Genomic DNA, 115343 nt, shown 5'->3' with positions numbered 1-115343 from the left:
GACAATCCGCAATTTAGGGGAAGCCGGCGTCAAAGTAATCTGTTATAACTTCATGCCGATATTCGACTGGACACGTACTTCTTTGTACCATCCCCTTCCGGATGGTTCCACTGCCTTATTCTTTGAAAAGGAGAAGATTGAATCCCTAGAGCCTGCGGAACTGATTGAAACGGTAGCGTCTGCTTCTGATTTGACACTCCCTGGATGGGAACCGGAGAAGATGGCGCGCATTCAGGAACTTTTTGCGGCATACGAAGGCATGGATGAAGAACAGCTATGGGGAAATCTTACTTATTTCCTTCAGGCCATTTTGCCGACCGCAGAAGCGAGTGGTATCCAAATGGCGATCCATCCGGACGATCCACCTTGGTCCATATTCGGTTTGCCGCGCATCATGACAGGCGAAGAGAGCTGGGAGCGTCTAATTTCAATCTCGAATTCGCCATCCAACGGCATTACGTTCTGCACAGGTTCGATGGGAGCTAACCCCGAAAACGATATGGTGGATCTGGCTTCAAAATATGCCAAGCATTCACCGTTTGCCCATCTGCGCAATGTGAAGATTTTCGAGAACGGGGACTTTATCGAAACCTCCCATTATACACAGGACGGTTCAATCGACTTGAACGGTGTAGTCCGTGAATTTTCAAAACAAAACTATTCGGGGTATGCCCGTCCGGACCACGGCCGCCATATCTGGAATGAAGAATGCAGGCCTGGATACGGGTTATATGACCGGGCACTGGGAATCATGTATCTTCTAGGGCTATGGGATGCACATCAATCAAAATAAGGGAGGATACTATGTTTTCAACTCATGAAAATATTGCAGGACGAACAGCTGTCATCACCGGTGGGAGTGGCGTTCTTTGTTCGGAAATGGCGCGACAACTTGCCTTTCAAAAAGTGAATGTAGCCATCCTGAACCGCACAGCTGAAAAAGGACAAGGCGTGGCAGATGAAATCAAAAGTGCAGGCGGCCAGGCGATCGCAGTAGCAGCCGATGTATTGGATAGAGACTCTTTAGAAAAAGCCAAAGCACAGATTCTTGAAGCCTTCGGACGGATTGATATTCTGATCAATGGAGCAGGAGGCAATCACCCCGATGCTATTACCGATGTTGAAATCCATGAAGAAGATGCGACAGGAAAATCCTTTTTCGAATTGGGAGAAGACGGTTTTTCGCGCGTCTTCGCCAGCAACTTCACCGGCTCATTCTTAGCCAGCCAAGTATTCGGCAAGGAATTGCTGAAGCAAGATGCACCGGTTATTTTGAACATTTCTTCTATGAGTGCTTACTCGCCGATGACAAAAGTTCCGGCCTATAGTGCGGCAAAAGCAGCCATCAATAATTTCACCATGTGGATGGCTGTCCATTTTGCAGAAGAGAATTTGCGTGTCAACGCTATTGCGCCTGGGTTTTTCCTGACAGCACAGAACAAAGACCTGCTCACCAATGCGGATGGTTCGCTGACACCCCGTTCCGGGAAAATCATGGCCAGCACGCCGATGAAACGTTTCGGCAAACCGGAAGATTTGGTCGGAACGATGCTGTGGCTTTTAGATGAAAACTACTCCGGCTTTGTCACAGGGATTACCGTGCCTGTAGACGGCGGGTTCCTGGCTTATTCAGGTGTATAAAACAAAAAACCACATTCTCAGGAATGTGGTTTTTTTCATTGATAAACAGATTCAATATTCATAGGAAGTGCGATTATGGCTGCTGAGGCCTTCATTTAATTTCGCTATTGATCAAATCGCCCAATTCATCCCAGTTTTCCACACGCGGCAAATCGAGGTGGCGGTTATAGGACTGGTCTTTGACGATCGCCTTTACCGGATCGTTCGTCAAGGTATCCAAAACTGCCGGCTTGTCATCGAAGTAATAATCCAGATTCAGTTCTTTGATGATGCCCGCTTTTTCCGAATCCTTCATGCCGCAGAAGAAGTTTTCCCGGCTGACAGGGAATCCCTGGTTAATCAGCCAGCTGAATGTGTTTTCTGTATGCTCCGGCGGCCGTGACGTAATGTAGAAAATGTCATGTCCTTCCGACTCGAGTTGCTTCAAGAGTTCAAGCGCACCGGGGTAAAGAGGGCAGTCCGTGAAATAAAGGAAGTCCAAGGACTGATTCCACATTTTCTTTCCTTCTTCATCGCTTAAGCCGAACGCCTCATGAATTTCCACTCGGTTCAAGGCATGGAAAATATCGATATCCACTTTTTGGCCCAGTTGCTCCTGGTAATAGTGAAACGCGTATTCACGCAAATTGATCAAAGTATCGTCTACATCAAAGCCGAATCTCATACATTGCTGCCTCGCTTTTCGGGATAGCCCGTAAATTTAAAGTCCTTGCCGATTTTGGTGAATTCCCCATTACGAAGATCAATGGCATCTTTCATCCATTCAATGCCTGTTCCTTCAATGAAAGTTGGCGCGATTTTGCCGCCGACAAGTTTAGGGGCAAAGTAAAAGACTACTTTGTCAATCAGCCCATTTTCAAGGAACGCCGCATTGATAGTGCCGCCGCCTTCAATAAAGAGTGAAGAAATTCCTTTTTCGCCGAGTACACGGACGACATCCGATACATCCACTTGGGTATCGCTGCTGGTTTCGTAAATGGAAATGCCAAGAGCTTCCAACGCTTTGCGTTTGTCGGCATCGTACTGTTTACTTGTGAAAATCCAAGTATCCGCAATGCCATCCGTAACAAGCTTCGAGTCCAGTGGAATGCGAAGTGTCGAATCAAGGACGACACGGAGCGGATTTCGACCGTTTGGAATGCGTGCCGTCAATTCCGGATCGTCTTCGACTACGGTTCCGACGCCGACCAATATCGCCATATGCTGGCTGCGCAGAAGATGGACATCTAACCGCGCTTCCTCGGATGTGATCCATTTGCTGTCGAGGGAATGGGTCGCGATTTTGCCATCCAGTGTTGAAGCGGCTTTCAAGGTCACAAAAGGAGTCTTTTCAACAATAAATTTATTGAACACTTCATTCATTTCTCGGGCTTCCTGCTCGCGGACGCCAACAATCACTTCAATGCCGGCTTCTTCCAGCATGCGGACACCGTTGCCGGAAACAATCGGATTTGGATCGGGTGTGGCCACGATGGCTTTTTTGATGCCCGCATCGATGATGGCTTGGGCACAGGGGCCCGTCCGTCCGAAATGTGAGCATGGCTCAAGCGTTACATAAATCGTTGCACCACGGCTCAAATCGCCTGCCATGCGAAGGGCATGGACTTCCGCATGGGGCTCACCGGCTTTCAGGTGAGTGCCAATGCCGACAACACGGTTGTTATTGACGATGACAGAGCCGACCAACGGATTGGGATCTGTCTGGCCTTTCATGTTCTTCGCATTGTAGAGTGCGAGATCCATATAAAATTCATGGCTTGACATGGACAATATCCTCCCCGTCTTTAAGATGGCCGGAGCGGTTGATTTTGGTCTGCAGGTAGTTGGCGTTGTATTCGGATTCGTCTCCCCACAGAGAGGTTCTTGAAGCGATTTGAAGACCGGCTTTTTCAATGGCCGCCACTTTTTTCGGATTATTGGTCATCAACGTAACCGGCTTGGTACGCAATGCTTGCAGCACGGCGATGGCATCTCCGTAATTTCTGGAATCATCCACGTAGCCTAAGCGTTCATTGGCTTCAACAGTATCGTAGCCATTTTCCTGCAATACGTATGCCATCGCTTTGCTGAACAAACCGATGCCGCGTCCTTCGTGGTTTGCCAAATAAAACAATGCGCCAGTGCCGTGGTCTGTAATGCGTTTCATGGATTGTTTCAATTGGTAGCCGCAATCACAGCGTTTGCTGCCAAAAATGTCACCTGTATGGCAGATGGAGTGCATGCGGATCAAGGCTTCTGCATCATTTTCAAAATCTCCATAAACAAGAACGCTTGATTGCTGATATTCTGCAAGATTTGCTGAGCTCAACTTTTCGATGATGCTCTCGTAATCTTCAGTCACTTCTTCAAGGCTCAACCAACAATACCAGTTGAATACGAACGTCTCATCATATAAGTTCACCGGCAGCCGAATTGGTCCAACTAAATAGACGGCACCTTCTTCTGTTTTAATCATTTGGATTTTTTCTTTTAATATCGCAAATACTTTTGGATCTAATTTCGTGTCTGTCATCCTGTTTCCCCCTATATGAACCTTATCTCTATGATATCTTACTACATCATGTTACTAAAAGTAAGTAATAAGCACTTTATTGTTTCTAAATAATAATTATTATCATTTGAAAATAACTAATTCCCATTACAATTGATATTTATTCTCAATTAAATAATAATATTCTCATTTGATTTGATTATCTGATGGCGCTGTGGTATATTATCTACATTATAATAATTCTAAATAAGAAATCAGGAGGAATGAACATGTTATCAGAAAAATTGACGAATGCATTGAATGATCAATTCAATAATGAATTACAGGCAGCACATGCTTATACCGCAATGGCGGCGTATTTCTCCAAAAAAGGCTATCACGGATTTGCCAATTTCTATTTGATCCAATCAAGAGAAGAGCATTACCACGCCATGAAATTCTATCATTACTTGGTGACAATGGATGAAAAGCCGGTTTTGCAAGCTTTGACTGAACCCAAAAATCATTTTGTCAGCGCATTGGACGTACTGGAAAGTTCATTGTCACAGGAAAAATCGGTGACCAGCAATATTTATGCATTGGTTACATTGGCCGATGAGTTGCAGGAACATGCCACACTTTCCTTCCTGGACTGGTTCATCGAAGAGCAAATGGAGGAAGAAAAATCCTTCCGCGACATCATTGCAAGAGTAAGAGCCATTGAAGAAGGCGGAGAGTACTTCCTGAAAATGGACGACGAATTTGCCCAGAGAAAACTGGAAGATTAATAAAGCGAGCAGCACATAGCAAAATATGTGCTGTTTTTCTGCTCGAAAGGATGTGAGGTTCGTGTCTGTAACCTACAAACCGGCTATACATTTTAATCACGTGGATTTTTCATTTGGGAAAAATCAAATTTTAAAAGGCATTACCGGCTCGTTCCCAGAAGGCAAGATTACGACGCTCGTAGGCCCTTCGGGAGCCGGTAAAACAACATTGTTGAAGTTATGCAATGGTTTATTGTCTCCTGCTGCTGGAGAAGTCTACATTAAAGACCGGCCCATTGAAGACTATGAGCCTGTTGAGCTGCGCCGAATGGTCGGCATTGCACTTCAAAGCGCTCCAATGGTTGGCGGCAGCGTCTATAAAAATTTAGGCCTGCCACTGGAGCTGCAGGGAAAGTCTTTATCCAAAGCCGAAGCGGTTGAATTGCTGCATGATGTCGGGCTGGAAGAGGAACTGCTGGAGCGGAAAGTCAAAGACTTATCCGGTGGCCAGCGCCAAAAGGTCTCTATTGCCCGGACATTGGTCAACAAACCAGAGGTTTTGCTGCTCGACGAAATCACTTCTTCTTTGGACCGCACTTCTTTGAAAGAAATTGAGGAATTGATCGTCAAAATCAACCGGAAATACGGGACGACTATTATTTGGATCACCCATAACCTTCAGCAAGCCCTGGAAATCGGTGATTTCACATGGGTGATGATGGACGGCGAAGTGGTGGAAACGGGAGAAAGCGACTTGCTCAATGACCCGTCCAATGACAAGGTCAGACGGTTTGTCAGGGGGGAAGCGGGATGAGCTATTTAACGTTATCAATCACTTTGATTTTTGTGGTCATTCCGCTCTTATTGTCCAAAACCTTGAAACTGGGGCTGGAACGGGACACAATCATCGCCACGCTGCGTTCGATCGTGCAATTGCTGGCAGTCGGTTATGTATTGAAATTTGTTTTTGATTCGGAGAGCCTGATCTATATTTTCCTGATGGTCGCTTTGATGATTGTGGCGGCTACCCATAATGCCCAGAAAAAAGGGGCGGCGATTCAAGGGATCACTTCGAAAGTAGCTGTCACCTTGGTGTTTGTAGAAGTGTTGACGCAAGGCATTTTGCTGGGCTTCAATATTACGCCTGCCACCGCGCAATACATCATTCCGATCAGCGGCATGGTCATCGGGAATTCAATGGTGCTGTCGATTCTCTTCCTCAACCGTTTCACGGCTGAAGTCGAGTCGCATCAAGATGAAACCGAGCTGATCCTGTCGCTTGGAGGGACGCCTAAACAAGCCATCCATACACAATTGATCAATTCGATAAAAGCCAGTATGATCCCAACCATCGAAAGCCAGAAAACAGTTGGGCTTGTACAGCTGCCGGGAATGATGAGCGGGCAGATCATCGCTGGGGCGGATCCGATCCAAGCGGTCCAGTTTCAGCTGCTGATCATGTTCCTGTTGCTGACAACAGCCGCTGTCACCAGTGTTATGCTGGGCTTCCTGTCCTATCCGACTTTGTTCAATCAACGGATGCAATTAATGAGTAAAGACCTTAGCTAGTATAAAGACAAATTCGGATTCTCCGAATTTGTCTTTTTTGCTTTAAATCTGCAATTGTATTTTTAGATTCAGTAAGGATAAAAAACGTCGACTTCAAAAGTTCCGGAACCTGGCAGGCTTTCAACTAAGTTTGAACCGAAAAGCCCAGCTGGCGTATAAGATCCTCCTTCGACCTTTTTCTCCTGCAAACGCTGGACGATTTCTAATGAACCATAAACAGTCAGATCGTAAACATTCGCTGTTTGGATCCGAGCGACTTTGATGACGCCTTTCCGGTTTTTGGCTTCTCCCCAAATATAAGCGGGGGAATTGGCGCGTAAATCGCTATCCGGGCCTTTGACCCGTTTATCCACTTGTTTTTCGAGCTTCTCTTTCACCCAATCCGTGGCCAATAACGGACCTGCGGCGCCCATCAAACGGGCGCTGTATAGTTGCGCCTTTGGCATAGGGATCCAAGCGGAAATGTTCGGGATGCCAGTAGTATAAAAAGCTGTGGAAACATCTCCCCAAGGAATTCCCATCGCAGAGCGTGAACCGCGTCCGAAATCGATGATCCGGCGCTGTTTGCCAATCGGAACCGCCTCCAGCAAACCATTTTTTCTGTGCATGCTGCCGGATCCCAAACCTTGGATCATGGTTTTGAAGGTACCAGGTGAGATCCCGGAATCCGAATCGAACCCGAGTGACAATTCCGTTGCGTCCGGCATTTCTTCCTTCAACTTTAAGGCGATGCAATCTGTCGGTACGACGTCAAAGCCGACTCCTGAACAAAGAACAATCCCTTTTTCTTTCGCCCGTTCATGTTGGGAGTGGGTATGTTCGAATACAGAAACTTCACCGGTAATGTCCAAGTAATCCGTTTCGGCTGACAGGCAGGCCTCAATCATAAGTGCACTGGTTATTTCAAAAGGGCCGGCACAATGGAGAACCAAGTCGATTTCCTTCAAATGGTCTGCTGCCTGGTCGTTTAAGGGGAATGCTTGAAATTCCAAAGATAATTCTTCTGCTAAGGGACGGATCTTCTCGGCGTTGCGGCCACTAAGCACCGGTGACATTCCTCTTCTGACAGCTTCCCGGGCAATCAGTTCTCCGGTATAACCATTTGCTCCATATATCATCCATTTGTTCATTCTATTTGCTCCTCGTTATACGTCTTTCTAATGGTATTCTGTAAAAATGATCGAAACCCTTTGTTTGGATTCACATGGTCAAGAAAGTTGCAGTATTTCTCTTTATCTAAATAAAAGCTTCTTTTCTTACTGGTAATTTCCATTCGTTCTTATTAACATATTTTTACTAATCAATCATTGACTCTAAAAACGATAGATGCTTTAATTGTTTATAGATTCAGAAAAAATAAAAAATTAAAGGGGTGGAGAATGTGGAGAAAGTCATCACAAGCACGGAGAAACAGCGTGAAAGTGAAAATGAGAATCAGGTGCATGAGAGACCTGACGGGCATATACCGGATTTTCAGCAGATTGAAAACTCAGCAGGTTTCAGGGATTTGATGCGCAGAAAGAAACGTTTTTTGATTCCGACGACTATTTTATTTTTAGGACTTTATCTATTATTTAATATTGTGATTTCTTACACGAATTGGTTAGACGCCACTTTTATCGGGGACATCACTTGGGCATGGGTGTTTGCGTTCAGTCTATTTGCTATGACTTGGATACTTGTAACCGTTTACATGAAGCGTGCAGAGAAATTCGATGAAATGGCTAAAGATACACTGAAGGAATTTGATTATGACGAGGAGGAAACTCGATGAATGCTACGGTTATAGCCATTTTTGTTTTTATAGTTGGGATTACCCTTGTCATTACTTATTATGCAGCAAAACGGACAAACTCCGCGAGTGATTTTTATACTGCGGGAGGCGGTTTAACCGGCTGGCAGAATGGGTTGGCTATTGCGGGAGATTATTTATCAGCCGCCTCTTTTCTTGGGATTGCAGGGGCGATAGCTTTGTTCGGATTTGATGGCTTTCTTTTCTCCATCGGCTACCTTGTCGCTTATTTGGTAGTACTGTTCATCGTTGCTGAACCATTGCGCAACTTAGGGAAATACACTCTCGCTGACATGATCAATGCCCGTTTTAATGCGAAAAAAGTTCGTGGGGCAGCGGCGTTAAGCTCTATCACCATCGTTATTTTTTACATGATTGCACAGCTGGTGGGTGCAGGTGCATTGATTCAGCTGCTGTTTGGCATAGATTACATTTGGGCGGTTCTGCTTGTCGGAGTTATGATGACCATCTATGTTTTGTTCGGTGGGATGACTGCTACAAGTTGGGTGCAAATCATCAAAGCTGTTCTGTTGATGGTCGGTACAGTCATTTTATCTTTCCTTGTATTAAAGAATTTCAATTTCAATATACTGGAAATGTTTGCGCAAATGAAAACGGCTACGCCTCACGGAGAAGCCTATTTAAGTCCGGGAGTTAGATACAAAATTCCTTTGGATACCATTTCGTTGATGCTGGCTCTAGTATTGGGTACTGCAGGACTGCCGCATATCCTTATGCGCTTCTTTACTGTAAAAGATGCAAAAACTGCACGAAGCTCGGTCATGTGGGCTACATGGATCGTCGGAATTTTCTACGTTATGACGATTTTCCTTGGTTTCGGCGCAGCCGCTTTCGTTGGATCTGATTTAATTACTTCCACAAATCCGGCCGGTAACATGGCGGCACCGTTATTGGCTCAAGCATTAGGTGGAGACATACTGATGTCATTCATTTCGGCAGTCGCATTTGCAACGATTCTCGCTGTAGTAGCGGGGTTGGTTTTGACAGGTGCTTCAGCTTTTGCCCATGATATTTACGGCCAAATCATCAAAAAAGGCCAAGCGACTGAGCGCCAGCAAATGTTGGCGGCACGCTATGCGTCTCTTGGGGTTTCGGCGTTCTCGATTCTTTTGGCAATCTTTGCCCAAAGCTTGAACGTAGCGTTCCTGGTATCACTGGCATTCTGTATTGCTGCCAGCGCGAATCTGCCGGTTATCGTCTACACGATCTTCTGGAAACGCTTCAATACAACGGGAGCGATATCGGCGATTCTGACAGGCTTAATTTCAGCGTTAGTGCTGGTATCGCTCAGCCCGAGCGTAATGAGTCCGGAAGTCGGCGCCGCAATTTTAGTGGGCGACCCGATCTTCCCATTGACGAATCCGGCTCTGTTATCTGTGCCGCTTGGTTTCATCGGCGGATGGGTTGGAACGATGCTATCGAAAGAAAAAGACCTCAAGAAATATTCTGAAGTCAATGTCCGTGCCAATACAGGTGGATTTAGACAATTATAAGATGGATAAATGGAAAACCGATGCCTTTTGGGTGTCGGTTTTTTCATTGAAATAATAAAGGATTTAACAGTCTTTCGACGAATAGAAGGAGTATGAAAATAATTGGAAATTATAAGGAGTGAATTCAATGGCGAAGCTTCACTTAATTCCATATCGTGTAGAAGAAATAATGGAACAAGCACCCCAGATTCCGGAAGGCGTCCGGATGATCCAGGCACCGGAAGTATGGGCGGATGCAGAACGGGGAAAAGGAAACATCGTAGCGATTCTTGACACGGGTTGCCAGCCGGATCATCCTGACCTCAAGGATCGCATCGTAGGGGGGAGAAACTTCACCCCTGACTTTGGAGGGGATGTTGCTAATTTCGACGATAACAACGGCCATGGCACACATGTCGCGGGGACAGTTGCTGCTTCTTTCAGGCCAGAAGGAGGAATCGCCGGTGTTGCTCCGGAAGCCCACCTGCTCATTTTAAAAGTTTTGTCAGGAGAAGGCGGCGGAGAATACCAGGGGATTATTGATGGTATCCATTTCGCGATAGATTGGAAAGGTCCAGACGGAGAAACGGTAAGCGTCATTTCCATGTCTCTAGGCGGCCCAGAGGATGTTGAAGAGCTCCATGCAGCGATTAAGCGTGCAGTGGATGCGGGGATTCCAGTGGTCTGTGCGGCAGGAAACGAAGGAGACGACAGTTCCGATACGGATGAATTTGCTTATCCCGGCGCATACGGTGAAGTGATTCAGGTTGGGGCAGTAGACTTTGACCGCCGAATTGCGAACTTCAGCAACACGAATGACGAAATCGACTTGGTGGCTCCAGGCGTTGATATCTACTCAACATTTCCGGGAGGAAAACACGCCAGCTTGTCTGGTACATCCATGGCGACGCCCCATGTCTCGGGCGCTTTGGTGCTGGTCAAAAATATTGCAGAAAAAGAGTTCGCCCGTGAATTGACAGAAGCTGAGCTTTACGCCCAATTAGTGCGCCGCACTGTGCCGCTCGGCTATCCAAAAACGGCAGAAGGCAACGGTTTGCTGGCGTTGGATATTATAAATAAGTTTGAACAATTATTAAAGCTGGTCAACACTTCTTATAGTACCGGTGTTGAAAGAAAAGAGAGAAGGTAGAACAAAAAGCCATTCCGGCTACAACAAACGGAATGGCTTTACTTTTTTGACCAAAAAGTAAAGCCTATTCTTTGACGTCCAGTCTCCAAAGCAGTATTTTTTCTTAAATTTTAGAAAAAACTGATTTGATAATTTTCTTTTGAACTTATATACTGGTAACCAATCCTTTTCGGTAGGCGAAATAGTGGGAAGGAAATCAACGAGTCGAAAGGAAATGAACCGTTTATGAGTGTTCCCGAAAATCAGCAAGAAGCTAAAAACAAGAAAAAAAGAAAGTTTGAAATGCCTGATACATACGTCATCTTGTTTATTGTGTTATTGATCGCTGTGGCAGCCACTTATATTGTGCCGGCGGGAACTTTTGAACGAGAACTGGTAGATGAAGTAGAACGGGTCGTACCGAATACATATGCACAAACTGACAGCAATCCTACAGGTTTCATGGACATTTTCCTTGCTTTGCAGGAAGGGATGGTACAATCGGGCGGATTGATTTTCCTGGTCCTGTTTGCCGGTGGGGCATTCGAAGTGGTGGAGCGTTCTGGAGCGATCAAAGGAGGCATCCTGCGCGCAGTCAATAAAACCAAAGGAAAAGAGTTCCTGCTCATTGCTTTGGTCTCCATCCTGTTTGCTCTTGGTGGAGCAGTCGGAGCGGTAGCAAACTCGATTATTCCGTTTGTGGCAATTGGGGTCATCATTGCAAGAGCTTTAAAGCTGGATGCCATTGTTGCCGTGGCCATTACGTTTGGGGCAACATTTGCTGGATTCAATGTCGGATTTTTGAATCCTTATACAGTGGGTATTGCTCAGTCTATTGCGGATGTGCCGTTGTTTTCCGGCATGGGGTTGCGCGTAATCGCTTTTGTGGTGATTGTCGGTGTGACGATTTTGTACACGTGGAGCTACGCAAAGAAAGTATTGGCAGATCCATCGAGAAGCCTGATTGGTGTGCTGGATGAAGGCAAAGAAGGGGAATCTCCACTGGATGCTCCATTTACCGGACGGCACAAGCTGATTTTGTCATTTGTCGGACTCTGCCTGGCGTTCTTTGTTTATGCGACCATTGAATTTCAATGGACCATTGACCATATGGCCGCATTCTTTATCATAATCGGCATTGGTGCAGGCATCATTGCCGGAATGGATTACAATAAATTAACTTTGACCTTCTTGGAGGGCTGCAAAAATTTGGTGTATGGGGCATTGATTATCGGGGTAGCCCGGGCAATCTTGATTGTTATGGAAAATGCGTTGATTTTGGATACTTTTGTCCAAGCACTCTCGGTCCCTTTAGAAGGACTGACGCCGGTCTTTGCGGCGTTGGGGATGTTCGTCGCCAATGGTGCTTTGAACTTCTTGGTCCCTTCGGGAAGTGGACAAGCCATGATTGTTATGCCGATTCTGACGCCATTGTCGGATATGATCGGCGTTACAAGGCAAGTTGCTGTTCAGGCCTATCAGTTTGGTGATGGATTCACCAACAGTATATTTCCAACATCCGGACCTTTGATGGCCAGCCTCGCTGTAGCAGGCGTACCCTGGATCAAATGGGCGAAGTGGATGCTGCCTTTATTGTTGATGTGGACAGTCATTGCCGTTATTATGCTGACAATCGGCGTGCTGATTAATTGGGGACCGATTTAAAGGCCGGGTTCTATAGGTCAGATACTTTCTTTGAATTAAAGATGAATATTTATTTGAAAATTCAAATTAAAATACTTATACTTTTATTTATCTACTTTTTGTCTATATTTATAATTAATTGATTTCCAGAATGTAGAGGAAAGGCAGAAAACAAACGAGGAGGAAACATCATGAAGAAGAAATCACATCGCCCATTTTATATGTTGCTGATTTTGGTTTTATTGCTGGCTGCCTGTTCTGGAAACTCCGAATCAGGAGAGACGGAAAATAGTGGGGGAGAAATGACTGAGGAAGACAAGCAGGGCGGCACATTGATTTATGGCCGTGGAGCTGACTCGGTTGGACTGGATCCGATTAACGTGACGGACGGGGAATCCATTCGGGTCACCCACAATGTTTTCGAAACCTTATTGGAATACGATCATAATTTGGAGCTGCAGCCGAAGCTTGCAACCGAGTACAGTTCTAGTGAAGACGGATTGACTTGGACATTCCAGTTGCGGGAAGGCGTTAAATTTCATGATGGAACTGATTTCAATGCCGATGCAGTAGTCTTCAACTTTGAACGGTGGATGGACACTGAAAACCCGTACCATCAAGGAGATTTTCCTTACTACCCGTTTCTTTATGGCGGATTTAAAGGAGATGAAAATCACCTGATTGAGCATGTAGTCGCTACAGGAGAACATGAGCTTGAAATCAAATTGAAGCGCAAAACAGCTCCGTTCCTCAGTTATTTAGCTATATCCATGTTCGGGATTGCGAGTCCGGCCGCTATTGAGCAATACGGTGCTGAATTGAATGAGCACCCAGTGGGTACAGGGCCATTTATGTTTGAAGAATGGAGCCGCAACAGCACCATTACATTGGCAAAAAACCCGGATTACTGGATGGAAGGGAAACCTTATTTGGACAAACTCATCTACCAGGTGATTCCCGAAAATTCGGCGCGCTTGAACGCGCTGCAGACCGGCGAAATCGATGTACTTGATGGAATGAATGCCGGAGACACCAATGTCGTGGAAGAAACGCAGGGGCTCGAACTACAGAAACGTCCAAGCTTCAATATCGGTTACATGGCGTTCAATATGGAAAAAGAGCCGTTTGATGATCCATTGGTGCGAAAAGCGATTAATATGGCCATCAATAAAGAGGAAATTGTCGATGCTTTCTATAATGGAATGGCAGATCCGGCAACGAGTCCATTGCCGCCTTCGTTATGGAGCTACGATGATACCTTGGAGAAATACGATTACAATGTCGAGGAAGCGAAAAAGCTCTTGGCTGAAGCCGGCTATGAAAATGGTTTTGAGACGGAATTGTATACCATGAGCAATCCGCGCCCTTATTTGCCCGAACCGATGAAAATTGCTGAAGCAATTCAGTCAGATCTGGCCGAAATCGGCATTACAGCCGAGATTGTATCGACGGAGTGGGCAACTTATTTGGATGACACGAAGAGTGGAAAGCATACCATGGCTATGTATGGCTGGACTGGCGTTATGGCTGATCCGGATAACTTCCTCTATCCAAACTTGAGTAAGACTAACGCAGAAGTGCCGGCGCAGAATATCGCTTTTTATAAGAGTGATGAGTTCACTTCCTTGATCACGGAAGCCAGAGAAACCCTGGACCAGGATAAACGCACAGAACTTTACAAGGAAGCGCAGCAATTGTTCCAAGAAGATGCACCGTGGGTAATGCTTGCCTATACGACTCCGCCGCTTGCACAAAGCGATTATGTGGAAGACTACAAACCGCATCCCATGAGCAATGACTTGATGACTGATGTATATTTATCAAACCAATAGTTTGGAGTGGATGATTGTTGTATGAATTACTGAAAGGTTTATGTGAACTGATCGGGCCAAGCGGCTTTGAACAGGATGTACAGCGTTTCATCAAAAATGAAATTCAAGACAAAGTAGACGTGCTGGAAATCGATGCGCTCGGCAATCTGATTGCCACAGTAAAAGGGACGGATCCGGAAATGCCGTCGATCCTATTGGCAGCACATGCGGATGAAATCGGGTTTATCGTCAAAAAAATCGAGCCGAACGGAACATTGCGTTTTGAACTGCTGGGTGGATTCGATAACCGCGTCTTGCTTGCTCAGCCAGTTGCTATTAAAGGAACGGACGGCTATATAGAAGGTGTGATCGGAACTTTGGCTGTTCATTACGTGAAATGGGATGATCCAAAGCGGATCGCGTCTCATCGGGATATGTATATCGATGTCGGGGCAGCTTCTGCTGAGGAAGTTCTGGAAATGGGTATCAAAGTGGGGCAGCCAATCAGTTATGGCAGCGGCCTGAAGTTGGCGGGAGATAAAAAACGCAATCGGGTAGTCGGAAAAGCGCTGGACGACCGAGCAGGATGTGCGGTGTTGATCGAACTGATTAACCGGCTTCAAGCAAATCCCGAGAAACTCTATGGCGATATCTACTGCGTCTTTACTGTGCAAGAAGAAGTGGGGTTAAGAGGGGCTTCTGTACTATCGCCGAACAAGAAACCGGACTTTGCACTGGCGATTGATACGACGCCCACCAGTGATACGTATGATGTATTGATGACAGGAACCAGAGTTCTTGGGCAGGGCCCGTGCATAAAAATTGCAGACAAGTCATTGATTTCGCATCCGCTGGTCACCGGACTTTTGGAAAAAGTAGCAGGAGAGCAAGATATTCCTTATCAACAGGAAATTTTCATGGGGATCGGGACTGATGCGGGAGCCATTCATATGACTTCTACTGGAGTTTCATCAGGAGTCGTATCGATTCCTTCACGTTATACCCACACCCCGATTGAAGTTGTTGATTTAGACGATCTTGAGAATACCGTGCGTTTAGTAGAAGCATTTGTACTTTCGTCAAAAGAGTTAGTTGGAAAGAATTTTTTAGATACATGAATAGCGTGGCCGGGTGTCTTACTAAGACATCCGGCTTTTTACTGAGTAGAATTATTTTACATTACCTCAAAAATCATATTGTTCGTAAAAGTAGGTGAGGATCAGCGAACGTTCGTAAAGTGATTTGACATGTTTACGAACGTTCTTTTTGGTCATTTTCAGCCCTTTTCAAATCGTTCGTAAAAGTGTACTTTTACGAACGGTTACTTGTCTCGTGAAATTAAAATATCAATCATAAACCAGCTAATCTATAGGAGTGATGATAATTTATAAATAAATTGGTATCTTACTTAATAAATAGTTCGAAAAAACCAATAATTGTAAATGGTCTTAATGATATAATTAAATTACTACATAGAGAGGTGTGATTCATATGAAAAACTCAAAAATATATAAGGTGATTGAAAAGTAGATTGATTTAATCTTCTTTTCAGTAATAAGAATAAAAAAATGAAAAGAGGACACGTATGTATAAAGATGAAGAATTAGCAATTCGCCCTGTGAATGAGACAGACCTGCCCGTACTTTGGGAATTAATCTACAAAGAAGATGCGCCAGAATGGAAAAAATGGGATGCTCCCTATTTCCCTCATAAATCTAAGCCTTACGAAAAATTTCTCGAAACGGCACCAACGTTGGTGGATAAAGAGAGTTTTTGGGTTATTACAAGCAACGATATAGTATGTGGGATTGTCTCCTATTACTTTGAAGATGAACAATCTAACTGGTTAGAGGTAGGAATTGTCATTCATGAAGGCCATAACTGGAATAAAGGGATAGGAACTCGTTCTCTGAAACTCTGGCTTAATCATATTTTTAACTCATTACCAGCTGTAAGGGTAGGATTGACTACTTGGTCCGGCAATGAAAGAATGATTCGAGTTGGAGAGAAATTAGGGATGCAACTAGAAGCTCGCATTAGAAAAGTACGTTTTTACGAAAATAAATATTATGATTCTATTCGTATGGGAATTTTAAGAGAAGAATGGGAATCATTGAATTCTACTGTGAAAATTTAAAAATGAAAAAGGACTGCCAGTGAATTAAACCTCCAATAATGGACACTTAAAAAGTGACCCTATTGGAGGTTTTTCCAATAGCATTTGATAAGACCTTATCACTTTTACTGAAAGAGCAGCTCGAGGGGGATGTAGTGCAAGTTCCGCATCGAATGTTTTCCGTCATTTGCGAAAAGCAGTAATTAATATTTCTAATGATTAGTTTACATATCCCGAATTATCGGAAGTCTCCTAATTAAAGAGAAAGAAGATGTTATTAACTCAGCATCTTCTTTCTCTTCTTAATGGCTCTTATAATTTGTAATTCGTAAAAATTCGAATGACAAATACGGAACTGCGATTTCGATCTAGGTCCTTTTTCTCGTCAAGTTCATTTAGAAAGTTGTTTAACTTTAGGAGCTCTTCCTATTTGGCTATTAGAATTCCTGCTACTTCTGATAGCCTACCGCAGAGATTTTATTCAAAACACACCAATTACGATTAAATAGATACCGAATAATATAAAAAGCGAACCGCTTATGATCAAAAACAATTTTAATAGCCAGAAATTTACGATTGGTGGAAGGAATAGTGTATTTTGAAATCCGCTAAAATCATCTGTCTCAAGAAATCTTTTTTTCTTTATGTAGACTATTCCTGCTACTAAACAAGCAACCCCCAGGAGTAGGGTTATTATACCCGAACCATATTGATCGGAATTCAAAGAAATTCCTCCCTTATCATTTTTTCAGCCTCTAACTTCCGGTAACTTGTGATATGTAAACTGGTTCATTTACTTTTAAAAGAGGCTTATGCTCTTTTCTCTTTTTTTGATTGATAAGTAGATGTTGCCAATTGTATTTTGATCAAATCCTCTGCAGAAAATTCAAAATGGACACAGTTATTTTGTGTAAGTTCTCCTCATCTTATCTATGGATTAATCTCTTCAATAAAAAATTCTTCCGTTGTAAAATCCTTTTTAATTTCCTCAATTAATTCTTCGTTTCGATCTAGAAAATTAAGGTCGGAGGATATTGTGTCCTCTTCTAACTCTTGAGGGAAAAACCAGAGAATGACATCTTCGACATCGTCTTTAGAAATATAGTCTGTCAATGGATAAACTGCTAACGGGTCTTCGTATTCTGGATACCATGAACCTGCTAAGTATTTGACCTCTTCATTTTTAACGAGGCCGTAAGTGTATTCCGAATTTTCCGGTGCGTGTAGAAATGCAATTGTATGGTTTAGATTTACATCAAACACATTCAGGTTGGTAGGAAAAATTTCGAAGTCTGTGTAAAATATGTTAAACAAGAAGCGCCGCTCGGTGGTCATGAGTGCAACGGAAAGCGCCCCATTTTCATCTATCAGGATTACATGTTCCTCGTGTACCATAGGAATAAGTGTAGCATCTGTTGATTGTTGCAGTTCTTCGAATGCGCCCTCTGGAGTGGTGTGATACCCAGTTACAAGAAAGATAACAAGGATTATTACAACAACCACGCTAATCCATAAAAGAGTTTTTTTCATTTTCCGCCTCCTCAATTCAAATAATTAACAGTAAAAAAGTATAGGATTCTTCTCTCTATTTATAGGATAGAGAAGTAAATTCGAAGTTTTTCACATTATTTCCCCAATCTATCGTTTGTATACCGGTAGTTATTCCATCTGGATTCTTATACCCAATCTTTAGATCGTCTTTTTTAGCCCCTGCTAATCTCCATTCTACACCTACAACGAAATGATATTTCAAACCCGTAGTGTCAGAATTATAGTCAAACCTAATTCCGACCGGATGTCTGTTATTTAAAGCATTTCTATATTTCAAACTATTGTTATAAGAACTTAAGTGTGGGTCTTTGACTTCTGTATAACTCCATGTTGATGTTGCAGTTTCATTTATATGTTTTATCATCCCGTTGGATAATTGCCGTAATGTTGATCCTGCAAGTCCAGCCCCCATGTCACTACGCATGTTGTTTATAAGTTTACCTACTTTTTGATCATAAGAGGTTCCAGAAAAATAAGTTTCATCTCGAATATTAAATTTACGGACATCGTGGTAATAGTCCATTATCATGGCAGCTGTTGTGGGTCCGCATGCCGATTTTGGAAAGTTTACATATGGCCCTCGTTGATAAAATCTTTCTACCAATAACGTTTGACTATAAGAGGTTGCTGCAGATGTCACTACACCTGAAACTATTTCTCCGGTTATTGGATCTATTATTGTATCTTCGTAACTGTCTTCGACTATTATTTCTTCTGGAGTACTATCTTCTTCTACTGTTTCATCAAAAGCACTTTGCTCATCAGCTATTGAAAACGAAGAAGCTGGCTCAAGGGGAGTTTCACTTAATAATTCATCCCAAAATTCATTTCTTTCATTGTCCTTATCAAAAGGTTCCAAAGCGCCCCGTTCTAAATCCTCAGATTCAGCTGTGACATCTTCTAATAACATTTGTATTTCTGCTTCATCTTCACTCAACGTATCGACTAAAGTCTGTTTTTCTGTAATTGCATTTCTACTCTGAGCACTTAAGTTATTACCTGCTTTAATCTCAATAATTAATTTTTCTTTTTTTATTTTAGTTTCTTTCTGTACAGCTTTAAATTCTTTTTTTTGTTGATTAAACAATTCGACTTGTTGTTTTTTACTATCTTGAAACCATGCTTTCAACTCTTCAGTATTATTTAAGAAAACCACAGCACCAGGTCCTAAATAATAAGCTTTTTTATCTCCTTTTTCTTTAAAATCGGTTGGGAAATTGCCTTCCTCGCTATACTCATTAATTGGATTTAAAGAGTCAACAGCCGTTACTATATAATAACCATCATCGTTTTTTACTGTGAAGTAGTAAGCGACAAGAGTATCATCAACATCATACAAAAATTCTTGTAGAATAAGCTCTTGATCAGCGTGTTTTAATCCATTATCTCTGATATATTTTTCTAAAGCTGAAGTAGCAATTTCAGGACTGATAATTTCTCCGCCTGAACTTACTTGTTTATTTATAGAAACTGGCGACGATGTAGGAACTGTGGCATACGAAGATTGAGAAAATGTGAATATAGAAATAAATACTAACCCCATTGCTAATGACTTTTTCAATAAAGAACTTCCATTCTAACTAAATTTTGGTTTTAATATAGTCTAATGGTATTGGTTCAAATAGTATACATAAATTAAAAATAATTTTTATTTATAAATTTATGATGTTTTTTTGACTTTTAATGTACTTTAATCTAATTAATTTGATGATTGAGATGTAATATAGATTTTATAAAACGAGAGTTAGATCAAACGGGTAAATAATTATAGAAACTGATTAACAAAGGCTACACCTTTGAGAAGGTGGCAACTTCTTTTAGAGTTATATATAAATTGTAAATAAAAAAAGAGGGGCGAGTGTTCGATGACTCCTAGCGAAGTAAGTACCAAATTAAATATCCAACCCTCTACATTACGAAAGTATTCGGCTTTACTTGAACAGGAAGGAATTCAATTCAAACGAACACATAAAAATGCCCGTCTCTACACAGATAGCGAGTGCATAGCGATTGAAGGCATCATAGAGACAGTACATAGCGGTAAGAAATCGCTTGAAGAGGCTGTCATAGAAGCCTCTAGTGGTTTAAAAAAGAGCGTCTCCGTAGCGCCACGCGAGCGCGATAGCGACGACATAGCAGCTGCTACGTTAAATGAAGTCAAAGAGCTGAAAACCCAGTTGCAGCAACAAGAAGAGCGCCAAAAAGAACGGGATATTATGTTTGTGGAAGTCCTGGAGAAAATGCAGCAAAAGATCGATCGGATGGAAGAACAACAGAAGCAGTTACTTACACCAGTACCGGAAGAATCCGAGTTAGATGCGCCAGAATCGTCCTCACAGGAGCCAGAAAGTGAAACTCAAACGGTAACACACAAAAAAGACACACGAAGTTTATGGGCCAGAATCTGGAACAAATAAAGGGTACTGTTTTAGCGGAATTGAATGTAACTTAAGTGCAGTTAAGTTACATTCAAAATACTTATAGGGGGGAGAAAATGGGGAAGCTACTAGCATATATGTTTATAGGCTTGATATTCCTAACTACAGGAATTTATGTATCCACTTTTTTAACTACAACATGGATTATAGTTGGCGTACTTCTTGCAGTACTGGGAGGAATATTAATGGGCAGTAGCTCTTTGTTTTTACCTAAGTACGTTAAAAAATAAGTGTCATAGAGATCTTTTACTGAATCTGAATGTAACTTAATGTGAATTAAGTTACATTCAAATTAAGAGAAAACAAATGTTAAACAGTTAGTCTATATTTGATTTTTTTGCGTTACCTGATTTCTTGTTTGTATATAAGACATAAACAGCATTTAGAATGAACAATACTATTGCGGATATTAAAAAGCCAAGTATTCCAGGTATATTAGGTCCCGTTATTAAGAAGAAAATAGTAGCTAAAACAAATGCAGTAAAGCCAGCCATACTCATTTTCCATCGGGAATTATCTAGTCTTGACATACCAACGCTCCACCTTTCTCATACAAAGAATAGTTATCTCAAAAATTACTAGTTCTGAAACCTTAAGTTCGACTAGCTTAGGACAATTATCTTTTTTAGAAAGACAATTATTGTCTTTAGTATAACTGAAATAAAGAATATTTTTTAAGAATTCTGAATGTAACATAAGTGTAATTAAGTTACATTCATTTTATTGATTACAAAGGCTTTTATTCTTCTTTTTGTCTATCACTCTATTCACTTGCCGGCTCAATTACCTTTCCGTTTTCATCGTAAAGCGTAAAGGTAAGAAAAGTCTCTTTTAAATCTTCAGGGAGTTTTTTGTATACCAAAAACGTTGCATCTTCAGGAATAGGTGAAGTGAAACTGAAGTCCTCATCGGCAAATTCAGATTTCGCCGTAATGTGATCGATTCGCAAATCCGGATTTTTTCCGGCCAGAATACCATATACGCCTTGATTCGTTTTAAGGTCACGGTATTTGACAATATTCGTTCCTGCACCTGATTCTACAATTTTGAATTGTCCATTCCACCCTTTAAGCAAGTGTGCATACCCCACATATTTATCTGCTGTCTCAAAAAGCACAACGTACGATGTAGTATGGTCGATCTGTGTCATTTCCAGGATTTTAATTTCAATTTCCTCTTCGCTTCCTCTACTTTCCCATGTCGTCAAATCAGCATGGATAGACGCTCGACTGTCTTTAACAGAATACTGATTAACATAAAATACTGTATAACCAACACCAATTACTAGAATACATAAAAGAGCAAACAACAATTTCTTCTTCATTTTTTACCTCCATCAGACTTTGTAGGATACCCGTCCATTCTTGCACTTTTTTCGTTCGTACTGGTCATATTAGAAATCACCTTCGTCAGTACTAATTATACCAATCATTTCCAATGGAAAAGTTATTTTAAACTGGCTATTCATAATTTTTTCTTGATTTTGAATGTAACTTATTATCAAGTAAGTTACATTCAAAACCTTTATTTCAGTGATCTTCGAAGAGCGAGAGATAAGAATGGATTTGCTAGAAAAAATGATACATTCAAAAGGCTATTCTCTATGGTTATAAAATCGTGTTTTTGAAAGAATCTAAGTTTACATATCGTAAAGTTATCAGAAGGGAAGGAACTCGTTTAAGGTTTCTTCCCTTGTTGCTTGGAGAAGTGTACTTTTACGAACGGCCATATTCTCTGGAGGTTTGTTGCAGGTTTTTAAAGTAGCGGGTATTAATATGAACTGATGTTTTTATAACCGTTTGAAGGGAGAGCTAGATATGATGAAAAATAACAAAAAACAGTATTTCGAATATTATGCAAATGGTAAGGTAATATTATAGGTAGCGGAGGTGTTTTCCTGCTTCTATCCAGTGAAAAAATAAGGAAGTACTCCCATTCTATTTTCAACCTAAGGAGTTCTTTTGATTATTCAGCAAAAGTAAGTGGAGGGAGGTCGCAATATGTGGTTTAAGATATTACTGTTCCTATTTATCGTGTACGCAGTGAACGCCATCATCAAATTCGCTCTCAAGAAGTGGCTGAAGGTCGAGCCGCGGAAGAAGAAGTTCTTTTCGAATAATTATATAAATGAAACTCACTTGAAAGTGGACTGGTTTGTGCGGGGGATCCTGTTGATTGCAGGGATGGCAACGTTGTTTTATGTCATTGCCGAAGAGAATTCAATTGTTTATATGCTCGTCTATCTCATTGTATTTATCATTCTGACTTATGCAGTGGAAGCGTACTTTGAGTGGAAAGCTTCCAAGCACCCGAAGCAATCCCTTTTCATGTTGAGCGAAATGTTTGTCTGGCTCGTTGCGGTTGCCTTGCTGATCCAGTCAAGTTCATTCTTTTTAGGAATCATTGAGGGGGTCGTGACTGAAAAAGCGGAAGCAAGTTTTACTGTGGAAAGGGTGTCAACTGGCTTTTGGGGCGATTCATCTGTTGAGGACGTGCATTTGACGGATGCCACGGTTTTCAAAGGAAAAGTGGAGGCGTATGAAGAATTGAAGGAGGGAGATTTGGTGCGTGTGATGCCGTTCGATCTGCCCGCTGACTTTTCGTATTCTCTTGCTGCGGAAGTAACGGTGGAGTGACAAGGGAAGCGCAAACCGCATGGGAAGCTGAAGCATTTGGTAGTGGAATTCTCCACTTAGTTGGCGATACTGTCCGGAACCGGCAAAATTCATGGTTTTTGCTTATTTACAGCCTTTTCATTATTATCGTGGTATTAAAAACTGAATAATAGAGAAATGCCTTTCCGATTATTAGCGGAAAGGCATTTCTCTATTTTTTTGACGAGCATTGAAATGGCTTAGCAGAAAAAAATTGACTGCGTAACCTTTATTATATCAAGTAGTGCTTTCCAAGCTTTGTAAGAGTTCATCTAAAATGAATGAGGTTTACATATCATGACGTTATCGGAAGTTCTTTAAAAACAAATACAAGAAAGGAAAAGGGAAGCCAACTTATCAGCTTTTCCTCTTCCTTTCATATAAAATCACTTATGGTTTAATGCTTGGTTGATAAATTGGTATAGCTCGCCATCTATTTCATATTGCAGTTCGTTACCGGGGTTTTCGGCGTGGAAATGTTCGGCTTGCTTGCGGAAAGTCCTATCGTCTTCGGAAAAGGCATTCACGATGTCATTCCATTTTTTCGTTAAACCTTGTACTTTTTCATCGGAAGGAGAAGCGCCTTTTTCTTTTTCCAAACGAATTTCCTTGATAAGACCGTTAAATTCTTGCTCTGCCTGCTTTAAAAGTTGTTTGTCGGCATTTTCATATCGGCTTTCCATGGTAGCCAATTGCTGCTTCGAAAAGTATTTTTCCTTATTCATTTTCAGCGCCTCCATTAATTTAGTAAGTTCTGGAATCGACATGGTCCGATTGCTGCGCGCAGCCGATAACGCATTTTCCAGCTCTGCTACTAGTTTTTGCTGAACCTCTATCTCTTTTTTGACGCGGGAAATTTGGGTTTGCAAAATCTCTGCAACGGTTTGTTCCTCCGGATTAGACAACAGAAGTTGTATTTCTTCTAACGACATGCCCATCTGCTTTAAGGACAAAATTGGCTGAAGACGGACCAAATCTGCTTTCGTGTAAAGCCGATGCCCTGACTCCGTATACTGAGAAGGTGAAAATAAACAGATTTGATCGTAATAGCGTAAAGTTCGAATCGTTAAACCCGCCAATTCGGCAACTTCTCCGACTTTCCAATGTTCCTTCATTCGCTTAGCCTCCATTTAACAACATTTCTATTCACCAACTAAAACCGAGAAATTCGAAGTTAGAAGAGTTGCTGCATCTCCTTTTGCTCAAACGTGTAGGTTTTCCCGCAAATATGGCAAAAAGCTTCAATGTCTTCCTTTCGTTCAATGCTCCGTTTGATTTCCTCTTCACTCAATGAATAAAGCATGCCATAGAACATTTCTTTACTGCATCCGCAGAAAAATTGACTGGAGCTATGGCCAATAATTTTTGCATCCCCAAACAACTGGGTTAACGCTTCTTCGCTGTCACTCGCTTCTTCAGCGTTTAGTTTACTGAAAATATCCGGATTGGCTTTCACAATCATTTTCACTTCTGAAAGCAGTTGTGGTGGTGCACCGGGAAGCAGTTGTGCATATAGTGCATGGCTGGAAAGAAGGGAACCTCCCTTATCCAACTGAATGTCGGAATAAAGATAGGTCGGCGTCTGATCACTCTGCACAAAATAGTTGGCGATATCATCCGTGATATGTTGATTTGGCATATCGGTAATGCTGGTGAATTGATTCATCTCAGAACCCTTTATGACACGGATCATCCCAGAAGGTCCAATCAAATCTTGCATCGACTTTTCTTCTATATTAGAAGAACTCAAAAGTTCCTCGTTCAGGTATCCTCTGACATTTCCATTGGCTTCGGCTTCCGCAAAAATCTTATGGAGAGGATTGCTCAACGTTACCTGGAGGCTCATTCGCTGGTTCCCTTTGAGCGTACCAGAGAGTATGCTCATTGCTGATATCGTTTTGCCTAACAGTAGTTTAAGCGGTTTAGGAAGTTCCTGGTTTAAGGCATAGATATCGCGAAGCAACTGGGAATTATCAATAAAATATAGACGAATCTGTTCTTCTTTAATTAATGCCTTAACAATGGCATTTTGCACAACGATTCCCCCCTTTTGCAAAAGTAAGCTAGCTTTACTATAAAACATTACCCTACGTAAGGTTCAAGGGGAGAATGAAATTTTCACGATATTTATTTTTAGTTAACATGTGAGGGATTATCGGAAGTAGAGCACAACACTTATAATCAGCCCTCTTTGGAGCAAGACTTTGATGGGGTTCTTTTTTACGTAGCGCTCACCGCAGCAAGACGGTAGATAACACCCCAAAAAGATAGCTAACTGATTCAACTTGCAAACATCTCCCATAAAATAATCGAGTATGGTAGAATTTCATCATATGTTTATAAATTATCTGGCATTTTTATAGAAGGATGCGAGAAAGAGCAGGTGCGGAAATGATTGTCGGAATAGATGCAGGCGGTACGTTGATCAAAGTGGCGTATACCGAAAAAGGGAAAGTCCATTTTGAAAAATATCCGATTGCTGAAATGGAACAGGTTGCCGGCTGGGTAAATGGTCTTGGCGACTGTCAGGTTTGTGTGACAGGAGGGAAATCGGGTGTTCTGGTTTCCTTGCTCGATCAGCCAGCACAGGAAATGGTGGAATTTGAAGCGACACACCTTGGTGTACAAGTATTGCTTAAAGAGATGGACCTTCTGGAGGATGCTTATCTGGTGACGAATGTGGGAACCGGAACTTCCATCCATTGCATTCAGGACAATGTCCAGGAGCGCTTAGGCGGTACCGGAGTCGGTGGCGGAACATTGATTGGCTTGAGCCATCTATTGACGGGTGTTACCCGTTACGATGAGATTGTGGCGTTGGCGAGCCAGGGATCCCGTGACCGGATCGATTTGAAGGTCAAGCATATCTACGAAGGCAAGGAGCCTCCGATTTCGGGTGAATTGACGGCCAGTAATTTTGGGCAAGACTTATTTTCGATTTCAAGTGATCTGACAAAAGAAGAGTTGTTGGCCACGGTCATCGGGTTGGTTGGCGAAACGGTCAGTACGGTGAGCGTTCAAGCAGCACGGCAATGCAGAAGCTCAACCATTGTGTATATCGGTTCTTCTTTCATCGACAACCCATTATTAAAAGAAGTGGTGAAAAGTTATACGATTCTGCGCGGCTCTGTTCCCGTGTTTCCCGATAATGGAGAGTTCTCAGGAGCGATGGGCGCCATGTCTGTTTTAAACAAAAAGACTGTATAACTTCTCTGTAAAAAGACGTCTTCTGTCCAGCCATTGTGATGGCAGGATGGAAGACGCCTTTTTTAATGGAAAGAAGAGTTGATATTACGTTTTTGCAGTTTCAAGTTTCCAAAGCTGCAGCCCGCTCCAGGCAAAGACCAGGGAAGCAATATAAAAAATGCTGGCAATCGTCAGAAAATCGACGAGGTAGCCTGTGGCGATGACGGCAATGGCCGCGGCGACCGATGTCCAGACATGGTAGTTTCCGATTTGTGTCCCAGCGATTTCTTTTGTCACATAGCGTGCCAAAACCGTTTTTTCAGAGTTTTTCTGAACAGCTCCCAAGACGCCCATAAGTATTTGCAGCATGTATACATGCCAAACCTCTGAGGCCAGCGGAAAGAACAGCAACAAAATCGCCATTCCCCAGGAGTAGATGGAAAGCAGGGTTTTGTCTCCGACCCGGTCTGCATATTTTCCAATCAGCGGGTAGCACAGGGCAGCGGTCAAAGCGAACAGGCCGTATGCCCAGCCAAACTGGGCATAGCTGTCGCCGACGTTCCGGATCAACAGAATATAAAACGGGAATATCATGCTGGAGGCCATGCCGATGGTGCCTTGGTAGTAAATGAAACGTTTGTAGTTCATGGGCGATACTCCTCGTAAAATAAATTCATGAAGCGATGGTCCGGATCAAAACGGTCCTTCAGTTCGAAAAATTCTCCAGTTCTCGGATAAGCTTTCTCCATTTGTTTTTTTGTGGGATAACCGAAATAAGGCAAGTAATAACTGCCGTCATGCGCAAGTGTAGCATCGATCATTTCGCGCACAACTTCCTGCGTCTTTTCCACACTTTCTGCATCGGTTCCCTGATTGATCAACAGCACAAGCGAAAACATGTCCTCTTTGGCGTAGGACAGGACCGCATTGTCATTTTGTTCAACATAACGGATGGTGACATTCAATAAATTGAAATCGGGGTGAGCTTCAAGCACAGCTTTCAAAGCAGGGATATATTCTTCAAATTGCCCGATCGGAACAAAGTATTCCTGAAGAATTTCGGTTTTTCGGCTATTGTCGTACTCCATAAATTCTGAATCTGATCGCATGGCATTGTTTCGGGAAACCAGATTGCCATCGATTTTTTCTGTGTAGATTTTTTGGGTTTCCCAAAAGCTGTTTTTGCCGGCATCGTTAATGCGCGAAAGGCCAAGGAAAAACTTCGGCACAGCGATGAGGTTTTCAGTCTTCAACTTTTGGTAGTCAGCCAGCTGCTTCTGGTCTTGTGCAGACTTGTAAGTGATGGTGTACATCTCTTCCATAAAAGTTTCGGGTGAAATGGAAATGCGGGCCAAGTGCATGGCGGCCTCTGGGTCATCTTTTACTTGCTGTTTGAAATAAGAAGGATAATCACTGTAAGACATGCTGTTTGTTTCGATTTCATACAACTCATCGTCCGTAAGCTGGAGCGTGACATCCAAGATGATGCCGAACAAGCCATAGCCGCCGATGACAGCAGCAAACAACTCCCTGTTTTCTGTGGGACTTAACTGAAGAATTTTTCCATCCGCATTCATGAAACGCATCGAGGACACCGTATCCGATAGACCCCCATTGCGGATGTCCAGTCCATGGGCGTTGACGCTCAGCGAACCGCCAACCGTGAAGATATTCTGTGATTGGCTGACTTTCAGCGATAAACCATGTGGGTTGATGGCTTCCTGAATGTCCGCCCATGTCGCACCGCTTTGGACTGTCACTGTTTTTGCTTGCAGGTCGACTTCCAAGATTTGATTGTATGGCTTCATATCGATCATGATGCCGTTCGGGTACACCGTCTGTCCGCCTTGGCTATGCTGCATGCCTGCGATGGAGAGGATATCTTCGTTTTTCTTGGCTTCTGTAACGATTTCCTGAAGCTCCGCCTTGCTCATGCCTGCCTTCACGGTTTTAATGTCGACGGGCAAAAGCCGCTGATGCAGTTCGTCAGCGGGGCCATTTGATTGTACCGAATAAAGGTAAATGGACAAGCTGAAGATGCACAGGTAGAGAAGGGCCATCCAAACTGTTTTCATCATACCGCCATCCCTCCCAAGGTGCTTTATTCATTAGACCGCAACAATACGGAATGGTTCCCAAGTTACGTAAATAATAGGTGAAGACGGGCAGGGTTACAAGCGTTTTTTGCGGATTCGAACTAAAAAAAGAGATGCCACAGTCTGGGGCATCTCTGAACCTGTTTCTTATTCGCTGATGATGGTCAGTTTTTCGCGGATATCGGTACGCTCCTGCTTTGCGGGAACATGGGCAGGGTAGCCGATCATCATCGTAGCGATGATTTTCTCGCCGGGCTTCACGCCGATGGCTTCGCGGAACACGGGGTTGTAGATCCAGTCGTTGGAGCGCCAGATCATGCCGATGCCGCGTTCCCATGCAGCCAGCTGAAAGTTTTGCAGCATGGAAGAAACTGCGCCGTAGTCTTCATCCCATCTTCTTTGTCTCGGATCTTCAGGCATGACGACAACCAGGTGCAACGGAATGCTGCGGAAGTAATCGGCTTTATTCAGCGCTTTGGACGGGATTTCTCCATCCGGTGTGCGCATGGCTTCAAGAAACGCCTGGACGAATTTTTCTTTTCCGCCGTCTGTATACAGCAGAAAACGCCAAGGTTCATTGACTTTATGGTTCGGTGCCCATTTAGCCACGTTCAAAAGCTCGATGATCTCTTCGACATTGACAGCATCAACCTTGAATTTCTTGATTGAGCGTCTTTCCATTATATTCTGATCAATAGCGTTCATCATTGTAAGTCTCTCCTTTTCGCAATGTACATGCGGGTATCTATCTTCATCCTACCATGTACAGGCCAGAAAAGCGTATCAAAACAGACAAAAAGAACAAGGCTGACAGCCCAGAATATTGGTAGAATAGAAGCATAAGCAAGGAGTGGATTAAGTTGAAAAAAGCTGTAGTCATCGGGGGAGGCATCACCGGCCTTTCCGCCATGTATTATTTACAGAAGCTGAACCAGCAGGAAAACCTTGATCTTGAGCTGGTGCTGATTGAACGGGAGCCGCAATTAGGCGGCAAGATCAAGACGGTAGCAGACGATGAATTTATTATGGAAGTTGGAGCGGATTCCATCGTGGCACGCCATGCCAGCGTCATGCCGCTGATTGAAGACCTTGGGCTTAAGGAACGGGTTGTCTACAACGGCACAGGAATTTCTTATTTATATGCCAATAATGTGCTGCATGCCATTCCAAAGGATACGGTATTTGGCATTCCTATGAGTAAAGAAGCGCTCTTCAGTTCGACGCTTGTTTCTGAAGAAGGAAAACAAGAGGCGTTGAAGGACTTGGACAGTGCCAACAACAGCTTTACACGGGACAGCTCAATTGGAGAGTTTCTTGAAGCGTTTCTTGGCAAGGAATTGGTCGAAAACCAAATTGCACCTGTTTTATCAGGGGTCTATTCGGGGAATCTACACGAATTGACCCTGGCTTCGACATTGCCGTATCTGGTTGATTACAAAAATAAATACGGCAGCATCATTAAGGGGTTTGAAGCGAACAAAGAGTTTTTCCAAGGGGCGGTGAATAAGAAGTTCATTTCTTTTGATCAAGGGATGCAGGTTCTGATCGATGGCTTGGAGAACAAATTGGAAGATGTCCGTATTCTGAAAGGGACTGGAACCCGATCGGTTAAGAAAGACGGAGAACGTTACTTGGTTGAGCTCGAAGACGGAGAAGCGATAGAGGCGGATTATGTGATTTTAGCGACGCCCCATCAAGTGGCCCAGAAGCTTTTAGGAATAAAAGAGTTGGATAATGAATTCGACCAATTCCTGAATTCGTCATTGATCAGTGTCTACATGGGGTTTGATATTCCAGACAAGCAGTTGCCGGAAGATGGGACCGGTTTTATCGTCTCACAAGAAAGCGATCTGCATTGCAATGCCTGCACATGGACCAGCCGGAAGTGGAGCCATACGTCGAAGAGCCATAAATTGCTGGTTCGGCTATTCTACAAGAGCTCGCATCCCAGCTATGGCATGCTGAAGGATTTGTCTGAAGACGAACTGGTCAAAGTGGCAAGAGAAGATGTCCGAAAAAGCTTGGGAATCGAGGAAATACCTATGGCTGTTGAAGTGACGGGTTGGAAAGATCTCATGCCTAACTACCATATGGGCCATAAAACAGCGATCAGTGCGTTGGAGCTGAAAATGGAGAGCTCAGTCCCTAACGTGAAACTGGCGGGTTCTTCTTATTTTGGCGTAGGCATTGGTGCTTGTATCCAAAACGGTGCTGATTTGGCAAAAATCATTGCCAATCAATTAGTTGATGTAGAGAACGAGTAGGAAAAGAGACCTTAGCGGGTCTCTTTTTTGATGGCTAACAAAAAATTAATAGCTGAATTTTTATCTCTAAAATCAAAAAAGCCGTTTATCCCTAAAAAGGACAAACGGCTAATTGAGAATATCGGTAGATTTTTATCAATTAATTACTTTGTTTCAGTAAGATCGGGAACTGAAAGACCAAGGCCTTCAGCTACGCGTTTACCGAATTCAGCATCTGCTTTGTACAAATGGCTGATTTGGCGAAGCTTGATGTCTTCTTTGTCGACAGCGCTTAAGCCGCCAACGAATGTTGCCACAAGACGTTCTTGCTCTTCTGGGCTTTGCAGGCGGTAAAGGTCGCCTGGTTGTGTGTAATAGTCTTCTTTGAAATATGGCACTGAATCCGTAACGCCGGTTACTTCAAGTGGAGCTGGTTTAGCAGCTGCAGTTTCAGTTGGTCCGCCGTAGCTGTTTGGCTCGTAATAAACAGAACCGCCTCCGTTATTGCCGAAGTTCATTTGGCCATCGCGTTGGTAGTTGTTGACTTGGTTTTTCGCTGCGTTGATCGGCAGCATCTGGTGGTTAGCGCCTACGCGGTAACGGTGTGCATCATGGTATGCGAACAAACGGCCTTGAAGCATTTTATCCGGTGATACGTCGATGCCAGGAACCAATGTACCTGGAGAGAAAGTGGCTTGCTCGACTTCAGCAAAATAGTTCTCTGGGTTGCGGTTAAGCACCATGCGGCCAACTTCAACCAACGGATAGTCTTTGTGAGACCATGTTTTCGTTACATCGAATGGGTCGAAGCGATACGTGTTCGCATCTTCCAAAGGCATAACTTGTACATACATTTTCCAAGCTGGGAAGTCGCCTTCTTCAATTGCATTGAAAAGGTCTTCAGTGTGGAAATCAGGATTTTCGCCAGCAATTTTGTCAGCTACTTCCTGCGTGATGTTTTGGATGCCTTGCTCAGTCAAGATGTGGTATTTGATCCAAACAGATTCGCCTTCAGCGTTTGTCCATTTGAATGTATGGCTGCCAAAACCATGCATGTGGCGAAGTGTTGCAGGAATTCCGCGGTCGCCCATCAAGTAAGTGACTTGGTGCAACGATTCTGGTGATAATGACCAGAAATCCCACACTGCGTTAGGGTTTTTCAAGTGCGTGCGTGGATCACGTTTTTGGGTATGGATAAAATCAGGGAATTTAATTGCGTCCTGAATGAAGAAGATTGGCGTGTTGTTGCCGACTAGGTCATAGTTTCCTTCTTCTGTATAGAATTTCAACGAGAAGCCACGTGGATCGCGGACAGTGTCAGCAGAACCGAGTTCGCCGGCAACTGTTGAGAAACGAGCGAATAGTTCAGTTTTCTTGCCGACTTCCGATAGGAAAGCAGCTTTCGTATATTTAGATACATCATTAGTGACTTCGAAATAACCATGAGCACCTGCGCCTTTAGCATGTACTACACGCTCAGGAACACGTTCTCTGTTGAAGTGTGCAAGTTTTTCGAGAAGATGAACATCTTGCAATAGGACTGGACCGCGTTGTCCGGCTGTCTGTGAATTTTGGTTGTCTCCGACTGGGGCACCCCAGCTGGTTGTTAAACCTGTTTTGTTTGTACTCATGAATCGAACACCTCATTCTCTTTTTTTGTGTTAAGCACTACAAACTTAATGATACCATTTTTCAAATGAAAATCAATCCTAAGTAATAATGATTATAATTAATGGAATACTCTTTATGTCAAACTATTGACTTGAATCCAAAAAAGAATGAAAGAAGAGCAGCACCGGTTTGACCGATGCTGCTCTTTTCCATCTTAATTTGCGCTTGCGCTTTTCTTGTTACTTCATGACATTCAAACGCTGGTAGCTGTCGAAATGTTTGCCCCAGTAGCTGTCATTCATGCTGGTGATTTGCACTTTAGCGCCTCCAGCATGAAGGAAGCTGTTGTTGCCGATATAGATGCCGACATGGGAAATCCCCGCACGATACGTATTTTTAAAGAATACAAGGTCGCCGACTTGCGGTGAACTTACAGTGGAAGAGATGGCATCAAGTCCGGTTGTGTTGGTGCGTGGCACTGTAATGCCAGCTTGGTTGTATACATAATAGATGAAGCCGCTGCAATCAAATCCGCCTGGAGCGGCACCGCCCCATTTATAAGGAGTGCCTAGGAAAGAGTTGGCGATTGAGACGACTGATGAAACTTTTCCGGAAGTCGAAGGTGCTGCTACAGGATTAGATACGGTCACAGGCTGCTTGCTTACGGAGGTGCCGTCGACTTTCAATGTTTGGCCAACACGGATCGTGCTTGTTTTCAAACCATTTGAGCTCATCAATTGAGAAACTGACATGCCGTAACGTTTCGCGATGTTCGTTAATGTATCGCCGCTCACTACGCGGTAGGTGCTGGTTTTAGAGACAGCAGGAGCAGCGGCTGGTGCTTTGACGACTGTTGCGGGTGCAGTTGCTTGTGCTTTTCCGCTGACTGTCAGTTTCTGTCCAGGTCGGATGTTGCTGCCTGACAGTTTGTTCAATTGCTGAATGGAGCTGACGCTGGTGCTGTGGATGCGTGCTATGTGTGATAAAGTGTCTCCTGCTTTTACTGTATATGTACTGGCAGAACTGGCTGATGTTTTAGGAGCGCTGGTCTTTGTTGGAGTGGCTGCCGGAGCTGAAACTGCTGCGACTTTGAGTGACTGCTTCGGATAAATTGAATTGGATGATAGCTTATTCCAAGTCAACAATTGGTTCACTGAAATGTTATTGCTTGAAGCGATCTTCCATAGCGTATCTCCTGGCTTCACTGTGTAAGTACTGGCTTCTGTATCGGAAGTCCCGATTGCAAATGTTAGTGCAGTTGCTGCAAATAATGTAAAAATAATCTTTCTCATTCCCTAACCCCTTTTTCTCTATCTATTTATAGATAATTCAATCTATTATCTCTGAGTTACTTAATTCTATATAATTAGTTCTCCATAGGCAATAAGTTTTAATATTACATTTGTGTTACAAAGATAAAGGTAGCAGAATTCCGGTTTGAAAATATTTTTTAATTGATTTTGCCAACAGGTGATTGACCAACGACTTCTATTACTAACTATCGGCATTTTTTATGGAAAGTTAATGGCTAATGTTAAAAAATTATCTTTTACTTTCTGAAGTGAAAGGGAAAGTGACTGTTCGCCTTTGAAGATTTCAATCGCTCATAAACGAAATATCTCTAAGATGTAGGCCTTTTATAAAAATAGGGACTAATCTCATACAAAAGATGAGTCTTTGAATTGTTGCAATATTACTTTTTTTCTGACATCATAAAATTAAATCGTTAAGACAACGCTTTCATAAAAGGAGGAGGAAAAAGAAATGTATGCGACGCTTGGCAAAATCTTTGATCAGACGGTAAGCCAATACCCGGATAAAGAAGCACTGGTTGATATAAGAAGAGGGCAAAGATGGACCTATTCGCAATGGGATGAAGAAGTCCATCGGTTAGCGAATGCGCTGACGACAGCAGGAATCAGCAAAGGCGATCGGGTTTCAAGCTTTTTGTTCAACAACAGTGAATTGCCTACCGCATTGTTTGCTTGTGCAAAAATTGGGGCGATCTTCAATCCGATTAATTTCCGCTTAAAGGCCGAAGAGCTGGCGTACATTTTAAACGATGCTACTCCTGAAGTTGTTTTGTTTGAGAGAGCGTTAAAAGAAACAGTTGCAGGGGTGGCGGCCCAGTTTCCAAGTATCCAATTCTGGTATATAGATGAGGATGTGCCGGATTATGCAGTCAACTACCGTGAACGGATCAACGCTGCGTCAACGGCAGATCCGACTGTAGAAGTGGATGAAATGGATACGTACGCCATCATGTACACCAGTGGAACGACGGGGAGGCCGAAAGGTGTAATCCATCGCCATCGTGATATGGCTGAACAAAGCATGACATGCATTGCGATGCTGAAATACACCAAAAATGACGTAGGTCTTGTTATTGCGCCGATGTTCCATTGTGCAGAATTGCATTGTTGCATCATTCCACGGGTTCAGGCCGGTGCATCCAGCATCATCATGCATCAATTCAATCCTCAAGCCGCAGTGGACACAATTGAAAAAGAGAAAATTACAGTCATGTTTGCAGTCCCGACCATGTGGAGTATGATGTCCGACATCGAAGAAGCGGATTTGAAAGTTAAAACATTGGAGCGGGGATTGTACGGCGCGGCTCCAATGGCACCAGTCCTGGTTAAACGCGTCAAGGAAGTGCTTGGAATCGATTTGATCCAGGCGTATGGCCAAACGGAAATGGGACCGGCCATCACGTTCCTTGCTGAGGATGAGCAGCTGACCAAAGCAGGATCAGCAGGCAAACCTGCCTTTAACCATGAAATTCGAATTGTACGGCCAAACGAGAAGGGCCCTGCGGAACCGGATGAAAGATTGGGTGCATTCGAAGTGGGGGAAATCATCGTTCGGGGGCCAAGCATGATGGCGGGTTATTTCCATCGGCCGCAGGCGACATCCCGTGTATTGTATAAAGGCTGGTATCACACCAGTGATTTAGGATATCTGGATGAAGATGGCTATTTGTTCGTAGCGGATCGTGTGGATGACATGATCATCAGCGGGGGAGAAAACATTTACCCGCGTGAAGTGGAAGATGTGCTGCATGAGCATGAGCTGATTCAGGATGTAGCGGTGCTGGGAATTCCGGATGAAAAATGGGGCGAAGCGGTCATGGCGTTTGTGGTCGTAAAAGATTCTTCGTTGACGGAACAGCATTTGGAAGAATTCTGCCTCAACAACGATAAGCTTGCGCGCTTTAAGCGGCCGAGAACCTACCGCTTTGTCGATGAATTGCCCCGCAATGCCAGCGGCAAAATACAAAAGTTTTTATTGCGGGAACTGTACGCGAAAAGTAATGTATAAGAAAATGGCCTCTCAGCCAATTACTGAGGGGCTTTTAAATGAAAAAAGGGAGTGTTGTTTATGCAGATGAAACCAGTGGAAGAAACGATTGCAGGCGTATTGGGGATTGAATTCGGGGATATTACTCCAGACAGAGTAACAGCGACTATGCCTGTGCATGCAGCTACTCATCAACCGTTTGGTCAGTTGCACGGTGGAGCCTCGGTTGTATTGGCGGAATCGGTTGCCAGTGTCGGGACCTGGCATTTAATCGACCAGGAACATGAAATTGCAGTCGGTCTGGAAATCAATGCCAACCACCTGCGCGGCAAGCAAGAAGGCATTGTGACCGCCATCGGTACACCTTTACATAAAGGCAGAACAACCATGGTCTGGGACATCAAGATTGTAGATGAAGAGGAAAAGCTTATTTGCGTTTCGCGGTGCACGGTGGCGATAGTCAAAAAGAAAAAGTAACGAACAGTTTCCATTACGGCCAATCTATTGGCCGTAATGGATTTTTTATGGAAAAGAAAAATTGTTGTTAACAAAAACAAATTGTTGTTGTATACTGAATTTTAAGAAAATAATAGCGCTTACATTTTTCAACTGCCTTTTTTCCAAAAGGTTTTTTTAAAACAGTTAACATACCGTCCGTTCAGTATTTACATACCGTCCGTATAGTATGGTGAAGGAGGAATAAAAATGGCGGATTCATTATTTGATTTGACAGGGAGAACGGCGTTGATTACAGGAGGGGGAAGTGGTCTTGGGCGGAACATAGCAGAAATTTTTGCGGAGTATGGAGCGAATATAGCCGTTTGCTCCCGCAAAATAGCTAATTGCCAAGAAACCGTTGATCAGCTGGAAAGCCGCTATGGCGTTAAAGCACACGCTTATGAATGCAATGTCGGCAGCGAAGAACAAGTGAAAGCTGTAGTGCAGTCGGTGTTGTCTGATTTCGGCAGCATCGACATCCTGGTCAATAACAGCGGGGCGACATGGGGGGAAGAAACAGAAAAAATGCCATTGGATGCATGGGAAAAAGTAATGAATGTCAATGTTACTGGGACTTTCCTTATGTCCAAGGAAGTGGGCGGACACATGATTCGCAGTGGATACGGAAAAATCATCAATATCGGTTCGGTCGCCGGTTTAAAAGCGGAACCGACGGAAGTGCTGAATGCCATCGGATACAGTACGAGCAAAGCGGCTGTCCATCATTTCACCAAAGATTTGGCGCGCAAATGGGCAGGCCACGGATTGTATGTCAACGCTATTGCCCCCGGTTTTTTTGAAACAAAAATGACAAAGCACGTCATTGCACAGCATGCAGAAACAATTGTTCATAAAAATCCAATGAAAAAATTGGGGGACACCAGATCGCTTCAAGGCGCCGCACTTTTCCTGGCAGGCGCCGCCAGTGATTACATCACTGGCCAAGTGATTGCAGTGGACGGCGGAAGTTCATTATAAAAATTCCGGCTGAAAGTTGAAAGAGCATCAAGTTCAAAAGGAGGAAAAGCATGGATAGACCTTGGTTAAAGCATGTAGCAGAAGGCAATCCGAAAAGCATTGAGATACCGGATATTTCATTGGTGGAATTGTTCAGGCAGTCGGCAGAGGAATACGCGGACCATACAGCGGTCACTTTTTTCGATAAGACTTACAGCTATCGGGAACTGGAGGAGGCGATTATTTATTTTACGAAAAAACTGGCTGGAATAGGTATTCGGAAAAATGACCGTGTGGCCATCATGCTGCCGAATTGTCCGCAATATCCCATCAGTTTTTATGCCGCACTATCTTGTGGAGCTACCATCGTCCAGTTGAATCCAATGTTCCAACCAGCAGAACTTCTTCACATTCTCAATGATTCGGAGACAAAAGCCTTAATTATACTGGATCGGTTAATGCCTTTGTTCGACAGCATAAAAGATCAGACTTCGGTCCAGCATATACTGGCTGTGGGCCTCGACGGTGATGCCGCAGAATCTGCGCCAATTGGCGGTATGACTCGCCTGACGATGGATCCCAAAGAAGATGTAGCGGTCATTCAGTATACAGGCGGCACAACCGGGCTCCCGAAAGGTGCCATGCTGACGCATCGCAACATCGTCGCCAATACCCTGCAAAGTGCTGCTACTTCTGAAGTAACAACCAAAAAAGGGAGAGAGAAAGTGCTGACTATTTCGCCTTTGTTTCATGTTTACGGCATGACCAGCGGCATGAGCGTCACTTTCTATAACGGAGGCAACATGATTCTGGTGCCGAAATTTGATGTTGGCCAAGTAGTGGAGCTGATTGAAAAAGAAAAGCCGACTGCATTTCCAGGAGTGCCTACCATGTACATCGCATTGCTGGATTATCATCGATCGAGAAAATTCGATTTGAGTTGTTTGGAATCCTGCAGCAGCGGATCAGCTCCTTTGCCGCTGGAAGTACTTGACCGTTTCAATGCAATCAGCGGCACCACTGTGGCGGAAGGCTACGGTTTATCCGAGGCATCGCCTGTAACCCACAGGAATCCTGTTCGAAGCTTACAAAAAAATGGCAGCATCGGCATTCCGTTGCCGAATACCGATTCACGGATTGTCGATATCGCGACCGGGCAAGAGACCTTGCCGGTCGGCCAAGTAGGTGAATTGGTTGTGCGGGGCCCGCAAGTGATGAAAGGCTATTGGAACAGGCCGGAAGAAACCGCTGTGACGATTCGGGAAGATTGGCTGTACACGGGAGATCTCGCGAAAATGGATGAAGACGGGTTCTTTTACATCGTGGGCCGGAAAAAAGAAATGATTTTGGCGAGTGGATTTAACGTCTATCCAATCGAAGTGGAAAACGTCCTTTATCGCCATCCCGCCATACGGGAAGCAGCTGTTTTCGGAGTTCCGGATGCGTATCGTGGAGAAACCGTTCGAGCGGTTGTCGTCTTGAACGAAGAAGTGACAGAAGAAGAGCTGATCGCCTATTGCCGCACCCAGTTATCGGCTTATAAAGTGCCGGAAGCGATTATCGTTGTGGAAGAACTGCCTAAAACGGCTGTCGGGAAAATACTGAAACGTGCATTGCAAAAACAGTACGCCGATTTATAAAAAATCAGGAAACGGGGAGATCAACATGCATTTACGTTTATCAGAAGAACAGGAAATGATTCAAAAAACAATACGCCGATTTGTGGAAAAAGAATTGATTCCACTGGAAAACGAAGTCCTGAAAAATGAAAGGGAAGGGCGTCCGAGCCTGGAACCGGAAAAAATGAAAGAACTTCAGAAAAAAGCCAAGGACTTCGGCTTTTGGGGCATCAATACTCCAGAGGAATACGGTGGGTCGAATCTTGGACAAATGATGCTGGCCATCGTTTTGATGGAAGTTTCCAAAACCTTTGTGCCGTTCACATTTGGAGGTTCGGCTGACAATATCCTGTATTACGGCAATGAAGAACAAAAGAAAAAGTACTTGATCCCGACCATCAATGGAGAAAAGAAATCCTGCTTTGCCATGACGGAACCGGAAGCGGGATCTGATACGCAAAACTTGAAAATGACGGCTGTCAAAGACGGAAATGAATGGGTCTTAAACGGGGAGAAAACCTTTATCACAGGCGGAAATGAAGCTGATTTCGTCATGGTGATCGCTATTACGGATAAAGAGCTGCACCAGCAAACAGGGCGTTCCGGTGTTACTTGCTTTATCGTCGACCGGGACATGGGCTGGAAATCCGAATACATCGATACGATGGGCGAATGGGGACCTGCCGGATTGGTCTTCGACAACGTCCGTGTACCAGAAGAAAACGTCTTGGGTGAAATCAACGGCGGCTACAATTTGGGGCTTGAATGGATTGGTTTTGCGCGTTGGGTAGTTGGAGCGCGGGCAGTTGGGATGAGTGAACGGTTGTTGCAGATGGCGATCGATTATTCGAAAGACCGTAAAACCTTCGGCAAACCGATTGCGGAACGCCAGGCGATCCAATGGCCGATTGCTGATTCAGCAGTGGAAATTGAAGCGGCAAAATGGCTGGTGTTAAATGCTGCCTTCACGTTGGACCAAGGCGAAGATAATCGTCATTTGGCGTCGATGGCAAAATTGTATGGCGCAAACATGGGCAATCGGGTCGTGGATCGGGTTCTTCAAATCCATGGTGGCATGGGCTATACGCGTGAATTGCCGATTGAACGTTGGTATCGTGAGGCGCGGCTATGGAGAATTTACGATGGAACAGATGAAATCCAACGCATGATCATTTCAAGAAACTTATTGAAGGGCCACGTGAAAGTGGGCCAATCGGTTTAAACGAATGGAAGAAAAGGGAGGCATATCAATGGGAAATTCATTTGAAGGAAAAACAGCTTTTGTTACAGGGGGGAGCCGAGGGATCGGCCGCCAGATTGCCGAACGATTTGCCAGTGAAGGCGCCAATGTAGCGATCATCGATGTGAACGAGGAAGCGCTCCAGACAGCTCAAGAAGAAATGGCTGGCAAAGGTTATTCCATTTATACGAGAAATGCCAGCGTGACGGATAAAGAGCAGATAGAGCAGGCAATGAAAGAAGTGTTTGAGCGATTTGGTTCGATTGATGTACTCGTTAATAACGCAGGCGTCATCCGAGATAATATGCTGTTTAAAATGACGGACGAGGATTGGCTGACGGTTACAGATGTCCATTTGAAAGGCGCATTTTATGCGACACGGGCTGCGCAGCAATACATGACCCAAAACAAATATGGCCGGATCATCAATATTTCGTCGACATCGGCGTTAGGCAATCGCGGGCAAGCCAATTACGCCACAGCTAAAGCGGGACTTCAGGGCTTTACAAAAACATTGGCAATCGAACTTGGTAAATACGGCATTACAGCCAATGCAGTAGCTCCTGGTTTTATTGAGACGGATATGACAAAAGCGACGGCTGAACGCATCGGCGTACCTTTTGAAGAATTAGTCAAAGCGAGTGTATCCGCTATTCCGGTCGGCCGCAGCGGCAAGCCTGAAGATATTGCAAACGCTGTCGCCTTTTTTGCAGATGAACGTTCTTCATTTGTCAGCGGACAAGTTTTATACGTAGCGGGTGGACCGAAAAACTAAATGGGGAGGCGCAGCTATGCTGAAAGAAAGCATTGGGAAATGTTCAGACAAAGTGAAAAACACGATTGAAAGAGGGGCGGTCCGGAAGTTTGCAGAAGCGATCGGCGACCCTGCTCCCATTTTTATCGATGAGCAGGCAGGTGCCGCTTCGCGCTACAAACAAAACATTGCACCTCCTACATTTCCGGTGACCTTTGATGCCGGGAAAATCGAGGGATTAGATCTTCCTTCCAAAGGATTGATCCATGGAGAGCAAATATACCATTATGAAAGGCCGTTGCTTGTTGGAGAAGATGTCTATTGCTGGATGGAAGTAAAAGATTATTACGAGAAAAGCGGCAATTTCGGCGAGATGGGATTTTTGGTCGTCGTAAAAAAAGGGCAAAGCCCAGACGGTGAACTATTGTTTACGGAAGAACGCATCGTCATCATCAACGAAGCGGCCAGAAAGGGGATGGCGGTATGAACCGGATAGTGGATTTACAGCAAGGTGACCGTTTGCCACTTATTCAATTGGATCCAGTATCGCGTTTGGATTTAATCAAATACGCGGGAGCATCCGGTGATTTTAACCCCATCCATACCATCGACGCAGAAGCTGAAGCGGCAGGATTACCAGGCATCATCGCGCATGGCATGTGGACCATGGGGAATCTGGCGAAAATTTTTACGCCTCATCTGGAAGAAGGGTTTATCCAACATTGCGCCATTCGTTTTAAAGGTATGGTCTTCCTGGGGGATGTCATTACGTTGAAAGCGACTGTTGTTGAAAAGCAGGACAAGCAAGTGACATTTGAAGTTCAAGCAGCCAATCAAAGCGACAAAGATGTACTGAAAGGTGAACTCGTTTTTGCATTCTAAGCACCTGTTTATTTGAGAAAAGGGAGGCGGACATTCGTGAAAAGAGATGCAGTGATCGTATCGGCGGCACGAACAGCAATCGGAAGGCAAGGCGGTGCTTTGTCATCCCTTCCTGCTCACGTTTTTGGAGCGGAAGTAATTAAAGCGGCAGTAGACCGGGCAGGGATCGACACAGCTGTGATAGACGATGTCATCATGGGCAATGTCTTGGCCGGCGGCGATCGTCTGTTTTGATTACCGGAAACACCAGACTGAAAAGGTTCAGCCTGTGCTCCGTGAGATGCTTGGAAGTTTTCTGATTGGATGGGGGTAAAAAATGCTATAATACGACAGAGCTTTTAAGACTAAGAAAGGCAGTGGGCTGCGTGAAAAGTGAACTAATCAAACAAAGCATCAATCTTTTTGTGGAGAAAGGATTCAGTGCCACTTCCATACAAGATATCGTTGATACAATCGGGGTAACAAAAGGTTCTTTCTACTATCATTTCAAAAGCAAGGAAGCACTTTTGATGGATATCCATTCGCATTATATTGATGATCTGTTAAGAAGGCAGAGGGCCATTCTGGATACTGAGAAAAGCCATAAGGATAAGTTGATGGCCATTGTTGAACTCATTATTGTCGATATTGAAAAACAAGGGGCAGTAGGCCGTGTGTATTTCCGTGAAATTCGCCATTTGAAAGAAGAAAATGCAGCCATCATCCGGGAAAAACGGGCTGATTTCCGCAACAATATCGAAGTGTTGCTGAAAGAAGGCATTGAAGCGAATGAATTCAGAAAAGAGCTGCAGCCTAAAATCATTACATTTGCCATTTTGGGCATCACGAATTGGAGCTACCAATGGTTCAATGTCGAAGGCAGTTTGACCGTAAAAGAACTTTCTGCGATGTACACGGATTTTATCCTGCATGGCATTCAATCTCCTGATGCGTCCAACTAAGAGCGTTTCCTAACTTCAATCATTGGAGTTGGGGAGGTGCTTTTTTTTATTGCCATTATTAGTTTCCAGCTCCAGCAAAAACCGCTTGAAATCAAGTCCGCCTCTGTAACCGCCGATGGTGCCATTTTTGCTGATGACCCGGTGGCATGGCACCGTGATGAGCAAAGGGTTTGCACCGATGGCGGAGGCCACTGCCCGCACAGCTGAAGGCTTGCCGATCTGTTCGGCAATTTCGGAGTACGTAACGGTTTGGCCGTAGGGAATCTTGTGGAGTGCTTCCCAGACTTGTTGCTGAAAAGTTGTTCCTGCTGCATCGGCAGACAAAGAAAATTCCTGTTGGGACCCATCCAGGTAAGCTGTTAATTCTTGTTTAGAGTCCGACAGCAAACTGTCGTTTTGTTCCAGGCTTGCCGATGGAAAATGCTTATGGATATAAACCGATAACTCGCTGAAACTGTCACCGGGTGAGCCGATGTAACACAAACCGTTTTCAGTTTTGGCGATGTGCAGTTGCCATTGGCCATGTTCGAAAATAGACCAATAAATGCGGGAACCAGTTGTACGCATGCGCTTCTCATCCTTTCTGATAGTTGAAGAGTTTTCCTGGGTAGGATGGTTGTGTATCTGTGCTGTTACTTCTTACTTTCTTCAAAATAAGGTTTTAGTACAGGAAAAGCAAGCGGATAAAATAGTGGATGAAGAACAGTTTTAATCATTGCGATACGGGAATAAAGGGACTAGCAAAAGAAAGGGAGGGATTACGATGGCAAGAGATAAAAATTTGGAAGAACTGAAGGAAAAACAGTTGGAAAAGGAACAAAGAGAACAGGAGAAAGAGATGGAAATGACAGACAGCGGACGGATCCCCAATCTGGAAGACGACACGGAAGAGCGTACAGAAGAGAAAGAACAATAGCAGCTGACTTGATTTCCCGCATCCTGGTTTCGACCGGGGAGCGGGTTTTTCATGGGAAGGCGTGTTACTATAGACATTATCAAAAAACAAAGAGAGAGTGGTCTATATGTTCAACTCCTTAATTGAATTAATGGAAGCGAAAGATTTGAAAGACAAGCGTTCAATTCCATGGAATCAAATATGCCAAGAAGAGCGATTATCCGAACGATTTATTAAAGAAAACGTGGACCAAGTGAATTGGAAGCTGATTTCAACCCATCAGGAATTGTCTGAAACGTTCATCCGTAAGTATAGAAACCGTCTGTTTTGGGATGAGATCATCAAAGTTCAAAAGCTTTCCGAAGCCTTTATCGAGAAATTTGCAGATGAAAAGAAATGGCGTCCCATTGCAAAAGAAGAGCTGAGCAAAAAGCAGCAAAAGACATTCGAAAAAGAAGGGCAGCCATTCGATTCAACAGAATATTGGAAGTTTGTCTCGATGAAGCAGCAGTTGGCCAACTCCAAAGGGTTGTCGCCTGCGTTTATTGAAAAGCACCAAGACAAATTAGATTGGACAGAGTTGTGCCGCCATCAGTATTTACCGATGCCGCTGATCCATCGCCATGCCCGCAAAGTGAATTGGACACTGGTGACGCGCCATCAAGTTTTATCCGAACGTTTTATCGAGAAGTACAGCAATGACGTCGAATGGGAAACCATCACTTTTCATCAATCGCTATCCGAACGCTTCATCAACCGCCACCAAGCGAAAATGAGTTTTATTTCAGCGGAAGAAAGGCGTTCTGAAGCCTTTTTATATACCCATTTCAACAAGTTGGATGCGGCGTCGATTCTGGAACATCAACAATTACAGAATGTAAAAAAGTATGATCCTTTGGACGTCTATGTGCTGACTAAAAACAGCGAAAAGAAGTATATTTTGAAGTTTCACGATCTTACGGAAAGTTTAGAACCGGTCCGGAAAGCCGATGAAGAGGAACTTTACGAGCACTTGGAAGAACACGATTTATTGGCAACTGCAGGAGAAGATTTTCCTGAACTGTTGATCGTCGGTGACCTGCGGTTCTGATAAGGGTTAGTCCTTTACGGAAATTGCTGATGATCAGGAAAAATCGAAAACTGATTGATGTAAATAACCGCCTCTCTGCCAGATGGAGAGACGGTTATTTTTTGTTTTTGCGGAAAACAGGTTATACTGAATAAAAAATTGAAAGTTGGGATTCTATACATGGCGTTTACTGATTTATCAATTGCGAGCGAAGCGACGATCCAGCCAATTTTGGAAATTGCAGAACAGGCGGGGATCTCTAAAAAAGCCTTGGAATTATACGGAAACTATAAAGCGAAAATAAACGTGGATCAATTGCCGCCAGTCCAAAAAATGGGACAAGTGGTGCTGGTGACAGCAATTAGCCCAACACCTGCAGGAGAAGGGAAGTCTACTGTAACTGTAGGGTTAGCGGATGCCTTCAAGCAATTGAATGAATCAGTGGCTGTTGCGTTGCGTGAACCCTCTTTGGGACCGGTAATGGGTGTTAAAGGCGGAGCTACTGGCGGCGGGTTTGCGCAAGTACTGCCAATGGAAGACATCAATCTGCATTTCACAGGAGATATCCATGCCATTACATCAGCGAATAATGCATTGGCAGCCTTGATCGACAATCACTTGCACCAAGGAAATGTCTTGAAAATCGACCCGCGCCGCATCACCTGGAAGCGTGCGCTGGACATCAATGACCGAGCTTTGCGGCAAGTGACCATCGGCCTTGGTGGGCCTGGACAAGGAGTGCCAAGGCAAGACGGTTTTGATATTACGGTAGCTTCGGAAATTATGGCGGTGCTTTGTTTGGCGGGTTCATTGGCGGACTTGAAAGAACGGTTGGCACAAATGGTCATCGGCTATACGTACGACAGAGATCCTATAACGGTAAGAGACCTTGGAGCGGAAGGGGCTTTAACGCTCTTGCTGAAAGAGGCTTTTAAGCCGAACTTGGTGCAGACAATTGAAGGTACACCTGCTATTATCCACGGCGGTCCGTTTGCGAACATCGCCCATGGCTGCAACTCACTGATTGCCACGAATACGGCAAGAAGAGTGGCTGATATTGTCGTCACAGAAGCGGGGTTCGGTGCAGATTTGGGTGCGGAGAAGTTCATGCACATCAAATCAAGAAAAGGCGGTTTCCATCCGGATGCGGTGGTCATTGTGGCGACTGTGCGTGCGCTTAAAATGCATGGAGGCGTTGCGAAAACTCTATTGGCTGAAGAAGATGCGGAAGCAGTCAAACGAGGCATGGTCAATTTAGCAAAGCATGTGGATACGATCCGGCAATTCGGTATCGAGCCGGTTGTAGCATTGAACCGCTTTTCTGGGGACAGCGAAGCGGAATTGGCTGCAGTGCTCGATTGGGCAGAAGCAGAAGGTGTGGCAGTTGCCATGACAGAAGTCTGGGAAAAAGGCGGAGCTGGAGGCATTGCCTTGGCGAGGCTGGTTAAAGAGGAACTGGAGCGTCCGACAGATTTCCATCACTTGTATCAGGAAGACGATTCGATCGAAGAAAAACTTCGGACGATTGTCCAGAAAGTTTACGGTGGAGCGGATATTCAATTATCGGATTTGGCACAAAAGCAACTGGTTGAATTGAAGAAATACGGCTGGGATTCCTTGCCGATCTGTATGGCGAAAACCCAGTACTCGTTATCGGATCAGCCTAAACTGCTGGGGCGGCCAGAAGGATTCACCATCACGATCCGGGAAATCATTCCGAAGCTTGGAGCGGGATTCTTGGTCTGTCTAACGGGTGACATTATGACGATGCCAGGTCTGCCAAAACAACCGGCTGCTTTGAATATGGATGTTACTTCTGACGGCAAGGCTGTCGGTTTATTTTAAAGAAAAGGGCTCGCAGCTTATATGCGAGTCCTTTTTTGGTTTTTAAAAAATTGAAATCCTACTCGCTTTAATTTAACTTAATAATCAGAAAAAATAACGCCATTATGGGAAATGAATGGTAGAATATAGGTGTCAAAGCATCATCAGTAAGGGGAGGAAATTATGCCAGGGACCATTGTTGAAAGTATTTACGGAAAGCTGCGAGGCCAGCAACAGGGCAATGTCATTGTTTGGAAAGGCATCCCCTATGCGAAGCCGCCTACCGGCAACCGTCGCTTTCGGGCACCTCAGCCGCCGGAGCCGTGGTCGGAAGTGCGCGAAGCCCTTCTATTCGGACCATCAGCTATACAAGCCAGCAATGGCATCATGGAGTTTTTAGGAAATCGAGCAGACAACACCAGTGAAGATTGCTTGTACTTGAATGTTTGGTCGCCAGCAGCTGATAACCATCGCCGTCCGGTTATGGTATGGATCCATGGCGGGGCTTTTACTACTGGTGCCGGATCCAGCAAAACCTATGACGGCAGTTCTTTCGCAACTGAAGGAGACGTTGTCGTTGTCACTTTCAACTACCGTCTGGGTGCTCTTGGATTTTTGCATTTAGGGGGCATCGGAGGTGCTGACTTTTCGGGTTCCTGCAATTGTGGCATCTTGGATCAACTGGCTGCACTTCAATGGGTTCAGGACAATATTGAAAAGTTCGGTGGAGATCCGGACCGGGTAACGGTTTTCGGGGAATCTGCCGGTGCGATGAGCATAGGGGTCCTAATGGCGATTCCCAAGGCAAAAGGGCTGTTCCAACAGGCAATCCTGCAAAGTGGGGCAGCAGCAAATGTCCTCAGTTCTTCCATTGCGGAAAAAGTCAGCAGCCGTCTTTTGGCTGCATTGAACATCGGGCATGGAGAAGTAGACAAAATCAGGGAGATTCCAGCGCAGCAATTAGTGGATACGGCTGCTTTGCTTCCGGCGATGAGCCTGGTTCCAGTTATAGAAGGCGATTTGCTTCCAGTACACCCTGAGCAGGCACTTGCCAAAGGGATAGCTAAAGATATGCCGGTACTGATTGGCACAAATAAAGATGAATACCGGCTCTTCAGCTTTTTTGACCCTCGTTGGAAACAAGGGGATCAAGAGGAAATCATTTGGCCTTAACTGGTTGGGAATTTCACAGTATTTGCTAAATGGAGAAGAATTGAACCAAAACATTTACGATAAGCTGATGACGATGAGCCTATTTACATTTCCCGCGCTGGAGCTTGCAGAACTGCAGGCTAAGCAGGGTGCTCCTGTTTGGATGTATCGTTTCGACTGGGAGACGCCGGTTTTTGGAGGAGAGCTGAAAGCTTGCCATAGCCTGGAGCTTCCGTTTGTCTGGAACACATTATCTAAAGAAGGCACCGAGCGGTTGACCGGGAACTCGGAGGAACGGCACAAACTGGCGGAAGAAATACACCATTCCTGGATCAGATTTGCCAGAAGCGGCAATCCCAATGCGCCGAAACTGCCGGAGTGGAGGGCTTATAATTTGGAACACCGCCCCGTCATGATTTTTAATCGGGAGAATGTGCTCGTCCATGATCCGAACAGCGAAGAACGAAAGAAATGGAAAAATCTCATGGTTCATCTGGAAAAGTCCCGTTAACAGCAGAAACGGATGAACGGGAGGGACGAATATGAAAAATGAAATCAGGGTCACAGATTTTATTGAACAAGGAACAGCGATCTACATAAAGGCTGAAGTTTACGATCATCAACAAAACCAATGGTACGAAGAAGAACTGAGGTTTTTGGATGAGTTGCTGTATGGCGATTTGGTTCATCCCAGAAAGTCGCCTTTAACAGAACAATGCCGTTTGGAAACTATTGCCTATTTAAAACAGTATTTTGGACGCGCTACCGATTGAACTGACAAATTCCATCTGTGGATCTTGCAGAGCCATGTCCCGCCTTTTTGTGCAAGCGAGTTCTTTTGGTGAATCTAGTTATGGTCAAAACAGGTTCTTGAAAGGGAGAGGTCCGTATGAAATTCCAATCAACGCGCCAGCAACAGACAGCTTTAAGTTTGACTGTTTACAACGATGGATTCGCCTTAGTCAAAGAGACACGAATGATTCCAGGAAACCATGAATTGGAGGAAGTTCAGTTTATGGATATCGCTTCACGGATTGAGGCGGATTCCGTCTTGGTTGATGGGCTTCACGTACTCGAACAAAGTTATGACTGCGATTTGATCAGTAAGGAAAAACTCCTGGAGAAATACATTGATGAAGTGTTGACTGTCAGGAATGCGGAGTTGGGGGAAGAGATGCAAATCCGGCTTCTCAGTGTGACAGGCAGTATTATTGGGAAACGGGTCGATACAAAGGAAATCGTAATTGACCCTGTTGGCCAATTGATTCTTCCGGCGCTGCCGGAGGGGTTATTGACAAAACCGACTCTGGTTTGGAAAATAGCGCCTATTGAAACAGACACAGAAGCGAGAATTTCTTATTTGACTCAAGGCTTGGAATGGCGAGCAAATTATGTGGCGGAAATCCGCGATTCTAAGCTGGTTTTTTCAGGCTGGATTCAACTTTCCAACAATAGCGGGATGGATTTTTTCGATAGCCGGCTAAAATTGGCTTCCGGAAAGGTGAACCGATTTGCAGATGCCTATCCACTGAATGAGTCAATCAGACTGTTTGCCAAAGCAGAGGAACCTGATTCGGCATTTGAAGAACATGGCTTTGCCGATTATCATGCTTACAGCATGGAACGGGCAATAACCATCATAAGGGAACAGACCAAACAAATCAGTTTCCTGAAAGTGGGGAATGCAGCATTTCGTAAGCTTTACAAAGTGGAAACTGGAAGCAAACAAGTAAAAGTCATTCTTGAATTTGATAATACGGAAGCCAATAACTTGGGCATGCCCTTGCCTAAGGGATTGCTCAAAGTATATGAACAAGACCAGGACGGTGAAATGGAGTTTATCGGAGAAAATGCGATTAACCATGTGGCAGCCGAACAGAAACTATCCTTGGTGATTGGAGATGCGTTTGATCTCATCAGTAAAAACTGGGAGAAAAAGCGCGACAGACGCGGACATTTTGACTATGTCACGCATGTTTATAAAATAAAGAACCAAAAGGCGGAGAATGTTCGGATCGATGTCAGCCATCGAATACCTGAGCGGATTTGGCAGATGGAATCATCTACACATGATTACGAAGTAAAGCAGTCAAATGAACTTGAATTCCGAGTCCGCATCCCTTCGGGGAAAACGGCCGAAGTGGAATTCACATATAAAGTGGATCGGACCGATGAGCGTCTTAAGCAAAGTCATGAAAAGTGAGAAGCATCCTCTTATTGGAAGCTGATAAAATTAATTTCCTTTTAATGGTGATGTTTTAGCTGAGGTTTGATAAAATTATTTTAAGCATCATCATTTTATGGACAAAGGGGAATTGGTAAGATGTTTAAAAAAATGGCTTCTGAAGCACTTGGATTATCGGATATTGGGAAAATAATTGACCCGCAGGATTTTGACAAAACGGATTCTGATGATTATGTCATGACTGAAGATGGAGAGAAAATCTATTTTCTGATCAAAACAAAAGCGGATGAATATTGCTTCACTAATTTGGCCATCATCCATGTCGATGGAGAAAGTGCGATGTCTTCAAAACGTACGTTGAGACGCTATCCATATTCTCAGTACAGCATTTCAAATGTTGTTCTTGAAACTGCGGGCAAGATCGATTTAGATGTTGAACTTGCGTTTACTGTAGGGTCGATTCCTTTTAAGATTGATGTCCAAAAACAGCAGGCGGAGCGTTTGACAGACCTGTATAAATCGCTTTTAAGAATCGCTGAACATACCCATGAAAATGCAATCATCATCAATATGGCCAACGACAGCCTGGAAAAAGCGGTGACGGTTCTGCAGAATTCAAGATCGGGTGATGTGGCATTAAGCGATCAGTATTCGAAGCTGACCGATTTTGGTTTTACCTGGATGACATCTGTCCGCAACCAATACCATGTCAAAGACTTTGGCGATGTATTTGAAAAGTACATCAACAATTGAAATGAAAAAGATGGATGCCGAATGGGTGCCATCTTTTTTTAGTATGGTCCTGCAACAGTGAAACTGAAAAATACGGACAGGAAATTAGAGTGACAGTCTAGAGAGCTGCCTGACAATGAAGGAGGAAGCCAATGTATAAAACGATATTGACGCCAAGGGTTTCAGAGACGGATGGTGTGGGCCATATCAACAATACAACCTTGCCGGTATGGTTTGAAGCAGCCAGAAATCCCTTATTCGATTTGTTCACACCCGACCATGATTTTGCGAAGTGGAAAATGGTCATCGTCAAGACTGTCTTGGAATTCACGGGACAAATCTATTTTGGCAAAGACGTGGCAGTGAATGTATGGGTCAAGAAAATCGGCAACAGCAGCCTGGAATTATACGAAGAACTTTACCAGGAAGGAAATCTTTGCGCACGGAACACGGCCGTTTATGTGAATTATGATTTGGACAGCCAGAAATCTGAAAAGATTCCAGAAGCGATCCGCCAGGAATTGGCTAAACACCTTTGGGAAGAAAAAGATAAATAATATTTTGTCTGAATAAACGGAATACTTATTTAACAGAAGCATCTCTTGAAAAGTGGAAACAGCGTGCTATAATAAGACCATTCAAATACGATTCACTCATATAATCGCGGGGATATGGCCCGCAAGTTTCTACCGGTTTGCCGTAAACGAACTGACTATGAGAAGCAACGAAGCACAGGAAATGCGTCTTTTTGGCGTTTATTTCTTTTTGTTTCCTTTCGAATTTTAAGCTCGAAGGACATTGCTCCACTCATGGTTATGGATGGATGCACGTTCTGAGGGCTTTTTTTCTTGCCTTCAGCCGTGACAGAAGAGGAGCTGACAGCATGAAGAAATTACAGGATAAAATCATATCGGACGGCAAAGTCTTGTCGGAATCGGTATTAAAAGTAGATTCATTTTTAAATCACCAAATTGACCCGCCGTTGATGCAGGCAATTGGAGAAGAATTCGCTTCACGCTTTAAAGAAGACGGCATTACAAAAATCCTGACACTGGAATCTTCAGGGATTGCTCCAGCGATGATGACTGGACTGGTCTTAGGCGTACCGGCGGTATTTGCCAGAAAACGCAAGTCGTTGACATTGGTTGACCACATGTACACTGCAAGTGTCCATTCATTTACGAAAAATGAAACCAATGATATTTCCGTATCAAAAGACTTTTTGAAAAAAGAGGATGTCGTGCTGGTCATGGATGATTTCCTAGCTAACGGGCAAGCGGCGCTGGGCTTATTGGACATCGTTGAACAAGCGGGCGCCAAACTGGCAGGCATTGGCATCGTCATCGAGAAAGGGTTCCAGCCAGGCGGCAAGTTGCTGCGTGAACGCGGCATCCGTATTGAAACCTTAGCGAATATTTCATCTTTGGAAAATGGCAGCGTGTCCTTTTATGAGGAGGCAAACATTCAATGAAGAAAGCTTTAGGAGAAACGGCTTTAGGATTCCAGCATGTATTGGCTATGTACGCAGGAGCCGTATTGGTTCCATTAATCGTGGGAGAAGCTCTTGGTCTGACGCCAGAGCAATTAACGTACCTGGTCGCAATTGATATTCTTCTTTGTGGAGTCGCGACCATTCTTCAAATCGTGAGCAACCGGTTCTTCGGTATCGGGCTTCCTGTTGTGCTTGGCTGCACATTTACTGCCGTTGGGCCGATGATTGCAATCGGTGGCCAATATGGCATTTCCGCCATTTACGGGGCGATTCTTGTTTCCGGAGTGTTTGTTGTGTTGATCAGCGGATTTTTCGGCAGCCTCGTGCGCTTCTTCCCACCAGTTGTTACAGGAACCGTCGTTACCATTATCGGTATTACGCTCATTCCAGTAGCCATCAATAACATGGGTGGAGGACAGGGAGCTAGTGACTTTGGTTCTCTTGCCAACATCGGTCTGGCTTTCGGAACGTTATTGTTCATTGTCATCATGTACCGTTTTTCTACAGGTTTTCTCAGAGCGATCTCTATTCTGTTGGGGTTAATTGTCGGCACTGTAGCTGCTGCTTTTCTTGGCAAGGTGGATGTTTCTCCTATCGCTGATGCTTCGTACTTTCACATGGTTGAGCCTTTCTATTTCGGAACGCCGACGTTTGAATGGCCAGCCATCCTGACGATGATTCTGGTGGCCATGGTGTCATTGGTCGAATCGACCGGCGTTTACTTTGCACTTGGTGATATCACGAAAAAGAAACTCAAGGAAAAGGATTTGGCAAAAGGATACCGCGCAGAAGGGTTAGCCATTGTACTTGGAGGAATATTCAACTCCTTCCCGTACACAGCATTTTCACAAAACGTGGGGCTGATTCAGATGTCGGGCGTCAAATCACGAAAAATCATTTTGATTACAGGAATCATGCTGATTACGCTTGGATTTGTTCCGAAAATCGCAGCGGTCACGACAATCATCCCGCCGTCAGTTCTTGGCGGCGCCATGATTGCGATGTTCGGCATGGTTATCGCGCAAGGCATTAAAATGCTCAGCACCATTATCACGGATTCACAAGAAAACTCCATGATCATCGCCTGTTCTGTCGGAATCGGCCTGGGAGTTACAGTAGTTCCTGAATTGTTTGTCCAGTTGCCTTCAAGCGTTCAGATTTTGACAAGCAATGGGATCGTAGCCGGCAGTGTTACAGCTATTGTCTTGAACATCCTGTTCAATATGCTTCCTTCTAAAAAGCGACAGCGTGCAACTGCTCCTGTGGTGAAAGAAAGCGCAATGAATCAAGGGTGAAAATAAAAATGAGCAAACCGCTTAATTGCGGTTTGCTCATTTTTTATTTGCTGTGCACAGAAAGAAATTGAAGGGTTTTCTTAAATGTGTCTTGTGCATCTTCCGTATTTAAATCGTATTGATATTCGTGCTTCAGGTTTTTCTGGGTTCCTTCAAAAAAGACGGAGCTGAATTGAACTTGATTGTTTTTCAAAACTTCAACCAGTTCAATGGACTGGGAAACGAATGGGTCTGCATCGCCGACTGTTATGAAAACCGGTGGGTATTCAGGGCTGATATGCTGGACTGTGGAAAGTTCATCGATTTTGGGAGAAGATTCAAAAGGTTCAGCCCCTGTATAAGCTGTCAAAAAATAATCGATATTTGGAAAAGCAGTGGCTCGTACAGTGTCTAAATTGTATAGGCCACACAATAGCAATGCTCCTTGCAGTTGGCTATTGGCAATGGCTGGTTGGATGGCCATGGTTTCAGCTAACTCAACATTTGATACCAGCGCTGCCACCTGGCTGGCAATTTGCGCCCCTGCAGAATCGCCTCCTACAAAGACCCGTTCCATGTCACCGCCATATTCAGCAGCGTGAAGCTGCAAATAAGCAAGAGCCTGGTTGGCCTGCAGCACAGGGCCTGGATAAAGGGCTTCTGGTGCTAATGCATAATCGATATTCGCTACTACATAACCGGCATCTGCTAATGCCAGCGCATAATCCTGGCGGCTGTCTTTGGATCCGCCGACATACCCGCCACCGTGAATCCATAAAATGACCGGCATGGATGCAGTAGCGTTTTCAGGGTGATAGATATCCAAAAAGCTATTGTCTGAATCACTGTACGCCAAGTTTTTGACGATCTTAACCCGCTCAGTGATTTCATTGATATCAGGAGGAGGGCTGAAAACAGCAGAACCCGAAAGTTGAAGGGATGCTGAAGCATCGGAAGAAGCATTAATTTCCTCAAAAATGATGACGGCAAACATAAGCGCGACCAGAGAGGCAGAAGCGATCCAATTTTTTTGAGTCCAAGTTCTGGGTTTAGCTCTCACACGATTCATCCTTTAAAGTGAATTTTCATTGATGGTGTCAAGGTGATAATCGATCCGTCAAGAATAAATTTGGTGTTCTATTGCCTGCTATATTGTCCAGCGTCTTTATATAATAGCTATGCTAACACGAATAAAGACAGGGACCAAAGAATTAAGTTCATCAAAAAGAAATATATTTGTAATGTTTAAAAGACGGGTATGTAATACAAAAAGGGTATTCAATCGGGTAAGGCTTTTTTAGGCTTTCGAAAGGAGTGAGCGGATGTTTGGATTAGCCGATTTAATATCGTTGATCATTTCTGCATTTATTATTTTACCAATTGTTGTTTTTTTGAGAGAATCGGGTTATTTAGTGATGAGTTTGATATTGGGAGTAAAGAATCCAAGAATGACGATTGGGTCAGGACCGCGTATCGTTAAGATTGGAATGTTTGATATCCGGAGATACTACCATTTATACAGTTGGTTTTCTTACGACTCACTGAAAAGACAAGGAAAGTTTGCCTATGTATCGTTGTATGCAGGCCCAATTTTAGTGAATATGATTGTAGCCTTAATCATAAATGCCCTGTTGGCAAATGGCATAATTGAAGAGTATGCGACGTTTTGGGACCGCTTTGTCTTTTACGCCTTTTATTATGTAGTATTTGATATTGTGCCGATGAAAACTGCAAACGGTATGCCGAATAACGGACTGATTATTTATGAAATGTTCCGATACGGCAGAAGAACCGACTTTAATAACGAGCCATTCCTACCGTCTACTTCTGAAGTAGAAGAAGATTACCAAGAGGATATGGAAAAAATAGAAGAAGTTAAAGAACAGCAAAAAGAACAAATTGAAGAAGAACAGAAAAAGTCGAATATTTCTCCGGCTGAAGAAAAACAGATCAAAGAAGAAATTGAAGGAGACAAAAGAGAAACTCAGGAATATTTGGAGAAAGTTAAAGATAATAAGCAAAAAGATCTGGAGAAGCATGAAGACAATCTGCCGAAATAATTTTGCTGTGTCTTATCGCTCTAAGAAATCAGAAGAGATATCTTTAGTTCGAGATAATGAAGTGATAAGATAAGTACGTAGATATAAAGTAAGACGAAGGAGTGCAGCAGAATGTCAAAACAAACAATGGGAATTCACCATATTACAGCAATTGTTGGAGATCCACAGGAAAACGTAGATTTTTATGCAGGAGTATTGGGATTGCGGCTGGTAAAGAAAACAGTAAACTTTGACGATCCGGACACCTATCATTTGTACTTTGGAGATGAAACGGCGAAACCCGGCACCATCATCACCTTCTTTCCGTGGGGAAATGCCTATAAAGGGAAAATCGGTGATGGCCAAGTAGGCGTGACAAGCTATGCAGTTCCATCTGGCGCTTTAGTGTTTTGGCAAAAGAGACTGGAAAAATTCAAAGTTCCGTTTTTAATAGAAACCCGTTTTGGAGAACAGTATATAAGTTTTGATGATCCACATGGCCTGCATCTGGAGCTGGTTGAACGGCAGGATGGAGAACCGAACACGTGGGAAATCGGCGAAGTGACGAAAGATGTGGCCATTAAAGGATTTGGCGGAGCCACACTGTATACAGCCAATGCAGAGAAAACGGCTGAATTGCTGGAGACGGTCATGGGCCTTGAAAAAATCGGCGAAGAAGATGATTTAATGCGCTTCCGCGCTGCAAGTGACCTTGGCAACCTGATTGATGTAAAATTGTCCCGAGTCGGTACAGGGCAGATGGGTGTTGGGACGGTTCACCATATTGCATGGCGGGCACAAGATGATGCAGACCAATTGGAGTGGAAAGAGCAAGTGGAAGCCTATGGACTCGGCGTAACTCCGGTCCAGGACCGAAATTATTTTAATGCCGTTTATTTCCGCGAATACGGAGATCTTCTATTTGAAATTGCGACCGATCCACCAGGATTCGCGATTGATGAATCACCTGAAGCACTCGGCGAAGCTTTAATGCTGCCAGAGCAATATGAAAGCCAAAGAAAAAATCTTCAGCGGAACCTGCCGCCAATTCAAGTAAAAAACGTGGATTAAAGAAACATGGAAGTGGCCAAAGAGAAAAGTAGCAAGTGGCCATCATATAGAAATAACAGAAAGCACCTTCAGAAAACCTGGAGGTGCTTTCTGTTATTTGGAAACGAAACTTTTCAATGCCAAGTTGATATTTTGAGGGCGTTCAGCCAGCCGTCTCATGTAATAAGCGTACCAGTCTTGGCCAAAAGGGACATAGGTAGTGAAAGAATAACCTTCTTTTGCCAGGTCTTTTTGCATTTCTGTCCGAAAGCCATAAAGCATCTGGAATTCAAAGCTGTTCAAAGGAATGTTCTTTTCTTTTACAAAAGCTTTAACTTCTTCGATAATATGATGGTCATGCGTCGCAATGGATGTATATCCCGAAGATTGAAGGTGAATTTTAATCAGTTTCAGGTAGTTGTCATCAATTTCTTTTTTGTCTTGCAAAGAGACTTCTTCGCTTTCTTTATAAGCCCCTTTTACGAGACGGAGACGGACATTCTGCAGATTTTCAATGTCCTTTTCGGATCGGTATAAATAAGCTTGGATGACAGTCCCGACATTGTCGTAATCCTTCAGCAAGGCTTCGAGAATATCGAGTGTTTGCTGAAGATGGGCGTAGTCCTCCATATCCAAGTTGATGAAAATATCATAGCGGGCAGCAGCTGCCACGATTTCCTGAATATTTTTCAAGCAAAAAGCGAAATCGACGTCGAGGCCGATTTGTGTTAATTTAACAGACATATGAGCGTTCACACCGTAGACTTGAATGGCTTCCAACGTTTCCAGGATGGCCTCTTTAGCTTGAATCGCTTCCTCTTTGGTCCTTACGAATTCACCGAGATTATCGATAGTGGCACCGATTCCATTGGCATTTAGTTCCTTTACCGACTGCATCATACTGTTGATGTCAGTTCCCGCAACAACTTTGCCGGCACCCAATTTCAAGCCCCATTTTTTAGCACCGCTGTTTAACGCCTGATTTTTGGATAACGCAATGAAAAAGCTTCTTGTTACTCCCACTCCTAATTCCTCCAATACTGTTATAACACTATGTCGATAGGCCAAACTCTTAGAACAGGGAAACGCTTTGCTCAATGAAATACAATCGGTTTTCCGGAAGGAATTGCTGTATAATTCATTGTTATCTCAGAGCATATCACATATTTACTGAAAACAAAAAATATTGGGAAGGCGTAGGGTGCACCCTTTTGCACTTCCCGCCTTAAAATAAAAACAGGGTAAAAAAAGCCGAGAGGAGGATCTGAAGTGAATCGGTTTGCCGTTAAAGGATTTATATTTACAGTTTCTATCTACGCTTTATTGCATTTTATTACATACTTTTATGAAAACGCGGCTTTAAGCCTGCTGCTTTCTGCTGTCGGCGTCTTGGTCTTATTGTCGGCATTGCTGCTATTGCCTTTCAAGAAAATTCAATTGCAATTGTTTCTGATGTTGATGGCGTTGCTCGTATTGTATGCGACGAGCAATTCTTTTGGAGCCGATTTGATTCAGGCATTGCAGCAAATGAGGAGCCTGATCGGATTGCTGCTGATTGTGCCGATGATCAGTTGGGTTCTGAAAGAAGAGCCGTATATAGAAGAAATCATGAGTTTCGCACATAATTTCCTGAACAAAAGCCAGAAATTCTATTTTGGACTCATGGCGATGACACAAGTCATCTCCCATTTTCTTCTGTTTGGTTCAGTTCCGATGATGTATCGTTTTATCGATACCTTTTTGAAGGAACACAAAGACGAAGCCTGGGAAAATTTCAAAGGAACCGCAATCCTGCGAGGCTTTGGGCTTTCGACCTTATGGGTCATCAGCATTCCGAGTTTCATTTTTGCTGTGGAGGCGCTGGAAGCGACGCTATGGAAATCGATGGCACTCGGATTCGTCTTTGCCTTGGCAGGTACTTTCTTGTCGGTCATCTTTTCGTATTACCAGGAAAAGAAATACGGAGTGGACTTTTCTTTGGTTCTGAAGCAGGAGATCGATAAGGCTCTGAAGAATTCACGGAATCAAGGGAAGTGGAACAAGGATGTTGCGGAATTCGTTTTCCTTTTCGTTTCTTTGTTTGGCACCATTTTCCTTGTCCATGAACTAACCGGATTGGAATTTTTGTTGACTATTCCGTTGGTGATTCTGGGATGGACCTTATTTTATTTTCTATTTAAGAAAAAATCCTCTAATCTTGTGGTGGAAACCCGATACTATTTTTCGGCGGGCATTGCTAAACAAGCTCAGCAATTCAGTATTTTAATCGCGGCGGGTTTACTGATTTATGCCTTAAATCAATCAAATGTCGGTGATTATGTCATCAGCGGCATGAATTTATTGACAGACGTTGTTCCGGTACTGAATATCCTTTTCCTGGTCCCATTCATTGTCATTTTACTGGGCTTTATCGGGTTGGGGCCCTTGCCGGTTATTGTATTGGTGACAGGAGTCTTAGAAGCAATTCCATTTCCGTATCCGCCTGAATTGGTGGTGTTGGCTGTAACTTCCGGAAGCGTCATTTCTATCATCTTGTCGCCCTTCGTTATGCCGGTGATTATTTTGAGCAGCATCAATGGATTGAGCGGAATTCAGAACGGCCTCCGATTCAATTTGAAGTTCGCAATAGCTTTTTATATTATGGTCCAATTGTTCATCCAGACGCTCATTCATTTATGAAGGATTTTGACAAGCTAATCAGAGTGGAAATTGAAAGCTAATAATCGATGGCGTATAATCGAAATAACTGAAAATTGAAATGAAAGAGGGGATAACGGAATGAGTGTCCAATAAAAAACCGCCATACAAGGATGGCGGTTTTGAGTTTCACTGTGGTTGAGGTGCATGGATTTCCCAGGACAACTTCAAGGCATCTGCTAAATAATCGGCAGCTTCTTCAGCTTTGAAATTGTCTACTTGGAATTTAGAGTGGTTTAACGAATAAATGGTTTGCCGCTCAAGAAACAGCGTTTCAATCTCTTCAAGAGAACGTTCTTTTAACAATGGCCGGTTGTCAATGAGAATGTGGACACGGTCTTTCCACGACTCCCAAGAAATATCGAGAAATAGGACGATACAGTTGGCCATACAAATATCCTGAATTTCTTTTTGCAGAAACGCACCGCCGCCAACAGAAATGATATTCAATGGCTGCTGACTGTATTTCACAATCAATTCTTTTTCTTTGGCGCGAAATGCCTGCTCTCCGTAAACTTCGAATATTTGCGGAATCGGCATAGCGAATTCCTTTTCAATCTCTGCATCGATGTCTACAAAACTGCGATAAAGCTTTTGGGCAAGTAATTTTCCGACAGTTGTTTTTCCAACTCCCATAAAACCGATGCACACAATGCTTTTTTCACGGATGGATAAACCGAAATTTCTCATTGGCAACCCTCTTTCTCATGTTATGGACTGATCAGGTTTCATAGCTTACTTTACCTCATCTGCACCGGAAATTCACGGGAATTTGAAATTATGTAACTTTGGTTGGGAAGTTTCTTTTTAGAGGTGCTTTTCTTCAGGGTGTTCAGCAGTTGTATAATTTACTTTAGAAAGTCGAGGAGGAATTTGATGGCAACCAGCTACCTGCTGACAGGATCGTATTCATCAGAACAAGAACCAGGCATTAAACTATGGGAATTCGAAGACGGTACCGGCGAAATGATAGAATTGGTGGGCGTACCGGGTATTGAACGACCTTCTTTTATCGCTGTCCATCCCAACGGCACAAGCTTTGTTGCAACAAGTGAAGTGGGGAATGGCGAGTTGGTGAGCTACTGGATCCATCCAGTTTCAAGAAAAATAATGGAAATCAACCGGCAATCTTCCAATGGAGACCATCCGGCGCATGTCACCATCGATGAAACCGGAAGATGGCTATTGTCCGTTACATACTCAGGCGCTACTGTAAATGTTCATCCGCTCCACTCCGACGGAGCAATCGGGGAACTGGCGCATTCGGTAAAGCATGAAGGCTCTGGCCCGAATAGGGAACGTCAGGATGCAGCCCATCCGCATTCCGTCATACAGATGCCTGGGAAAAATTTATTTTTGGTATCCGATTTAGGGACGGACACCATCTCTACTTATAAAATGGATTCCAGTAATGGGGAATTGACGTTTCAATACAAGGTCCAAACAGAACCGGGTGCCGGTCCCCGCCATTTATGCTTCCACCCTACAAAGCCGCTGGTCTATTCATTAAATGAAATAAATTCCACCCTTATGGTCTATCGAATCAGTCAGGAAGGGCAATTGGAATTTTTGCAACTGCTGCCGTTATTGCCTGACAGCTACAAAGAGCCGAACACCAGCGCAGAAGTTGCTGTTTCCAGTAATGGCCGTTTTGTCTATGCATCGAACCGAGGCCACGACAGCATAGCTTCATTTGCCATTCAAGACAACGGAACTCTGGAGAACTTGGGGTTAACCGGATCAGGAGGTGAAGGACCGAGGCACTTCGCTGTCATTCCCGGCAACAACTGGATGGTGGTGGCCAATGAAAACTCCCATACACTTGCAGCTTTGAAAATGGGACATTCAGGCGCACCGTGTACAGTTGAACAAATTGTCCAAACCACTGCTCCAGTGTGTGTCAAAGTGATCAAGTAAAAGAAAAACAGACAGAGAAAATTCTCTGTCTGTTTTTTTTCTTACCAATCTTTCGATTCTTTTTCCATGACGCCTAATTCTTTCATCAAGCGGATAAATCCACTGTCCCGATTGCCTTCGAAAGCTTCTTCTGTGCAGGAAGAATGCGGTGGATACTCCAGCTCCTGAGCTTTTGCGAGCGTCGATTCTTCCAGGAAGTTGGTGGCATCAGCCTCTTCAAAGCAGGAAGGGGCAATGTAGGTACGGAACGAATGCTCCAGGATGACGCGGCTTTCAGGTGCCGGAACGTTTTCTCTTGGCATGAAAAAGAGCAACAGCAAAACAGCAGCGGCAAGGAGCAGCACAACTATCCAGATTTTTCTTCGCTTCATTTTTTATTCCTCCGTCAGCAGGATTTCCGCATCCGACAAAATTTCTTCAACTGGCGGATTTAATCCATCATACGATTTCATGATGACGCCTTCCTGATTCACCAAGTAGAAGTATGTGCCATGAATGACTTGGTCATCATTTTCAGGTTTCCGGGCCAAAGTCTGGAAATTATCCACAGCAAATTCATCGATTTCCTGTGGGCTGTAGCCTGTCAACAAGTTCCAACTGGATAAGTCGGCCCCGTAATTCTCAGCATAAGATTTTAAAGTTTCCGGCTGGTCGAACGTTGGATCCACGCTGAATGAAACAATCTGTACATCCAACCCTTCAGCTTCCAATTGTCCCTGCAAATCAGTCATATTCGCCATCATCGGGAGACAGACGGTGGTGCAGTTGGTGAAAACAAAATCAGCAAGCCAGACTTCGCCTTTCAGGTCGGCCGATCCAAATTCTTCGTTATTGTGATTAGTGAACGTAAAATCTTCTATTTCCCATTCAAGGGGGTCTTCAATCCCCTGGTTGCATGCAGCTAAAAACAGGGTAAGCAGCAAAGCGAGTAAAAGTCCTCTATATTTTGGCACGAATCTTAGCCTCTCTTTCAATAAACAGATATCCTCCTAAGCCTAGTGGATATTCTTCCTTCAAACAAGGGTATATGGGAAAAGAAATGTGTAAACATTTCGAACAGAAGGGTCGAAAGCTATTTCAATTTAACGAAATATTTGAATAATTATCATTCTTAACAAGGGATTTACATGGCTTATGTAGAATTAAAAGAGACGCGGAACTGTAAAAATTTTGGAGGTGTGAAGATGAATGAGCTGCAAAGTCTGCTTACGCAGGAAAAGCTGGAAGCTTTCCATGCTGGTCTCATGCAAGATGCCTACCTGTACTTTGGGGCACATGCCAATGGGGAGGGGACACGGTTCGTTCTTTGGGTCCCGAATGTTTCCCATGTGGCGGTAGCCTGTACAAATCCTGAAAATATGGAGGAAGCAGTTTATCAAATGGAACAGCATCCCCAGGATGCAACAGTTTGGCAAGTACACATTCCCCATAAAATGATCGGTTATTCATATGAATATATTATTGAAATGTCGAATGGGGTGTTGTTTCGGAAATCTGATCCTTATGCTCAGGCCAGCGAACTGAGACCCAATACTAAATCAGTAATCGCTCCGGTATCCAAACACAGCTGGTCAAAAACGGTTTTACAACGAAAAAAAATCCAAAATAAAGATCATCGTGAAAAACCGATGGCGATTTATGAATTACATATCGGAACTTGGAAACGTACTGCCCAAGGCGGGTTTCTGAATTACCGGGAATTGGCTTCGGAACTGATTCCGTATATTTTAGAAATGGGCTTTACCCATATAGAAATTCTGCCGATAACAGAGCATCCCTTGGATGAATCCTGGGGATATCAGACAACCGGTTATTTTGCGCCAACCAGCCGATATGGAACTGCAGATGATTTGAAATACTTTATCGCCAAATGCGCTGAAAATAAAATCGGACTCATCTTGGATTGGATACCCGGACATTTTTGTGTCGATGAGCATGCACTTGCTCTTTTCAACGGAGGTCCCTTATACGAAGAAGAACGGTTGGAACGGCGCGCCAATCCGGACTGGGGGACATTGAATTTCGATGTCCAAAAAGGAGAAGTCGTCAGTTTTCTGCTATCAAGCGCCCATTACTGGATGAATGAATTTAAATTTGATGGATTCCGAATGGATGCACTGGTGTGTCTGCTGTTTATCCCCAACAGAGAAGAACGGCCCCATAATCCCGAAGGAACTGATTTTCTCCGGAAACTGACGAATAGTTTAAAGGAATTCTATCCGGAAGCGCTGTTGATTGCAGAAGATGCCTGGCATTACCCAAAAGTGACGCATGATGTCTCAGAAGGCGGCGTCGGCTTTCATTATAAATGGAATTTCGGCTGGATGCGCGACACATTGGATTACATGGAAACGCAGCCTTCCAAACGTTCCGAAGTCCATCAAAAGATGAATTTTTCCTTGGTATATCAATACGAAGAACGTTATCTTTTGGCACTTTCCCATGATGAAGTGGTGAATGGCCAAGGCTCTTTATTGAACAAACTTCCCGGGACACTGGATGAACGTTTTCTGCAGTTGCGGCTGTTGCTCGGTTTTTGGATTGCCCATCCGGGAAAGAAATTGCTGTTCATGGGCCAGGAGTTCGGCCACTTCGAGGAATGGGAATTTAAACCCGAATTGGATTGGCCATCACTGGAAACCGAAGAGCATAGAAAAATGGCGGAGTTTACAAAAAATCTTCTGGCTTTCTATAAAACCGAAAAAGCATTTTTTGAATTGGATGACCATCCGGATGGCTTCACCTGGATAGATGCAGATAATCATGAACAAAGCGTGGCTGCTTTTATTCGCAGAGGATATCTGCCACAGGATGAGTGCATCGTTGTCTGTAACTTCTCTGACCGCCATTATGAAAAGTTTAAATTGGGGGTTCCGGAAAGCGCAGAATACGAAGGGATTTTTTCAAGCGGATATGAGTATCAAAAAGCAGCAATTAAAGCGGCGGATATCCCATATGATGATTTGCCGTATTCAGTGGAGATGGATTTGCCTGCATTCACCATGACTGTATGGAAACAAAAAAAGATGGGAGTGGAGCAAGATGAACGATAAAGTAATCGCAATGCTGTTGGCCGGTGGACAAGGAAGCCGGTTAAAGTCCTTAACTTATACGATAGCCAAGCCCGCGCTTCCATTTGGCGGGAAATATCGGATCATCGATTTTCCGTTATCCAATTGCACGAATTCGGGAATTGAGACGGTTGGCGTGTTAACGCAATACCAACCACACGTACTGCATCAATATATCGGCTTGGGAACACCCTGGGACTTGGACCGTCGGAGCGGCGGAGTAACCATGCTTCCGCCTTATGCAGAAATCGATGGCATTAAATGGTACGCAGGAACAGCGAGTGCCATTTACCAGAACATCAGTTTTTTAAAGTCCTGTGACCCGGCATATGTGCTGATTTTATCAGGGGACCATATTTACAAAATGGACTACGAGGCTTTAATTGACTACCACAAAGAGCATCAGGCGGATGTCACGATTTCCGTGTTGGAAGTGCCGTGGGAAGAAGCCAGCCGTTTTGGAGTCGTCAACGTTGATGATGGAATGAATATTGAGGAATTTGATGAAAAACCGGAAAATCCGAAAAGCAATTTGGCTTCGATGGGGGTCTACGTCTTTAATTGGAACGTCCTGGAGGAATACTTGAAATTGGATAACGCAGATGAAGAATCGAGCCATGACTTCGGCAAAGATATCTTGCCAGCTATGCTCGATAAAAAGCAAAAGATGGTGGCTTATCCTTTTAAAGGTTATTGGAAAGATGTGGGGACGGTTGAAAGCCTTTGGGAAGCGAACATGGACTTGCTCGATTTGAATGCAGGATTGAATCTTCATGACCCGGGCTGGCGTATTTATTCTTCGAATCCGCAGCTGCCTCCACAAGTCATCAATGAAACAGGCAATGTCCAAGAATCCATGGTAAATGAAGGGTGCGTCATTTCCGGGGAAGTGTTCAAGTCCGTCATCTTTCAGAATGTGACAATTGAAGAAGGAGCCTCCGTATCGGAAAGTGTGGTCATGAGCGGGGCTACAATCCGTAAAGACGCAAAACTTAGCCGGGTCATTGTACCGCCGAAGTTAGATGTGCCTGAAGGGTTTGAACTTCTCCAGCAAAAAGAAGGAGAAGTGGTCTTGTTGACACAAGAACAGATGGATGAATGGAAGGAGCGTGTCGGAAAATGAAGTTATTGGCTGTAATTGATACGTCTGTAAAAAAAGAAGGGCTGCAGGATTTAACAATACACCGGGCCGTTTCATCCATTCCTTTTGCCGGACGTTACCGGTTAATTGACTTTCCATTATCAAATCTTGTCAATTCAGGGGTCACTACAGTTGGCGTCTTTCCATCCTATCCGTTTGCTTCTTTGCTGGACCATATTGGTGTGGGTAAGAGCTGGGATTTAGATAGAAGAAAAAACGGACTGTTTTTCCTGCCGATTACTCAGCGGGATGGAGGGTTATCCACTGTTGGAGCTTTTGCGGGTCTGGAAGAGCATATGCAGTTTTTTACAAAAAGTATTCAGCCCCATGTAATCGTCAGTAATGGTTTTGTCATCAATCAACTGGACGTTAAAGATATGCTGGACAACCACATCCAATCGGGTGCAGATATTACGGAAGCTGTGATTGATGGGGTTTCGTTAAAAAAATATATTTTATCCAAAGATCTGTTGGTTGAATTAATCCAGACCCACCGCGAAAAAAACGTCGTGAGTGTGGAAGATGTTGTGAATTTGAAGAAGAGCCCCTATACATTCAATCAATATGAATACGAAGGGTATTATGCCATCATTGATTCCGTCCAAAGTTATTTCCAGGCATCATTGGCATTGCTGGATGAAGAAAACAGAAAGCAGCTGTTTCTTCCAGACCGTCCGATCTATACCAAGGTGAAGGATGAGCCTCCAACACGGTATATTGCGGGATCCAAAGTTAGGCGGGCACTGATTGCGAACGGAAGCACCATCATGGGTGAAGTGGCGGACAGCATCATCAGCCGTGGCGTGTACATCAAGAAAAACGCACGTTTAGAAAAATGCATCATCATGCAGAAATGCGTGATTGAAGAAAATTGTAATCTGTCTTATGTTATTGCGGATAAAGATGTCTATATCGGTGAAGGGGTTGAGCTGCATGGAACCGCTGAGCAGCCAATTGTTTTGCGTAAAGGGGAGACGGTCACCAAGGAGGATTTACGATGAAAATCATTATGGCAGCAGCAGAATGCGCACCTTTCGCAAAAGCTGGTGGACTGGCGGATGTGATGGGAGCATTGCCGAAAGAACTCAGCAGATTAGGCCATGAAATCATGGTCGTCATCCCCAAATACAGTTTGATTGCCGAAGAATACACCGCAGAATTCGTTTTGAAGGAATCGGTTGAATTCAGTTTCAAGGGGCATCAAAAGACTTTTGGCGTTTTTCAATATAATCAGGCCGGAGTGGAATTTCTGTTCGTGGAAAATGATAGCTACTTCAAAAGAGATCAGATTTATGGACAGCCAGACGATGCCGAGCGCTATGCTTTTTTCAACCGGGCCGTACTGGAAATCGTTCAGCGCGAACAGCAGCCGCCGGATGTGGTTCATGTCCATGACTGGCATACCGCTGCCATTCCATTTTTGCTGAAGGAAGATCCACGGTACGCGTCCGTCCAAGCAGCAAAAACTGTTTTGACGATCCATAATCTGCAATTTCAAGGGAAGTTCTCCAAACAGACATTCCTGGAGAACTTTGAGATGGAGGAGCATTATTATGACGAAGGGATTGTGTCTTGGAAAGGTAACTTTAATGCCTTGAAAACGGGCATTTCCTATGTAGACAAAGTGACGACAGTCAGCCCTACTTACCGAAATGAAATCTTGACGGAGTTTTACGGCGAGAAGCTCCATACTTTGTTGCAGGAAAAAGAGCAGGACTTGATCGGTATATTGAATGGCATCGATACCGGGGTCTACAACCCTGCAACGGATCTGGCCATTGAACGGGAGTTTGACGTCATGAACTTGGAAGAGAAGCAAGTCAACAAACGGGCAGTACAATTGAAGGCGGGCCTTCCGGAACGTGGAGATGTACCTTTGTTGACCATGATCTCCAGGTTGGCAGGGCAAAAAGGGATTGATGTTCTGCAAGAGGTGCTTCCTGCTTTATTAGAGGAACAAGAAGTTCAATTTGTATTGCTGGGTTCAGGTGAAGAGAAGTATGAACAGTTTTTCAAGAAACTGGCGGCTGATTTTCCCACTAAAGTTTATGTCCATGTCGGTTTTGATGAAGCGTTCGCCCATTTGTTGTATGCCGGGGCCGACATCTTTTTGATGCCTTCTCATTTTGAACCTTGTGGCTTGAGCCAGTTGATATCGATGCGTTATGGAACTGTTCCTGTGGCCAACAAAACCGGGGGGTTGAAAGATACGGTTATTGAATACGATGAAAGCTTGAAGAGCGGAAATGGGTTCTTAAGCGACTTTCAACAGGATGAGCTCTATGATGTAGCCTTGAACCGCTGCCTATCTTTTTATCAGCAGCCAGAGCATTGGGAAGCCATCAAAAAAAATGGGATGGAAGGCGATTATTCCTGGTCGCGATCTGCGGCGGAATACGCTAAACTTTACGAAAGGCTAATCTAAAGGGGCGTGCCAATTATGTTTTCTTCCAAAGAAGAGTTTAAACAAAGCTTTGTCACTCGCATGGAACACAAGGGACTGGAAAAGACTTCGGAACTGGCCTACGAAACACTTTGGGAAATGATGCAGGAGTGGATACAGGAACGGTGGAACCGGACTAGCCAATTGTACAAAGAGAATGGCGAAAAGCAGCTGTATTATTTCTCTATTGAATTTCTGATCGGACGAGTCTTAGGGCAAAACCTCATTAATGCCGATCATTACAATCTGGTCAAAGAAGGGTTGGAGGAACTCGGTTTTCAACTGTCCGAATTGGAAGAACTTGAGACGGAACCCGGACTTGGAAATGGCGGGTTGGGAAGGCTGGCTGCCTGCTTCATGGATTCCTTGGCTTCACTTGAACTGCCGGGACATGGGTATGGACTGCGCTATAAAGGCGGTTTATTTACCCAGCACTTTGTTGATGGCTACCAAACTGAGCAGCCCACTCAGTGGATACAGGAAGAAAACAATGTCGACATTCGGCGCGAGGAATTGGCAGTGGACATCCCTTATTATGGAGATCCCCAATTAGTCATGGGACTGGATGGCTTAAAAGTGAAAGTGGAGGATGCGGAATGGGTCAAGGCCGTGCCTTATGACCTTCCTGTAGTTGGGGCAAATGGAGGCACCGTCAATACACTTCGTCTATGGCAGGCGGAAGTGTCGGATCGGCCATTTCCTGGGAATAAAGATTACGCAGTCTATCAAAGCGAAACGGCTAAAATCACTGACCGGCTGTATCCCGAGGATTCTTTGGATGCTGGAAAGATTCTTCGCCTCAAGCAGCAGTATTTTCTTTGCAGTGCATCGCTCCAAAACATTTTGAACTATCGCAATTTTGCTGTAGAGACACTTCCGGACAATGTCGCCATCCAAATCAATGATACCCATCCGGCACTGGCCATTCCGGAATTGATGCGTCTTCTGGTTGACGAGCATGCCTTGAGTTGGGAAGAGGCCTGGGGTATTACGACACGCACTATTTCCTATACCAATCATACAATTCTGGAAGAAGCCATGGAGAAATGGGACAGCCGATTGATTCAATCTTTGCTGCCCCGAATTTACTCCATCATCGAAGAAATTGACCGGCGCTTCAAAGAAAGCTTAGAACAGCAGACAATGGATGAAGAATCCTTCCATAAACTTTCCATCATCGAAAACGGAATCATTAAAATGGCAGTGCTGGCGGTAGTGGGAAGCTATAAAGTGAATGGCGTGGCAAAATTGCATACGGAAATTTTGAAGAAGCGTGAAATGAAAGAGCTGAATGAGCAATTCCCCGACAAGTTCCATAACAAAACCAATGGCATTACACATCGCCGGTGGTTGCTCAAAGCGAACCGGGAGTTGTCCGGATTGATTTCGGAAACGATTGGGACGCAATGGATCAAAGAGCCTGAGCGATTGAAAGAATTACATTATTTTGCTCAAAATCATTCTTTTCTTCAAGAATTCCAAGCAATCAAAAGCTTGAAAAAAGACCATTTGATCCATCATCTCCAACGCGATCAGAATGTCATTGTGGATCCGGATTCTATTTTTGATATTCACATCAAACGATTCCATGGCTATAAACGCCAATTGATGAATATACTTCATATCCAGATGCTGTATGACCGGATCAAACGGGATTCAACTTATCGTCCCTATCCGCGCACCTTCTTTTTTGGAGGAAAAGCGGCGCCAAGTTATCATTTTGCAAAGCAAGTCATCAAGATGATCAATACAGTTGCTGCGAAAGTAAACAGTGATCCTTTGGTGAGGAAACACCTCCATATCGTTTTTGTTGAGAACTACAACGTCACGCAAGCGGAATACCTGATACCGGCAGCGGATGTCAGCGAACAAATATCGACAGCGTCTAAAGAAGCTTCGGGTACAGGAAATATGAAGCTCATGATGAACGGTGCCTTGACCATTGGTACCTTTGATGGTGCGAATGTCGAAATATTCGATCAGGTCGGCAAAGAAAATGCTTTTGTCTTCGGAATGCGTGCAGAACAGGTGATGGAATATGAAAAAGAACAATCCTACAATCCGAAAGACATCATCGAAGCCGATCCGGAAATAGCCCAATTGATGGAAGAGTTGGTTAAAGGGGAATGGACAGAAGGAAAAACGAATGTTGACTTTATTGTAGAGCAGCTGTTGGAAGACAGGGATCCATATTTCGTATTAAAGGACATCCGCAGCTATTCCAAAGCGCATGAGCAATTATTGGAGGTTTATGCCCAACCGGAAAAATGGGCGGAAATGTGCGTCAAGAACATTGCGGCATCGGGTATTTTCTCGAGCGACCGCACCATCCAGCAGTATTCAGATGATGTTTGGCATTTAACGAAGATCCCCAGTGTGCATTAGAACATGAAAGGGTGGAACTATGGAAGATAAAGGGTTTGATAATACCGATTTAAAAGATTATAAAGCCAGTGGAGCGCTGGCTGGAAAAGTGGCGATTGTCACGGGGGCAAGCAGCGGCATCGGTCAGGCTGTGGCAATTGCTTATGCCAAAGAAGGCGCAAAAGTGGTCATCGGTTACCTTGGTGACGACGAAGGCGCTCAAAAAACAATCGATTTGATTGAGGGCTATGGAGGAAAAGCCAAAGCGCTAAGTGGCGATTTAGGGAAGTCGGAGAATTGTGACCGGTTGGTCCAATTCACATTAGCGGAATTTGGCCAAGTGGATATTCTGGTCAATAATGCCGGGTATCAGTATCCTCAGACATCTCCGCTTGATATCACAGATGAACAAATGCTGAAGACTTTTGAAATCAAGGCGTTCGCGATGTTTTATCTGACACGGGCGGCTCTTCCTCATTTGAAGAAAGGTTCACGCATCATCAACACGGCTTCGATCAATGCTTATCGGGGACATTCGGATTTGATTGATTATGCAGGGGCCAATGGTGCGATGGTGGCGATGACACGCTCACTGGCTCGCCGGCTGGTACGCGAGGAAATTGCAGTGAATGGCATTGCCCCGGGACCGATTTGGACGCCATTGATCACCAAAACTTTCGGTGGCTTGAATCCCGATGTCGGTGAAGATTTTGGTGAGGACGTTCCGGCAGGGCGTCCGGGACAGCCTTATGAGCTGGTAAAAGCTTATGTATTTTTGGCCGATCCCCAAAATTCCTATATGACAGGCCAGTTTCTTCATATGAATGGCGGAGACTATATGTCTACTTAAATCAAAGCATGCAGGGCAAGGGAATCTCTTGCCCTGCTTTTTCATTTCTGTTTGCATATGGTAAAATTCACTGAAGAAAGAGGAGTGAGTTTTTGAAAAAGATGATATGGTCTTTACTGGCAGTTGTTGTTTTGGTCTTGTTGGCAGCTTGTGTTGAGGTTTCTGAAAAACCAAAAGAAGAACGCGAACCTGCAGAAGCGAATCAGGAAAGTGAACCGGCAAAAGTGGAAGAGTCTAAAGACATTGAATATTCAGATGGGAATAAGAAACCTGTGGGAGAAGAAGTGGCTTTAGAGGGGTTGACCGTGCATTATATCAATGTTGGACAAGGGGATTCCACATTGTTGGAATTTGATGGGTTTTCAATGTTGATTGATGCAGGAAATTGGAATTCCAAAGAAGCTGTGGATTACTTGAAGCAACAGGAAATCAAAGACATTGATATCGTGGTCGGAACGCATCCCGATGCTGACCATATTGGCCAATTGGCTCAGGTGATTGGGGAGTTTGAGATCGGGGAAGTATGGATGTCCGGCAACACAAGCAGTTCCAATACATTCCTTAACGTGCTGCAAGCCATTGAAGCTAGCGGATCGGATTATGTGGAACCGAGAAGCGGTGATGTATTTGATGTGGGATCCATGAAAATTGAAGTGCTCTATCCAGATGAAATTACCGGTTCGGCGAATGAAGAATCGGTTTCCTTGAAAATGACTTACGGCGATGTCCGATTTGTTTTCACAGGAGATGCAGGAATCAAGCAAGAGCAGGAAATGATCGATAGCGGCATGGATCTCGATGCGGAAATCCTGCACCTGGGACATCATGGATCCAATACATCGACAAGTTCTGCCTTTTTGGAAGCGGTAACGCCTGAAGTGGCGATTTACAGTGCTGGTGACGATAATTCCTACGGGCATCCGCATGCAGAGGTGATTGCGGCGGTGGAAAATGCTGGAGCTAAAGTTTATGGAACAGACGTCAATGGGACTATTCTTGTTAAAACAGATGGAAAGTCCTATAACGTGGAGATCCAACAGGAAGGCGTGCCGACTGAAGGCGAGAACCGCTGCATTGATTTGAATGTCGCATCTTCCGCAGAACTACAGGGAATTTCCGGAATCGGAAAAACTTATGCGCAGGCGATTATCGACCAGCGGCCTTTTGAGAGCGTCGAAGAACTGCTGGACATTAAAGGGATTGGCCAAGGAACGCTGAGTGCTATTCAAGAGCAGGGCTTGGCATGCGTAGGAGGGTGATGGGATGAAAGGGATTTTGGATCGAATTGAAGACGGCAGACATGCGGTCATTTTGGTTGAAGAAGAAGGGGTCGAACTGGTCTTGCCTGCCAATCGCCTTCCTGAAGGAAGCCAAGTCAATTCCTGGTTTACCATCGATGCGGAAAATGGACAATTAGCTGTCACGTTGGATGAAGAAACATCCATCGCCAAGACTGGACAAGCTGAAGAACTGATGACAAGGCTCCGAACGAAGAAAAAAAGAAGCCGCTTCAAGCGGAATTAAAAAGAAGCCCATAACCTGGATCAGGTTATGGGCTTCTTCTCATGTTTAGACCTGTTCAATCAATTCCAAATAATAATCGGCTACTTGCCCGGGTTTGTATAAATCAGTGATGGACGTTGAATAATTGGCGATGGATGCATCAAACTCCAATTTTTGCTCAGGAACACGAATTCGGAAATTCATTTCATAGAGCAGTACAGCGATGTCATGATATTCTTCGCTGGTCACTTTGAAATCAAAGCTGATTTTTCTTTTTTGCTGTTGGGAACTGGTATCTTCGACTGTTTCTTCTTTAAAGTTGTATGCGTTGATTTGTGTATCATTGATCCAAACGGTGGTTTCCATACTTTATTTCACCTCTGATTTTGATGGTTGAGTAAAACTTTTGATTGCTTGTACAGCCAATTGGCCCTTGACCATATCCTCCATTGGCGGATTGTAAAGCCCTGCACGGACGTTTAGGTAATGGCGGTGCATTGGATTGTCTTCTGAAAGGGCGCGGGACCCGACGATTTTCATCGCTTTGTCCACGATGCCCATGGCTGCCTGGGTAACAGCAATTTTCGTGATATTCAAAGCTTCGTCCATCTCACTCTTATTGCGGGCAAGAGCATAACGTTCTGCCGTGCCATATAAAAGATGGCGGGCAGTCGCTAGTTCCAGTTCCATTTCACCGATGGTTTGCTGAATGGCAGATGTTTCTGCAATGGGTTTGCCGAGAGACGCAGGTATGTAATTGGCTGCGAATTCAACTGCGTAGGCTCTTGCTGCAGCGGCGATTCCAATATAGCAAGCTGGAATATGCAGCAGCCAACCTTTAGCAGGGGCAATGCCCATGGGTTTCAAGATATAGGTTTTGGGAATCCGGACATCGTTGAGGACCAGTGTGTGGCTTGCTGTGCCCCGCATCGCCAGCATGTCCCAGGTTTCATCAATCGATACTCCCTCGGCGTGGCGAGGAATGATGACAGTAATGACTTCGTCATTTTCTGCAGCAGCTGTCACGAAAATGTAATCGAGTGCAGGTGCCATGGAAGTATAGGTTTTTTCTCCGTTAATAATATAATGGTCTCCGTCGGAAACAGCGGAAGTGCGCGGCAAAGCGCCACGGGCGGGGCTCCCGGCATTCGCTTCTGTAGCGGCTGTGTTGATGAGCGCGCCGTTTGCGATTTCAGCCATCAGCCATTCTGCTGACTCTGTGTGCCAATGGCGATTTTCTGCATATTCCAGAACGATTCCGACATGCCAGCCGATGGAAAGAGCGGTCGCTCCTGAACCTTCCGCTATGGCTTCCTGTGCCAGTACGTATTCGTATAATTCAAATCCCTGGCCGCCGAATTCCTTCGGCAAGGTCAATGTATGATAATCCATGTTCTTCAGGTCTTTGATGTTTTCAAAAGGGAAGGAGCCGCGTGCATCCAGTTCCGGCTCACGCGCCTGGAAAACGGGCTGAAGGGCACGGAGTTGATCGACTAATGTTTGCTGTTCAGGTGTTTTGATAAATTGATTCATAAAAAAGACTCCTTCTTCTTTTGTTATCGGGCTGCGGCGCCCAGTTGCATCGGGTGCCTCCGCATTTCTTTGTCCAGACTCCAGCGGCCAGATTCTCGGGATCATAAGTCAACCCAGCTGTGCGGCAAAGAACGCCACCCTACTGATCTGCCTTATGCCTGTCGAATCTAGACGGCCGCTTCCGCTTTTCTTTGTCCAGTTGCGGCGCCCAGCTCCTCGGGGTCTTAAGTCAGCCCAGCCCAGCGGCACAGATACGCCGCAAGACTGATTTGCCTTAAGCCTGTCGGAGCTCCATGAACGCCTCCACATTTCCTTTATTTACCGTACCATAAAAAAGCCGCCAAAGCTGTATTGCAGGCTTTGGCGGTCTGGGTGTTATGGGCGGTTCAATTTTTTATGTGGTTTTCGGATGTCAGCAACGATTAAGACTACAACGAGGACCAGTCCAAGATAACCGACAATCGGATAAAACAGTCGGACGAGCTCAGTGAACCCGACAAAACTTAAGATATAAGCGACAATCCCAACGATGATAACGAAAATACGGAATTTTGCTGTACCCATCACGACAAAACGCGCTGAGAATGAAAACAGCATACTGACTGCCGTATTGTAAATCATCCCGAAGAGAATAAATGACATAAAGACACCGAGAACCGGTGAAATGTCATCTGCGATTTGCAGCAATGGCATTTCTGCGCTGCCGACTACGTCCACTTTGGAGAAAATCGCCAAATGGCTCAGGATAATCAACGCTCCGAGAATAAGGCCGCCGATCAACCCGCCGCGTGCTGCGATTTTTTCGTCCTTTTCTGTTCCACCCATGACGATAGCCATCGAAGCGCCAACGGCAATATTAAATGACACATAATTGATGGCGGATCGGAACCAGTTCGGCAATGCTGAAACTTGTTCTTTGGCAATATCATCCAGTGATGCAAAGCTGGCATCCATTGTCAGCAAACTGTATGCAGACAAACCGACGACAGCAATAATTAGAAATGGCGTGATGCTGCCGATAATGGCAATGACTTTTTTGACATTCAACATAATGGTCAAAACGACCAGAACGGCCATAACAGTGCTTCCTAACGGAGCCGGCAATCCAAATTGCTGGGAGAAAATAGAGCCTGCCCCTGCAATCATGACAACGCCTACACCAAACAAAGTCAGAATGATGATGTAATCGATGATCGTCCCGATAATTCTTCCACTGACGCCAAAAATGGCTTCTTTATGCGATGTGGTTTTCATTCGGCTGCCGAGTCTTGTTAAACTCATACCTAAATATGCAAATAATGCTGTTGAGAGGATGGCGGCAACAGTCCCCATATAGCCGAAGCTTGTAAAATACTGAAGAATTTCCTGTCCGGAAGCAAATCCGGCCCCCACAATGATGCCGACAAAGGCACTCCCCATTTTTAAACTTTTCATGCTGCTCCCCCTTGGTGCAAACTATCGCGCTAGTAAGTTTTTTAAAAATTAAAAATCCCTATCTAAATATAGCAAAAAAAGCGTTTACACTCAATGGAAAATAAGGTGCATATGTATAGTTCACTCTATATACCTAGAAATGGATTTGGGTAAAAATAACATAGGAGAATAATAAAAAATTAGAATTTTTTATTGGTTAAAAAATCTCAACAGAAAAGCATCACCGAATTAATCGGTGATGCTTAGGGGTATGCTTTATTCTACGCTTTTATTCGCGACAATAACCAATTTTCCTTTATCAAGTTCTTCTTCGTATTGTTCTGCTTCCTGATCGGATAATCCGGCAGCTGCCAATTTAGCGCGAAGTTCATCGCCACGTGAACTCGTCATGTTTTTCATGCTGTCCAGGAAGCCTTGTTCTTTCAAACCGACTTCTTCTGTATCCAATGCTTTAGTAATGTCTTTCGTGCGTTTCTTATCATGTGCGAAAATGTAGATGTCATCAAGTGTATAACCTTGCGTTTCTAGTTTTTCGATTTCCTTTTTGGCTTGCAATGCGTTTTCGACTGTCATTTTTAAAGTCAATGTAATCCCTCCAAGTAATTTCTATCTTATTACCATGCATACCACGATGAGCAGCAGGTTAAACAAGAGGATCTGTTGGCAATCGGGTATACTGTAGAAAATCAGAAACAGGGAGTGATTTTTTTGAACATTATACCGATTGGCATTTGGGGTGGCTACCCCAATAAAAATGAGGCGACTTCTTCGTTTTTAATCGAACAAGATGGGTTCCGTTGTTTAGTGGATTGCGGAAGCGGAGTTTTGGCAGCTGTTCAAAACTACACAAAGTTAAGTGATTTGGATGCGGTGATCATCAGCCATTACCATCCGGACCATGTGGCGGATATTGGTGTACTGCAACATGCTGCGATGGTGGGGATGCAGTTGAAGGAATGGGAAACGCCTTTGCTGATTTATGCCCATGACAGAGAACCGGCAGAATTCGAGAAACTGTCATATAAAGGCGTTACAGAAGGGCGGGCCATACAAGAAGCGGAAACCTTGGAGCTGGGTCCATGGCAAGTATCGTTCTGTGAAACGATCCATCCGGTGTATTGTTTAGCCCTGAAATTCACTTCTAATGGCAGGAGTGTCGTATTTACGGCAGATACCAGCTGGAAAGAAGAGTTGATCGGGTTTTCAGAAGGGGCGGATCTTTTGGTTGCCGAATCCAACCTTTATGAAAAATACTTGGGCATCATCCAAGGGCATCTCAGCGGCAGCCAAGCAGGAGAATTGGCTGAACGCGCCGGTGCCAAACGCTTGCTGTTGACCCACTTACCGCAATATGGAGAACTCAATGAAATTTTGGACGCGGCAAAGTCCAGTTATTCAGGCAAAGTGGAGTTCGCAGCAATAGGCGAACGCTATGAAATTTAAACGGCCGGACATCTCTGCATGATTCAGCTGAAAGCAGGCAGATAGTTTGTATACCAGATATTTTCCTTTTATCCTTAAAGCATATGAAAGATGAAAGGAAGTTAAAAAATGCCACAACCGATAGATTCATTTCCGATTTCCGTTCTGGATTTGGTTCCAGTCCGTGAAGGAGGAACGACGAAAGACGCATTGGATGAAATGGTTGCAATCGCTCAGCACGCAGAGAAGTTAGGTTACAACCGTTTCTGGTTATCTGAGCATCATAATACAGCTACACTTGCCAGCTCTGCTACGGCAATTTTGATTTCCAAAGTTCTTGAACATACGGATTCCATTCAGGTGGGATCGGGCGGCATTATGTTGCCAAACCATACACCACTAGTGGTCGCGGAACAATTCGGCACCTTGGAAACCATGCATCCAGGCCGCTTGAACTTGGGCCTTGGGCGCGCTCCGGGTACGGATATGCAGACAGCGCATGCGCTCCGCAGAACAACACAGGAAACGGCATTTGCTTTTCCGCAGGACGTGGTTGAATTACAGAATTACTTGAAGCCGCTTGATAGTCAGGGGCCGGTTCAGGCGCATCCTGGTGTGGGAACGGCAGTGCCGGTTTATATCCTCGGCTCAAGCACCTCAAGTGCCCAATTGGCCGCAAGTCTTGGCCTGCCTTATGTATTTGCTGCACATTTTGCGCCGCAGCAGCTTGAACAGGCCCTGCAGATTTACCGCAACGGCTTCAAACCTTCTGAATACTTGGCGGAACCATATGTAATGGTCTGTGTAAACGTCGTTGCTGCCGACTCCAATGCAGAAGCGGAGAAATTGGCGACATCCAGTGATCAGTTCTATTTGAACGTTGTGAGAGGCAGCAAGAACTTGCTTCAGCCGCCTTTGGATACGATGGACGGCCAATGGAGTTACCGTGAAGAAATGATGGTGCGTGGCATGTCACAATACACCTTCAAAGGCGATGAACAGACAATCAGCGAACAGCTGGGGAAATTTGTAGCTCAATTGCAGGTTGACGAAGTGATTGCAGTGTCCTATATCTACGATCAGGAAAAAAGAAAACGTTCATTTGAAGTGCTAAAGCAAGCAGCAAATCGTTTCAATGTGACGACTGCCTAATATTTACTTGAACTGTTCCACGGCAGTTGCTCTTCATGATTCACTGGTTTCAGACCAGAACGAAGCTGTTCGTTTGTATGTAGATCATAGAGACTGGAGGAGAAGTAAATGAAAATAGGGATAATTGGTGCGACAGGAAAAGCGGGTAATTTAATTTTAAAAGAAGCGTTAAAAAGGGGCCATGAAGTAACGGCCATCGTCCGAAATTCACAAAAGGTCGAGAACCCGGATGTTCCGGTATTTGAGAAGGATGTTTTCAGTTTAACCGCAGAAGATTTGGCGCCTTTTGATGTGATCGTCAATGCATTTGGCGTACCGCCTGAAAAAGCAGAACAGCATATCGAAGCCGGCAGAATTCTGATTGACGCACTCAAAGAAGCTCCTGATACTCGTCTGATTGTAGTCGGAGGTGCTGGCAGCTTGTTTGTTGATGAAGCACGGACCACTCGTTTGGCTGAAACTCCAGAGTTTCCTGAAGCGTTCAAATCGATTGCCAATAGCCAAGCGCAAAACTTGTCTGATTTAGAAGCCTCGGAAGGAATCCAATGGACATTCTTGAGTCCTGCGGCATTCTTTGATCCGGAAGGCCGCCGAACAGGGCGCTACCAAAAAGGTGACGATGGTTTTATTGTCAACAGCAAAGGAAAAAGCTATATCAGCTATGCAGATTATGCACTGGCGTTAGTCGATGAAATCGAGAGCGGCGAACATAAAAACAGACGATTTACCGTGGTTTCGGAAAATCCTTAATCGTTTTGGAGAAAAGCCGATTTCACTGGAAGTCGGCTTTTCTAGTAGATCTGCATTAGCGTAACTTGCCATGAAATGTTCACGTTCCTTGAGAAAACAGAACCCTCAATCATGTATAATGAAATGAAACTTGAGGTTTAAAGGTGGGAATCAACACAATGGATTTTTTATATTTTCCTGAAGACAAATCAGAATACATCCCTGGAATTATTTCAGTCGTGATCATATTCATTTTATCCGTGCTGATTGTGCGGTTATTGGTTAAAGCTTCGCGCAAGCAAGTGAAGCAATTAGAAGAACAAGGTTATCCGGTTGTCTACAAGGACGGTTTTGACGCGGAGAAACCAAACGAAGACCGTATCGATCCGCAAGAAAAAGTCTACAAAGTGAATAAAGAAAAAGCAGCTCGCGAGAAACCGAAGTCCTGACAACCGTCAGGGCTTTTTTTGATCTTTTCAATAGGTGTATACTGAATGCAAACAAGGCACTGAAGAAGTGGGGACGACGATTATGAAAAATATTTTTGGCGGTGTGCAATGGGCGGTCTTCTTGATTGCATCTTCCATTGCAGCGCCGATAGCAATTGCCAGCATCTTTGGCATGGACACGGCAGATACTGCACTGTTTGTGCAGCGGACCATGTTTGTGCTTGGCATCGCCTGCTTGGTGCAGGCATCCATCGGACACCGCATGCCGATCAATGAAGGGCCCGCTGGTTTATGGTGGGGCATCTTCATTGTTTATGCCGGCTTGGTCGGCATCATGTATGGCACCATGGAAGAATCCCTGCAGGCATTGCAAAGCGGATTATTGTATAGCGGCGTCTTGTTCATCGTGTTCGCTTATACCGGTTTGGTCGATAAATTGAAGATCCTGTTTACACCAACCATCACATTTGTGTACTTGCTGCTGTTGGTTCTCCAAATCAGCGAATCGATTTTAACGGGTTTATTGGGCATCGTCTCAGAAGGTGATCCGGTGGATGGTGTAATCCTGGTGGGGGGAATTGCGGTTATTTTGCTGACATTCTTTTTCATGGGCCACAAACGGGCTTGGGTCAGCCGCTATTCCATTCTGTTTGCGATTGCTGCAGGCTGGCTGATTTTCTGGATTCTTGGCAAAGCGCCGGAAGCGGAAGGTGCGGCGGGTGCTTTGGTTTCGTTGCCGGAAATGCTGGTCTTTGGACCTTTGCTCTGGGACAGCGGAATGTTCGTTACGGCTCTGTTTTTGACTCTTCTGCTGATTGCCAATATGATGGCGTCTGTCCGAGTAATGGAAAGCGTTTTGAAAAATTCCTTCTCGATTGAAGCACCAGACCGCATCAAACAGGCTTCGACAGCTTCTGGCATCAATCACATTATTGCGGGCCTGTTTTCCTCCATCGGCCCTGTGCCGATTTCGGGAGCGGCAGGATTTGTCAGCGCCACCCGGACACCAGGTCTGAAGCCGTTCGTCTTCGGTGGGATCATCGTTGTGCTGATCAGTTTTTTTCCTGCGCTCATGGCTATTTTAGCTTCTTTGCCGGCACCGGTTGCCTATGCAGTCATTTTTGCAGTATTCACCAAAATGGTGGAAATGGCGTTCACGGAATTGGAAAATGAAAAGAATCGCCAGCATTCTTATAAAGTGGCGGCATTTGGGTTGATGAGCGGCGTCGGCATCATGTTTGTTCCGCCTGAAAGCATGGCGAACCTGCCTTCGGTTTTGGCTGCCACTTTATCGAACGGCTTGATTACCGGTACTATCATCGCCATCTTTGTGGAACAGCTTTTGTTGTGGCGCAATAGAAAATCGTGAGATGTTTTGTACTCCAATGAAAAGCGACGCTTAACAGAAGTATCCCGACAATTTAAAAAGCCGTACGCATTAGGCGCACGGCTTTTTAAATTTATTCTTTTTCGATCTCTTCAGTCAAACGCTCCAATTCATCCACCAGTTCGCCGATATAGGCAATGGTATCACGCAATGGCTGTTCGGTTGTGATATCGACTCCCGCCATTTGTGCGAGCTCTACAGGTGTTTTAGTGCCCCCGGCTTTCAGGACCTCAAGCCATTCTTCGACAGCTGGCTGGCCCTCATTCAGGATCCGTTTGGATACTTGAGTCGAAATGGTCAATCCGGCGCTGTACGTGTACGGATACAAGCCCATGTAATAATGCGGCTGGCGCATCCACGTCAATTCAGCGCCATCTGTGATATCGACGGCATCTCCCCAGAATTTCTCCAGGACGCCGCGTTTGATGTCATTCAGGATTCCAGCATTGACGCTTTGTCCGGCATCAATCCGCTCGTATACTTTGCGCTGGTAAGCTGCTTCAAGCAGATGGGTAACGAAGTTGTGGTAATAAGTTCTAGCCACAATCGAAGAAATCACCCAGCGTTTGAATTTCGGATCTTCCGAGCTTTTCAGCAGGTGGTTGGCTACCAGCATTTCATTCATCGTAGAAGGAGCCTCGATAAAGTAAAGGGATGGACGTGCATTAAGAACGTTCTGTTCACGGTTTGCATTATAGAAATGTCCAGCATGCCCAAGCTCATGAGCCAGTACAAAAACTTCGTTCATACGGCCGGTCCACGAAATCAAAATATACGGATGATTGCCATACGGGCTGGAACAGAAAGCGCCGGTCGATTTGCCTTTGTTTTGCGCAAAGTCAATCCATCTTTCCGAATACGACCGATCGACCATTTCAATATAATCAGTCCCCATAATGGAAAGAGCGTCGTCGATATACTGTTTGGACTCTTCCACTGTAATTTCCGGTTCGTAGCTTGGATCCAGGGAAATCTTCAGATCGGCGAATGTCATGCGATCCAGTCCATGAGCTTTCTGCAGGAGCTTGGCGTACTTTTGCATATGCGGCGCCAGTTCCTCGGTGATCAAGTCAATTTGCCGATTGTATAGGGAACGGTCCACTTCCTGGTTAAAGAGAAGATAATCGAAAATGCTGTCATAGCCGCGCAGGTCTGCGGTTGTTTTTTCCATCTGCAATTGCATATCGTAAGTTTTGGCAGTTGTGTGCTGGTAATCCTTCAGTTTGTTCGAGAACGCTTCAAATGCGGCGCGGCGAAGCTCTGTATTAGGTTCCGCTTCCCAGTCTCCTTCAAAGGATACATAGCTGAGCGGATAGGCTTGGCCATTTACTTCAAAATCCTCAAAGCTCATGTCGACCATTTTAGTAGTGTTGTAAAGGCCATAAGGCGCACTGAAAGTAGAGGAATAAGCGGCAAGGCTTTTTTCCACTTCCGGATGCAGCTGATGGGGTTTTCGGCGCAGCAATTTCTTCAAAAATACGTGAAATTCTTCAGACTCCTGCATCGCCTGTTCCAACGTTTCTTTCGGCAGCTCGAGAAGCTCGCTGTTGATGAAAGACAGCTTGCTGCTAATTTTGGCAGCGGCTGCGCCGAATTTGCTGGACTGCAGCTGAACCTCATTATTGGTTTGGTCTGTGCTGATCGTTAAACTGGCGTAAGTGCTCAGTGGCACTAACTTTTCCAAGAAAGCCATGTAATCCGTCAAAACCTGAATGGCAGAAGGGGCATCTACAATAGTGCCTTGTGCTTTTTGACTGAGAGCTGCTGCATCTTGCTCTAAACTTTCCAAGGCTTGATCAAATTCTTCAGAACTTGAAAATAAACTCGATAAATCCCAAGTCTCTTCAACCGGGACAGCTGAACGTGCAGGTAAACTTTTAACCATGTGATCTCTCCTCTATGTATTACGGAATTCGAACTAATTATCAGTATAGAGGCTGGGTAAGAAAAAGTAAAAATATTCTTCAGAATTTAATAAAAATTTTAGAAAAACAGGTTTATATTTATGGAGAAGGTGGGTACTATAACAATACAAGGCGGAATCACCGTCGGAAGAATACGACTGGATTCGATCCAGAATCGCCTTCAGACGAGAAACTGCACAGCCTTGGCGGGAAATTTGCTTTACTGACGATATTCACTCTTGTCAGGGACCATTGTTATTCGGGTTTCTATCCGGAAAGTGTTTCAAACAGTAAGCCGTAAGTTTTTTGTGGAAGTGCAATTGAAAGCCTGACTGCAGAACCAAAAAATTCACTGAGATGTATATGTGAACCTTATTGCCCTATCGGCAAGTGACAGTCAGCGCAACTAAACTGCAATGACGAGAGTTTCGTATTCGTCAGAGATGTACAGTTTGTAGGAAGAATTTAATAAAATTTTCCGCGTGCAAAAAATCCCTCAGGATTTTCGAGGGATGGAAAAAGGAAAAGCATGATCTGATGAAAAGGATCATGCTTTTTCCTTTGTCTGATGAAAAGCGTTAATGTCTCTGGATTACATACTTCAATGAAATGAGGAAAAAAACATGGAAAAACAGTTAGTAAATGCGATACAGGATGAATATGCAGAAGAATTTGCCTGGTGTTACGGCTGCGGCCGCCTCAATAAAGAAGGGCACCAGTTCCGCACCGCATGGGACGGCGAAGAAACAGTCACTTTGTATGAACCAAAGCAAGCGCATACAGCGATTCCCGGTTTCGTATACGGTGGATTGATCGCTTCGCTGGTGGATTGCCACGGGACAGGTTCGGCTTCATTGGCACTTCACCGGAAAAATGGTTTTGAGCCGGGGAGCGGGGAAGAACCCCCGCGTTTTGTTACAGCTAGTTTGCATGTGGATTACTTGAAGCCGACGCCTCATGGAGTTGTCTTGAAGGCAGTGGGCACTGTGGAAGAGATTCATCCCAAAAAGTTTAAAGTGGCAGTGAAAGTATATGCAGATGAAGCGCTATGTGCGACAGGAGAAGTCGCAGCAGTTGTCATGCCTGCTTCTTTCGCTAAATGATGGAAGGGTCCTTTCAAGGGAAGAAGATAAAGTCTAGTTTACTGGTAAGAATATCTTGGATTATTGTATACTGATTTTATTCTAGAAGATTGAATTTTGTGAGCAGCACCATAAGGAAAAGCGTTTAAAGCGCTTCACATCTGGGAGGATACGGCATGTCTGAGAAAATTTACGTTATACATGAAAACGAAGAATGGACTAACCATCTTTTTAAACGGCTCGATGAATTGGGGCTCCCTTATGAAGATTGGTTTATTAACGAAACCTTGGTTGATTTGAATGAAACACCGCCGGAAGGCGTATTTTACAGTCGTATGAGCGCTTCTTCGCACACTAGAGGGCATCGTTTTGCGCCTGAAATGACTGAATCTGTGCTGGCTTGGCTGGAACATCATGGCCGTACGGTTTTTAACGGCAGCCGTGCCCTGCGACTTGAAGTCAGCAAAGTCAACCAATACATGGCATTGAATGCAGCGGGAATCCGGACGCCGAAAACGATTGCGGCAAACGGCAAAGAGCAGATTTTGAAAGCTGCTGAAAAAATGGCTGTCCCGTCATTCATCACCAAACATAATCGGGCGGGCAAAGGATTGGGTGTGCGTTTGTTCCATTCACTTGAAGCGTTGAAGGAATATGTTGATGGCCCTGAATTTGAACCGTCCATTGATGGAATTACCTTGATCCAGGAGTATATTCAGGCACCACAACCTTTTATCACGCGCTGTGAATTTGTCGGCGGAAAATTTGTCTACGCAGTTCAAGTGGATACTTCAGAAGGATTTGAGCTATGCCCAGCAGATGCCTGCCGCATCGACGACTTGTTCTGTCCGGTAGGAGAAGAAGCTGAAGAAAAACCGAAGTTCCAAGTGATTAATGGGTTTGATGATCCGATCTTGAAAAAATACGAAGCGTTCCTGAGCAGCAACGGAATTGATGTGGCCGGTATTGAATTTATCCGCAACGCTGAAGGGGAAATCTTTACGTATGATGTCAACACCAATACGAATTACAATGCCGATGCAGAAGCAGTGGCTGGAAAATTTGGCATGCTCGAGCTTGCTGAATTTCTTGGGCGAGCATTAAAAGACATGAAACTGCCTGTCTAACAAAGAATGGCGGCTGTCGATTCATTAGAGAAAGCCGCCTCTTTTGTTTACAAAGGGCTGAGCAAGGGGAAAATTCAGTTAAGGAAAATCACAAAGGGGTGTTTGATGGTGGTGGAAGAGAGAAAAGAAGAAGAATTGGCAGAACGTCCAGAGCCTGTAGAAGCCGAAGAAGCGGAAGACGCTGAACCGGTCGAAGATGATTCGAAGTTCGATAAAATCTACAGCAATGTAGCATCCAACCGGTATGAGAACTTGCGCACGAGCTATATTGAAAACAAAGCCAAAGAACTGCGGAAACGCAAAAAATAAAAGATCGAGTGCTTGCGCACTTCGATCTTTTATTTTTTAGGGAGCTTGTCAATTTCTTCAGAAACGACAAAAGCCAGATCATCATTTCCAAACACCTGCAGGACATCGAGCAACGTTTCGTGGTCGATTTCCAGTTCTTCTGTACCTGCTTGCTCGATGGCAGCAGACAGAACGGGGCTTTGCAATTGTCCGGGATAGGCACGCTGGTATAGTTCAGCGGCGTCCAATTGATGGTTCATGCACCATTGAACAAAAAGTTGGACCATCACTTCTTCATCCTGCTGGTATTTTTTTATAATGTATTCATCTCTATTTTCGTTGTCCATGTATAGGAACCTCCATCACTAATCGTTTTGTGATAGTAGCATACCAAACAATTCAAGTGCTTGCATGGACTTCTACCCATTTTTCCTCTAGAATGAAGCCATGGCAATGACAGTATCGGAGGGCAAATTATGAAATTACTTCAAGTAAGAAAAGGACAATTCGTCTATTACCAAAATGAATTGCACAAAGTGTATTCTGTAAAACCGTTGGCTAAAAAGTCGGTGCTGATGTTCCGCATCAAGGATATGGAGCAAGTCGCCAGCAAGGCTGAAGAAGTCACGTTCTACAAACCGAAACATATGGATTCTTTCCTATTTTTTGGTGCTAGGTACACGTTGCATGAAGACCGTCCGGCAGAAGAAGGCGGCTATATCTTAATCACTAAACCGGATCCTGATTATATGGATCATTACTCATTGAATGAATTCGAAAAAGTGGAATCTGTTGAAGGCAAGAATGTCATCACCACTCGCCAAAACACAGTGAAATCGAGAGAATTTCTCGTTATGGTGTCTGGAGAAGAACAGGACAGCAACGATATCGTCTACTTGGATAAGTCAAAAGTTTCAGCTGAACAGCTGGAGCAGGACTCTCAGCTAGAGGAAGTGTTGCGTGAAAAGAATGCGGTCCGTCCGTCTATCGGGGATGTTTATTTGAACCTCGATAACACTGGGACAGCAATGGTAGTAGCAATTGCCGGAGAAGAAGTGACACTTGGAACCGGGGAACGCATTACGTTCCATGAATTGTATAAAGCAGATAACTGGAGTTATCTATACAATATCAACGATGGCGAATTCAGATAAAAATCAACAAAAGGCGATCCTCCAAGGATCGCCTTTTTTTGGATTAATCTTTAAAAATAGAACCGATTTCCAAAATTTCTTCTGTGCTCAATTGGACGTCGAGTGCACTTAAGTTCGATAATACCTGATCGGCACGTTTAGCACCGGGAATCACGCCATCAATTTCGGGGCGTGCCAAATACCAGGCCAAGACGATGTGTGCTGTTTCCGTACCTTTGGCTTCTGCAATGTTCTTTAGTTTTCGTACCTTCTCCAAGTTGCGCTCAAATTCTTCTCCTTGAAGATGGGGCATGTTTGTCCGCAAATCATCAAAAGTTTTATTTTTATCGTATTTCCCCGCCAACAAGCCGGCCGCAAAAGGGAAGTAAGGAACGTAGGAAATTCCATGTTCTTTTACATAAGGGAAATAATCTTCTTCAGCCTGACGCTTCAAGAGATTGTACTCGCCTTGAAAAACATCTACGTAACCGTCTTTATTGGCATCCTTTAATTGATCCATGGAGAAATTGGAAACGCCGATCGAACGGATTTTTCCTTCTTCCTTCAAGCGCTGCAATGCACCGACTGCTTCTGCTTTCGGTGTTTGCTCATCGGGAGAATGGATGTAGAACAAGTCGATATAATCAGTTTGAAGGCGTTTCAGGCTATCTTCCACTGACTGTTTCAAAAATGCCGGTGAGTTATCAGTGACATGCTCCTCACCTTGGCGACGCTGAGCTCCTTTAGTGGCCACCACCAGCTCATGGCGAGCCCCGGATTCCTGCAGCACTTCACCCAATAATTCTTCTGATCGGCCATAGCCGTAAGCATATGCCGTATCGATGAAATTCAATCCGTTATCGATGCCGGCGTGAACCAGTTCTTTGCCGGTATCTTCGTTTAAATCTGGATAAAGATTATGTCCGCCCACCGCATTGATGCCAAGGCCGATGGGATTGATGTATAAACCCGTCTTTCCAAGTTGCGTCTTTTCCGTCATGAATAGTCCAGCTCCTTTAAGTAAGTCTGTTTTTATCATAACATTCTAAAATTTTCGGGCGAAAGATAACGCTCAGAAAAGACGATTCAGCTAAAGAGGGCGGAGTGCATGGGTGGAATCAATAAAGACGAAGGCGTCATAGCGCTGCGACATTTTTGAAGGGACGTAATTGCCATAGGCTTCATGTTCCGGGTTATAGACGACGCCAATTGCACGGTGGCCAACCCAACGATCAAAAAGAGCGAAATTCTCCGAATGAAACAATAGGAATTTATTGAAGGCGCCGGTTCGGTGCAGAACATCTTCCCACGTATTGGGGGTGGCAGGTGGGACTGTCATTTCTTCGGCCGGATCTCCCCAAGAAGGGGCGGCAATGACCGTTCCGGAGTGCGTTCCGAAGCCGACTGCATAAACATCCTCTAAGCGGTTTTGTTCACGCAGAATCTGCCCTACATTGGTCATTCCCTCATTTCTCATATCCGTGGCACTGGCATCGCCGATGTGGGTATTGTGTTCCCAAATGATGATTTTTGCCTCTCTGCCATGATAATCCCGAACTTCGTTGATCGCCTCCACCATATGTTCATCGCGAATGTTCCAAGAAATTTCACCACTCTGAACCATTGCCCGGTAATAGTCTTCTGCATTTTTTAGCACCATGGCATTGATCTTTAAATTCAAATCGCCTTCATATTCATCTTTGTACAGGTCTTCGTTCGAGCGGATGGAGGCTAGCAATTTTGTAACTTCCTCCACGCAGGTCTTGGAAAAGCCCGCAGCAGCCACTGCGTAATCTTCCGGTTCGCGATTAAATGGTTCAAAGCAGGAAAATGCTTTCTTGGCCAATTCAGCATCTCCGCCGGACGGATTAATGTCGGTTAAATAGCGAATCACTTCTTCCATCGATTCCCAAAGACTGTATACATCAATGCCATAAAAACCAACTTTTTGGGAAGTTGCTTGATTGTACTCTCTCAGCCAACTGACAAAATCAGCGATTTCTTTATTGGCCCACATCCAGGTCGGCCATCTGGTAAAAGCCGCAAGCAGTTCATCCGGTTTTTTCCCGTTCCCTTCAAAGTCTTTGATGTAGCGGTTTACCTGTTGGCAGGAAGGCCAATCACCTTCAACGGCAATCAGCGAAAAGCCTTTTTCCAAAATTAATCTTTTGGTCAACGCTGCCCGCCAGGTATAAAATTCGGATGTTCCGTGTGTTGCTTCTCCCAGAAGAACAAATTTCGCATCACCGATCGCTTCTAATAGTGGCGTCAATTCTTCAACTGAGCGGAAGGGTTGTGCGCACATTTGCACGGCTTCCTCAAGCGATGTCTTCATCTGTTCCACCCCTTTTTACTGTTCATGTTCCCCTTGTTAAAGCTCTCAAACAAAGGCAAAAGAAAAAGCATCCGCTTTTGCGGATGCTCTCTCATTTAGCCAATACGTCTTGGAATTCAGGTGTTTTTTCAATGACACTGTGTGCAAATGGACATTGAGGGTCGATTGTTTTGTTTTCGCTGCGTGCGAACTCAACGACCTGTGAAACTAATTTTTTGCCGATTCCTTGGCCCTCCAGTTTGGGGGATACCTCGGTATGGTCGACGGTCAATACGTCCCCATTTTCTACATAACTCAGGTAAGCCAGTTCTTCGGAATTCTCCACAGCCGAGAATTTATTGTTTTCATGTTTGAAATCCACTGATGTTGCCTCCTTTAGTTTGTATGATGCGTTCTTTTTTTGTATTCCCTCTATAATATAGAATATTCAATCCCAATGAAGAAATTATATTGCGGGAAAAATAAATATACAGATTTACTCCTTGTATAAACAGGGTATGGATTCTCATGAAGAGGTGATAAGGAATGAAAAAGTCACAGTTAGCAGAAACAGCCATTGACCGAATTGAAAAGGTATTTGGCAGACATCAAGGGTACCGAAGAGCCCATGCCAGAGGGAAAAGTTACCGAGCCCGTTTTACAGCGACAGGTTCCGCCAGTGAGTTGACAACAGCATCGCATCTGCAAAAAGGGGAAAGCAGAGCTTTTGTTCGTTTTTCGCATTTCTCTCCAGACCCGACATGGGCAGATGCAATGTCTCCAGTCAAAGGAATGGCCGTCCAATTCGAATTGGCGAACGGAGAGGCGACCAATATCGTGGGTGTCACGTCTCCCATTTTCTTTGCAAAAACACCCGAAATTTTCACAGAAATGCTGGGTGTCGCAAAATCGTTCAAGAAAGGCAAGCCCAGCATAACGGAACTGGCAGGCTTGCTGAAAGATTATCCGGAAAGTGGAGCGATGCTCAACAACATCCGCAAAATGCAGGCACCGGCCAGTTTTGCGACCGGCCAGTATAACTCGGTCCATGCTTTTTATTTTATTGATCTAAAAGGCCAGCGCCGACCTGTTAAATACTTGTGGGAACCAGAAGAAGCAGTGGAAACCCTGTCGCCGCTCGATGCCGTTAAATTGCCAGTCGGTTCTTTTGAAGCGGATATTGAGGACCGGATTGCAAAAGGCCCAGTGAATTTCCGTCTGGATGTCATTTTGGGGCAACCGGAAGATCCTACAGACGATCCGACAAAAGAATGGCCGGACGACCGGGAAAAGCTGACGATCGGTTATTTGGCGATCGTGGAAGAGGCGCCGGAAGCGGACGAGATTGTTTTTGATCCGACGCTTGTTACGGAAGGCATTGCATGTTCAGAAGACCGTATTCTAAACTTCCGCCACGACGCGTACAGAATTTCCCACCAACGAAGAATGTCCGAGCAGTAAAAAACGCACAGCCCAATTTTAAGGGCTGTGCGTTTTAAGTCATTTTCTACTTTTAGGTGCTTGCGCTTTTCTTATTGTCCAGACTCCAGCAGCCAGCCTCTCGAGTCGCTTCAGCCTTACCAGCAATGGCAAAGACCGCCATTACCGGTAAGGCTTCCAGCGCTTGTCGAGGCTAAACGGCTGCTTGCGCTTTTCTTAATAAAGCTTTCCTTGCCGGTAAATCACAGTGGATAGCCTCATAACAGCATGGATGAAACAATTTTGGCGGAGGTTAAATGGATCGCCATAGTATTGCGGCAGTATCATGTCCATTGTTTCCTGCATTTTTTCGATCAATAACCGGTAAACTTCTTTTTCTGTATAGAACTGCGTTTCACGGCCCTGCAACCATTCGAAATAGGAAACAATGACTCCGCCGGCATTTGCCAAGATGTCAGGGATGACGACAACGCCTTGTTCACTCAAGTATTCATCGGCTTCGGCTGTCGTTGGTGCGTTCGCGCCTTCAATGATGATCCGCGCCTTTACATCTTTCACATTGTCTTCACGAATTTGGTTTTCCAGTGCCGCCAATAGCAGGACATCGACAGGCAAGGTGACCAGGATCTCGCGTTCTTTTATTTCCGCTTTGATGCTGGCACTTTGCAACTGCTCTTCTGTTGCTGGCAAATCTCCACGGTTGGTTTTGGTAAATTCGATCAAAGCGGGAATATCCAGTCCGTCTTCGTTATACAAGGTTACGTTGCGGTCACTGACAGCAACGATTTTGTGGTCGATCAACTCACATTTATAAGCCTCTAGAGCAGCTACGGAACCAACATTCCCAAAGCCTTGGACAGCCATCTTCAATGGGCGGTCGTAGAGCTCCAAAGTCGTCTTGGCAAAAGGGTTATCACTGGTGGACAGCAGCTGTTCGTTGGCTTTCACGTAATCGTGAAGAAGGTAGCGGAATGTGAAATAAACGCCTTTTCCGGTTGCTTCCCGTCTTCCAAGCGACCCGCCGTTTACAACGCTTTTACCGGTGAAACTTCCAAGGTACGGGGTACCGTGATGGACTTTTTTGTATTCTGCCATCATCCAGTCCATTTCCCTCTCGCCAGAACCCATGTCAGGCGCGGGGATGTCTTTATCCGGACCAATAACATCTGAGAAATAGCGGACGTATTTTCTGGAAATGAGATTCAGTTCTTTTTCCGAGTATTCGCGGGGGTTAAGGACAATGCCGCCCTTGCCGCCGCCGAACGGCACTTTGTGGAGTGCGTTTTTCAAAGTCATCAGAAATGCCAGGTTGATGACTTCTTCTTCATTGACGCTTTCGTGAAAACGGATGCCGCCTTTATAAGGGCCCATTGCATCGTTGTGCTGTGCACGGAAAGCGGGAATCCGAACGACACTCCCGTCATCCAAAGGGACCCTCAGGAAGGCTTTATGTATTTTGTCAGGTGTAGAAAGAATGGCGCTCAGTGAAGCGAAAGCCTGCTTGCGGTCCGCCAAATCAGGCAGGAATGAATCGTTTTCAAGCAAAGCATCCAATGATTCCTGAATAATTTTTTTGGTTTCTGTCTGCATATCCGGAACACCTCCAAGTGTAATGTCTACTTAATCTATACCCAGTCCTTCTCTATTTAATCAATAAGAAAAGCCGTCTTCGGAAATATCCCGAAGACGGCAGTTGTTTACTTTTTGTTTTTAATCAATTGCAATTCCAGATTCAGTGCTTTAAACAGCGCAAAGACCATGAGGATCATCACGAATGAGAAAGGCAATGCCGCGATAATAATGGTGTTCTGCACAGCCGTCAAGCCTCCCACGGACAGCAGGATGGCTGCCACCATTGACTGGGCAATTCCCCAGAGGATCTTGATTTGGTTGCTTGGCACCAAAGAGCCGTGTGTTGACTGCATCCCCAATACGAAAGTAGCGGAGTCAGCAGATGTAATGAAGAATGTTGTAACGAGCAGAATGGCAATGAGCGACATGATAAAGCCGAGCGGCATCTCGTTAAACATCGCAAACAATGTCTGTTCTGTAGGGAAAGCTGTTAAATCGATCCCGCTTTTTTGAAAATTGATTGCTGTCGATCCGAAAGTAGCGTACCAGATTCCCGCAAAGGCGCTTGGTGCAAGTACTACGCCAACCAGGAATTCACGGATGGTGCGGCCTTTGGAAATGCGGGCGATAAACATACTGACAAATGGTGCCCATGAAATCCACCATGCCCAGTAGAAGATGGTCCATCCATCCAGCCAGCTGCGATTTTCTGCATCAAGTGGAGCGGATTGGAAACTCAGGCTGATTAAATTTTGGAGATACTCTCCGAAAGTTTCAGTGAACATATTCAAAATTAGTAGAGTAGGGCCTAATATTAGGACCAGTATCAACAAAATAACTGCTAAAACCATATTGGTATTAGACAGGTATTTGATTCCTTTGTTCAGTCCCGACCATGCAGAAGCGATGAACAAAATAGTCACGGCACCAATGATCAGCATTTGTACCCAATATTCTTGAGGTGCGCCGAACAGATAAGCAATGCCGCCATTAATTTGAGCAGCGCCAAAGCCGAGTGAAGTTGCTACGCCAAAGACTGTAGCAAAAACAGCGAGTACGTCAACGAGTGTTCCCAAGGGACCATTCATCTTATCGCCAAAAATCGGCTTCAATGTTGATGAAATTAATGCAGGTTCGCCTTTTCTGAATTGGAAAAAGGCTAAAGAAAGAGCGACCATTCCATACATCGTCCAGATATGGATGCCCCAGTGGTAATAAGAGCGCTGCAAAGCTTCCTTAAATGCAGCGTCAGATCCGATTTCTGCCGTTGCAGGTTGAATGGCAAAATGGGATAGCGGCTCTGAAGCGCCATAGAAGACGAGGCCGATGCCCATCCCCGCAGAGAATAACATGGAGATCCAACTGAAAGTCGAAAACTCAGGGCGATCAGAATCTTTGCCAAGCCGGATTTTTCCATAGGGGCTGACGATAATGATGGCAACGAGGATTAGCAGAATGGCCATAATCATTAAATAATACCAGCCAAATGCTGTATTGATATAGTTACGGATGTTTCCCGTGGCAGTTTCAAAGATTTCAGGCGCAATAACGCCGAAAGCGACAGTTAAGATAACCAACGCAAATGTGATGTAAAAGACTTTCGAAGCTTTCTTCATAGTTCCTCCTGAAGTAATTTTTTTAACATAGTTGTTAAGGTTACCTAAAAGCTTACTTATAGTCAACCTAATAAAAGAAAGGAGGGATATTAATTGTCCCATTCCTTCATTTGTTCTTCTTCTGCCACAACTCGCAGGTCATCACCGGAAATCGTCAAAACTTGATAATCAGTTGTTTCCGCATAACGCTCCGCTTCTTTCTTGATGAATTTGGGGGAACCATCAGTTTCTTCATCATAGACTATGAGGATGCCATCGGAATTGCGCAGGAAGAACTTGTTCTTTTCGATGAATTGCCAAGGTGCTTCATAAGGTTTACTGGTCAGGCTGCGGTGAAAATCAGCCTGTTCGATAATCATGCGATAATTTTCCTGCTTGGTTTCATTCCATCTTCCTTCCTGGTCGAGAAAAGGTGTAAGCACAGCGTATTTCAATTCCGGAAATTCTTCCTTCATCTCCAGCACAACTTCAGCAGCCCAGGTTTCAACACCCAGCTGTCCGCTCAAAATTATCCATTCCAATCCTTCATCAAGCAAAGCACGAAAACGATTTTCCAATGCTTTTTTAATGAAAAAGACACCTGGATTCTTTTCGTCAAATATGCCCAGTTCATGTTGCTTATAGCCGGTGACCACCAATCGTTTCAACAATTTGTCCACTCCTCTTGAGGTTTTGCCATCTTACTCTATAGTATAGGCGGCAGAGCGTAAACTCGCATTAATTTCTCCGCATAACGGATGGATTTTTAAATCTGATTATTCAATTTAAAAAGAACGTTTATGATAAGATACAGGAAAAATAGAACGGATTTATTAGTGAACCAAAGGAGTGGATTAAATGGTAAGCCTTGCAGATGTGAAGAAAGCACAGAAAGAAATCCAAGAGACAATCCATCGAACACCGATCTTGACGTCTTCGCTTCTGGATGAACGCTGCGGAATGGAAGTCTTTTTAAAAGCGGAACATCTGCAGAAGACGGGCTCCTTTAAAATAAGGGGAGCCACGAATGCGGTAAAACAAGCAGCAGCAGCTGGAGCACGTTTCATCACAGCAGCGTCTTCAGGCAATCATGGCCAGGCTATTGCTTATATCGCCGGTCGAATGGGCATCCCTGCGATCATTATTGTGCCTGAAGATGCCAATCGCGCCAAAGTGGAAGCGATTAAAGCATACGGGGCCAAGGTTGAGTATTGCGGATTGACTTCCGCTGAACGAATACCGAGAGCCGAGCAATTGGCAGAAAGAAATAATGGGGTCTATATCCCACCTTATGATCACCCCGCGGTCATTGCCGGCCAGGGAACCGTTGCCTTGGAGATTCTTGAACAGGTGCCGGAAGCGGACACCATCGTTGTGCCGGTTGGAGGGGGCGGCTTGATCAGCGGAATTTTATCGGCAGTAAAAAATAGTAAACCCAGCATCCGTATTATCGGAGTCGAACCTGAGACAGCCAATGATACGTTTCTCTCTCTTCAAAAAGGGGAAATCACAGCCATTTCCGGAACTTCAACCATCGCGGACGGATTGCGCACTTCACAGCCTGGTGATTTGACCTTTCCGGTTTTGAAAGAGCATCTCGACGACTTGGTCTTGGTTTCTGAAACTGAAATTAAAGAGGCATTCCGTTTCTTGTTGGAACGCACCAAACAACTAGTAGAACCTTCAGGCGCGACGGCTTTGGCTGCAGTCATGGCAGGTAAGAATGAAATGGAAATTAAAAAGGCCGTTGTCGTTTTAACAGGAGGGAACATCGACCTTCTTAAGATTTCTCATGTACTAGAAAATTGAGGTTTAGATGAACGTCACGCGGGAAAAGTGCCAACAACAGGATGGAAACCAATTGATGAAAGGAGTGGGAGTCATGAGCAAAGAAAAAGAGCCACATGAAAAATTGGCGGATAAAGAACTGGATTTGAAGGCCGCTCAGGAAGTGCATTACAATGACGATTTTAAGAAAGCAGACAATGTTGCCAAGGCGGAAAATCAACAAAACGAAAGCAAGTCCGAAAAATCTGATGACAAGTGATTGAAAAGCTGATTATTACTTAAAGTAATAATCGGCTTTTTTGTATTGAATCGTTTCTTGCAAAAAGAAGTTGAAAGCGGTAACATTAATTTAAGAATTCTGAACATACTAACTAGTTAGTATGTATGTTTTATCAATAGACAGGGGGATGGAAGATGAACGTAATGGATTTATTCAAATTGGAAGGCAAAACGGCAATTGTAACAGGAGGTGGCCGTGGCCTTGGTGCCATGATGGCTGAAGCGTTTGCAGAAGCGGGAGCGAATGTCGTCGTGTGTTCACGAAAAGTGGAGGCCTGCCAGGAAACGGCGGAAAAATTGGATAAAATGGGCGCCGGAACGCTTGCGCTGGCATGTGATGTCACGAATGAAGACGATGTGAAGAATGTTGTTCAGCAAACGCTTGAAAAGTTCGGCTCTATTGATATTCTGGTCAATAATTCCGGAGCTACGTGGGGAGCGCCGGTTGTCGATATGCCGCTGGATGCCTGGCAAAAAGTGATGGATGTCAATGTAACAGGAACATTCCTCATGAGCCGTGAAGCAGGAAAGGCGATGATTGAACAAAAGAGCGGAAAGATCATCAATATTTCATCAGTTGCCGGATTAGGGGGAATCAATCCGACGCTGATGGATACGATAGGCTATAACACCAGCAAAGGTGCGGTCATCACTTTTACGAAAGATTTGGCTGCCAAATGGGGGCAGCATAACATTAACGTCAATGCGATCGCTCCTGGTTTCTTTCCGACCAAAATGTCGAAAGTGGTGATGGAAAAAGGACAGGAGGGCTTGCTTGCCCAAACGCCATTGAATCGTTTCGGTACGGAAGAGGATTTGAAAGGAGCCGCTTTATTCCTGGCATCCAAAGCTTCTGATTATATAACTGGTGATGTCGTTATCGTCGATGGCGGCATGCACGCACTGTAAATTATGGGAAAACGAATGGCGGGGTATGACCATGAAAGCGGAAATCAAACAGAAAAGCATTCTCCTGTTTGAGGAAAAGGGTTTCAGTGAAACTTCCATACAGGATATCGTCGAGGCGTTAGGTGTCACGAAAGGGACTTTCTATTATTACTTCTCAAGCAAAGAACAACTGTTGATGGATATTCATTTAGGCTATATCGACGATCTGCTGAACCGCCAGGAGAAAATCCAGCAAAAGCAAATCAGCAATCGTGAAAAACTGACGCAGCTCATCGCTTTATTGATTACCGACATCGCGAAACATGGACCAAGCGGGAAAGTATTTTTTAGGGAAATGCGCCATCTGGGCGAAGAGAATGCCTTCCAAGTGAAGGGCAAACGTGAAAAATTTCGTAAAAACCTGGAAAAAATCATAATGGACGGTATCGTTCAAAAAGAATTCCGGCAGGGACTTGATCCTGATATCATCGCATTTGCCATTTTAGGTGTCGCTAATTGGAGCTACCAATGGTTCAATCCCTCAGGTGGGATTACAGCGGATCGGTTGGCGGACATATACAGTGATCTGATTCTTAACGGCATCGTTTGAAGATAAAGGAGGAAATGCAATGGCACATGAAATTCCGGTAAAAGTGCGGTTTAGTGAAACTGACGCCTTAGGGCATATCAGCAATATCAGCTATTTTATCTATCTGGAAGAAGCGCGGACTGAATTTTTCGCTGAACTGGGTTTTGGGCGCGACATCAAGAATTGGAAGATCATTCTTGCTTCAGCTTCCTGTGACTTTGTCAGTCAGGGCTATTACAACCAAAAGTTGGTCGTCCGGACAGAAGTCAGCAAAATCGGCAACTCAAGTTTTCAGGTGGTACACGAAATCAATGATGCAGAAAGTGGGGAACTGATTGCAAGAGGACAGGCAAGCGGTGTCCATTTCAATTTCGAAACACAAAAAAGCGAGCCTTTACCCGAAGCAAACCGCCAACAACTGGAAAAGCATTTAATCAAGGAGGCAAGCCATCATGGAAACTAAGACCACAGGATATAAAGGGGCATCCTTCCTTTATCAACCGTCGCAAGATTTTTTCACACCGGAAGATTTCACGGATGAGCATCAATTGATTGCCAAAACAGCAAGGCTTTTTCTTGAAAAGGAAGTATGGCCAAACAATGAAGCCATCGAAAACCAGGATTTCGATTTGGTTAAGGGGCTGTTTGCTAAAGCGGGAGAGCTTGGGCTGCTTGGCCATAGCATTCCAGAAGCATACGGTGGCCTTGGACTGGATAAAATCAGCAAAGGGCTGGTCGGCGAGTCGCTGGGCTCAGCTGGAGGATACGGCGTAGCGCATTCCAATCATACATGCATTGCGACGTTGCCAATCACTTATTTTGGCACGCGAGAGCAAAAAGAGAAATATTTGCCGAAGCTGGCTTCGGGTGAATTTATCGGTGCTTATTGCCTGACGGAGCCGGGAGCAGGGTCCGACGCGCTTTCTGCCAAAACTACTGCCAAGCTCAATGAAGCCGGAACCCATTACCTATTGAACGGAACAAAGATGTTCATCACCAATGCCGCTTTTTCCGATACATTCATTGTTTACGCAAAAGTTGATGGGACAGCCTTTACGGCGTTCATCGTTGAAAAAGACCACCCAGGCCTATCGCTTGGGCAGGAAGAACAGAAGATGGGCATTAAAGGTTCTTCCACGCGATCCGTCATTTTTGAAGATTGCGAAGTGCCGGTGGAGAATTTGCTTGGGGAAATAGGCAAAGGCCATATCATTGCCTTAAATGTCTTGAATTTGGGACGCTACAACCTGGGATCTGCCTGCATGGGTGCAGCAAAATATGGATTGGAGCTAGCATTGAAATATACCAGCGAACGCCGTCAATTCGGCAAAGCGATTGCGGAATTTACGGCTACTCAAGAAAAATTGGCCAATATGGCTCTTCGCATCTACGCCTCTGAATCTCTTCAATACCGGACTGCGGGGTATTTGGAAGATGCGCTGGGTGGGCTTTATGAATCGGACGATTACGACTTTATTGCTAAACAGCTGATGGAGTATGCAGTTGAATGTGCGGTCTGCAAAGTGCATGGCTCGGAAACGCTCGACTTTGTAGCTGATGAGGCACTGCAGCTACATGGCGGTTACGGTTTTATTAAAGAATATAAAGTGGAGCAAATGTACCGTGATTCACGGATCAACCGGATCTTTGAAGGCACAAATGAAGTCAATCGGTTGCTGATTCCAGGGAATTTGTTGAAGCAGGCGGCTAAAGGTAAGCTGCCATTGCCGCAATTGACAGCATCTGCTATTGAAGAAATGAAATCTCCAAAAGCCGTAACAAACTCGCCTATTTCCCGGGAAATAGAAGCCGTCCAGGCAATCCGCCGCATCTTTCTGTTTTGTACTGGCATGGCCTATGAAACATACGGAAACAGTCTCGGTGAAGAGCAGGAAGTGCTGATGGCATTGGCGGATATCGCTATTGCTTTATACGCTCTCGAATCTGCGGTGATGAGAACGGAGAAAGCAATGGCAACAGAAAGCGAACAGCAGCATGCGCTGAAAATGTTGATGATCCAGGCTTTGGCGAGCGATACACTTATGGAAGTGGAAATGGCGGCCCGTAAAATGATCCAGGCAATTTCTGATGAAAATCAATTGGCGCGCAATACAGCCGCAGTGATAAACGAACTGAACCGTCTGCAGCACGGGGGCATGGATAAAGTGAAGCGGCAGATTGCTAAGGATTTATTAGAAGCGGAACACTATATTTGCTAGGGGGAATTATTGATGAAGGTTATTAAATTTGAAGAATACGGTGGACCTGATGTCTTGCAGTTCGTGGAAGCTGAAAAGCCGGATCCATCTGCTACAGAAGTCATTATTGAAGTGAAAGCAATCGGCGTCAATTATGCAGATACAGCGAGGCGTGAAGGGAAATATGTCGTCCCGACGGAACTGCCGTATATTCCAGGGTCGGAAGTGGCTGGCGTAATCGTCGAAGTGGGGGGAAACGTCGAAAAGTTTAAAACGGGCGATCGTGTTGTTGCGCTCATCGGTTCTGCAGGCTACGCCGAATATGCAGCTGTCGACCAAAGTGTGCTGACAGAAGTGCCGGAAGGCGTCGACTTTGATCAGGCTGTGGCGCTGCCGCTGCAGGGATTAAGTGCTTATCATATTTTAAAAACCATGGGCCGTCTGGAACCAGGGGAGACAGTATTGATTCACGCTGCTGCAGGTGGTGTCGGCGCCATCGCCGTCCAATTAGCCAAGATTTTTGGGGCTGGAAAAATTATCGCAACAGCGAGTACGGAAGAAAAACTATTTCATGCGCAGAAAATGGGTGCTACCCACCTGGTCAACTACACGGAAGAAGGATGGGTAGAAAAAGTGAAGAGCCTTACTGACGGTAAAGGCGTAGACTTGGCGCTGGAAATGGTCGGCGGTGAAGTCTTCAATAAAACGGTGAAATGCTTAGCTCCATTCGGCAGGCTTGTCATATTCGGTGCAGCCAGCGGAGAACAGGCGTCATTCAACCCTGGTCAATTGATGCGCAAAAACCAGTCAGTCATCGGCTTTTTTCTGCCACAGATTATGCGTTACCCGGAATTATTCCAGCGAAGCTTCAGTGAATTATTGACTTATATGAAGAGTGGAGAGTTGATTTTGACGATCGGCGGTACGTATCCATTGGAAGAAGCAGCGAAGGCTCATCATTCGTTGCAGGGGCGAAAAACCATCGGGAAGCTGGTTTTGAAGCCGTGACGCAGCATGTATCAAATAATGGCTTTGAAACTGCGGCGATGCTGGAAAAATTGGGAGTTGAAGCGATCCGGATTGATTTGCCTTTTCGTTTAAATCACGTCAACTGCTTCTTGGCCGAAACTGGGCAGGGGTGGACAGTCATTGATGCTGGATTAAACAATGACTATACGAGAGCTTTATGGGAACGCAAGCTGCAAGGCAAACAGGTCACTGATATATTGGTGACCCATTATCATCCGGACCATTTCGGCTATGCAGGTGGATTGCAGGAAAAGACGGGAGCAAAAGTTCGAATGACCCAGACGGATGCGGCAGCAGGAATGGCGTCGTGGGCAGATCCTTTTTTGGAAACCATTCCTGAAAACTACAGAGCGTCGGGAATTCCTGAAAGCCAGGCAGTGCAGATGGCAAAGAATACGGAAGAATTCAAGCCTTTGGTATCGCCTTTGCCGAAAATCGAACAGTATTTAGCAGAAGGGGACCTTGTGCAGATCGGCCACAATGAATACCGGGTGATCTCTACGCCAGGCCATTCCGACGGCATGATTTGCTTCTATAATGAAGAGCACCGGACATTGTTTTCAGCAGACCACATTCTGCCTAAAATAACACCCAATATTTCGTATTGGTTTCATGGAGAAAAGGATCCTCTAGCGTCATACTTAGCGTCTTTGAAAAAAGTTAGGAAATTGGATGCGGGATTCGTCATTCCGTCTCATGGAAGCCCATTTTATGATGCCAATCAGCGAATCGATGAACTGTTGAGGCACCATGACGAGCGGCTTGAAGAAACGCTGGAGGCAATCACTGCGCCGAAAACCATCTTCAAAGCATGTGAAACATTGTTCCGGCGGCCTTTGAACGTTCATGAAATGCGTTTTGCTGTGGGAGAAACACTGGCACATCTGGAACACTTGAGGCACAAAAAGGAATGTAGACGCGAAATGACAAATGGCATTTGGCTATATGAAAAAGTATAGAAGAGGAGTGCAGTCATGAAAATCCTGATTGTAGGTGCAGGAGCGATTGGTGGATACTTTGGCGGACGATTGCTCGAAAAAGGGGAAGACGTCACTTTTCTGGTGAGGGAAGGAAGAAAAGAGAAGCTGCAGCAAACTGGCTTGAATATCCAAAGCAAACACGGGGATCTGCAGCTTTCTCCTAAACTGATCACAAAAAAAGAACAAAGTGCGCCTTTTGATGTGGTGTTGCTGTCCACCAAATCCTATCAGCTGAAAAACGCGATAGAAGATGTAAAGGCGTTTGTCGACAGCAATACCATGATTCTGCCTTTGTTGAATGGGATCGCTCATTTGCCTCCGTTGGTCGAAGCTTTTGGAGAAGAACGCGTCATCGGAGGCTTATGCTTTGTCGAAACAACATTAGCGGAAGATGGCACCATTGTCCAGACAAGTCCCACTCATCAATTGATCTACGGTGAACGGACAGGGGACGATACGCAACGTATACAAAGATTGGAACAGGCTTTCTGTGGAACCAAGGCGGATTTCATCAGGAGCGATAACATCGAACAGGAAATGTGGCATAAGTATTTGTTTATCACAGCCATGTCGGGCATCACTTCCATGATGGAATCGCCTATTGGGCCGATACGGGAACTTGAATCGGGACAGCGTACAATCCAGACATTGCTGGAAGAGCTTGCAGCTATTATGGAAAAGATGGAAGCTCCTATCCAACGGGGAATTGCGGATATGCAATTAAAGCGGATCAACAGCATGTCGGCAGAGATGAAATCTTCCATGCAGCGGGATATCGAAAAAATGCAGGCTACGGAAGCTGAACATCTGCAGGGCTACTTGCTCGCGCGGGCTAAAGAATTAGAAATGCAGGTTCCTGTTCTTGAAATCATCTATACGAAATTAAAGTTATATGAGCAAAAATTGACTAAAGATGCTTAAGCTCCTTGTCTATTAAAGGCAAGAAGCGTTGTATAAAATGACTCTGCCATTCAAGTTGGTTTAAGCGAAATGATTATTGTCAGAACATTTACAATATTATCGCACTCCTCTATGATTGGTGTACAAGCAATTTGGAAAGCTTGCAAAAAAATAGGAAAAGGGGTTGGAAATGTGAATGCCATTGCGTTGGCCGCTATTGGAATTTTCATATTTATTCTGGGGTACCGCTTTTATTCTAAATTTGTAGCAGAAAAGATTTTCAGGCTTGATCCGAATTATGTAACACCGGCCCATCGCTTTAAAGATGGAGTCGATTTCGTACCTACCAATAAGTTTGTATTATGGGGACATCATTTTACTTCCGTTGCGGGAGCTGCTCCAATTTTAGGGCCAGCTATAGCTGTCTATTGGGGCTGGTTGCCGGCAGTATTATGGGTAGTTCTCGGAACGGTTTTTGCTGCCGGTGTCCATGATTTCGGCACACTGGTTTTGTCGGTCCGGAACAAAGGGCAATCAGTCGGGACGCTCGCGCATCGTTTGATCGGCCAGCGCGGAAAGGTTTTGTTTCTGTTCATCATTCTGATTCTGGTTTTGATGGTCAATGCTGTATTTGCCTGGGTAATCGCTAACTTGTTTATTTCTTACCCCGCCAGTGTTATACCGGTTTTCATCCAGATTCCATTAGCAATTTGGATCGGTCATGCTGTTTATAAAAAGAACAAGAAAATGCTAGTCCCATCACTTATCGCTTTGGCAGTCATGTACATAACTGCTGTAGTTGCCAGCCAAGTGAGCTTTTTGCAAATCGACCTGGTGCAATATATGGGTGGAGAAGATGGAGCCGGATTATTTGGGTTAGGTTCAATTTCAACAGCCTTCTTTATCTGGATCATCATCTTGATGGTCTACGTCTACATCGCTTCCACTTTGCCCGTCTGGAAATTGCTGCAGCCGCGTGACTTTATCAACTCGCATCAATTGATTGTCGGACTAGGCATCCTGTATTTGGGGTTACTGTTCACCAACCCGGACATAACTGCACCAATTACCAATCCGGATGCTGATATTTCCTGGTTCCCATTGTTGTTCATTACGATTGCCTGTGGTGCGATATCCGGTTTCCATGGACTTGTGTCTTCCGGTACTTCATCTAAACAGCTCGATAAAGAAACCGATGCCCGTTTTGTCGGTTATTTAGGCGCTGTGGGTGAAGGGGTCTTAGCGCTGATTTCCATCATTGCCGTTATTACCTTGTTCCCGGACAAAGAGACGTTCTTTGCGACTTATAGCAGCTTCCAGGCTTCTAACGGAGCCGGGTTAGGTGCTTTTATCGAAGGGGCCACCAATTTAGCTCAAGGCCTGCTGATTCCTGCGGAAGTGGCGTCAACCATTGTTTCCATCATCGTGGTGTCATTTGCAGCTACAACGTTGGACACGTCAGTCCGCTTAATGCGCTACATCATTTCAGAGCTGGGTGTCGAATACAAAATTCCATCTCTTGAGAAAAAGCATGTCGCGACTACTATCGCAGTTGGAGCAAGTGCTGCACTGGTCCTGCTTCCGGAAGGCCCGAATGGTTTCGGTTCAGGCGGCTACTTGTTATGGCCGTTATTCGGTACCGCCAACCAGCTGCTTGCCGGCATCAGTTTGCTGCTGATTTCCATCTGGCTCCGAAAACTTGGTCGAAATTACATGGTGACGATCATTCCGATGATCTTCCTGATGTTTATGACGCTATGGGCCATGTTCCAGCAGGTCTTCCTGCAATGGGCTTGGTATGCGGACCAGCCAAGTACGCTGCTGTTCGTATTTGGTGCGATCATCTTCGTCTTTACACTTTGGATTATCTTGACGGCAATTCAAGCGTTGCTTAAGAAAACAGACCCTGACTTTTCAGGTGACGAATAAAGAGCGGTTTCAGTTAATGGAGAGTCTGCCTCAATGACTGGACAAAATAGGACGATGGCCAAGGGATCATGCAATTTGTGGTCCCTTCCATTTATATTAAGGAAGAGGTGCTGTTATGTTGGTGTTCGATAAACTGAAGCAGTTGATTGCTTATTATGAAGCCGTCCTTGAATTGCCGCATCGTACTGAAATTGCACGTGAACTTCGGGATGAGGACGACTTGTTTCTGTTGATGCTCTACTCGGAGATGCTTGGAATTCCCAACCCTGTTTATTACTACACATTGGAGTTGTATCCTTACATGATTGAAGAGTTTCATGACTGGCATCTGCGGATGGGGATGGATAAATCACCGTTAACCGGTATTCGTTGCTGTTAGTTTCATTAGGAATGAGGGAATGGAATGGATGTACTGTCAAAAAGCATCATTTTTGTAGGAGGAAAAGGCGGCGTTGGAAAATCGACATCAGCTGCGGCCATAGCCTGGAAGTCAGCGGAAGATGGCAATAAAACCTTATTGATTTCGACAGACCCAGCACATAATGTGGGAGATATTTTCAACCAGAAAATCGGCGGCAAAACGAAAGCGATCGCCGATAACCTGTATGCTCTTGAAATCGATCCGGAAATTGAAACGGATAATTATATCAAAACGGTGAAAGCCAATATCAAAGGTACGGTCCATTCCAGTATGATGGAAGAAGTGAACCGCCAATTGGATACCGCCAAAGCGTCCCCGGGTGCAGACGAAGCAGCCCTGTTCGATAAGTTGATCCACATCATCTTGGAAGAACGCCAAAACTTCGATAAACTGGTATTTGATACAGCTCCGACTGGCCATACGATCCGGCTGTTGACGCTGCCTGAACTGATGGGGGTCTGGATTGAAGGGCTATTGGAAAAACGGCGAAAAACCAATGAAAATTACACACAGCTATTGAATGACGGCGAACCGAGAGAAGATCCCATCTACGATGTGCTGAGAGAACGGCAGGAACGGTTTTCAAAAGCACGGGATCTTCTGCTGGATGAACAAGTAACAGGGTTTATCTTTGTATTGAATCCAGAACGGCTCCCGATATTGGAAACTAAAAAAGCGCTGGATCTTCTGCATAACTATCACCTGCATGTCAAAACACTCATCATCAATAAAATATTGCCGGAAGAAGCAGATGGTGAATTTTTATTGGAACGGAAAAAGCACGAGAAGAAATACTTGCAGTTGATCGCAGAGACATTTCCGAAACAAAAGCTGGTCCGTGTCCCGTTATTTTCGCAGGACATTGTCAACAAGACGCAGCTGGAGCTATTCAGTGAATATTTTAAGGAAGGGTGACTGGAGTGAGAGCATTCGTAATCGAATCCGGTGAACTGAAAGTGAAAGATATGGAAGAACCTAAAGCGAAACCCGGTGAAGTCGTGGTGTCTTTAAGAGCTGCCGGCATTAACCGTAGAGATTTGGGCTTGCCCAAGCGATACGGGGATAAGCCTGATGCCCTCATCATCGGCTCAGATGGAGCAGGCATAATCGAATCTGTAGGTGAAGGTGTAACCGACTTTGCTTACGGGGATGAGGTGATTATCAATCCTGCTTTGCGTTGGCATGCCAATAGCGATGCACCGCCTCCGGAATTTGATATTTTGGGCATGCCGGACCATGGAACATTTGCCGAGAAAATTGCCATATCTGCTGGGCAGGTGGAAAAGAAACCCCGTTACATGAGTTGGGAAGAAGCAAGCAGTCTGGCTTTGCCGGCCTTGACGGGCTACCGTGCCTTGTTTACAAAAGGACGATTGAAAAAAGGGGATACCTTGTTTATTCCGGGCGCCGGCAGTGGAGTCGCAACATTTTTGATTCAATTCGCCAAAAGTGTGGGGGCGCGAGTAATTGTTACGTCACGAAGCGAAGAAAAATGCCGGCATGCCAAAGACATTGGTGCTGATTTGGCCATTGCGACAGACAGCGACTGGCCGGAAGAATTAGCGGGTGAAACTGTGGATCTCGTTATCGACAGTGTAGGAGCAGCCACTTTCAACCGTTCACTCGATGTTTTGAAAAAAGGTGGCCGAATCGTCATATTCGGTGCGACGACTGAAGACAATGTCGATTTCAATTTGCGGAAATTCTTCTATGGGCAATACCAGCTGTTCGGTTCAACGATGGGAAGCCGTGAAGAACTGCGGGCCATGCTGTCGCACATGGAGTCGAATCAGCTCCGGCCTGTCATCGATAAAGTATTTCCTTTGGAACAGGCACAGGAAGCGTTTGATCATTTAGCTTCCGGCAGCCAGTTTGGAAAAGTCGTTTTGCGCATTCGTGAATAAAAATTTGAAACTTTTCAGTCAGCCAGCCGTATAGTAAGTATAAGAAAGATTTGACTGGAGGTTTATGTGATGGAAAACACAGGTTTGAAAATACTCGTCCACGCCAGTGCGTTTTTTGCTCCGTTTCTTGTCCCGGTAATTGTTTTTCTGATTTCTGCTGACAAAGAAGTGAAGAAGCTGTCTATTCAGGCATTGCTTTTTCAATTAGTCTTGGGTGTACTGATTTTTATTTCTAGCTTGTTGATCGTTTTCCTTGTCGGCATCCCGATGTTGATTGTCTTCGGGCTGATGGGCATCATCATTCCGATAATGGGGATTATCAGAGCTCTGAACAATGAACAGTTCGACTATCCGATTGTCGGAAGCTGGTACCAATAAAAAAAGCCCTTTGGGGCTTTTTTTATTGGTCTATTCAGCTTAACAATCAGTGGAGGATGAAGAATCCCCGCTGATCGAAATTTCTTCTTACATACAAAAAACAGCCACTGCTCCCTTGGATTTTTAGGGAGAAAGTGGCTGTTTTTATGCTGCTTTAACGGTCAGTGGGGGATTAAGTCCCTACTGATTAAAGTTTCTTTTTATTCGAGGATATAGGCTAGAGCTTTAATCGCCTGGTCGCAGGTTTCGACTGTGGCGTTTGCTTTTCGTGACAATTCTTTTAATGGATGATGCAGCTTCTCTGGACGGATAATGATGACCGGCTTGCCTGAAGCAAGTGCTGTGCTGGCATCCATCGCCGTATTCCATTGCTTGTACTGCTCGCCGAAAAGAGCGATGACCAAATCTGCTTTGTGCATCAGCACGCCTGTGCGCAAATTGTTGAAGCTTGAAGCGGCATGGTCTTTAGCGACGGCATCATGCTGTGGACCAAGAATGTCTTCACCAATGTCATCTGAGCGGCCATGATTTTCCATAGGCCCCACAAAGTCGATCGGCAAATCTAAAGCTGCTGATTTTTTCTTGATTTCTTCACGCCAGGTGCTGTGGATTTCTCCGGCAAGATAAACAGTTAATCTCATCATTTCACCCTCCAAAAGCCATTTCCTCCAGTGTATCATAGTAAGATAGAAGGGTTAAATGATCTGGCGCTCTTTCTGCGTAACGGGCATCAGTGAAAGCACATTATCCATTTTAAATGTGCGTTTCTTGTGGCGAAGAAAGCAGTAGGCCTGGAATGAGTTTCCACTGACTTTTAAAATTTTGACGCGGCGTTTGCTGATGCTGCCATCATTGGCCATATACATCATATCGACAAGCTGCTGGTATTTAAATGCTTTTAGGATTTGTGCTTTCATGATTAACCCTCCCTATAATAAGAACGTTTGTTCTTATTATAGAACATGCATTCGATAAAAACAAGTAGACAGTATCGTGTATAATGGAACGAACATATATTCTTTTAACGTGAAGAAAGGAGCAATACGATGAAGTTTTTTCATACTGCCGACTGGCATTTAGGCAAGCTTGTGCAGGGAATCTATATGACAGAAGAACAGCAATTTGTGCTGGCGCAATTTATAGATGCAATAAAAGAGGAACAGCCCGACGCGGTCATTATTGCAGGAGACTTGTATGACCGTGCAGTACCGCCGACCGATGCGGTCAATTTATTGGACGAAGTGCTGGCGAAAATCGTCTTGGAGTTGAAGACACCGGTATTGGCGGTAGCCGGAAACCACGATAGCCCAGGGAGATTGAATTTCGGCAGCCGGGTGATGAAGATGAACGGAATCCATATCGCTGGCCATGTCCATAAAGAACATCAGGCTGTTATTTTGAACGATGAGTTCGGGGAAGTCCATTTTCATTTGGTGCCCTATACGGATCCATCGATGGTTCGCTATGCATTTGAAGATGATGCGATCCGCAGCCACAATGATGCGATGAAAGCCATTACTGAAAACATAAAATCTTTATACGATCCGCAGGCTCGCCATGTTTTTGTCGGCCATGCTTTTGTGACGCCTCATGGGGAGCAGGAAGAGAACACCAGTGACTCTGAACGTCCGCTGTCGATTGGAGGGGCGGAACACGTTGATGCCCACCATTTCAAAGGGTTTCATTACACAGCACTTGGCCATTTGCACAAAGCCCATTATGTGTTGAATGAAACCATCCGTTACTCGGGATCTCCTTTAAAATATTCAATTTCAGAAGAACATCACCAAAAGGGTTTTCACATTATTGAAATGGATGCGGCAGGAGAAGTATCTGTAAGCAAGCGGCTGTTTTCGCCGAGGCGCAATATGCGTACCGTCGAAGGAACGATAGAGGAAATTCTGCGCCATGAAATCAGCGATGATTTTGTTTTCGTGACTTTATTGGATGAGGCACCTGTGTTGTTTCCAATGGAAAAAGTCCGCTCTGTTTATCCGAATGCCATGCATGTGGAGCGGAAAAAGTTTTCAGGAAGCATGCTGCAAAGCGAAGCTGTTTCGCGCAGGAAAATGGATTCATTGTCTTTATTCCATGCTTTTTATGAAGAAGTGAAAGGCGAAAAAGCGGATGTTGAAACCACGGCCATTTTTAAGGATGTACTTCAGGAATTCCTGCATGAAGAACCGGCCGGCAAAGAAGAGGTGAAGTCATGAAACCCTTAAAACTGAAAATGACCGCATTCGGTCCTTATAAAAATACTGAAGAAATTGATTTTGCCGATTTGCAGGGAAACCAGCTGTTCGTCATTTCAGGCAGCACCGGTTCAGGAAAGACGACCATCTTTGATGGTATCTGCTTTGCCCTGTACGGTTCGGCAAGCGGATCCGACCGCAGTGAGTCGCGCATACTGAGAAGTGATTTTGCGGATGATGCCAGCCATACCTGTGTTGAAATGGAATTCGAAATACACGGCAAAGTCTACCGCATTTTGCGCCAGATGGGCCATGTGAAAAAAGGGAATAAAAGCGCAACCGGGGAACGCTATGAGTTTTTTGAACGCACGGAAGAAGGAGAAAAACCTTGTGTCGAACGGCAGATCGTTTCGGAGATCAACCGCCGCGTTGAAGAGGTTATTGGACTGACACAAAATCAATTCAGCCAAATCGTCATGCTTCCGCAAGGTGAATTCCGTAAATTGCTGACGTCGGAGACAGACAACAAAGAAGAGATTCTGCGCAAGATCTTTAAGACGGAACCGTATAAGCTGATCAGCGAACGCCTCAAGCAGAAGAAAGATGCAGCAGCAAAAACGTTTGAACGTGAACAGCAGGAGCTGAATATTTACATCCAGCGAATCGCGACATCATTGCCGCATCGCGATTCGGAGCTTTTCGAAGTGTTGGGCCGTGAGCATATGAATATCAATCAAGTGCTTGCCGGATTGGAAAATGAGGCCGCTTATTACAGACAGAAGATCAGCCTGGACGAACAAAAGTATCAGGCCGTCTATCAACTGCATGCCGACAAAATGAGCGCTTATCATGAGTCGAAGAAGTGGAACGACCGTTTTGGCGAGCTGGAAGTGAAAAAAGATCAGCTTGACCGTCTTGAACAGCAGCAAACACACTATGCAGAAAAAGAAAAAACGCTTCAATTGGCGGAACGCGCCAGCTATATTACGGGCATCGAAAACCTGTTCCATGAGTTGCGCACGAATGAACACGAGAAAAAGGAGTTGCTGAAGACTGCAACCCGGAAAAAAATGCAGGCGGAGCAAGCAAAACTCTCGGCTGAGCAGGCATTTAATGAACAGCAGGAACTTCAGGGAGAACGGGAAAAACTGCGTGAACAAGTTCTTTATTTCGAAAAGTTGTTGCCCGCCATTAAGGAATTAGCCCATAAAAAAGAAAAGTTGGCCCTTCTGGAGAAAGAAGCGGAGCAATCGGAAATTCACCTTAAACAGGCCGAAAAAGAGTTCAACGCCCAAAAAGAAGAGAAGCAGAAGTTGGATGGACAGATTGCTGAACTGGAAATTTTTTTGGAAGCAGCTGATGAAACGCAGCAGGAGCTGGCCAGCGTCACAGAAAAGCACAGAGTGGCTGCAGAATACGTTTTATTGAAACAGCAACGCCGAAAACAGGAAGCTGTCCAGGAAGCGAAGAAGAGGGATTTTGAACAGGCAAATACGGCTTATCGTGGACTGGAAGCTCAGTGGTTTGCCAACCAGGCCCATATTCTTGCAGACCAATTGCATGATGGGGAAGCCTGCCCTGTCTGTGGAAGCCTGGATCATCCGGGAACGGAGTTGAAGCCAGGGCAGACAGTATCAAAAGAACAAGTCGAATCGGCAAAGTCCGCCTTTGATCAAGTGGATGGTGATTACCGGAATGCGTCTGCTCAGCTCTTTGCTTTGGATGAACAGCTGAAGAAACAGAGCAAGCATTTGGCCAGCCTGGAAGTGGATGCGGAACAGGCAGAAGTACACCTGCGCCACCTTGAAGAGGAGAAAGATCAGTTAACAGAGCTGATTACAGAACAGCAGGCAAGAAAACAGGAGTTGCGGAAATGCAAAGAACAAGTGGCTGTCTGTATCCGGAAAATAGAGCAATTGGAACAGAACAGACGCGGGTTGGAGGAGGAAGTGCAGAAGCGTTCATCTTCCTTCCAGGCAGCAAAAGCCGTGTTCGAAAATGAATTGGCTGCCGTTCCTGAAAATCTGCGGGAGTTGCCTGTTCTGAAACAACAGCTCGAGCAAGCTTCTGCTAAAAAACAGCAGCTGGAGCAGGGCTGGATCAATGTCCAGGAGCAGTTCCAAACATCAAAGGAGCAATTGGCAAGTGCAGTGGTTTCCGTGCAGCATGCCAAAGCGACAGCGGAAGAAATAGCAGAAAAGAGAGAAAAAGCGCAACAGCAATTTGAAGAGGCTTTGATAAAATCGGCATTCGATTCTGAAGAATCCTACCAGCAGGCGAAATTGGCAGATGCGGCATTTGCAGCCTTGAAAAAAGATATTGTAGAGTTTAATCAGGCTCGCCATACTTTATTGCAGCAGGTCAGTGAACTGGAGGGACTGTTGGCAGGCCAAAGACTGAAAGACTTGAGCCAGGCCGAAGCAGAGTTATCGGAATTGAAAGAAGCCTACGAGCAGGCACTTGTGGAACGCAACCGCTCACAGGATTTTGAAAGAGCCGGATTGGGGCTGATTGCCAACATTCAAGGAGTGATTGAAAAAGCCGTAGAAGCTGAGCAGGCTTTAAACCGGATTGCGGACCTTCATGACATGATCCGGGGCCAGAATGGCTTGAAGATTTCGTTTGAGCGCTACTTGCAAATTGAATATTTGGAGCAGATTATCCTGTCAGCCAATGAACGGCTGAAGAATCTCTCCAATGGCCAGTTCCATTTGATCCGCAGCGACCGGCAGGAAGCACGCGGCAAACAAAGCGGGTTGGGCTTGGATGTCTATGATGCCTATACAGGACAGACACGTGACGTGAAAACCATGTCGGGTGGAGAAAAATTCAATGCTTCGCTGTGCCTGGCACTCGGGATGGCAGATGTCATTCAGAGCTTCCAAGGCAACGTCTCGATTGATACGATGTTCATTGATGAAGGATTCGGTTCACTGGATGAAGAGTCACTCAATAAATCAATCGAAACTTTGATTGATCTGCAGAAATCAGGTCGCATGATCGGTGTCATTTCACATGTGCAGGAATTGAAGGCAGCAATTCCCGCCATACTGGAAGTTGAAAAATCAAAAGAAGGCTATAGCCGGACGAAGTTTCTCCTCAAATAAATCCAAGTTCCGGAATCAGACGTTTAGAGCCCCCCTGAAAAGTGAATGGTAAGAGTAATCGGTAAATTACGGAAGGTGATACAGTGGATACGGCGCTTTATTTTTTCTTCACTGCCGCTTACATTCTCTTGGTGATATGGGGGTTCAAGCAGCAGCGGACCTGGAGCTTTACAGCATTTTTATACTTGGTGCTGTTCGGTTTGATATATGACAATGGCATCATTGCAATCGGCAAGTCCATTGGAGAAGGAACGTTTCTGGAAACAGTAAACCTCATGCGTTTTTGGAGCCATGCTTTCTTTACGCCGTTATTGGTGTTGTTCTGCTGGGGAGCCATAAATCAGGCTGGTGTCCGATGGGCAAAGAAAAACATCGTTTTTTACGGATTTCTGTTGTATACAGCGGCGTTGATGGTCATTGAACTGGTTCTCGAAACCTGGGGCCTCGAAATTATTCCAGAGCAGCAGTATGGCGTATTGCGCTATGTATCCGCAGAGACTTCATCCGGACCGCCGATAATGGTTCTCCTGGTGACAGTTGTCCTGGTTCTTACAGGAATTGTGCTTTGGAAAGAAAACGGCTGGAAATGGATGTTGATAGGTGCAGCAACTATGGGGATCGGCAGTGCTGTGCCGATTGAAGTTGAAAGTTCAGCAGCCACCAACGCTTTTGAGCTGTTCTTATTATTTACGCTAGTTTGGACAAAAAACCGTGTAGAAAAAACCAATGAAAACCAAAGGGGTTCAGAAAATGAAGCATTTCAGTTTTAAAGCACGGCTTATTTACTTTGGTGCAATCGCTCTGATCAGTTTGGCTTTTTTTACTTTGCAGCTGATAGCGGTAATGGAAGGCGGCGATGGCATAGGGTCCATTATTTTGATGGTCCTGTGGGCGCTTATGGCTTTATTTGGCTTGGCAGGCATCGTTTTTGCCGTGAAAAATCGGAACCGTCAGAAAAACTGACGGTTTTTCTTTGTCCAAAAAAGACGGAATTGCACAGGAATTCAGCAAATATTATGGGCTCTGTGATATATGGTAAAGTTGTAGAATAACGAAGCAATACGGGAGGTAACAGAATGACGAAGAAGTTGAGTCCACAGCAAGTCATCGAGTTGATTGAGTCGAAAGCAGACCTGATCGTTCCGATCGCCAATGGGGAACCGATTCGGTTATTGGATATATTGGAAGAAAATGCAGCGCAATTGGATGGAGTGAAAATTCATCAGATGCTGGCTTTGCGGTCACGTTCATACATTCAAGGTGATATAGAGCAATTGCGGCATGTGTCTTATTTCTTGAGCGGTGCTACACGGAAAGTCTATCAGCAGGCGAAGATGGAACTGGTGCCAAACAATTTCCATGAAGTGCCGCGTATGCTTCAAAAAGTTACCAAGATGTCGATGGTGCTGACAGTGGCTTCGCCGATGGATAAACATGGGTATTTCACGCTGGGAACGCAGGCTGATTACATCGCCGAATTTATTGGAAAAGTGCCATTCATTTTAGAAGTGAACGATCACATGCCCCGGACATATGGCCGCAACCAAATTCATATCAGCCAGATAGCGGGATATGTCGAGCATCATGCGCCTCTGTCAGAGGAGAAAGTTCCGGAAGTCAGCGATAAGGACCTGCTGATTGCTTCGACGATCATTCAGGACATTCAAGATGGGGATACTTTGCAGATTGGCATCGGCGCTGTTCCAAACGCTGTCATCAGCATGCTGAAAGACCATCGCCATTTAGGCATTCATACGGAAATGCTGCCGGACGGCGTAGCGAAGCTCGTAGCTGCAGGCGCTGTGGATGGTTCACGGAAATACACCTACCCTGGTAAGATTGTCGCCACTTTCGCTTTTGGTTCTAAAAATCTGTATGACTTTATCGATGACAATCCGGCTGTTGAATTCCTGCCGGTCAGCGTGGTCAATGATCCGCGCGAGATTGCTAAAGAAAAGAACATCGTCTCTATCAATGCGACAACCGAAGTGGATCTGTTCGGCCAATGTGCATCCGAGACAGTCGGCGGCAAGTACTATTCCTCCAGCGGCGGCCAAATTGACTTTGCCCGCGGTGTGCGCTTTGCTGAAAATGGCAAAGGTTATATCTGTATGGCATCAACGGCAAAAAATGATACCATATCACGGATTAATCTGCAGCTGACGCCGGGTTCTGTAGTGACTACAGGGAAAAACGACGTGGACAATATCGTTACCGAATATGGAGTAGCCCGTCTGCATGGAGTTTCCATTTCAGAACGCGTCAAGCGTCTGGCAGCCATCGCACATCCGAAATTCCGTGAAGAATTATTGTTCGACGCAAAGAAACACGGCATTTTGATTTGACTGCACTGAGAACCATTTCCTCTACAACAGGAAATGGTTTTTCTTTTGGAAACCTAAATACTTTTCTTTACAGAAAAAGAAAAGGAGTATAAACTTACCTAGGTAACTAAATGCGAGGGTGAGATTATTGAATAAATTATTATTCCACGAAATTCATCAAAAATCACGGCTATCGATCAAAGAAGTGAATGATGCTCTAAAGGAGTTCGGTCTTTACAGCTCACAATGGTCGATTCTGTTCTGTCTGAAGCAATTCGGTTCAATGACTCAAAAAGAAATCTGGAAATATTTGAATGTGGAAGCTCCTACTGTGACAAGAACGATTGTCCGTCTGGAAGAAAGCGGCTGGATAAATCGAAGAGAAGGAACTGATAAACGCGAGAAGATTGTTCAACTTTCTTCTTCTGCTGAACAAAAGGTACCGGAAATAGAAAAACGGATTCGGCGTGTGGAAGAAAATTTATTGTCAAAGCTTTCCGATGAAGAACAGGATCAGTTGATTCATCTATTGAAAAAAATAGGGTTAGAGAGTACTGAAGAAAAGGATGTAAAGAATGGCTGAAAAAAGACCAATTTGGACAAAAAGTTTTATCAATATATCAGTTAGTACCTTTTTTATTTTTGTGGTATTTTATGCATTGCTGACATTTACCCCCTTATATGTGCTGAATGATTTGGGAGGTACAGCTACAGAAGGGGGATTAGCTGTTTCCGTCTTCTTGCTGTCTGCCATTATCATGCGGTTTTTTGCCGGCATGATTCTGGAGAAATTCGGAAAGAAGAACATACTGATTTTTTCTCTATTTTTCTTTACCGTCAGTACGGTATTGTATGTATTTATCGGAAGTTTTACGGTGCTGTTGCTGCTGCGCTTTTTCCAGGGCATCTGGTTCAGTTTGCTGACAACGGTAGCCGGTGCTATTGCTGCTGATATTATTCCCCCGGAGCGGCGCGGCGAAGGTTTGGGCTATTATGGAATCGCCATGAATCTAGCGGTCGTAGCTGGCCCATTCCTCGCATTGTCTTTACAGCCTTATGTATCGTCACAGGCCATTTTCGTCATTCTTTCCGTTATTATGATCATCGGCTTCTTTTGTGCTTTAGCGGTCCAAGTGGACGAAGGTTCTTTTGTCAAAGAACAAAAACACAAATTGACAATCAGCGATTTTCTGGAGAAAAAATCGATGCCGATTGCGACCGTCGGCTTTTTCATCTCGTTCGCGTATGCCAGTATCCTGACGTTCATTTCGGTTTATGCGGAATCGCTTGGACTGATCAAGGCAGCCAGTTTTTTCTTTGTCGTTTATGCCATTGCCATGCTGCTTGTCCGGCCTTTCAGCGGAAGGATATTTGACACCATGGGCCCAGGCGTTGTTATTATCCCATCCATCATCATCTTTGGAATAGGGCTTATCTCGTTGAGCTTTACTGCGTCTTCGTGGATGCTGTTGTTGTCAGGTGCGTTAGTGGGCCTTGGCTACGGAACCTTGCTGCCAAGCTTTCAAACTCTGGCCATACAGGCTGCAGATAAACATCGCAGCGGTTACGCTACCGGAACTTTTTTCGCTTTTTATGACAGTGGAATTGCCATTGGATCGGTTTCGCTTGGCTTGCTTGCAGGATTTGCGGGCTATTCCAATCTGTACTTGATGCTGGGGGTTTTTGTGATCCTCGTTGTTTTTTATTACAGTTGGATCATGTCTAAAGACCGCAGCTCAGCCCAGCAATAAAAAACAATCTAAAAAGGATCCGCAA

At 44.7% G+C, this 115343-nt stretch carries 115 protein-coding genes, 1 pseudogene and 1 riboswitch (1 of these 117 running past the window's edge); of the genes and pseudogenes, 81 read left to right on the top strand and 35 right to left on the bottom strand.

The window, feature by feature from the left end:
- Together uxuA and QMA04_RS13195 are read left to right on the top strand one after the other, a co-directional pair.
- Window positions 1-793, top strand: the 3' portion of a protein-coding gene (uxuA, locus tag QMA04_RS13200) for a mannonate dehydratase (protein WP_191715233.1). It extends 266 nt beyond the left edge of the window; the window shows 793 of its 1059 coding nt (coding positions 267-1059); the start codon falls outside the window, past its left edge; the stop codon is at window positions 791-793.
- Window positions 794-804: 11 nt separating this feature from the next.
- Window positions 805-1641: an SDR family oxidoreductase gene (locus QMA04_RS13195; RefSeq protein ID WP_290186317.1), complete on the top strand. Its 837-nt coding sequence runs from the start codon at window positions 805-807 to the stop codon at window positions 1639-1641.
- Between the two features lie 91 nt (window positions 1642-1732).
- Here the strand turns inward: QMA04_RS13195 and QMA04_RS13190 are convergent, their stop codons facing one another.
- The 3 genes from QMA04_RS13190 to QMA04_RS13180 are packed head-to-tail and all read right to left on the bottom strand — an operon-like array spanning window position 1733 to window position 4153.
- Complete coding sequence (locus QMA04_RS13190) at window positions 1733-2305, bottom strand: 5' nucleotidase, NT5C type (RefSeq protein WP_290186315.1); 573 nt, start codon at window positions 2303-2305, stop codon at window positions 1733-1735.
- Window positions 2302-3405 (bottom strand): bifunctional diaminohydroxyphosphoribosylaminopyrimidine deaminase/5-amino-6-(5-phosphoribosylamino)uracil reductase RibD, encoded by a 1104-nt coding sequence (gene ribD / locus QMA04_RS13185; RefSeq protein WP_290186313.1) that lies wholly within the window; start codon window positions 3403-3405, stop codon window positions 2302-2304. Before ribD ends, QMA04_RS13190 begins: the two co-directional genes overlap by 4 nt.
- Window positions 3392-4153, bottom strand: coding sequence for a GTP cyclohydrolase II (locus tag QMA04_RS13180; protein ID WP_290186311.1), 762 nt, complete (start codon window positions 4151-4153; stop codon window positions 3392-3394). Before QMA04_RS13180 ends, ribD begins: the two co-directional genes overlap by 14 nt.
- A 248-nt stretch (window positions 4154-4401) precedes the next feature.
- Here QMA04_RS13180 and QMA04_RS13175 point away from each other — a divergent pair, with 248 nt between their 5' ends.
- From QMA04_RS13175 to QMA04_RS13165, 3 genes are all read left to right on the top strand, one after another.
- A complete protein-coding gene (locus tag QMA04_RS13175; RefSeq protein ID WP_191715238.1) occupies window positions 4402-4899 on the top strand; it encodes a ferritin in 498 nt (165 codons plus the stop codon).
- 61 nt (window positions 4900-4960) lie between these two features.
- Window positions 4961-5692 (top strand): ABC transporter ATP-binding protein, encoded by a 732-nt coding sequence (locus QMA04_RS13170; RefSeq protein WP_191715239.1) that lies wholly within the window; start codon window positions 4961-4963, stop codon window positions 5690-5692.
- A complete protein-coding gene (locus QMA04_RS13165; RefSeq protein ID WP_290186308.1) occupies window positions 5689-6447 on the top strand; it encodes an ABC transporter permease in 759 nt (252 codons plus the stop codon). Before QMA04_RS13170 ends, QMA04_RS13165 begins: the two co-directional genes overlap by 4 nt.
- 68 nt (window positions 6448-6515) lie before the next feature.
- On the opposite strand, the gene QMA04_RS13160 is transcribed toward QMA04_RS13165, so the two are convergent.
- The gene (locus QMA04_RS13160; protein ID WP_290186306.1) at window positions 6516-7577 is read right to left on the bottom strand and encodes a saccharopine dehydrogenase family protein; all 1062 of its coding nucleotides are present in this window, start codon (window positions 7575-7577) and stop codon (window positions 6516-6518) included.
- A gap of 251 nt (window positions 7578-7828) precedes the next feature.
- On the opposite strand from QMA04_RS13160, the gene QMA04_RS13155 reads away from it, so the two are divergent.
- The 7 genes from QMA04_RS13155 (at window position 7829) to QMA04_RS13125 (ending at window position 16453) form a co-directional block, all read left to right on the top strand.
- Window positions 7829-8221, top strand: a complete 393-nt coding sequence (locus QMA04_RS13155; RefSeq protein ID WP_191715242.1) for a DUF485 domain-containing protein — start codon at window positions 7829-7831, stop codon at window positions 8219-8221.
- Window positions 8218-9753 (top strand): solute symporter family protein, encoded by a 1536-nt coding sequence (locus QMA04_RS13150; protein WP_191715243.1) that lies wholly within the window; start codon window positions 8218-8220, stop codon window positions 9751-9753. Before QMA04_RS13155 ends, QMA04_RS13150 begins: the two co-directional genes overlap by 4 nt.
- Window positions 9754-9880: 127 nt before the next feature.
- The gene (locus QMA04_RS13145) at window positions 9881-10882 is read left to right on the top strand and encodes a S8 family peptidase (protein WP_191715244.1); all 1002 of its coding nucleotides are present in this window, start codon (window positions 9881-9883) and stop codon (window positions 10880-10882) included.
- 225 nt (window positions 10883-11107) lie between these two features.
- Entirely contained in the window at window positions 11108-12526 is a 1419-nt protein-coding gene (locus QMA04_RS13140; RefSeq protein ID WP_225218474.1) for a YfcC family protein, read from the top strand.
- Window positions 12527-12696: 170 nt separating this feature from the next.
- Complete coding sequence (locus QMA04_RS13135; RefSeq protein WP_290186301.1) at window positions 12697-14337, top strand: ABC transporter substrate-binding protein; 1641 nt, start codon at window positions 12697-12699, stop codon at window positions 14335-14337.
- A 17-nt stretch (window positions 14338-14354) separates the two neighbouring features.
- On the top strand, window positions 14355-15434 hold the full coding sequence (locus QMA04_RS13130; RefSeq protein WP_290186299.1) for a M42 family metallopeptidase: 1080 nt from the start codon (window positions 14355-14357) through the stop codon (window positions 15432-15434).
- A gap of 467 nt (window positions 15435-15901) precedes the next feature.
- Window positions 15902-16453, top strand: coding sequence for a GNAT family N-acetyltransferase (locus tag QMA04_RS13125; RefSeq protein ID WP_290186297.1), 552 nt, complete (start codon window positions 15902-15904; stop codon window positions 16451-16453).
- Window positions 16454-17362: 909 nt separating this feature from the next.
- Here QMA04_RS13125 and QMA04_RS13120 read toward each other — a convergent pair.
- Both QMA04_RS13120 and QMA04_RS13115 read right to left on the bottom strand, forming a co-directional pair.
- Window positions 17363-17962, bottom strand: a complete 600-nt coding sequence (locus tag QMA04_RS13120; RefSeq protein ID WP_290186295.1) for a hypothetical protein — start codon at window positions 17960-17962, stop codon at window positions 17363-17365.
- A 55-nt stretch (window positions 17963-18017) separates the two neighbouring features.
- Window positions 18018-19544: a hypothetical protein gene (locus tag QMA04_RS13115; protein ID WP_290186293.1), complete on the bottom strand. Its 1527-nt coding sequence runs from the start codon at window positions 19542-19544 to the stop codon at window positions 18018-18020.
- Window positions 19545-19848: 304 nt separating this feature from the next.
- Here QMA04_RS13115 and QMA04_RS13110 point away from each other — a divergent pair, with 304 nt between their 5' ends.
- Window positions 19849-20400, top strand: coding sequence for a MerR family transcriptional regulator (locus tag QMA04_RS13110; RefSeq protein ID WP_290186291.1), 552 nt, complete (start codon window positions 19849-19851; stop codon window positions 20398-20400).
- A 77-nt stretch (window positions 20401-20477) separates the two neighbouring features.
- Window positions 20478-20651, top strand: coding sequence for a hypothetical protein (locus QMA04_RS13105; RefSeq protein ID WP_290186289.1), 174 nt, complete (start codon window positions 20478-20480; stop codon window positions 20649-20651).
- Window positions 20652-20738: 87 nt separating this feature from the next.
- Here QMA04_RS13105 and QMA04_RS13100 read toward each other — a convergent pair whose 3' ends face one another.
- Both QMA04_RS13100 and QMA04_RS13095 read right to left on the bottom strand, forming a co-directional pair.
- A complete protein-coding gene (locus tag QMA04_RS13100; protein ID WP_101191804.1) occupies window positions 20739-20951 on the bottom strand; it encodes a hypothetical protein in 213 nt (70 codons plus the stop codon).
- Between the two features lie 233 nt (window positions 20952-21184).
- Window positions 21185-21745: a hypothetical protein gene (locus QMA04_RS13095; protein WP_290186283.1), complete on the bottom strand. Its 561-nt coding sequence runs from the start codon at window positions 21743-21745 to the stop codon at window positions 21185-21187.
- A 676-nt stretch (window positions 21746-22421) separates the two neighbouring features.
- Between QMA04_RS13095 and QMA04_RS13090 the strand changes: the two genes are divergently transcribed.
- Window positions 22422-23057, top strand: coding sequence for a DUF4181 domain-containing protein (locus QMA04_RS13090; RefSeq protein ID WP_290186281.1), 636 nt, complete (start codon window positions 22422-22424; stop codon window positions 23055-23057).
- 404 nt (window positions 23058-23461) lie between these two features.
- Here the strand turns inward: QMA04_RS13090 and QMA04_RS13085 are convergent, their stop codons facing one another.
- A complete protein-coding gene (locus QMA04_RS13085; RefSeq protein ID WP_290186279.1) occupies window positions 23462-24190 on the bottom strand; it encodes a MerR family transcriptional regulator in 729 nt (242 codons plus the stop codon).
- A gap of 59 nt (window positions 24191-24249) precedes the next feature.
- Entirely contained in the window at window positions 24250-25110 is an 861-nt protein-coding gene (locus tag QMA04_RS13080) for an Hsp33 family molecular chaperone HslO (protein ID WP_290186277.1), read from the bottom strand.
- A gap of 356 nt (window positions 25111-25466) precedes the next feature.
- Between QMA04_RS13080 and coaW the strand changes: the two genes are divergently transcribed.
- Entirely contained in the window at window positions 25467-26282 is an 816-nt protein-coding gene (gene coaW / locus QMA04_RS13075) for a type II pantothenate kinase (RefSeq protein ID WP_290186275.1), read from the top strand.
- An 84-nt stretch (window positions 26283-26366) separates the two neighbouring features.
- Here coaW and QMA04_RS13070 read toward each other — a convergent pair whose 3' ends face one another.
- The 3 genes from QMA04_RS13070 to QMA04_RS13060 all read right to left on the bottom strand — a co-directional run bounded on the left by QMA04_RS13070 (window position 26367) and on the right by QMA04_RS13060 (window position 29062).
- Window positions 26367-26909: an MFS transporter gene (locus tag QMA04_RS13070; protein ID WP_290186273.1), complete on the bottom strand. Its 543-nt coding sequence runs from the start codon at window positions 26907-26909 to the stop codon at window positions 26367-26369.
- Window positions 26906-28339 carry an FAD-binding oxidoreductase gene (locus QMA04_RS13065; RefSeq protein ID WP_290186271.1) on the bottom strand — a complete coding sequence of 478 codons (1434 nt, stop codon included), beginning with the start codon at window positions 28337-28339 and terminating at the stop codon, window positions 26906-26908. Before QMA04_RS13065 ends, QMA04_RS13070 begins: the two co-directional genes overlap by 4 nt.
- A gap of 165 nt (window positions 28340-28504) precedes the next feature.
- Window positions 28505-29062 (bottom strand): nitroreductase family protein, encoded by a 558-nt coding sequence (locus QMA04_RS13060; protein ID WP_290186485.1) that lies wholly within the window; start codon window positions 29060-29062, stop codon window positions 28505-28507.
- Window positions 29063-29217: 155 nt separating this feature from the next.
- On the opposite strand from QMA04_RS13060, the gene QMA04_RS13055 reads away from it, so the two are divergent.
- A complete protein-coding gene (locus tag QMA04_RS13055) occupies window positions 29218-30621 on the top strand; it encodes a protoporphyrinogen oxidase (protein WP_290186269.1) in 1404 nt (467 codons plus the stop codon).
- A 143-nt stretch (window positions 30622-30764) separates the two neighbouring features.
- Here QMA04_RS13055 and katA read toward each other — a convergent pair whose 3' ends face one another.
- The gene (gene katA / locus QMA04_RS13050) at window positions 30765-32231 is read right to left on the bottom strand and encodes a catalase KatA (protein WP_290186267.1); all 1467 of its coding nucleotides are present in this window, start codon (window positions 32229-32231) and stop codon (window positions 30765-30767) included.
- Between the two features lie 219 nt (window positions 32232-32450).
- The gene (locus QMA04_RS13045; RefSeq protein ID WP_290186265.1) at window positions 32451-33503 is read right to left on the bottom strand and encodes a C40 family peptidase; all 1053 of its coding nucleotides are present in this window, start codon (window positions 33501-33503) and stop codon (window positions 32451-32453) included.
- A 472-nt stretch (window positions 33504-33975) separates the two neighbouring features.
- On the opposite strand from QMA04_RS13045, the gene QMA04_RS13040 reads away from it, so the two are divergent.
- The 10 genes and pseudogenes from QMA04_RS13040 to QMA04_RS12995 all read left to right on the top strand — a co-directional run bounded on the left by QMA04_RS13040 (window position 33976) and on the right by QMA04_RS12995 (window position 42402).
- Window positions 33976-35532, top strand: a complete 1557-nt coding sequence (locus QMA04_RS13040; protein WP_290186263.1) for a fatty acid--CoA ligase — start codon at window positions 33976-33978, stop codon at window positions 35530-35532.
- A gap of 60 nt (window positions 35533-35592) precedes the next feature.
- Window positions 35593-35988, top strand: a complete 396-nt coding sequence (locus QMA04_RS13035; protein WP_203340610.1) for a hotdog fold thioesterase — start codon at window positions 35593-35595, stop codon at window positions 35986-35988.
- Between the two features lie 228 nt (window positions 35989-36216).
- Window positions 36217-36987 (top strand): SDR family NAD(P)-dependent oxidoreductase, encoded by a 771-nt coding sequence (locus QMA04_RS13030; RefSeq protein ID WP_290186260.1) that lies wholly within the window; start codon window positions 36217-36219, stop codon window positions 36985-36987.
- Window positions 36988-37037: 50 nt separating this feature from the next.
- Complete coding sequence (locus tag QMA04_RS13025) at window positions 37038-38606, top strand: long-chain-fatty-acid--CoA ligase (RefSeq protein WP_290186258.1); 1569 nt, start codon at window positions 37038-37040, stop codon at window positions 38604-38606.
- Between the two features lie 25 nt (window positions 38607-38631).
- Window positions 38632-39807: an acyl-CoA dehydrogenase family protein gene (locus QMA04_RS13020; protein ID WP_191715341.1), complete on the top strand. Its 1176-nt coding sequence runs from the start codon at window positions 38632-38634 to the stop codon at window positions 39805-39807.
- Window positions 39808-39835: 28 nt separating this feature from the next.
- Window positions 39836-40600 (top strand): 3-oxoacyl-ACP reductase FabG, encoded by a 765-nt coding sequence (fabG, locus tag QMA04_RS13015; RefSeq protein ID WP_290186256.1) that lies wholly within the window; start codon window positions 39836-39838, stop codon window positions 40598-40600.
- Window positions 40601-40616: 16 nt separating this feature from the next.
- Window positions 40617-41066 carry a MaoC family dehydratase N-terminal domain-containing protein gene (locus QMA04_RS13010; RefSeq protein WP_290186254.1) on the top strand — a complete coding sequence of 150 codons (450 nt, stop codon included), beginning with the start codon at window positions 40617-40619 and terminating at the stop codon, window positions 41064-41066.
- Entirely contained in the window at window positions 41063-41461 is a 399-nt protein-coding gene (locus QMA04_RS13005; protein WP_290186252.1) for a MaoC/PaaZ C-terminal domain-containing protein, read from the top strand. Before QMA04_RS13010 ends, QMA04_RS13005 begins: the two co-directional genes overlap by 4 nt.
- Window positions 41462-41497: 36 nt before the next feature.
- Window positions 41498-41689: pseudogene (locus tag QMA04_RS13000) on the top strand (thiolase family protein); the annotation flags it as partial.
- Between the two features lie 137 nt (window positions 41690-41826).
- A complete protein-coding gene (locus tag QMA04_RS12995; protein WP_203340598.1) occupies window positions 41827-42402 on the top strand; it encodes a TetR/AcrR family transcriptional regulator in 576 nt (191 codons plus the stop codon).
- Between the two features lie 15 nt (window positions 42403-42417).
- Here QMA04_RS12995 and QMA04_RS12990 read toward each other — a convergent pair whose 3' ends face one another.
- A complete protein-coding gene (locus QMA04_RS12990; RefSeq protein ID WP_290186250.1) occupies window positions 42418-42969 on the bottom strand; it encodes a methylated-DNA--[protein]-cysteine S-methyltransferase in 552 nt (183 codons plus the stop codon).
- Window positions 42970-43165: 196 nt separating this feature from the next.
- On the opposite strand from QMA04_RS12990, the gene QMA04_RS12985 reads away from it, so the two are divergent.
- From QMA04_RS12985 to QMA04_RS12935, 11 genes are all read left to right on the top strand, one after another.
- Window positions 43166-43318, top strand: a complete 153-nt coding sequence (locus tag QMA04_RS12985; protein ID WP_290186248.1) for a hypothetical protein — start codon at window positions 43166-43168, stop codon at window positions 43316-43318.
- A gap of 106 nt (window positions 43319-43424) precedes the next feature.
- Window positions 43425-44387 carry a hypothetical protein gene (locus QMA04_RS12980; RefSeq protein ID WP_290186246.1) on the top strand — a complete coding sequence of 321 codons (963 nt, stop codon included), beginning with the start codon at window positions 43425-43427 and terminating at the stop codon, window positions 44385-44387.
- Window positions 44388-44546: 159 nt separating this feature from the next.
- The gene (locus QMA04_RS12975) at window positions 44547-46211 is read left to right on the top strand and encodes a formate--tetrahydrofolate ligase (protein WP_290186244.1); all 1665 of its coding nucleotides are present in this window, start codon (window positions 44547-44549) and stop codon (window positions 46209-46211) included.
- Window positions 46212-46373: 162 nt separating this feature from the next.
- The gene (locus tag QMA04_RS12970; RefSeq protein WP_290186242.1) at window positions 46374-47363 is read left to right on the top strand and encodes a carboxylesterase/lipase family protein; all 990 of its coding nucleotides are present in this window, start codon (window positions 46374-46376) and stop codon (window positions 47361-47363) included.
- A gap of 40 nt (window positions 47364-47403) precedes the next feature.
- The gene (locus tag QMA04_RS12965) at window positions 47404-47853 is read left to right on the top strand and encodes a carboxylesterase family protein (RefSeq protein WP_290186240.1); all 450 of its coding nucleotides are present in this window, start codon (window positions 47404-47406) and stop codon (window positions 47851-47853) included.
- A 31-nt stretch (window positions 47854-47884) separates the two neighbouring features.
- Window positions 47885-48115, top strand: a complete 231-nt coding sequence (locus tag QMA04_RS12960) for a hypothetical protein (protein WP_191715352.1) — start codon at window positions 47885-47887, stop codon at window positions 48113-48115.
- 116 nt (window positions 48116-48231) lie between these two features.
- Window positions 48232-49545 (top strand): DUF4139 domain-containing protein, encoded by a 1314-nt coding sequence (locus tag QMA04_RS12955; protein WP_290186237.1) that lies wholly within the window; start codon window positions 48232-48234, stop codon window positions 49543-49545.
- 120 nt (window positions 49546-49665) lie between these two features.
- Entirely contained in the window at window positions 49666-50280 is a 615-nt protein-coding gene (locus tag QMA04_RS12950; RefSeq protein WP_191715354.1) for a PH domain-containing protein, read from the top strand.
- A 131-nt stretch (window positions 50281-50411) separates the two neighbouring features.
- Entirely contained in the window at window positions 50412-50816 is a 405-nt protein-coding gene (locus QMA04_RS12945; protein WP_191715355.1) for an acyl-CoA thioesterase, read from the top strand.
- A gap of 76 nt (window positions 50817-50892) precedes the next feature.
- A riboswitch (purine riboswitch) is annotated at window positions 50893-50994 on the top strand.
- Between the two features lie 148 nt (window positions 50995-51142).
- Complete coding sequence (locus QMA04_RS12940) at window positions 51143-51730, top strand: xanthine phosphoribosyltransferase (protein ID WP_290186235.1); 588 nt, start codon at window positions 51143-51145, stop codon at window positions 51728-51730.
- Window positions 51727-53046 (top strand): nucleobase:cation symporter-2 family protein, encoded by a 1320-nt coding sequence (locus QMA04_RS12935; protein ID WP_290186233.1) that lies wholly within the window; start codon window positions 51727-51729, stop codon window positions 53044-53046. The genes QMA04_RS12940 and QMA04_RS12935 overlap by 4 nt, the downstream gene beginning before the upstream one ends.
- 43 nt (window positions 53047-53089) lie before the next feature.
- Here the strand turns inward: QMA04_RS12935 and QMA04_RS12930 are convergent, their stop codons facing one another.
- Window positions 53090-54094 carry an alpha/beta hydrolase gene (locus QMA04_RS12930; RefSeq protein ID WP_290186232.1) on the bottom strand — a complete coding sequence of 335 codons (1005 nt, stop codon included), beginning with the start codon at window positions 54092-54094 and terminating at the stop codon, window positions 53090-53092.
- A 253-nt stretch (window positions 54095-54347) separates the two neighbouring features.
- On the opposite strand from QMA04_RS12930, the gene QMA04_RS12925 reads away from it, so the two are divergent.
- Together QMA04_RS12925 and QMA04_RS12920 are read left to right on the top strand one after the other, a co-directional pair.
- Window positions 54348-55085 (top strand): hypothetical protein, encoded by a 738-nt coding sequence (locus QMA04_RS12925; protein WP_290186231.1) that lies wholly within the window; start codon window positions 54348-54350, stop codon window positions 55083-55085.
- Window positions 55086-55196: 111 nt separating this feature from the next.
- Complete coding sequence (locus tag QMA04_RS12920; protein WP_290186230.1) at window positions 55197-56135, top strand: ring-cleaving dioxygenase; 939 nt, start codon at window positions 55197-55199, stop codon at window positions 56133-56135.
- A gap of 93 nt (window positions 56136-56228) precedes the next feature.
- On the opposite strand, the gene QMA04_RS12915 is transcribed toward QMA04_RS12920, so the two are convergent.
- Window positions 56229-57137, bottom strand: a complete 909-nt coding sequence (locus QMA04_RS12915; protein WP_290186229.1) for a proline dehydrogenase family protein — start codon at window positions 57135-57137, stop codon at window positions 56229-56231.
- 246 nt (window positions 57138-57383) lie between these two features.
- Between QMA04_RS12915 and QMA04_RS12910 the strand changes: the two genes are divergently transcribed.
- Window positions 57384-58793, top strand: coding sequence for a hypothetical protein (locus tag QMA04_RS12910; RefSeq protein ID WP_290186228.1), 1410 nt, complete (start codon window positions 57384-57386; stop codon window positions 58791-58793).
- Between the two features lie 147 nt (window positions 58794-58940).
- Here QMA04_RS12910 and QMA04_RS12905 read toward each other — a convergent pair whose 3' ends face one another.
- Window positions 58941-59501 (bottom strand): shikimate kinase, encoded by a 561-nt coding sequence (locus QMA04_RS12905; protein ID WP_203340581.1) that lies wholly within the window; start codon window positions 59499-59501, stop codon window positions 58941-58943.
- 186 nt (window positions 59502-59687) lie between these two features.
- On the opposite strand from QMA04_RS12905, the gene QMA04_RS12900 reads away from it, so the two are divergent.
- Window positions 59688-60728, top strand: coding sequence for a lactonase family protein (locus QMA04_RS12900; protein ID WP_290186225.1), 1041 nt, complete (start codon window positions 59688-59690; stop codon window positions 60726-60728).
- Between the two features lie 41 nt (window positions 60729-60769).
- On the opposite strand, the gene QMA04_RS12895 is transcribed toward QMA04_RS12900, so the two are convergent.
- A complete protein-coding gene (locus QMA04_RS12895; protein ID WP_290186223.1) occupies window positions 60770-61099 on the bottom strand; it encodes a hypothetical protein in 330 nt (109 codons plus the stop codon).
- Window positions 61100-61102: 3 nt separating this feature from the next.
- Complete coding sequence (locus QMA04_RS12890) at window positions 61103-61681, bottom strand: SCO family protein (protein WP_290186221.1); 579 nt, start codon at window positions 61679-61681, stop codon at window positions 61103-61105.
- A 231-nt stretch (window positions 61682-61912) separates the two neighbouring features.
- On the opposite strand from QMA04_RS12890, the gene glgB reads away from it, so the two are divergent.
- The 8 genes from glgB (at window position 61913) to QMA04_RS12850 (ending at window position 72121) form a co-directional block, all read left to right on the top strand.
- Window positions 61913-63781, top strand: coding sequence for a 1,4-alpha-glucan branching protein GlgB (gene glgB, locus QMA04_RS12885; protein WP_290186219.1), 1869 nt, complete (start codon window positions 61913-61915; stop codon window positions 63779-63781).
- Complete coding sequence (locus tag QMA04_RS12880) at window positions 63771-64922, top strand: glucose-1-phosphate adenylyltransferase (RefSeq protein WP_290186216.1); 1152 nt, start codon at window positions 63771-63773, stop codon at window positions 64920-64922. The genes glgB and QMA04_RS12880 overlap by 11 nt, the downstream gene beginning before the upstream one ends.
- Window positions 64919-65941: a GlgC family sugar phosphate nucleotidyltransferase gene (locus QMA04_RS12875; RefSeq protein ID WP_191715369.1), complete on the top strand. Its 1023-nt coding sequence runs from the start codon at window positions 64919-64921 to the stop codon at window positions 65939-65941. The genes QMA04_RS12880 and QMA04_RS12875 overlap by 4 nt, the downstream gene beginning before the upstream one ends.
- The gene (gene glgA / locus QMA04_RS12870; protein WP_290186213.1) at window positions 65938-67365 is read left to right on the top strand and encodes a glycogen synthase GlgA; all 1428 of its coding nucleotides are present in this window, start codon (window positions 65938-65940) and stop codon (window positions 67363-67365) included. Before QMA04_RS12875 ends, glgA begins: the two co-directional genes overlap by 4 nt.
- Before the next feature lie 15 nt (window positions 67366-67380).
- Complete coding sequence (locus QMA04_RS12865; protein WP_290186211.1) at window positions 67381-69768, top strand: glycogen/starch/alpha-glucan phosphorylase; 2388 nt, start codon at window positions 67381-67383, stop codon at window positions 69766-69768.
- Between the two features lie 19 nt (window positions 69769-69787).
- Window positions 69788-70597, top strand: coding sequence for an SDR family oxidoreductase (locus QMA04_RS12860; protein WP_290186209.1), 810 nt, complete (start codon window positions 69788-69790; stop codon window positions 70595-70597).
- A gap of 101 nt (window positions 70598-70698) precedes the next feature.
- Window positions 70699-71856: an MBL fold metallo-hydrolase gene (locus tag QMA04_RS12855; RefSeq protein ID WP_290186483.1), complete on the top strand. Its 1158-nt coding sequence runs from the start codon at window positions 70699-70701 to the stop codon at window positions 71854-71856.
- Window positions 71857-71860: 4 nt separating this feature from the next.
- Window positions 71861-72121 (top strand): DUF3006 domain-containing protein, encoded by a 261-nt coding sequence (locus QMA04_RS12850; protein ID WP_290186207.1) that lies wholly within the window; start codon window positions 71861-71863, stop codon window positions 72119-72121.
- Between the two features lie 45 nt (window positions 72122-72166).
- On the opposite strand, the gene QMA04_RS12845 is transcribed toward QMA04_RS12850, so the two are convergent.
- The 4 genes from QMA04_RS12845 to QMA04_RS12830 form a co-directional block, all read right to left on the bottom strand.
- Window positions 72167-72466, bottom strand: a complete 300-nt coding sequence (locus QMA04_RS12845; RefSeq protein WP_191715375.1) for a DUF3219 family protein — start codon at window positions 72464-72466, stop codon at window positions 72167-72169.
- Between the two features lie 3 nt (window positions 72467-72469).
- On the bottom strand, window positions 72470-73633 hold the full coding sequence (locus QMA04_RS12840) for an acyl-CoA dehydrogenase family protein (RefSeq protein ID WP_290186204.1): 1164 nt from the start codon (window positions 73631-73633) through the stop codon (window positions 72470-72472).
- Between the two features lie 375 nt (window positions 73634-74008).
- Window positions 74009-75067 (bottom strand): YkvI family membrane protein, encoded by a 1059-nt coding sequence (locus QMA04_RS12835; RefSeq protein WP_290186203.1) that lies wholly within the window; start codon window positions 75065-75067, stop codon window positions 74009-74011.
- Window positions 75068-75322: 255 nt separating this feature from the next.
- Entirely contained in the window at window positions 75323-75652 is a 330-nt protein-coding gene (locus QMA04_RS12830; RefSeq protein ID WP_203340567.1) for a YflT domain-containing protein, read from the bottom strand.
- Window positions 75653-75775: 123 nt separating this feature from the next.
- On the opposite strand from QMA04_RS12830, the gene QMA04_RS12825 reads away from it, so the two are divergent.
- The 5 genes from QMA04_RS12825 to QMA04_RS12805 all read left to right on the top strand — a co-directional run bounded on the left by QMA04_RS12825 (window position 75776) and on the right by QMA04_RS12805 (window position 80188).
- Window positions 75776-76510, top strand: coding sequence for an MBL fold metallo-hydrolase (locus tag QMA04_RS12825; RefSeq protein WP_290186201.1), 735 nt, complete (start codon window positions 75776-75778; stop codon window positions 76508-76510).
- 108 nt (window positions 76511-76618) lie between these two features.
- Window positions 76619-77641 (top strand): LLM class flavin-dependent oxidoreductase, encoded by a 1023-nt coding sequence (locus tag QMA04_RS12820; RefSeq protein WP_290186199.1) that lies wholly within the window; start codon window positions 76619-76621, stop codon window positions 77639-77641.
- Window positions 77642-77749: 108 nt separating this feature from the next.
- A complete protein-coding gene (locus QMA04_RS12815; RefSeq protein ID WP_203340564.1) occupies window positions 77750-78391 on the top strand; it encodes an NAD(P)-dependent oxidoreductase in 642 nt (213 codons plus the stop codon).
- A gap of 158 nt (window positions 78392-78549) precedes the next feature.
- Window positions 78550-78819: a hypothetical protein gene (locus tag QMA04_RS12810; protein ID WP_203340563.1), complete on the top strand. Its 270-nt coding sequence runs from the start codon at window positions 78550-78552 to the stop codon at window positions 78817-78819.
- Window positions 78820-78901: 82 nt separating this feature from the next.
- Window positions 78902-80188, top strand: coding sequence for a purine/pyrimidine permease (locus QMA04_RS12805; protein ID WP_290186195.1), 1287 nt, complete (start codon window positions 78902-78904; stop codon window positions 80186-80188).
- A 91-nt stretch (window positions 80189-80279) separates the two neighbouring features.
- Here the strand turns inward: QMA04_RS12805 and pepF are convergent, their stop codons facing one another.
- Window positions 80280-82091, bottom strand: a complete 1812-nt coding sequence (pepF, locus tag QMA04_RS12800) for an oligoendopeptidase F (protein WP_290186193.1) — start codon at window positions 82089-82091, stop codon at window positions 80280-80282.
- A gap of 642 nt (window positions 82092-82733) precedes the next feature.
- Here pepF and QMA04_RS12795 point away from each other — a divergent pair.
- The 3 genes from QMA04_RS12795 to QMA04_RS12785 all read left to right on the top strand — a co-directional run bounded on the left by QMA04_RS12795 (window position 82734) and on the right by QMA04_RS12785 (window position 84628).
- Window positions 82734-83213, top strand: coding sequence for a PaaI family thioesterase (locus QMA04_RS12795; RefSeq protein ID WP_191715384.1), 480 nt, complete (start codon window positions 82734-82736; stop codon window positions 83211-83213).
- Between the two features lie 155 nt (window positions 83214-83368).
- On the top strand, window positions 83369-84319 hold the full coding sequence (locus tag QMA04_RS12790; protein ID WP_191715385.1) for an ATP-grasp domain-containing protein: 951 nt from the start codon (window positions 83369-83371) through the stop codon (window positions 84317-84319).
- Window positions 84320-84424: 105 nt separating this feature from the next.
- Window positions 84425-84628, top strand: coding sequence for a hypothetical protein (locus QMA04_RS12785; protein ID WP_290186192.1), 204 nt, complete (start codon window positions 84425-84427; stop codon window positions 84626-84628).
- A 29-nt stretch (window positions 84629-84657) separates the two neighbouring features.
- Here the strand turns inward: QMA04_RS12785 and QMA04_RS12780 are convergent, their stop codons facing one another.
- Entirely contained in the window at window positions 84658-84954 is a 297-nt protein-coding gene (locus tag QMA04_RS12780) for a hypothetical protein (RefSeq protein WP_290186191.1), read from the bottom strand.
- Window positions 84955-85083: 129 nt separating this feature from the next.
- On the opposite strand from QMA04_RS12780, the gene QMA04_RS12775 reads away from it, so the two are divergent.
- Window positions 85084-85761: a hypothetical protein gene (locus QMA04_RS12775; protein ID WP_290186190.1), complete on the top strand. Its 678-nt coding sequence runs from the start codon at window positions 85084-85086 to the stop codon at window positions 85759-85761.
- 43 nt (window positions 85762-85804) lie between these two features.
- On the opposite strand, the gene QMA04_RS12770 is transcribed toward QMA04_RS12775, so the two are convergent.
- The 3 genes from QMA04_RS12770 to QMA04_RS12760 all read right to left on the bottom strand — a co-directional run bounded on the left by QMA04_RS12770 (window position 85805) and on the right by QMA04_RS12760 (window position 88436).
- Complete coding sequence (locus QMA04_RS12770) at window positions 85805-86740, bottom strand: aldo/keto reductase (protein WP_290186188.1); 936 nt, start codon at window positions 86738-86740, stop codon at window positions 85805-85807.
- Window positions 86741-86830: 90 nt separating this feature from the next.
- On the bottom strand, window positions 86831-88075 hold the full coding sequence (locus QMA04_RS12765) for an erythromycin esterase family protein (protein ID WP_290186187.1): 1245 nt from the start codon (window positions 88073-88075) through the stop codon (window positions 86831-86833).
- Between the two features lie 91 nt (window positions 88076-88166).
- Window positions 88167-88436 carry a GNAT family N-acetyltransferase gene (locus QMA04_RS12760; RefSeq protein WP_203340554.1) on the bottom strand — a complete coding sequence of 90 codons (270 nt, stop codon included), beginning with the start codon at window positions 88434-88436 and terminating at the stop codon, window positions 88167-88169.
- Window positions 88437-88600: 164 nt separating this feature from the next.
- Here QMA04_RS12760 and QMA04_RS12755 point away from each other — a divergent pair, with 164 nt between their 5' ends.
- Entirely contained in the window at window positions 88601-89515 is a 915-nt protein-coding gene (locus QMA04_RS12755) for a catalase family peroxidase (RefSeq protein WP_290186186.1), read from the top strand.
- Between the two features lie 195 nt (window positions 89516-89710).
- On the opposite strand, the gene QMA04_RS12750 is transcribed toward QMA04_RS12755, so the two are convergent.
- From QMA04_RS12750 to QMA04_RS12740, 3 genes are all read right to left on the bottom strand, one after another.
- Complete coding sequence (locus QMA04_RS12750) at window positions 89711-91084, bottom strand: Glu/Leu/Phe/Val family dehydrogenase (RefSeq protein ID WP_290186185.1); 1374 nt, start codon at window positions 91082-91084, stop codon at window positions 89711-89713.
- Window positions 91085-91191: 107 nt separating this feature from the next.
- Window positions 91192-92682 carry a glycine betaine uptake BCCT transporter gene (locus QMA04_RS12745; protein ID WP_191715393.1) on the bottom strand — a complete coding sequence of 497 codons (1491 nt, stop codon included), beginning with the start codon at window positions 92680-92682 and terminating at the stop codon, window positions 91192-91194.
- 89 nt (window positions 92683-92771) lie between these two features.
- Window positions 92772-93332 (bottom strand): SLOG family protein, encoded by a 561-nt coding sequence (locus QMA04_RS12740; RefSeq protein WP_191715394.1) that lies wholly within the window; start codon window positions 93330-93332, stop codon window positions 92772-92774.
- 187 nt (window positions 93333-93519) lie between these two features.
- On the opposite strand from QMA04_RS12740, the gene QMA04_RS12735 reads away from it, so the two are divergent.
- The 14 genes from QMA04_RS12735 to QMA04_RS12670 all read left to right on the top strand — a co-directional run bounded on the left by QMA04_RS12735 (window position 93520) and on the right by QMA04_RS12670 (window position 105944).
- A complete protein-coding gene (locus tag QMA04_RS12735) occupies window positions 93520-94470 on the top strand; it encodes a threonine ammonia-lyase (RefSeq protein ID WP_290186184.1) in 951 nt (316 codons plus the stop codon).
- A 73-nt stretch (window positions 94471-94543) separates the two neighbouring features.
- On the top strand, window positions 94544-94708 hold the full coding sequence (locus QMA04_RS12730) for a YfhE family protein (RefSeq protein ID WP_290186183.1): 165 nt from the start codon (window positions 94544-94546) through the stop codon (window positions 94706-94708).
- Between the two features lie 155 nt (window positions 94709-94863).
- Complete coding sequence (locus tag QMA04_RS12725) at window positions 94864-95637, top strand: SDR family oxidoreductase (protein WP_191715397.1); 774 nt, start codon at window positions 94864-94866, stop codon at window positions 95635-95637.
- A 31-nt stretch (window positions 95638-95668) separates the two neighbouring features.
- Window positions 95669-96226, top strand: a complete 558-nt coding sequence (locus tag QMA04_RS12720; RefSeq protein ID WP_191715398.1) for a TetR/AcrR family transcriptional regulator — start codon at window positions 95669-95671, stop codon at window positions 96224-96226.
- 19 nt (window positions 96227-96245) lie between these two features.
- Window positions 96246-96668, top strand: a complete 423-nt coding sequence (locus QMA04_RS12715) for an acyl-CoA thioesterase (RefSeq protein WP_191715399.1) — start codon at window positions 96246-96248, stop codon at window positions 96666-96668.
- Entirely contained in the window at window positions 96658-98424 is a 1767-nt protein-coding gene (locus QMA04_RS12710) for an acyl-CoA dehydrogenase family protein (protein WP_290186181.1), read from the top strand. Before QMA04_RS12715 ends, QMA04_RS12710 begins: the two co-directional genes overlap by 11 nt.
- 12 nt (window positions 98425-98436) lie before the next feature.
- The gene (locus QMA04_RS12705; protein WP_191715401.1) at window positions 98437-99411 is read left to right on the top strand and encodes a quinone oxidoreductase family protein; all 975 of its coding nucleotides are present in this window, start codon (window positions 98437-98439) and stop codon (window positions 99409-99411) included.
- Window positions 99408-100391 carry an MBL fold metallo-hydrolase gene (locus tag QMA04_RS12700; protein ID WP_290186179.1) on the top strand — a complete coding sequence of 328 codons (984 nt, stop codon included), beginning with the start codon at window positions 99408-99410 and terminating at the stop codon, window positions 100389-100391. The genes QMA04_RS12705 and QMA04_RS12700 overlap by 4 nt, the downstream gene beginning before the upstream one ends.
- 15 nt (window positions 100392-100406) lie before the next feature.
- A complete protein-coding gene (locus tag QMA04_RS12695) occupies window positions 100407-101333 on the top strand; it encodes a ketopantoate reductase family protein (protein WP_290186177.1) in 927 nt (308 codons plus the stop codon).
- Window positions 101334-101504: 171 nt separating this feature from the next.
- Window positions 101505-103241 carry a carbon starvation CstA family protein gene (locus QMA04_RS12690; RefSeq protein WP_203340545.1) on the top strand — a complete coding sequence of 579 codons (1737 nt, stop codon included), beginning with the start codon at window positions 101505-101507 and terminating at the stop codon, window positions 103239-103241.
- Between the two features lie 115 nt (window positions 103242-103356).
- The gene (locus tag QMA04_RS12685; RefSeq protein WP_191715404.1) at window positions 103357-103620 is read left to right on the top strand and encodes a cory-CC-star protein; all 264 of its coding nucleotides are present in this window, start codon (window positions 103357-103359) and stop codon (window positions 103618-103620) included.
- 24 nt (window positions 103621-103644) lie between these two features.
- Window positions 103645-104577, top strand: coding sequence for an ArsA family ATPase (locus tag QMA04_RS12680; RefSeq protein WP_191715405.1), 933 nt, complete (start codon window positions 103645-103647; stop codon window positions 104575-104577).
- A gap of 5 nt (window positions 104578-104582) precedes the next feature.
- A complete protein-coding gene (locus QMA04_RS12675; RefSeq protein WP_191715406.1) occupies window positions 104583-105566 on the top strand; it encodes a zinc-binding dehydrogenase in 984 nt (327 codons plus the stop codon).
- Window positions 105567-105635: 69 nt separating this feature from the next.
- Window positions 105636-105944 carry a magnetosome magnetite crystal formation protein family gene (locus QMA04_RS12670; protein ID WP_191715407.1) on the top strand — a complete coding sequence of 103 codons (309 nt, stop codon included), beginning with the start codon at window positions 105636-105638 and terminating at the stop codon, window positions 105942-105944.
- 200 nt (window positions 105945-106144) lie between these two features.
- Here QMA04_RS12670 and QMA04_RS12665 read toward each other — a convergent pair whose 3' ends face one another.
- Window positions 106145-106585: a YtoQ family protein gene (locus QMA04_RS12665; protein ID WP_191715600.1), complete on the bottom strand. Its 441-nt coding sequence runs from the start codon at window positions 106583-106585 to the stop codon at window positions 106145-106147.
- A gap of 54 nt (window positions 106586-106639) precedes the next feature.
- Window positions 106640-106861, bottom strand: a complete 222-nt coding sequence (locus QMA04_RS12660; protein ID WP_191715408.1) for a transcriptional regulator — start codon at window positions 106859-106861, stop codon at window positions 106640-106642.
- Between the two features lie 129 nt (window positions 106862-106990).
- Between QMA04_RS12660 and QMA04_RS12655 the strand changes: the two genes are divergently transcribed.
- From QMA04_RS12655 to QMA04_RS12625, 7 genes are all read left to right on the top strand, one after another.
- A complete protein-coding gene (locus QMA04_RS12655) occupies window positions 106991-108157 on the top strand; it encodes an exonuclease SbcCD subunit D (RefSeq protein WP_290186172.1) in 1167 nt (388 codons plus the stop codon).
- Window positions 108154-111243 (top strand): AAA family ATPase, encoded by a 3090-nt coding sequence (locus QMA04_RS12650; protein WP_290186170.1) that lies wholly within the window; start codon window positions 108154-108156, stop codon window positions 111241-111243. Before QMA04_RS12655 ends, QMA04_RS12650 begins: the two co-directional genes overlap by 4 nt.
- A gap of 83 nt (window positions 111244-111326) precedes the next feature.
- Window positions 111327-112013: a hypothetical protein gene (locus tag QMA04_RS12645; RefSeq protein ID WP_290186169.1), complete on the top strand. Its 687-nt coding sequence runs from the start codon at window positions 111327-111329 to the stop codon at window positions 112011-112013.
- The gene (locus QMA04_RS12640) at window positions 111994-112206 is read left to right on the top strand and encodes a hypothetical protein (RefSeq protein ID WP_290186168.1); all 213 of its coding nucleotides are present in this window, start codon (window positions 111994-111996) and stop codon (window positions 112204-112206) included. Before QMA04_RS12645 ends, QMA04_RS12640 begins: the two co-directional genes overlap by 20 nt.
- A 113-nt stretch (window positions 112207-112319) precedes the next feature.
- A complete protein-coding gene (locus tag QMA04_RS12635) occupies window positions 112320-113588 on the top strand; it encodes an acetyl-CoA hydrolase/transferase family protein (RefSeq protein ID WP_290186167.1) in 1269 nt (422 codons plus the stop codon).
- Between the two features lie 118 nt (window positions 113589-113706).
- A complete protein-coding gene (locus QMA04_RS12630; protein WP_290186165.1) occupies window positions 113707-114150 on the top strand; it encodes a MarR family winged helix-turn-helix transcriptional regulator in 444 nt (147 codons plus the stop codon).
- Window positions 114143-115318 carry an MFS transporter gene (locus QMA04_RS12625; RefSeq protein WP_290186163.1) on the top strand — a complete coding sequence of 392 codons (1176 nt, stop codon included), beginning with the start codon at window positions 114143-114145 and terminating at the stop codon, window positions 115316-115318. The genes QMA04_RS12630 and QMA04_RS12625 overlap by 8 nt, the downstream gene beginning before the upstream one ends.
- The last annotated feature ends 25 nt before the right edge of the window (window positions 115319-115343 follow it).

Origin of the sequence: Planococcus sp. APC 3900, from assembly GCF_030407735.1 — a bacterium.
In the GTDB taxonomy this organism is placed as follows: domain Bacteria; phylum Bacillota; class Bacilli; order Bacillales_A; family Planococcaceae; genus Planococcus; species Planococcus notacanthi.
Note: the sequence above shows the minus strand (reverse complement) of the source record. Positions and strands in the feature narration are given on the sequence as shown.

Excerpts from the sequence above, each read along its gene's own strand:
- QMA04_RS12980 (WP_290186246.1), top strand. The coding sequence starts at position 43,425 with ATGTTCAACTCCTTAATTGAATTAATGGAAGCGAAAGATTTGAAAGAC.
- QMA04_RS12705 (WP_191715401.1), top strand. The coding sequence starts at position 98,437 with ATGAAGGTTATTAAATTTGAAGAATACGGTGGACCTGATGTCTTGCAG.
- QMA04_RS12665 (WP_191715600.1), bottom strand. The coding sequence starts at position 106,585 with ATGAGATTAACTGTTTATCTTGCCGGAGAAATCCACAGCACCTGGCGT.
- glgA (WP_290186213.1), top strand. The coding sequence starts at position 65,938 with ATGAAAATCATTATGGCAGCAGCAGAATGCGCACCTTTCGCAAAAGCT.
- QMA04_RS12790 (WP_191715385.1), top strand. The coding sequence starts at position 83,369 with ATGTCTGAGAAAATTTACGTTATACATGAAAACGAAGAATGGACTAAC.
- QMA04_RS12735 (WP_290186184.1), top strand. The coding sequence starts at position 93,520 with ATGGTAAGCCTTGCAGATGTGAAGAAAGCACAGAAAGAAATCCAAGAG.
- QMA04_RS12875 (WP_191715369.1), top strand. The coding sequence starts at position 64,919 with ATGAAGTTATTGGCTGTAATTGATACGTCTGTAAAAAAAGAAGGGCTG.
- QMA04_RS13070 (WP_290186273.1), bottom strand. The coding sequence starts at position 26,909 with ATGAACTACAAACGTTTCATTTACTACCAAGGCACCATCGGCATGGCC.
- fabG (WP_290186256.1), top strand. The coding sequence starts at position 39,836 with ATGGGAAATTCATTTGAAGGAAAAACAGCTTTTGTTACAGGGGGGAGC.
- QMA04_RS12725 (WP_191715397.1), top strand. The coding sequence starts at position 94,864 with ATGAACGTAATGGATTTATTCAAATTGGAAGGCAAAACGGCAATTGTA.
- QMA04_RS12780 (WP_290186191.1), bottom strand. The coding sequence starts at position 84,954 with ATGGACAACGAAAATAGAGATGAATACATTATAAAAAAATACCAGCAG.
- QMA04_RS13165 (WP_290186308.1), top strand. The coding sequence starts at position 5,689 with ATGAGCTATTTAACGTTATCAATCACTTTGATTTTTGTGGTCATTCCG.
- QMA04_RS12925 (WP_290186231.1), top strand. The coding sequence starts at position 54,348 with ATGTTTGGATTAGCCGATTTAATATCGTTGATCATTTCTGCATTTATT.
- QMA04_RS13110 (WP_290186291.1), top strand. The coding sequence starts at position 19,849 with ATGACTCCTAGCGAAGTAAGTACCAAATTAAATATCCAACCCTCTACA.
- QMA04_RS13145 (WP_191715244.1), top strand. The coding sequence starts at position 9,881 with ATGGCGAAGCTTCACTTAATTCCATATCGTGTAGAAGAAATAATGGAA.
- QMA04_RS13135 (WP_290186301.1), top strand. The coding sequence starts at position 12,697 with ATGAAGAAGAAATCACATCGCCCATTTTATATGTTGCTGATTTTGGTT.
- ribD (WP_290186313.1), bottom strand. The coding sequence starts at position 3,405 with ATGTCAAGCCATGAATTTTATATGGATCTCGCACTCTACAATGCGAAG.
- QMA04_RS13060 (WP_290186485.1), bottom strand. The coding sequence starts at position 29,062 with ATGAACGCTATTGATCAGAATATAATGGAAAGACGCTCAATCAAGAAA.
- QMA04_RS13005 (WP_290186252.1), top strand. The coding sequence starts at position 41,063 with ATGAACCGGATAGTGGATTTACAGCAAGGTGACCGTTTGCCACTTATT.
- QMA04_RS12900 (WP_290186225.1), top strand. The coding sequence starts at position 59,688 with ATGGCAACCAGCTACCTGCTGACAGGATCGTATTCATCAGAACAAGAA.
- QMA04_RS12880 (WP_290186216.1), top strand. The coding sequence starts at position 63,771 with ATGAACGATAAAGTAATCGCAATGCTGTTGGCCGGTGGACAAGGAAGC.
- QMA04_RS12775 (WP_290186190.1), top strand. The coding sequence starts at position 85,084 with ATGAAATTACTTCAAGTAAGAAAAGGACAATTCGTCTATTACCAAAAT.
- QMA04_RS13100 (WP_101191804.1), bottom strand. The coding sequence starts at position 20,951 with ATGTCAAGACTAGATAATTCCCGATGGAAAATGAGTATGGCTGGCTTT.
- QMA04_RS13020 (WP_191715341.1), top strand. The coding sequence starts at position 38,632 with ATGCATTTACGTTTATCAGAAGAACAGGAAATGATTCAAAAAACAATA.
- QMA04_RS12920 (WP_290186230.1), top strand. The coding sequence starts at position 55,197 with ATGTCAAAACAAACAATGGGAATTCACCATATTACAGCAATTGTTGGA.
- pepF (WP_290186193.1), bottom strand. The coding sequence starts at position 82,091 with ATGGTTAAAAGTTTACCTGCACGTTCAGCTGTCCCGGTTGAAGAGACT.
- QMA04_RS12895 (WP_290186223.1), bottom strand. The coding sequence starts at position 61,099 with ATGAAGCGAAGAAAAATCTGGATAGTTGTGCTGCTCCTTGCCGCTGCT.
- QMA04_RS12720 (WP_191715398.1), top strand. The coding sequence starts at position 95,669 with ATGAAAGCGGAAATCAAACAGAAAAGCATTCTCCTGTTTGAGGAAAAG.
- QMA04_RS13030 (WP_290186260.1), top strand. The coding sequence starts at position 36,217 with ATGGCGGATTCATTATTTGATTTGACAGGGAGAACGGCGTTGATTACA.
- QMA04_RS12640 (WP_290186168.1), top strand. The coding sequence starts at position 111,994 with ATGAAGCATTTCAGTTTTAAAGCACGGCTTATTTACTTTGGTGCAATC.
- QMA04_RS13090 (WP_290186281.1), top strand. The coding sequence starts at position 22,422 with ATGTGGTTTAAGATATTACTGTTCCTATTTATCGTGTACGCAGTGAAC.
- coaW (WP_290186275.1), top strand. The coding sequence starts at position 25,467 with ATGATTGTCGGAATAGATGCAGGCGGTACGTTGATCAAAGTGGCGTAT.
- QMA04_RS13040 (WP_290186263.1), top strand. The coding sequence starts at position 33,976 with ATGTATGCGACGCTTGGCAAAATCTTTGATCAGACGGTAAGCCAATAC.
- glgB (WP_290186219.1), top strand. The coding sequence starts at position 61,913 with ATGAATGAGCTGCAAAGTCTGCTTACGCAGGAAAAGCTGGAAGCTTTC.
- QMA04_RS12750 (WP_290186185.1), bottom strand. The coding sequence starts at position 91,084 with ATGCAGACAGAAACCAAAAAAATTATTCAGGAATCATTGGATGCTTTG.
- QMA04_RS12670 (WP_191715407.1), top strand. The coding sequence starts at position 105,636 with ATGGAAAACACAGGTTTGAAAATACTCGTCCACGCCAGTGCGTTTTTT.
- QMA04_RS12945 (WP_191715355.1), top strand. The coding sequence starts at position 50,412 with ATGTATAAAACGATATTGACGCCAAGGGTTTCAGAGACGGATGGTGTG.
- QMA04_RS12930 (WP_290186232.1), bottom strand. The coding sequence starts at position 54,094 with ATGAATCGTGTGAGAGCTAAACCCAGAACTTGGACTCAAAAAAATTGG.
- QMA04_RS12680 (WP_191715405.1), top strand. The coding sequence starts at position 103,645 with ATGGATGTACTGTCAAAAAGCATCATTTTTGTAGGAGGAAAAGGCGGC.
- QMA04_RS12970 (WP_290186242.1), top strand. The coding sequence starts at position 46,374 with ATGCCAGGGACCATTGTTGAAAGTATTTACGGAAAGCTGCGAGGCCAG.
- QMA04_RS13105 (WP_290186289.1), top strand. The coding sequence starts at position 20,478 with ATGGGGAAGCTACTAGCATATATGTTTATAGGCTTGATATTCCTAACT.
- QMA04_RS12820 (WP_290186199.1), top strand. The coding sequence starts at position 76,619 with ATGCCACAACCGATAGATTCATTTCCGATTTCCGTTCTGGATTTGGTT.
- QMA04_RS12785 (WP_290186192.1), top strand. The coding sequence starts at position 84,425 with ATGGTGGTGGAAGAGAGAAAAGAAGAAGAATTGGCAGAACGTCCAGAG.
- QMA04_RS12850 (WP_290186207.1), top strand. The coding sequence starts at position 71,861 with ATGAAAGGGATTTTGGATCGAATTGAAGACGGCAGACATGCGGTCATT.
- QMA04_RS12940 (WP_290186235.1), top strand. The coding sequence starts at position 51,143 with ATGAAGAAATTACAGGATAAAATCATATCGGACGGCAAAGTCTTGTCG.
- QMA04_RS13190 (WP_290186315.1), bottom strand. The coding sequence starts at position 2,305 with ATGAGATTCGGCTTTGATGTAGACGATACTTTGATCAATTTGCGTGAA.
- QMA04_RS13095 (WP_290186283.1), bottom strand. The coding sequence starts at position 21,745 with ATGAAGAAGAAATTGTTGTTTGCTCTTTTATGTATTCTAGTAATTGGT.
- QMA04_RS12695 (WP_290186177.1), top strand. The coding sequence starts at position 100,407 with ATGAAAATCCTGATTGTAGGTGCAGGAGCGATTGGTGGATACTTTGGC.
- QMA04_RS13150 (WP_191715243.1), top strand. The coding sequence starts at position 8,218 with ATGAATGCTACGGTTATAGCCATTTTTGTTTTTATAGTTGGGATTACC.
- QMA04_RS12715 (WP_191715399.1), top strand. The coding sequence starts at position 96,246 with ATGGCACATGAAATTCCGGTAAAAGTGCGGTTTAGTGAAACTGACGCC.
- QMA04_RS12975 (WP_290186244.1), top strand. The coding sequence starts at position 44,547 with ATGGCGTTTACTGATTTATCAATTGCGAGCGAAGCGACGATCCAGCCA.
- QMA04_RS12655 (WP_290186172.1), top strand. The coding sequence starts at position 106,991 with ATGAAGTTTTTTCATACTGCCGACTGGCATTTAGGCAAGCTTGTGCAG.
- QMA04_RS13025 (WP_290186258.1), top strand. The coding sequence starts at position 37,038 with ATGGATAGACCTTGGTTAAAGCATGTAGCAGAAGGCAATCCGAAAAGC.
- QMA04_RS12625 (WP_290186163.1), top strand. The coding sequence starts at position 114,143 with ATGGCTGAAAAAAGACCAATTTGGACAAAAAGTTTTATCAATATATCA.
- QMA04_RS12635 (WP_290186167.1), top strand. The coding sequence starts at position 112,320 with ATGACGAAGAAGTTGAGTCCACAGCAAGTCATCGAGTTGATTGAGTCG.
- QMA04_RS12810 (WP_203340563.1), top strand. The coding sequence starts at position 78,550 with ATGGATTTTTTATATTTTCCTGAAGACAAATCAGAATACATCCCTGGA.
- katA (WP_290186267.1), bottom strand. The coding sequence starts at position 32,231 with ATGAGTACAAACAAAACAGGTTTAACAACCAGCTGGGGTGCCCCAGTC.
- QMA04_RS12955 (WP_290186237.1), top strand. The coding sequence starts at position 48,232 with ATGAAATTCCAATCAACGCGCCAGCAACAGACAGCTTTAAGTTTGACT.
- QMA04_RS12985 (WP_290186248.1), top strand. The coding sequence starts at position 43,166 with ATGGCAAGAGATAAAAATTTGGAAGAACTGAAGGAAAAACAGTTGGAA.
- QMA04_RS12855 (WP_290186483.1), top strand. The coding sequence starts at position 70,699 with ATGATATGGTCTTTACTGGCAGTTGTTGTTTTGGTCTTGTTGGCAGCT.
- QMA04_RS12935 (WP_290186233.1), top strand. The coding sequence starts at position 51,727 with ATGAAGAAAGCTTTAGGAGAAACGGCTTTAGGATTCCAGCATGTATTG.
- QMA04_RS12865 (WP_290186211.1), top strand. The coding sequence starts at position 67,381 with ATGTTTTCTTCCAAAGAAGAGTTTAAACAAAGCTTTGTCACTCGCATG.
- QMA04_RS13140 (WP_225218474.1), top strand. The coding sequence starts at position 11,108 with ATGAGTGTTCCCGAAAATCAGCAAGAAGCTAAAAACAAGAAAAAAAGA.
- QMA04_RS12905 (WP_203340581.1), bottom strand. The coding sequence starts at position 59,501 with ATGAGAAATTTCGGTTTATCCATCCGTGAAAAAAGCATTGTGTGCATC.
- QMA04_RS13175 (WP_191715238.1), top strand. The coding sequence starts at position 4,402 with ATGTTATCAGAAAAATTGACGAATGCATTGAATGATCAATTCAATAAT.
- QMA04_RS12960 (WP_191715352.1), top strand. The coding sequence starts at position 47,885 with ATGAAAAATGAAATCAGGGTCACAGATTTTATTGAACAAGGAACAGCG.
- QMA04_RS12770 (WP_290186188.1), bottom strand. The coding sequence starts at position 86,740 with ATGACGGAAAAGACGCAACTTGGAAAGACGGGTTTATACATCAATCCC.
- QMA04_RS13065 (WP_290186271.1), bottom strand. The coding sequence starts at position 28,339 with ATGATGAAAACAGTTTGGATGGCCCTTCTCTACCTGTGCATCTTCAGC.
- QMA04_RS13180 (WP_290186311.1), bottom strand. The coding sequence starts at position 4,153 with ATGACAGACACGAAATTAGATCCAAAAGTATTTGCGATATTAAAAGAA.
- QMA04_RS13010 (WP_290186254.1), top strand. The coding sequence starts at position 40,617 with ATGCTGAAAGAAAGCATTGGGAAATGTTCAGACAAAGTGAAAAACACG.
- QMA04_RS12840 (WP_290186204.1), bottom strand. The coding sequence starts at position 73,633 with ATGAATCAATTTATCAAAACACCTGAACAGCAAACATTAGTCGATCAA.
- QMA04_RS12660 (WP_191715408.1), bottom strand. The coding sequence starts at position 106,861 with ATGAAAGCACAAATCCTAAAAGCATTTAAATACCAGCAGCTTGTCGAT.
- QMA04_RS13120 (WP_290186295.1), bottom strand. The coding sequence starts at position 17,962 with ATGAAAAAAACTCTTTTATGGATTAGCGTGGTTGTTGTAATAATCCTT.
- QMA04_RS12765 (WP_290186187.1), bottom strand. The coding sequence starts at position 88,075 with ATGAAGACATCGCTTGAGGAAGCCGTGCAAATGTGCGCACAACCCTTC.
- QMA04_RS13195 (WP_290186317.1), top strand. The coding sequence starts at position 805 with ATGTTTTCAACTCATGAAAATATTGCAGGACGAACAGCTGTCATCACC.
- QMA04_RS13045 (WP_290186265.1), bottom strand. The coding sequence starts at position 33,503 with ATGAGAAAGATTATTTTTACATTATTTGCAGCAACTGCACTAACATTT.
- QMA04_RS13085 (WP_290186279.1), bottom strand. The coding sequence starts at position 24,190 with ATGAAGGAACATTGGAAAGTCGGAGAAGTTGCCGAATTGGCGGGTTTA.
- QMA04_RS12835 (WP_290186203.1), bottom strand. The coding sequence starts at position 75,067 with ATGAAAAGTTTAAAAATGGGGAGTGCCTTTGTCGGCATCATTGTGGGG.
- QMA04_RS12755 (WP_290186186.1), top strand. The coding sequence starts at position 88,601 with ATGAAAAAGTCACAGTTAGCAGAAACAGCCATTGACCGAATTGAAAAG.
- QMA04_RS12990 (WP_290186250.1), bottom strand. The coding sequence starts at position 42,969 with ATGCGTACAACTGGTTCCCGCATTTATTGGTCTATTTTCGAACATGGC.
- QMA04_RS12815 (WP_203340564.1), top strand. The coding sequence starts at position 77,750 with ATGAAAATAGGGATAATTGGTGCGACAGGAAAAGCGGGTAATTTAATT.
- QMA04_RS12710 (WP_290186181.1), top strand. The coding sequence starts at position 96,658 with ATGGAAACTAAGACCACAGGATATAAAGGGGCATCCTTCCTTTATCAA.
- QMA04_RS12950 (WP_191715354.1), top strand. The coding sequence starts at position 49,666 with ATGTTTAAAAAAATGGCTTCTGAAGCACTTGGATTATCGGATATTGGG.
- QMA04_RS12860 (WP_290186209.1), top strand. The coding sequence starts at position 69,788 with ATGGAAGATAAAGGGTTTGATAATACCGATTTAAAAGATTATAAAGCC.
- QMA04_RS12795 (WP_191715384.1), top strand. The coding sequence starts at position 82,734 with ATGGAAAAACAGTTAGTAAATGCGATACAGGATGAATATGCAGAAGAA.
- QMA04_RS12650 (WP_290186170.1), top strand. The coding sequence starts at position 108,154 with ATGAAACCCTTAAAACTGAAAATGACCGCATTCGGTCCTTATAAAAAT.
- QMA04_RS12805 (WP_290186195.1), top strand. The coding sequence starts at position 78,902 with ATGAAAAATATTTTTGGCGGTGTGCAATGGGCGGTCTTCTTGATTGCA.
- QMA04_RS12685 (WP_191715404.1), top strand. The coding sequence starts at position 103,357 with ATGTTGGTGTTCGATAAACTGAAGCAGTTGATTGCTTATTATGAAGCC.
- QMA04_RS13125 (WP_290186297.1), top strand. The coding sequence starts at position 15,902 with ATGTATAAAGATGAAGAATTAGCAATTCGCCCTGTGAATGAGACAGAC.
- QMA04_RS12730 (WP_290186183.1), top strand. The coding sequence starts at position 94,544 with ATGAGCAAAGAAAAAGAGCCACATGAAAAATTGGCGGATAAAGAACTG.
- QMA04_RS13160 (WP_290186306.1), bottom strand. The coding sequence starts at position 7,577 with ATGAACAAATGGATGATATATGGAGCAAATGGTTATACCGGAGAACTG.
- QMA04_RS12845 (WP_191715375.1), bottom strand. The coding sequence starts at position 72,466 with ATGGAAACCACCGTTTGGATCAATGATACACAAATCAACGCATACAAC.
- QMA04_RS13035 (WP_203340610.1), top strand. The coding sequence starts at position 35,593 with ATGCAGATGAAACCAGTGGAAGAAACGATTGCAGGCGTATTGGGGATT.
- QMA04_RS12745 (WP_191715393.1), bottom strand. The coding sequence starts at position 92,682 with ATGAAGAAAGCTTCGAAAGTCTTTTACATCACATTTGCGTTGGTTATC.